Source organism: Bacillus cereus group sp. BfR-BA-01330 (genome assembly GCF_022663885.1).
Taxonomy (GTDB): Bacteria; Bacillota; Bacilli; order Bacillales; family Bacillaceae_G; genus Bacillus_A; species Bacillus_A cereus.
Window position 1 is genome coordinate 115,343 of the sequence record NZ_JAKUGK010000009.1, and the last position, 115,343, is coordinate 230,685.

The window sequence follows — 115,343 nt, forward strand, 5'->3', positions numbered from 1 at the left end:
CTTTTAATAAATGGATTCGTGGTGAAAAATCTCTTTCTACCCAAGAGCAAGCTGATTACGCATTAAATAAATCTATCTCTTCTTCCCTTTCCCTTAATTTAAAGCACTTGTCCAAACTGTTTAGCGGTATTCCAGAATTAATAACACGCACTTTTCCATTAAAAAACGGACAGGAAGCTGCACTCATATATATGGAAGGACTTGTAGACAAAACTGTTATTAACGTAAACATTCTTCGTCCTCTCTTATTTAAAGAGTGGAATGAAGACGATTTTTGGAAAGCCTCTGTTTCTATCGGAAATATTAAAAAAGTTCAACAGTGGACAGACATTGAACAATCTCTTTTACACGGCAAAAGTATTTTATTTATAAACGGACAACTATCCGCTTTAGAGCTCGATACACAAGCGGCACCAAAAAGGAGTATTGAAGAACCTACAACAGAGAGCTCCATAAAAAGCTCACACGAAGGATTTAATGAAGTAGCGAGCGACAGCCTTGCACTTATTCGTCGATATATTCCAAATCGCGAACTGAAAGTGAAGGAATTCACTGTTGGTGAACGAGCTACTTCAAAGGTTTTTTTGCTTTATCTAGCAGATGTTGCGAACGAAAATGTCGTAAAAGAAATGGCATCCCGTATCGAGTCAGTAAAAGTTGATGCGATTCTTACTACTGGTGAATTAGAGGGGTTTGTTGAAGATAATTCATTTACTCTCTTTCCGCAATTATCAATAACTGAACGCCCCGACACAACAGCACATCATATTCTTGATGGGCGAATTGCCGTTGTTGTAGATCGCTCACCAGGCGTATTAATAGGACCTATGACCTTTTCATCCTTTTTTCAGACGATAGATGATTACAGCTTCAGACCTATGATTCCATCTTTTATACGACTCCTTCGTTTCACTGGGCTATTTATTGCAATATTTGCTCCTGCTCTTTATATTGCTATGATTTCCTTCCATTATGAAGTGATTCCGCTCAAATTGTTGTTAACGATTGGAGAATCTCGAGCCAAAATTCCTTTTCCTCCCATATTAGAAGCTTTATTAATGGAATTAGTTCTCGAAATGCTCCGAGAAGCAGCGATTCGGCTTCCTGGACCTGTTGGGCAAACAATCGGCGTCGTAGGAGGAATTGTAATTGGACAAGCTGCCGTTCAAGCTGGGATTGTTAGTAACGTTATGGTTATCGTCGTATCAATTACTGCGGTTGCCTCCTTCATTATTCCTAACTTAGAAATGTCAGCAGGAATTCGGCTTCTTCGATTCCCAATGATGATAGCCGCCTCTTTATTTGGCGTCATTGGAATTATGGTTGGGATGGCGATCATTATTATTCATATACTTTCTATGGAATCTCTCGGTGTTCCTTATGGTAGTCCTTTTTCTCCGTTATTTGCTTCGGATTTAAAAGATACCCTTGTACGTTTCCCATGGAAAATTATGAAGAAACGGCCACTATCTCTACAATTAAAACAAGATAACCGGCAAAGAGATGTTGAGGAAAAGGAGGATAATAAGTGACAAAACGTGCAAAGAGGGAGATTAGTTTATTTCAATACATTTTAACGATTAGTGGTGTTCAAGTAGGATTCGGTGTCCTTACACTTCCGCGTGAAGTTGCACAAGGGGCAAATACAGATGGCTGGATGTCTATTATTATTGGATGTGCTCTCACTACTTTAGTCAGTTTATGTATTGTGAAAATTATGGAAAAGCATCCTGGATATACTTTACTCGATGTGCTAACTCGTTATCTTGGGAAGTGGCTAGGAAGAGTAGGAATGATTTTTTGGATTTTATATGCTGTCCTTGCAGCTATTTCCTTAATTTTTTCCCTCTTATACGTTATTCACATTTGGATTTTACCTAGAACTCCAATGTTTTTAATTATGATTTTACTATCTATTCCAATGTTAATGCTAGCATGTAAAGGCGTTCTTATTATAAGTCGCTATGCTGTTTTCACTGTATTTTTCACACTATGGATGCCTTTTCTATTGTTTATTCCGCTTAAAGATGGGCATTGGATTTATCTTCTTCCTCTTCTTAAAGAAGGCTGGATACCAGTTTTAAACACAGTAAAATCAACTATCATTGCGTTTCTCGGATTTGAGTTTGCATTTGTCCTTTATCCTTATCTCAGTAATAAATCATCTGCAAAAAAAGGAATTGTTCTTGCGAATTTGATTACGCTATTTATTTATCTTCAAGTCACCTTTGTCTCTTTTGTTTATTTTAGTCCAGATGGTATAACAAAGTTTTTATGGCCGACTCTTTCTCTTGTTACACCGTTTCACTTCTCATTTCTTGAGCGATTTGAAATTATCTTTTTGTCATTTTATCTCTTTATTATTTTTGATTCCTGTATTCCTTATATTTTCACTGCTTCAGATGGAATTAATCAATTTCTTAACAAAAAAGGCAGTTCATTACCTATTTATGTTTTATTATTCGGGTGTATTTTCATCTTATTCTTTTATATCCCTTCTTCTTATCAGATAAGTGCGTTGCGGGAATTTTGGGGAACTGCTAGTTATTTTATCGTTTTTCTATTCCCAGTCGTATTTCTCTTATACATGACACTTTATCAGCATTGGAAAAGGAGAAGAGTTTAAATGAGGCGCTTTATTCATTTCACTATACTTTACTTTCTCATAACCTTTTTAACAGGCTGTGGAGATCGACTCGACTTAGAAAAACAATCGATTTCATTAATTTACGGCTTTGACGCAAAAGCAAAAGGAAAATTAATTGTGTACCACGTGAATCCTATTTTTAATGAAGACGTAGAAAAAAAGTACGAAACACATGAAGCGAAAGTACGTACACCTCGAGAAGCAAAAGCAACGTTTAATAGCTCAAGTGGCGGTTTAGTATCTACAGAAAAGTTACAGCTCATTTTATTTAGCACAAATTTTTTAAAACAAGAAGGGGCTATGCCTTACCTTGATGTTTGGTATCGTGATCCTAAAAACACTGGAAACATGCGCATGGTTGCAGTAGACGGTCCAATTTCTTCAGTTATATATAATAACTTTAAAGATAAGCCTGCCCTTCCCGAGTATTTAACAGATTTAATTAATACGAACAAACTGTACAATCGGACCGTTTTTACGACATTCCATGAATTTCACAGGCAAACGTTTAATAAAGGTATAACACCTGCTATTTCAGAAATAAAAAAAGGTAAAAAGGATGTTATCGTTACTGGTTCCGCGCTATTAACTTCTCGCGGAATTTATAAAATGTCATTAAATCGTTATGAAAGCGCCCTTCTTCTTTTGTTACAAAAGAAAGCGAATACACCGGTTTCGCTTACATTGAAAATCCCTTCTACTTCAGTTGAAAGTAATAGTGATTTAAAAGATACCGATGGCGGCGATTTCGTAACAATAAATGTTCTTAGCATGAATCGTGATATCCATACAGATTATAGCGATAACCACTTCAAATTTCATGTTAAAATGGATTTAAAAATTGCTGTCTCTGAACTTACATTCAATATGGATATAGACAAAGATAGAAAGAAATTAACTTCTCTTATTACAAAACAACTAAACAAAGATTTGAACGATTTAATCCACAACATTCAAAAACAGCAACTTGATCCATTCGGATTTGGTGATTATGCGAGAGCGTTTCAATATAAAGAATGGAAACAAGTTGAAGATGATTGGCCGAGTGCCTTTTCAAAAGCTAATGTGAAAGTGGCACCAACTATTAAAATTTTAGAAAATGGGATTATTAAATAGAAAAAACACGCTACTTGTTCTTATATGAATAAGTAGCGTGTTTTCATTTCCATTACAAGTATTATTTCAATGGACTATACTTTATTTCTATTTCTAACATTACTATGTTTTTTAGCATATACAAAATATATGAAAACACCTACTATAATCCATGCAACAAAACTAATTAAAGTAAGCTTAGAAAGGTTCAAAGCTAAATATATACAACTTACTATCGAAACGATAGGTAAAAAAGGTACTAGAGGAGCACGGAATGGCCTCTTCATATTAGGATGTGTCTTTCTTAATACAATGACAGCTATAGATACAAACACAAACGCTGTTATCGTTCCCATATTCACTAAATTAGCTAATAAATTCAAATCCACTAATCCCGCTAATAAAGCTGCTAGTATACCTGTAACCCATGTATTAAAAAATGGAGTTTGTAAACGTTTATGAACACTTGAAAGTCTTTTTGGTAACAATCCATCTCGACTCATCGAGTAAGATACACGAACAAATGCAAACATAGCTACTAACAGAACTGTTGTTAGCCCTGCTATCGCTCCGACCGATAACAACCCAGCAATTCTATCTTCTCCTACAGTGCGCAACGCATATGCAACCGGATCAGCAACATTTAATTCCGTAAACGGAACCATTCCAGTTAACACGAATGAAACACCTACATATAGAACCGTACAAATGAACAAGGAAACAAGTAGCCCAATTGGCACGTTACGTTGTGGACGCTTCACTTCTTCTGCGGCTGTTGCAACTGCATCAAATCCTAAAAAAGCAAAAAATACAGTAGCAGCGCCTCCTACCACACCGTGAAAACCAAACGGTAGAAATGGTTGCCAATTCTCTGGTCTTACATATTGTGTCCCTACAACAATAAATCCTACAATAACAGCCAGTTTAATAATAACCATTATATTATTTATTCGTGCACTTTCTTTTGCACCACGGCTTAATAAAAATGTAACAACTAAAATAATAAGAACTGCTGGTAAATCAATGATTCCACCCTTCCCCATTCCTGGTGCCGAAGCAAAAATCGTAGGAATGTGAATATTAAAACCTAGTAGCAATGACTGAAAATATGCTGACCAGCCTGCTGCAACCGCAGAAGTCGCTAATAAATACTCCAGCATAACACACCAGCCAACTATAAATGCAAAAATCTCACCTAGTGTCATATATGTATATGAATATACACTTCCCGAAACTGGAACTGTAGATGCAAATTCAGCATAACAGAAAGCTACACATGCACATATAATTGCCGCTAATACAAAAGATAATACAATCGCTGGACCAGCATGTTTCGCTGCTACAATACCAGTTAATACGAAAATACCTGTACCAATAATTGCTCCAATTCCTAAAAGAGTTAGATCAATCGCTCCTAAAGTTTGATTCAATACTTTTTTCTTTTCTTCATCCATTGCTTTCTTTATGAAAAGACTCATTCTTTGAAACCTCTTTTTCAAGTTTATCTCTTACTTGTTACATTCTTTATTACTGTTCTATTTTAAAAATAAAAATATACATAGTTCACTTCCCCTATAGACTTAGTAACCCACCTAAAAAAACAGAAAAATCAATCTCCTTATGACATATTGAATTTTCAAAATATTAATGGTACAAAAAAACCATTAAGAATGCTGATTGAATTTATCATACAATTAATTATATTGTCAATAATAAATCAATCAAAAATAATCGGTTGATTATGTATCAAATGTTATTTTTATACATAATTATTTTCTCAAAAACATTGTTGTTTTCCACCTTAATATTCATACACATTTTATTACATTGATTTTCATACAATTTTCATTGCATACAATGCAATGAAAATCATAATAACCTCAAATGAATTATTATTTAAAAATAATAATTCATTTGAGGTTATTTTACCATTTTAATACTAACAAAAAAGTGCAGATTTTCATCTGCACTTTTTTTATTCTTCCGCTTCAGCTTCTGCACTACTAGTTTCAAGATGCTCCTTCTGAGCTTCCTCTTGCAGCTCCGCTGAAATCATCCCATAATAAAGTTCCGGATATAACCCAAATATTTGATATACACTTCCTAAAAACGGCATCAGAATCCCTCTTTTCTAAAGTTGTCTTGCCACTTTTAAGGATTCCCTTTTCATTCATTATACATTCGTTTTTGACATTTCTTCTTCATCTTGAACACCTAATAAATTTTGCCATTTTTTATACGGAGCGCTATTTGGATCTACATATCCTTTTGCATGCGAGCGATCCCACAATTGTTTAATAAACATTTCTTTCTCTTTCTTTGCCACCATATCGGCACCTGTACCGTAATAGTTCTGGAAATACAACTCGATTTCATCAAGGAATAGTCTTAATAATTCATCTGATGTTTCTTCTAACGTCGGATCATACTTCGCTTCACGGTCATACATTAAAATCATATCTAAAAGATTGTGGACATGTTCTTTTCTAAGCCATCTTACATCTTGGGCTCCTAATACGAACGGATGTGTATATAAATGTCCACCTTGTATCATCGCCTTTTCTTGCTCTTCTTCAAATCGTGACAAGATGTTTTCATAAATAAACGGATTATGAAGCAACGCTCTGTGTAATTTATAACTTTCGCTTGAAATATTTTTCCCCATCGACTGAATTAAAAAGCTACGGCCTACACCGTTATATTGATACACAAACTGTCCATCAACAGCAACTAAACTAATCCAGCGATACATATATGCGTATAGTAATGCACGATTACATTTATCATAATCTAATTTTGTTTGAGTCGCGTTTAAATCTGGCATAAAGGCTGGTAAGTGCCAATACTTATCTAAATGCGGCGTTAAACTAGATTTTTTACTATTTAATTTGTTTACACGGCGATAATACGATTGGAAATAGTCACCTTTATCATTCATAAATCCATTTGAAATATGTCCTGATGATAATTTAGGAAAGTCTTGCAGCGATAAGCCGTAATGCGCTCGATAACAGATCACTTCAAATGGCGAAAAGGCTTCATGTACTGTATCTTTTTCTTTAAACATTTCTTGAATTAATTCCTCTTGCAACTCTTTCTTTAAAGAAGGATGTATACCCCAATATTGTAATTCCCTATGATGAGCAACTTTCGGAACGAATGGACTCGCTAAATGGAACAGGTCTTCAATTTTTTCACGAACGTATTCATCGCGATCACGTTTCTTATAATCTGCTTCTTTTCGCAACGCTTCAATAATATTCAGTTCTAATTTATCACGATAGCGTACTTGCAGTTCGTCATAACAATAGCTCAGTATATGTTCTCGGTAGAAATCCTCTACCTTTTTCGACTGAATCTCTTCTGTTTTCGCATCACGACAATATTCCCCGTACAAACTCATATAAATTTCCGCTGATATATCTTTCGGTAGTACACCTAAATTTAAATGTTGCTGCATATCTTGCCATATCTTTTCTTGCAGCTGTTCCTCAGCTAATACATATACATTCGTCGGGTTTGTTTTCCCTTCAAATTCCTTACTGCGCTTTTGGATTTCAAACAGTAAATTTTCACGTGTTTCATGTAAATTATCAAAAAATCTTTCCCAATATTGAATCATTTTATTAACTGCTTGATATAGCGATTGATATACAAGTTCTAATAGCATTTCTTTTCGATATTCATTTAATTTGTGTACATATTGCGTTACGATGTCTTCAAATTCTCTTTTGAATAAACGTTGCTGATTATTAATCATTTTTCCGAACCAGCCTTGTTGTTGAGCAATTTCTACTCGGCGTACAGCCGTTACCGTTCCATCAATATTACCCACATTAAATTTTTTATCGTAATTTTGAATTACATTACGCTTTTGTTCATTATTTTCATGTAGTCGATTCATTTTTTCTACTAACTGCTTTCGAATTTCATATAACATAAAACGTGCTGCTACTGGGTGAACGGGATCTGTTTTCTTTAAAAACCATGTATTTAATTGATAGGACTGCCCTTCAGAACCACTTGGTGAAAAGCGGTCTGATTCAATCATGTCATATAAAAGTGTCGTTACATGTTCATGTACCCGGCTCGGAATCGCATACGCATATAAACGAACCGCATGATCCACTCTTGCCACTTCACCCTTCATTTGTTCCATCATTTTCAGTTTCGTAGCTGAAATTTTACACTCATGTTGCAGACGATTTAATTCCTCATCTTTTTGCACCGTTCGTTGTACATAACTTTCTACAGCTTCTAAAAACAGTTTTGATTTCGCAACTCCGAGCTTACCACCCTCTGCTCCTTCACGTGTTTCATTGTACATTTGTCTATAGAAAATATGAGCTTGCTCTGGACGGGTAGCAAGATGCTCCAAGTCCTCTAAATAACTTTTACCTCTCTCCGGCTTTTCACGTTGCATCCCACGTTTTACATCTTGATCGTATCTTTGCTTCTTCTCTTGAAACAGTTGATCTAAATGAAGCCACGATTCATCTAAACCTTGCACAGCCCATTTTAAAGCACAATATTTTAACACATGTTCATATGGATAAATGAGTTTTGCTGTTCCTGCCCCGCAATATCGTCCTTTTCCGCTTGATTCTGCTAATTGCTGAATTTGATTGTCTTCCTGTGCAAAATGACTTGTGGACATCGGGCTAAATAACTGTAAATAAATTGTATTTGCCATCTGTTCCATATAGTCTGATAAATTGTGTAAATGGTGTCCATGTAGGTTTTCGTAATCGTATAAGAAACAATAATTGTACGGTAAATGATGTTGTTTAATTGTATGATTCGTTCTTCCGTCTTCATCTACTTGATCAGGGCGATACTCTAATTCAATTGTTACACCGCCGCGTTTTGATAATTCTCCAGTAGACCCGAGCGTAATAGCATGTAATTCTTTTAACGATGCATAGCCATTTGCTTGCACCGTTTCAAATTCTTTCGCGCTAACCGTTCTCGTCTTTACTAAAACATCCGGCATTAAAAACGCACCGCGTATTAAAATGTTATGATGCTGTAATTTCTTCCGAAGCATTTCACGTAAATATAAAGCAATTTGCAGAAACATCCCTGAACCTGTTCCGCCTGCTAGTGATGTTACTATAATGACACGCACACCATATTCCGTTTGATCACTTGTAACCGGAAAAATTTTCTCGATTTCTTGCCAAAAAGACGTCAATTTATCTTCTTTCATCGCAGCACGTAACGCTAAACGTGAAATGACGCGTAACTGTCCTGCTCCTTCTGTTAATGGTTTATCAAGTATAGTCGGATCCATCGGAAACCACTCTGGGATCGTTGGATCTCCCGCAATATACTCCCTAGGCGTTTTACTAGAACTTGTTTGTGTCTTAAACTTTCGAATATGATCGAATTTACTTAATGTATTCACATCTGTATCAAATACGTGCATTGCTACCTTTTTCCGGCGCTCTTCAGGCAGTTTTTCATATATTTGATGCGTCACAGTACTACCGATTCCACCTAAACCAATTAATATTGTTGGAACTTGTAATGTCATGTGAACCACCTTCCTATTCTTGCTTGTTTGAAAAAAGGGAAAGAGGATTAATACTCCATCCCCTTCTTATCCCTACCTACTATTCACATTCGTACTTGTAAATCTCTTTACCATATCCCCTATCAATTAGTAAAAGTTCATTTGGATATAGTGTCTTATGTTCCATTCCTACTTCATCCTCTGCTATAAACATTCCATCAATAATCATTCCAACTACTTGTGATTCTTTCGCTACAAAGACAGATTTCGAACCTTTCTTCGCTATAAACGTAACGGATTGCACGTTTTTTCTTTCTGCTCTAAATGGGATACCAAAATAATGGTTCCACCATTTATTTCGAAGTAATTCTGGTTCAGATTGATATAGCCAATCTTTCGCTACCTCTTGATCCCATTCATAATACAGTAGTGCTTTCCGGTGAAATCTTGGCCGAACAATCCATCCTAAAACAATGATTCCTACTACTAGCAGTAATAAAGTGATAGGAATGACAAACTTAAAAATAAGCGCATATTTTTCATAAAACGGAGCATCTTGAATATGGAATGTTATGTTTTTCTTTACTTCTTGTAACTTTGAATCCTGCATTACGATGGTAGCTTCTACGGTGCCGGTATCTGTAAAATTAAATGTGTCGGAGTAATAGGGACGAGGATAAACATAGATTTGATTTCCATGTTGCTTTATTTCATAATTGATTGATTGTTTAGATGTGACACCAGTAGATTTTAATAGTTTTTTTACAGCTTCTTCTGTCATTAACTTACCATCTAACTGTGGTTGTAAAACAAATGGTTTACTATTCTCTAAATTTGTCACTTTTTCTTCATAATCTTTTGTAACAGTTTGAAGTGATAATTTCGGTTTCTCAGCTGTTTCAATTTTAAATTCTTTCGTCTGTCTATAAAACCCCTTTATATTCATATGAACTTTCCCGCGTACTAATCCTTTACCAAGCTTCGTTTCGTAATAAAACACATGCCTTTTATCGTTCCACTTCATTGCATATTGTTTTCCATCTATTTCTACTTCTGCCTGAAAGTAAGAAGACTGAACTGGCAACTCCGTAGGCTTTGCTTCAATAACAGCAGTAACACCTTCGTACATTTTCTCTACATTTTTTTGACTACTATCATCTTTGTCATAAGTAGAAACCGTATAATTAAGCGCTGGTTCAACTAATACTTGTAGTCCTTCTTTCTCAATGTCCTGATCCACTTCTATCGTATAAGTTCCTGGTTTAATAACTTCCTCATTTTCCGTACTTATATGAACTATATTTCCGAACAATTTTGCTTCTCCTGGTGCATGTATGGAAAAAGAAGATTGTAATTGTAATGGTTTAGAAATTTGTGTGACTTGATAATCGGGCAGAGAAGGCGATTGTCGTACAAGCGTCATACGCTTTAACGGAAATGGTGTTGTAATCTCTACTCTTTTCCCCACTACTTTCGTTTTTACAATCGATTCAACAGAGGAGAATGGATCACGATTTGCAACTAATGCTGCCACTTGATTTACACTTTTTACAATGCCATCTTCTCCGCTTGACGGCATCGTAACGCCATTTATCTCTTTCTTCCATATTTCCTTGAACGTATTTAGTTGTTCTTTTTCTTGTTGTCCTAAATCTTCTTCCATCGTAATTAAGACTGGATGTAACGATATCTTTTTTGCATCCATTTCTTTCTTAAACTGGGCTAATTTCCACAAAATTTGTTCTTTTCCGCCAACCTTATCTTTTTCTAAATCATTAAATGCCCCGTCAGTTAATACAATAAGCCAAAATTCACGTTTTCCATCTATATCTGCTTCCTTTTTTATAGATTGCATCGCCGTTTCTACCGCGCTAAATGGAGTATTTAAATACGTTTTCCACGCTCCAATTCCCTCAATTTCTGTTTGCCTTTTATCCTTCGTTAACGAAATGTTTAATGGATCATTCGGCTTACTCATTGGAACGTAAGAAAATTTATCTTTTTCATCCAATAGCGCAACTAAACTTTGCAAAGCATAATTGGCATATTTCCAGCGATCGTTATTTCTCATGCTGCCCGAATCGTCATATACAAGTGAAACGACCCTTTCCTTTGCCTCCTCTCCTTTTGCAAAAGCTGATAAAGGTAAACATATAAATAGAAACAACATGAACGTGGCACAAATTCGGATTTTCATGATGAGGCTTCGCCACCTTTGTAGACAAATTCCTATGTTTAAATTTATGAGAGGAAACAAGATATATGACTTGTATTTTAGGACAACTAACCCACCATAACTTTATTATGTAAACAGATCAGACACTTGGTAATATTCCTTCTAGCATTCTCTATCCAATTATATAAGTAAAAAAGCCTGTTTAAGCTCCACACTTAAAACAGACTTTTCCTACTTTTTATTTTAAAAACACACAACAAAAAGTTTGATTTTTGACTTAACACATCACTTCTATTGTAAATCCACCAGGTGCTTCAATATAAAACGTATACGCATGGGCATGCTTAGGAGGCTCGACCAAAAATCCATCTTCCTTCAATCTTCGATTTATCTTGTCTACTTGTTCTTCACTTTCTTGTGGAAATCCTACATGAAATGTTTTTGGATACTGAACTTCTTTCCCTTTCATTAACGTTAGTATAAATCCATCATTATCACGCATAACTGCAAAGGCATTCCCCCTTGTTCCACTACAAGTTAAGCCAAAATACTTTTCTAAAAACTCTCTTGCAGCTACTACATCTGCAACTGTTAAATTAAGATGTTTAATTCCCAACTCATCACCTTCTTTCTTAATTTTCTAACATTTTATCATACAATTAAAAAACACGCCTTTCACAGCGTGTTTCATTGCTTTACATACACTTCAACAATCGGATTCTCTTTATGATCCGCATGCAAGCGTATATTCTCTTCACCTGTATTATAAATACTAGCTAATAACATTATCGTTAACACATTAGGTGTCTTCGCATCACTTCCGTATTTTCTCTCAAGCGCTTCCTTATATTCAAAATCTAAATCCCCCTGCACATATGTATACACTTCAAAACCATCTTCTAAATTGCAAACTACTGTATCAATAATATCTGCCCCTACTTGCTTCTTCATTTCCTCTCGCAACGCTTCAATAAATTCTTCCCACGGTACTTCGTATGTCTGAAACTGATCTGTAGATTTCATGCCTTTTCCTCCTTATATATCCTCTTCTTATATTTCCCCTTTCCTATAACAATTATGATAGATAGGGCATTCGTACAAGCCGCACTTGTCCCCCTTACATATCGTATTACTGTAATGCGGAAGGAGGAAAGAACATGCATAGACAAAAATGTTATGATACATGCCGACGTTACTTCGGAAAAGTTGTTCGGATTGAAGACCGTGATGGCCGTATACATTTAGGAAAAATAATCGATGTGACACAAAGCTCTGTATGGATTGAACCGGTGCAACAGCGCTCATCTTTTGATTCAGGATTCGGCTACTATGACGCTTATGCAAACGGTGGTTGTGACCTTTGTGGAGGCCTTAGCAGGTGTGATAGTTGTGGATTCGGATGCGGTGGTGGATTCAGCAGCTGCGGATGTGGTGGTCGTGGTTGTAGTAGTTGTGGTTGCGGCGGCTGGGGAGGCGGCGGTTGTGGCTGGGGTGTTGAACTCGGATTTGGTTTCATCTTCGGAATTACATTAGCTGCATTATTTTTCATTTAACATAGTAAAGAGTTGGCTACCTTTAGCCAACTCTTTTTCTTTATTTTTCACATATAAAAATACGATGCCCTAAAATGTGTTGGTACATAAGCCGTACATTTTCATGCTGTACCCACGCCTCATATAACTCATTCGGAATATGTGAGGATACATTCCATTCTGGCTCTTCTACATAGCCAGAGATCGTTTCTGCAATCGTGCCACCGCCAGCAATTGTAATTCTTTTAAAATTTGCTTTCTGAAATAATTGTACCCACTCATTCTCAGTTAATAATTCTTTCATACCATATAATTGGGCGATTTTTTCTTCCTCCCCCTTATCAATGTGCCTATCAATAATCATTTCAATGACAACAAGCTTACCGTCCTGCTGTAATACACGATAACACTCCGAGATAACCCTTTCTTTGTCTGTAAAAGCGATGATTGATTCTCCAAGTACGAACTCAAATGAGTTATTCAAACACGGTAATTGCTCTACATTTCCTTCAATTAATTGTATATCTAACCCTTCAAACAACCATCTATCTTTTGCCTTTTGAATCATAATTTCATTCTTTTCAACCGTTGTTACTTTATAACCAAATTCCCTTGTCATATATGCCGCTGTTTTCCCCGTACCGCAACCTATCTCAAGGACATTCGCTCCATATTTAAAAGGCAGTTGTGCTAACAATTGTTTTGTTAACGTAAAACCACCAGGATGAGCACTTCCTATTCCGTAATAAGCTAGGAAATCGATGTATGTGTTTCGTTTCATGGGATTCTCCCTTTTTTATTTTATATATTCGAGGACGGAAGAAAAGTGCATAGAAAAAGGGGCGTATTGTACGCCCCTCATCTTACTTATCCTCTGTAATATATGCCCATTTATAGCTGTAGTCTCCACCAACTGGATGGTGAACAATACCTTTTACTTTAGGTCTTTGAACGATAGCATCACCACGTTGATATAATGGTGCAATTGCTGCATCTTCCAATAACATTTTCTCCGCTTTCAGTAAGCTATCCCAACGCTCTTTCGTTTTCGTTAATAGCTCACCTTTACCTTTTTGTACAATTTCATCATATTTAGGATTTGAATATCCTGTTTGGTTATGAGGGCCATTTGTAACAAACATATCAATGAATGTCATTGGATCTAAGTAGTCAGGCCCCCAACCAGCGTAAGATAAATCATAATCTAGATCTGATTCTAATTTTAACTTTTGTTTAAATGGCTGGTTTTTCAAATTCACTGTTAAACCTGGTAAGTTTTTCTCAAGTTCTCCTTTTAAGAATTCTCCTACTTTTTTCGCACCATCACCATCATAGTTTAATAGTTCTACTGTAATTGCATCTTTTCCAAGCTCTTTTTTCGCTTTTTCCCAATGCTCTTTTGCTTTTTTCACATCTGTTTTTAAAATATCTCCATTTTCTTTACGGAAGTCTTTTCCATCTGGGCTCTTAGCAAATTCTTTTGGCACTAAATAATCTGCAGGTGTAGAACCATCATTTAAAATTACATTCGTTAAGCCTTTTTTATCGTACGCTTTTGCAATCGCTAAACGTAGATCTTTGCTCTTTAACACTGTATCTTGCCCACCACGTTTTTGGTTTAAGCGTAAGAAGTACGTTGACGGTGTTTTTTGTGTAAAGAAGTCGGGGCTTGATTTATATTTGTCAACAAATTCAGATGTAAGTCCTGAACGATCGATTTGTCCACTTTCATATAAGTTAACACGTGTACCGCTATCTTTTACTACGTTAAAGTTGATTTCATCTAACTTAACTGTTTTATTATCCCAATATTGTGCATTTTTCTTTAACTTCCAACCTTCTTCATGTTTCCAGTCTGTTAATGTAAACGGTCCGTTGTATAACGTCGTATCTGATTCTAAACCGTACTTTTCTCCTTTTTCTTTTACAAATTTCTCGTTTAATGGATAAAATGTTCCAAATGAAGTTAATTCTACAAAGTAAGGAACTGGATTTTCTAATTCTACTTCTAACGTATAGTCATCTACAGCTTTTACTCCTAACGTATCTAGTTCAGCTTTTCCTTCATTAATCGCTTGTGCATTTTTCAAATCAAACATAATGTATGCATATTCTGCTGCTGTATTTTTATCTACCGCACGTTTCCAAGCAAACACGAAATCCTTCGCTGTTACAGGCTCTCCATTTGACCATTTTGCATTTTTATTTAATGTAAATGTGTATTTTTTACCATCATCACTCTTTTTATATGATTCAGCAACTCCTGGTGTTGCTTTATTATCTTTATCAAGTCGATATAAACCTTCCATTACGTTGTTTAAAGCTAGAAACGATACTTGGTCTGTCGCTTTAGCAGAGTCCATAGATGGAATCTCTTGAGACTCTGTTAAATTAAGCACTTGCTTCGCCGCTAGCTTTCCGCCTTCTTTTTCACCACTTTTTGGTGTTGTGCTTGCCTTCTCTTTATCTCCTGATCCAGAGCAAGCTGTTAATGCCATACTCATTACTAAAACTGGTGCTACAACCGCTGTCAATTTTTTCATCTTTTTTCTCTTCATTTTTTTGTACCCTCCCCAATTATATGTACGATATTAACATTTAGAAATTCTCTACTAACTTTTGTTATCAGAAAATTCTTATTAATTAATATTCTACTGTTTTTTAAAATTTTGTAAAGTATTTTTGTAAATTTTCTAAATATTTATTTTTTTATTATAGTAACTTGTTGTTTTAACTACTATATGAATTATCCCCCGTCTACTATATGTAAACATCCCTCCCCTTATTCCAATCTATTACTACGTTCTATATTTTTCTTATTAGCATGAGGTCTCTTACTATCATTCATCTGTCTTACTACTTACTGACCTCTCTATTTTCCTCCGATAGAACCTTCCTAATTACCTACCCGATTCTCAATAGGCTAACGAGATTTATTCCCTTATGCATACTAAAAAGCATTTCAAAAGCAGCTCAGCCACTTTTGAAATGCTTTCACTTTATTTTTTTCCGCCATCCTCAGTTACATACGCCCACTTAAAGCTATATTCTGGACTGATGTTATGTTTCACAATTCCTTTTACATTCGGTTTCATTACGTACGATCTTCCTGTTTGATATAAAGGAACTAACCCTGCATCTTCTTCAAGGAATAACTTTTCAGCTTTCCCTAACGTTTCCCAGCGTTTTTTCGCATCACTCATTAATTCATTACCTGCTTTTCCTACCATTTCATCGTATTTTGGATTTGAATAACTCATTTGGTTGTACGGGCTCTTCGATTCAAACATATCAATAAATGTCATTGGATCCGCATAGTCTGGACTCCAACCTGCATAAGAAATTTCATAATCTTGCGCAGTTTCTAATTTTAATTTTTGTTTGAACGGCTGAATTTTTGTATTAATCGTTACACCTTTTAAATTTTTCTCAATTTGATCTTTTACATAGTCAGCAATCTTTTTCGCAGTTCCATCATCATAACTTAGCAATTCAATTGTAACTTGATCTTTTCCAAGTTCTTTTTTCGCTTCTTCCCACGCTGCTGCTCCTTTTTTCGGATTATATTTCAGACCATTTTTAAATGTATCTTGATAATCTTTACCATCTGGCCCTGTCGCAAGTCCTTTTGGAACCAATTGATCTGTTGCTTTTGATCCATTATTTAAAATTACATTTGCCAATCCTTTTTTATCAACTGATAATGCAATTGCTTCACGTAGTTTTTTGCTCTTTAAAGGCGTATCTTGTCCGCTACGTTTTTGATTTAAACGTAAGAAGAATGTACTTGATTCCGCATACTCACCATATTCTTCTTTGTTCGATTTATATTTATCTACAAACTCTCCTGATAGTAATGTAAAATCAATTGATCCTGTATCATATAAGTTTACTTTCGTTGCAACCTCTTTTACTACACTATAGTTAATTTCTTCTAATTTCACAGTCTTTTTATCCCAGTACTTATCATTTTTCTTCAGCTGCCAACCTTGTTCATGTTTCCATGAAGACATAACGAATGGACCGTTATACACAGTTGTATCTGCTTCTAAACCGTACTTATCACCTTTTTCTTTTACGAATTTTTCATTTAATGGATAGTATGATGGGAATGCTAATAAATTTAAGAAATACGGTACCGGTTTTTCTAATTCTACTTCTAGCGTGTAATCATCTACCGCCTTCGCTCCTAATTCAGTTACAGGTTTTTCCCCTTTATTAATCGCTTCTGCATTTTTAATATAGTAAGCAATAAATGCATATTCTGCCGCAGTATTCTTATCAAGTAAGCGCTGCCATGCGAAAACGAAATCTTTCGCTGTTACAGGATCACCATTTGACCATTTTGCATCTTTTCGCAGTTTAAACGTATACTTTTTACCATCTTCACTTTTCGTACTAGACTCTGCCGCAGCAGGAATTGGCTTATTATCTTTATCAAGGCGATATAGGCCTTCCATCGTGTTCCCTAAAATTTGCGCACCTAATGTATCAGTAGATTTAGAAGTATCCATCGTCGGAATTTCTTGGTTTTCCGTACGATTTAATACTTGTTTCGCTGCATATTTAATATCAGATTTTTTTTCTTCCCCACTATTTGATGTAGTAGTCGTTTTCTTTTCCCCACCTGACCCAGAACATGCTGTCAATGCAACACTCATCGCTAAAACTGGTACCACAACTGCCGTTAACTTTTTCATCTTTTTTCTCTTCATTTTTGTACCCTCCCTAATTATATGTACATTACCAACCCTTGAGAGACCCCTTACTAAAGATTCATTTTTTCAGAAAATTACAACTAATGTTATTCTACTCTTTTTTTCGCATTTGTAAATAGTTTTATTTTAAATATTCTGACTTTTTTATTTTAGTAGGATTTATCCCCCATCTACTATATGTACATACTATACACCTTATTCTCCTCTATTTAACCATACTAAAAATTAGTATTTTAAGCTCACAAAAAAAGCATTTAAAGGTAGCTAAGCCACTTTTAAATGCTTTTTCAACTCTATTATTTTTCAGTCACATATGCCCACTTAAAGCTAAATTCTGGACTGATATTATGTTTTACTACTCCCTTTACATTTGGTTGTAAAACATAAGAATCTCCACGTTGATATAAAGGTACAATCGCTACATCTTCTTCAAGTAATGTTTTTTCAGCTTTTCCTAACTCTTCCCAACGTTTTTTCGCATCGCTCATTAATTCCGTTCCAGCTTTTTTCACCATGCCATCATATTTAGGGTCAGAGAAGCTCATTTGGTTATGAGAATGTCCAGTCTCAAACATATCTAAGAACGTCATTGGATCTGCATAATCCGGATTCCATCCGCCATACGAAATATCATATTGTTGTTCAGTTTCTAATTTTAGTTTTTGCTTAAATGGTTGAAGTTTAATATTAACTGTTACACCTTTTAGGTTTTTCTCAATCTGATCTTTAATATATTCGCCAACTTTTTTCGCATTACCAGTATCGTAGTTTAAGAATTCAATCGTAACTTGATCTTTTCCAAGTTCTTTTTTCGCTTCTTCCCAAGCTGCAGCAGCTTTTTTAGGATTTGGTTTCAAACCGTTTTTAAATGTTTCTTGGAAATCTTTACCGTCCGGTCCAGTTGCTAACCCTTTTGGTACTAAGAAGTCAGCTTCTTTTGATCCATCATTTAAAATTACATTTGCTAAATTCTTTTTATCAATTGATAGCGCAATTGCTTCACGTAATTTTTTGCTCTTTAATGGCGTGTCTTGTCCATCACGTTTTTGGTTCATACGAATGAAATACGTACTCACTTGTGAATATGTGCCAAATTCATCTTTCTTGCTTCTATATTTATCAACGAACTCTCCATTTAATAAAGCAAAGTCAACTTGACCGCTATCATATAGATTGACTAAAGTCGCAGCCTCTTTAACAACACTAAAGTTAACTTCTTCCAGTTTCACAGTCTTTTTATCCCAATATTGATCATTTTTCTTTAATTGCCATCCTTGTTCATGCTTCCAATCTTTAAGAACGAACGGTCCGTTATAGACAGTTGTATCAGACTCTAAACCGAACTTCTCGCCCTTTTCTTTTACGAACTTTTCATTTAATGGATAATATGATGGGAATGCTACTAAGTTTAAGAAGTACGGTACTGCTTGCTCTAACTCAACTTCAAGCGTAAGATCATCTACTGCTTTTACTCCTAATTCAGTTACAGGTTTTTCTCCTTTATTTACTACTTCTGCATTTTTAATCGGGAATGCGATAAATGCATACTCAGCAGCTGTTTTTGGATCTAATAGACGTTGCCAAGCGTATACGAAATCTTTCGCAGTTACTGGATCTCCATTTGACCATTTTGCATCTTTGCGTAGTTTGAACGTATATTTTTTACCATCTTCACTTTTCGTGCTAGATTCTGCTGCTGCTGGAATCGGCTTATTGTCTTTATCAAGACGATATAACCCTTCCATCGTATTACCTAGCATTTGTGAAGATACTGTATCAGTTGATTTTGAAGAGTCCATCGTCGGAATCTCTTGTGTTACTGTTCGATTTAACACTTGTTTTGCTGCTAATTTTTCCCCTGACTTACTATCTCCACTAGAGCTAGAATTTGTGCTTGTCTTCTTATCTCCACCTGATGTAGAACATGCTGTTAACGCCATGCTCATTGCTAAAACCGGTGCTACAACTGCTGTTAGTTTTTTCATTTGTTTCTTTTTCATTTTGTACCCTCCCTAATTCTTAACGATAGCTATTAAAGAATTTTCTGATAATTCTGTTTTTCTCTATATATTTATCAGACGATTCTTACTAATTCTTATTCTACTAATTTTTTAATTTTTGTAAAGTATTATTATTGAAAATTTTTAAAAAATTATTTTTTTACAGTAATATTCATAAAAATTCCATATTTTGTTCAAACCTTATTTCGCATTCATACACATTCGTTGTTTTAATCACTTTCATCTCATTTACCACTTGAATACTTGTTAATTATTGCTAATAAATAATGCATATATCTAAAAACATCTTTTCTACAAAAATAAAAAAGTCAGCAAAACTGACTTTTTACCCGACCATTTTTTCTCTTTTCATTTCCTCTACTACTCTCGTATACTTTTCATCATCAAATTCATTTTCACTTTTCGCAACAACTACAGTTGCAATACCGTTACCAATTAAATTAACGATAGCACGTGCTTCTGACATGAAACGATCTACACCAAGTAATAGCGCTAACCCTTCTAGTGGGATAACATTCATTGCTGACAAAGTAGAGGCTAATACAATAAATCCCCCGCCTGTTACTGCCGCCGCTCCTTTAGATGTAACTAATAAAATAGCTATTATAGTTAATTGTTGACCTAGTGAAAGATCGACGTGAAAAACTTGAGCTAAAAATATAGTTGCCATTGATAAATAAATCGTTGTTCCATCTAAGTTAAAAGAATAGCCTGTTGGAATAACTAAACCTACTACCGGTTTCGAACACCCGAAGTCTTCCATCTTTGTCATCATTCGCGGCAGTACTGATTCTGACGATGATGTCCCGAGAACAATAAGTAATTCTTCTTTAATATACGCTAAATATTTCCACAAACTAAATTTATACAATTTACAAATAAAATTTAAAACAATAAAAACAAATAATGCCATTGTCGCATATACACAAATCATTAATTTACCAAGTGGTATGAGCGTGCTTAAACCATACTTCCCAATTGTAAATGCCATCCCACCGAATGCTCCAACTGGTGCTAATTTCATTACAATTGATAAAATGTTAAAAAATACTTTCGATAATCTTTCAAAAAAGTCAATAACCGGTTGTCCATTTTTTCCTAACATCGTTAACCCTGCTCCGAATAAAATGGAGAAGAACAGAACTTGTAAAATATCACCTTTGGCAAATGCTTCAAACATGTTAGACGGCACGATATGTAAAAAGAAATCCATCCATTTCATTTCTTGCCCACTTTGTACATATTGTGAAACATCTCCGCCTTTTAGTTTTGAGGGATCTAATCCATCTCCTGGACGTACAACATTCGCTACGATGATACCAATAATTAAAGCCGCTGTTGTAACAATTTCAAAATATAATAGTGCCTTCCCACCAACACGGCCTACCTTTTTCATACTTCCCATACTTGCAATACCGAGCACAATTGTTAAAAAGACAATCGGTGCAATAACCATTTTAATCATATTGATGAATGTTTCACCAATTGGCTTCATTTGTTGTCCAACACTCGGCCAAATTGCCCCTACTGCAATACCACAAATAATGGCCACAATAACTTGGAATGTTAAATTCTTTACGATTCTCATTTTTGATACTCCCCTGTATTTTCATTTCTCCCATACTATTTCAATAATTGCTAATGATATATTCTATGTAATAGCCCCCCTGTTATTTAACTTAAACTATAACTTTATGTTACACTATTATCTTAAACTTTAAAATAGCATATAACATTCACGAATAAAAGACATACTATTTAACATAATAAAAAAGCAGACATTACATCTGCTTTAATTCTCCTCAATCTGTTTTTCACTTAATCCTAGATGTGTTCTAAGAGTATTACTCAAACTCTGTAGATCTTTTTTATTAGGATTATAATAATATACACGTTGCCCGTTTGGGCCATTAGGTAAGTATAAATCATCACCAGCTAATTGTATTTTTTCAACTGAACCGTTTAAACCGTATTTATAAAAAGATAAAATATCATCCATTACTAAATTTGTTTTAAAATCACCATCAACCGCCTCAACTATTTTTTCTAGCTTCGTAATCGATCCTACACTTTTTAATTTACTTAAAATCGCTTCAATAACAAGTTGTTGGCGCTGTCCTCTCATTGCATCACTATCAATATGGCGCGTTCTTGCTAGTGCAAGTGCTTCTTCCCCATTTAATTTTTGTAATCCTTTTTTCAAATGAATCGCATCAGGTTCATCTTTACTATTTTGCTCCGTAAATTCAACTGGGACATCCACTTCAATACCATCTAACCCATCAACAATTTTAGTAAAGGAACCAAAATTAAATTTCACAAAATAATCAACAGGCACCTGTAACAATTTTTCTACCGCTTCCACAGAAGCTTGCGGTCCTCCATCTTTACCATTTTTAACGAAACCACTTCCATATGCATGGGTTATTTTATCTTTTTTCTTTTCAACTGGAACATATGTATATGTATCACGCGGTATGCTCGTTAATTTCACTGTTTTATCGTCTTTATTAAAAGTCGCTAACAATAATGCATCTGTATGAAATGCACCATTATATTCCTTTTGTCGTTCTTGATTTTCATCAATTCCCATAATTAAAAGTGAAACATGATTTGCAATTGGCTTTACAGATTTCTCACGTAAATTGGATTTTTCACCTCGTGCTAAATTCAAATTAGATTTTTGTACAAGACTAGAAGTTTTCATATATACATAGGCTCCATAGCCAATTCCACCAAATAGTAATACCGCCAGTAGTAAACTTATTATCTTTTTCTTTTTATATTTTTGCTTATTTTTCTCTTCTCTTAAAGATGAATGATTCCCCATTTACTCTCCTCCTGTTTCTATTCATCCAATATGTTTTTCATTTTTTCATATTTAGCGCTATCCTTTTGAAACATACTTTCTTTCAATCCCTTATCTATTTGTATCCATTCAGTCGTAACTGAATATTGAATCAAGCCTTCTTGAAAACTAAGAAATTTCAACATAATCCCTGTATTTTTCTCCACAACCATTTCGAATTTCCCTCTTAAATCTTCAGAGGTGCTAACAGGCATCTCTATGTTTATAACTCCTTCAATTTTGTAACAATCTAATCCAAGATATTTCGTTTCTTTATAATTCCAATCTTTATATCGAATTAATAAATCTGCGAATTCTGATTGAATACTATATTTAGCTAGCCCTACATATTCATCATCATATCTCTTTTTCTCATCTGATTTTCTCACTAACCTTTCCGTAGGATTTAATTTTAATAGTTCATTGTTTCTTTCTTTCGGGTTCCATTTTGTCTCTTTATAGGTATACTTCTCATCATCAAACTCTTTTTTCTTCCCCTCGTTATATATAATTGTTCGTTTTTTGGCTAGTTTATCTTCTTTCGAAGAGATACCTCTTTGTTTCTCCGTATCAATCGCATACTTATATGTTGTAGCAATTCTTGATGAGCTAGAATATTCCTCAAATTGTCCTGAAATATTTTTAAAATAATCAATAGAATCTAGCATTTTTTGATGAATCTTTTCTTTATCTGGATAATGTACATTTGATTTTATTTCTTCTTCATTTTCATAATCAGAAAACGCTTTTTTCTTTACATATTCAAATACTCCACCATTTTGCGCAAAACTTTGTATAGAAAACTCAGACATAGATACCACTGAAAGTATACAAACCGCTGCACTAATTATCATCATATGAATTTTGTAACTCTTCTTTTTTACCTTAAGATTATGTAGCGTGCCATTAATCTTTTCATTTAACTCTGGAGGTACTATAACATTTTCATCTTTTATTCTCTTTTTTAATTTCTCATCAAATAATTTTTCATTATCCATCCTTTACACCCCCTATTCCATCTTTAATCGTTTTTGTAGTTGTTCCCTCGCACGTGACAATCTTGATTTCACTGTTCCTTTCGGTATTTCTAACAGCTTTGCTATACTCTCTTGATGCATGTCTTCATAGTAATAAAGCACCGTAACAGCTCTTAATTCTTCATGTAACGATTGAATCGCATTACACAAATCTATATCTTCATACTGATCACAAGCACTCATATTGTAATCATTCTCTTCTGTCACAATTACATTTTTATACGCTCTAATAATATTGTTACACTCATTTATTAGTATTCGAATTAACCAAGTTTGAAAAAATTCTTCTTTTTTTAATTTTTTTATATTTTCATAGGCTTTTAAAATTGTTGTCTGTATCGCATCCTCTATATTTGTCTCATCACGTAACATCGCCTTTGCTATTCGATACATCTTCGCTTTTTCTGTATGTATAAGCGCTATAAAGGCTTCATGATCACCTTTTTTCGCTAAAGAAACATCCGTTTCTTCTTTTACAATCATTTTATATAAAGGGATTACTTTCACAATTGCTCCTCCTGTTTCATCCTCACTTCATCACTTCCAATTTAACTTTACATGTATTAGACGTATGAACCTAGAAAAAGGTTCACTTTTTTGAATATTTCTGTAATTAAAAAGATAAATATCCTTTATAAGGATGCAATAAACATACTAGTTTAAATTTACAAATAAAAAAAGCCCACTTTCTCAGTGGACTTTCTACTCTATAACGGTAAATCCCTCTTCCTAAATACTACAATTGCTACGATAAAAATACAAAGTGCTACAGTAGTTAAACCTATACTTACCGGCCATATATTATATGATCCTTCAGCAATTTCTTTCGGACGAAACAGCGTGAATAATGATAGGTTTTTCATCCATTCTAACTTATCACTTAACTTCCCTACCATATCCAATACGAAAAATAAAATAGTTAAACTCGCTGAATAACTTAGTGCTTTTCTTTCGTCATTACATATACAAGAAAAGAAAAATGAATACGCACTAACGACTAAAAATATGAGCCCTCCGACTACATTTATCTTCAAAAATAATTCTTTATTTAAGTTATTATCTTGTAAAAACCATTCTGCACCTACTAACCCAGCTACATACGTAACAGATACAATAATTAGAAGTCCCAATATGAGAACAGCAGCTTGTGTAATCGCAATTTGCACTCTAGATACAGGTGTTGCTAGCAAGTATGCCATTGCTCCTTTATCTACATGACAAGCAATTAAATGTGTCGCAACTGTTACGCAAAAAATTGTTAAAATGATAATAAACAATAGACTATAGTATTCGCCCGCTAGAAAATCCATTACGTTTTGAATCGGACTTTCCATACCAACGATTTTTTTCACGCTATCAGGCATGGCAGCTATTAATTCATTTAGCCCTTTCGCTGATACCATTGACGGGAATATCCAAATTAATAACCACAGATATAAAGCTGCACCAGACGCATAACTCAAAATATTTTTTTGTGTTTCTTTCAAACTAGCTAAAAATAATTGCTTATTCATGCGTTATCCCTTCTTTCTTATCGTAATAATGCATAAATAAATGTTCTAAATCCATCGCTCTCGTTTGAAGTGCCGTTACATTATAGTTTGAAAGTGTTTGTAAAACAGTTTGATAGTTTCCTTGTACAATGATAGATGCCTCTCTGCCTTTTACCGCTTCAAATTGCAAATTACACTTTGTAAGGGACTCAATCTCTTCTTCTGATGATACTGTTACATCTATCACCTGTCTTCTCATACTTTGTAAATCGTGAATATTTTCAACCGTTACGAGTCGACCATCTTTAATAATAGCTACTCTATCACAAGTTCTCTCAATTTCAGTAAAAATATGTGATGACATTAGGATTGTTTTTCCTCTTTGCTTTTCCTCTAATATTAAATCTATAAATACTTGCTGCATAAGTGGATCAAGTCCAGATGTTGGTTCATCTAAAATTAACACCTCTGGATCGTGCATAAATGCAGCGACTATCCCTACTTTTTGCTTCATTCCTTTAGACATTTTGCGAATCGGTGTTTTCACATCAAATTGCAGACGCTCTATCAATTCATCTCGTCTTTTCGTATCCTTTAATCCACGCATTCCTTGCATTAATTTTAAAAACTCTAATCCGTTCATTCCTTCAATAAAAGAAATTTCACCCGGTAAGTAACCAACTTCCCTTTGAATTTTCGCCGCTTCATTCCAACAATCTAATCCAAAAATTGTCGCTTTACCAGTTGTCGGTTTTATAAATCCCATTAAATTACGAATCGTCGTTGATTTCCCGGCACCATTCGGTCCTAAATAACCAAATACTTCTCCCTCTTTTACATCAAATGTAATATGAAACAAACCTTTTCCGTTCGAAAACTGTTTTGTGACATCTTGAACTGAAATCATAATTCCACCTCATTTTTTGAAATATTTAATGTTTGATATTTCAAAATTATTGTACTCCTCATCTTCCATATTCGCAACAACTTTTTGAAATATTTATTAGTCCATATTTCAAAATTATTGTTTTCCATTATTTTTTCTTGTATATTTTAAGTGAGGTGATTGCATTGAACGGCTTTGAAAGAGTAAAAGAAAAGAAAAAGCGTGCCATTAAAGAAGCAGCATTCGTATTATTTTCAGAACGTGGATTTAATGAAGTGAAAATAGAACATATCGCAAAAGAAGCAAACGTTTCTCAAGTTACAATTTATAATCATTTCGGAAGTAAAGATGCGTTATTTAGGGAGCTTATACAAGAATTTATCATATCTGAATTTCAATATTATAAAGAGCTTGCAGAAGAAAAATTACCTTTTCATGATATGATGCAAAAAATGATTGTAAGAAAAATGAATACTGGCGGATTATTTCAACCTGATATGTTACTACAAATGATGCAAAGGGACGAAGAACTCCGTAAGTTTATTTATAGTTATCAAAATGAAAAAATCCTACCCTGGTATTTAGAAATATTAGAACGAGCTCAGCGCAAAAACGAAATTAATCCACACCTTACTAAAGAAATGATGTTACTTTACATTCAAATGTTTACAAAATTAGGTGATGAATTTGGAGCACAACTTCTTGAAGGAGATCGGGAAAAACATATAAAAGATATCGTTACGATGTTCTTCTATGGTCTTTCTGTTCCACAAAAATAAAAAGACACGAATTTCGTGTCTTTTTTATTTTATAGAAATGACTCTACCCTTTTCACTACTTTCAATCGCTAATTGAATCAGTTTAATAACATCTAAACCCTCTTTTGCTGTTACAGGTAGTTCCTCACCATTTAATATACTATCTCGTACACCTTTATAATAATTGTCATAACAACCGACTTCTGTTGGAATACGCTCTAAGCTTTCTTCTGTTTCTAAAGTAGCAAAATTCTCTTCATCGTCTACTCCATAACCGTTATCACCTGGCTTCATTCCATTTTTTAATTGCTCTTCCTGCGAATCCATACCGTACTTCACGATAGAACCTTTCTCTCCATGCACTATAAAATGCGGTCCAGCTTTTTTCACATAACTGCTACTACGTAAAATGACACGTTTAACTCCGTAATGAAGTACTATGTGGAAATAATCATCCACCTCTGCACCTGGTCGTTGTTTTATTACATCTGCACTTATCGCATCTGGTTTCCCAAATATTGATAACGCTTGGTCAATTAAATGCGATCCTAAATCGTATAATATACCGGAGCCTGGTAGATTTTTTTCTCTCCATCGATCACGTACATGTGGACGGAAACGATCAAAATTCGATTCATATGCGTATACATTCCCTACTCTGTTTTCTCCTAACAATTTCTTAATTGTTAAGAAATCATTATCAAAACGACGATTATGATATACGCTTAACATTACATTATGCTGCTCTGCTAATGAAATAAGCTCTTCCCCTTCTTCAATTGAGACAACAAATGGTTTTTCTACAACAACATGCTTACCTTTTAAAATTGCTTCTTTTACATATGGAAAATGAGTTGTATTAGGTGATGTAATAACAACTAAGTCAACATCAGCTCGCTTCACCAATTCATCAATTGTACTAACAACATTAGCGTTTGGTAATGTGTCTTTTACTACCTCTTCTTTTGAGGATAATACAGCACGAATATCATATTCTTCTATTGTTTGTAATAGTGGGATATGAAATGTCGTACTAGAAAAACCAAATCCTACAATCCCTACACCTATTTTTTTCATGTTGCCCCTCCATTTGTCCCGCTTTAACGGGCAGTAAGATTCCTAACTCAAAATTCAGTGAAAGCTAAGGAATTAGGTGAGGAATCAACTGCTTGTTAAAGCCCGATTGGTTCAACTAATAATCAGTGAGGATGAAGAAACTCCCCATTGATTAAAGTTTCACTTTATGAGAACGATTTCATTCAGTTATTATAACAAGATTATTATTATTTACATAATAAATTGCCTAGAAAAAAGCATCTTGCTACTATTCATAGCAAGATGCCCTCTTTATTCTGGTCTTTTCTTCGTCCACGTTTCTACTACTTCACCAGTATCATTAACATCTAGCACAAGGCTACCATTACTATACCGGTCTTTATTTCGATACGCTTTCGGATCAATCTCTTCTACAATGTTTTTCTCTGTCTTCATGTAAACTAATTCATCGTCCCGAACAATTTCAATACCGACAATGCGGTACGGATTACGTTTTAATTCTTTGAAAATAACAAGACCGCGTTTCGCCCTCGTTGACTTTTCAATTTCTGATGCTTTTAGACGTTTTACAGCACCGCGCTGTGTTACGAGAATAAGTTGATCTTTGTCACCATTTAACGGTTTACCAGAAGCGACATAGTCATCTTCTTTTAAATTAATTGCTTTAACACCAGCAGCTCTTACACCGACTGGACTTACTTCATCTTCATGGAAAATAAGTGCATATGCACCGTGTGTAGCAAGAACAATATCACTCGTTCCATCTGTCGCAAATATATCGACAACTTCATCATCTTTTTTCAAGTTTACAGCAACGAATGCCCTTGAATAACGCTGAACTTTATATTGATTTAATTCTGTTTTCTTTATCATACCATTTCGTGTTACAAATACGATAAATCGTTTTTCTTCCTCAAAGTTCGGTACAACCGTTGCCCAAATGATTGTTTCATCCCGGTCGAGTGAAACGATATTAGCAACGTGCTGACCTAAATCTTTCCAACGAATATCTGGCATTTCGTATACTGGCAGATATATATAGTTTCCTTTATTCGTAAATAAGAGGACTGTCTCTGTCGTATTCGTATCGAATCGTTCAAGTAAGATGTCACCCTCTTTCATACCGAAGTCTTTGCCGTTTGAGGCATTATGTGAGCGCCATCCAGTACGTTTCACATATCCTTCTTTCGTTACAGTAACGATGACATCTTCTTGTGGGATCATCACTTCTACATCGATTTTAATTTCCTCGATTTGATCTTCAATAATCGCGCGTCGATCATCACTATATGTTTTCTTAACTCTCTTTAAATCTGTTTTAATTACTTGAAGTAATCTTTTTTCACTTTGTAAAATTGCCTGTAGCTCAATAATTTTCTTATTAAGCTCATCTGCTTCTTCTTGTAACGCCGTAATGTCTGTATTCGTTAAGCGATATAATTGCAAGGAAACAATTGCTTCTGCCTGTGCTTCTGTAAAGCCAAATTTTGCACTTAAATTATCTTTCGCGTTACGTTTATCTTTTGAAGCTCGAATTGTCTCAATTACTTGGTCTAAAATCGATAATGCTTTCTTTAAACCTTCTACAATATGTTGACGATTTTCTGCTTTTCTTAATTCATATTGCGAACGTCTCGTAATAACCTCTTTTTGATGTCCAATATAAGCATCTAAAATTTTCGGTAATGTCATAAGTGTTGGACGACGATTATTGATCGCTACCATATTAAAGTTATATGGAATTTGCAAATCTGTATTTTTATATAAATAATTTAAAATACCTTCGGAGTTTGCTTCTTTCTTTAATTCAACAACAATTCGTAAACCAGTACGATCTGTCTCATCACGCACTTCAGCAATACCATCTAACTTTTTATCTAGACGTAATTCATCCATTTTCTTTACAAGGTTTGCCTTATTCACTTCGTAAGGAATTTCAGTGATTACAATTTGTTGTTTCCCACCGCGCACTGTTTCAACTTCTGCTTTTCCGCGAATAATAATTTTACCTTTACCTGTTTCATACGCCTTTTTAATACCATCAATCCCCTGAATAATACCACCTGTTGGGAAATCTGGTCCTTTCATAACTGTTAATAAATCGTCAACAGTACTATTTGGCTTATCGATACGCATCATTGTAGCATCAATAACTTCTCCAAGATGATGCGGAGGAATTTCTGTTGCATAACCAGCGGAAATCCCTGTAGATCCGTTCACTAATAAATTCGGGAACGCTGCTGGTAATACAACTGGTTCTTCACTCGTATCATCAAAGTTTGACACGAATTCAACTGTTTCTTTATCAAGATCACGTAATAATTCAGATGCGATTGGTGATAAACGAGCTTCCGTATAACGCATCGCTGCCGCTGGGTCCCCATCAACACTACCGTTATTACCATGCATTTCAACTAAAACATTACGTACTTTCCAAGTTTGGCTTAAGCGTACCATTGCTTCATATACAGAGGAATCTCCATGTGGATGATAATTACCGATAACATTACCTACTGTTTTAGCTGATTTACGAAACGCTTTATCATGTACATTACCTTCTACATACATAGAATATAAAATACGTCTTTGTACTGGCTTTAAGCCATCACGTGCATCTGGAAGTGCACGATCTTGAATAATATATTTACTATAACGTGCAAAGCGATCACCTAACACGTCTTCAAGCGGGAGGTCATGAAACTTCTCTGCTTGCATGTTATTCCACCTCCGTCTCCATAATCATTTCATTTTCTAAAATATTTCCTTCTTCTTGCATACCAAACTGTACATTACGTTCAATCCATTTACGGCGCGGTTCTACTTTATCGCCCATTAATGTTGTAACGCGACGCTCTGCTCTTGCTGCATCATCAATTTTCACGCGAATTAATGTACGCGTTTCAGGATTCATTGTTGTTTCCCATAATTGATCCGCATTCATTTCACCAAGTCCTTTATAACGTTGTAACATATAGCCTTTTCCAACTTTTTTCGTTACACCGTCTAATTCCTCATCTGACCAAGCGTATTCAATTACCTCACTCTTACCTTTTCCTTTACTTACTTTGTATAAAGGAGGAAGTGCGATAAATACTTTACCAGCTTCGATAAGTGGCTTCATATATCTGTAGAAGAACGTTAATAACAATACTTGAATATGAGCCCCATCCGTATCGGCATCGGTCATAATTACAACTTTATCGTAGTTAATATCTTCAACATCAAATTCATTTCCTACACCGCCGCCAATCGCATAAATGATTGTATTAATCTCTTCATTTTTAAAGATATCAGCAAGCTTTGCTTTTTCTGTATTAATTACTTTACCACGTAACGGTAATACGGCCTGGAAACGTCGGTCTCGTCCTTGTTTCGCAGAACCACCGGCAGAGTCACCCTCTACTAGGTACAGTTCATTTTTTTGCGGGTTACGTGATTGTGCAGGTGTTAATTTCCCGCTTAACGTACCTTCTGATTTTTTCTTTTTCTTACCACTACGCGCTTCTTCTCTTGCTTTACGGGCTGCTTCACGGGCTTGTGCTGCTTTAATTGCTTTTCTCACAAGAAGTGTAGCTACATCAGGGTTTTCTTCTAAAAAGTATGCTAAATGCTCAGATACAATGGCATCAATTGAAGAACGCGCTTCACTTGTACCTAGTTTCCCTTTCGTTTGCCCTTCAAACTGAAGCACTTCTTCTGGTACACGTACCGAAACGATAGCCGCTACACCTTCACGAATATCTGTACCTTCTAAGTTTTTATCTTTTTCTTTTAATAGTGCTACTTTACGAGCATACTCGTTAAACACACGCGTCATCGCTGTTTTAAATCCAGCTTCGTGTGTTCCACCATCTTTTGTACGTACGTTATTTACAAACGAAAGAATATTTTCTGAGTAACCATCATTAAACTGGAATGCTAGTTCTGCTTCAATCCCGTTTTGTTCACCAGTGAAATATACAACCGGGTGAATTGAATCTTTTTCTTCGTTTAAATATGAAACGAAAGCTTCGATTCCTGTTTCATAATGAAATATATCTTCTAAATCATTACGTTCGTCTTTTATCGAGATTTTCATTCCTTTTAATAAGAATGCAGATTCACGTAATCTCTCACATAATGTTTCATAATTGTAATTTGTCGTGCTGAAAATCGTTGTATCTGGTTTGAAGTGCATTGTCGTACCAGACTCTTTTGTTTTCCCGATTTTCTCTAACGTTGTTGCAGGAACGCCACCATTTTCAAAACGTTGTTCATAAATGTTACCATCACGCTTAATTGTTACTACTAACCATTCTGACAAAGCGTTTACAACTGATGCCCCAACACCGTGTAAACCACCACTCGTTTTATAGCCACCTTGACCAAACTTACCACCTGCATGAAGTACAGTTAAAATAACTTCAGGTGTAGGTTTCCCAAGTTTATGCATTCCCGTAGGCATTCCTCGCCCTTTATCTATAACGCTAATACTATTATCTTTATGTATTACGACTGAAATTTCGTCGCCAAATCCCGCTAACGCTTCGTCAACGGAGTTATCTACTATTTCATATACTAAATGATGCAATCCACGGCTATCCGTACTCCCGATATACATACCCGGGCGTTTTCGAACGGCTTCAAGTCCTTCTAACACTTGAATCGCATCTTCATTATATTGGAACTGATGCTTCGCCAAACTCCTTGCCCCTTTCCTAATCCAAAATCAGAACATATGTTTCTATTATAGAATAACGCCTCGACTATAGTTTTGGCAAGTTATCTTATCTCTTTTATATACCATCTTCAATAGAAAAATCCTTGTTTTCTCACAAGGATTCCTCTAGGCTACTATTTCAGAAAAATAATCGTTTGTCAACGAGAAATGGATATGTATTCCAAGATTACACATTCCAAACCTTTATTATGATCCAAATGATCAAGATCCAAAATGGGATTACAAATAACAATCCCCAAAAACAGCCTTTAAAAAATCTCATGATGAACACCTCGTTCATCGGCCCTACTTATCTATAATGAGGGCTGAATCAATCTTTCTACCTTTAAATCTATACTATTTTGTCATCGCATGTTCTACTTTAATACAACGATCCATTATTACAGTATAGTCTTTTTCTTTTAAAAGTTTATATGTATCCTCATCTTGTACTCCTAATTGTGCCCAAAAAACATCTGCATCAATCTCTACAAATTCTTTTGCAACATCCATTAAAAACTCTGAGCGACGAAATACATTTACAATGTCAACGTGTTCCTTAATATCCTTTAGTGAAGAAACTGCCTTTTCTCCGAGCACCTCATCTACTGTTGGATTAACTGGAATAATGCGGTATCCAGCATCTTGCATTGCTTTTGAAACCATATACGATGTACGTTCTGGCTTATCTGATAATCCAACAACCGCAATTGTTTTGCTTTTCTTTAACACTTCACCAATTTCCGTACGAGTTGGGTTTTCAATTGTCATAATTAATCCCTCCTATTCCTTTAGTATAGCCGATAAAGAAAGTCTCTTTCAATATGAAAGAGACTTTCTTTTATTTCGATTATTGATTCTTTGTAGCTGAATTATCTGCTAAAGTAGCCGATTTCGTCATTTTTTGACCGTTACGGTAGAATGTAACTTCTACTTTCTCGCCTACTTTTTTCTTTTCATATAAATATTTACGGAATTGAAGAGCATTCTCTACTTTTTGATTATCTAATGCTACTACAATATCATATTGCTCTAAACCAGCTTTTTCAGCTGGTGATATTGGGTAAATTTTACCTAATACAACGCCGTTTGTTACTTCTTTCGGTACTTTCAATTGATTGACTGCATAAGCTTGCACATCTTCTAGTGAAACAACACCTACTCCAAGAGCTGGACGTTTTACTACTCCATCTTTTTCAAGAGATTCAATAACTGGTTTTGCGATGTTAATTGGAATAGCAAATCCAATTCCTTCAACTTCTTGTTGTGCAATTTTACTTGAATTAATCCCAATTATTTCACCATTTTGGTTAAATAATGCACCACCACTATTACCTGGATTAATCGCTGCATCCGTTTGAATAACTTGTGCTTGCCAATCTGGTCGTTTATCCCCATCAATATCAACCGGAATTTCGCGTTCTTTACTACTGATTATACCTTCCGTTACACTTCCATCAAATCCAAGTGGATTACCGATTGCAATGGCTTTTTCACCCGCACGAAGTTTACTTGAATCACCTAAAGTGGCAACTTTATTTACATTAGATCCATCAATTTCAACAACCGCTAAGTCTAACCAAGGGTCCTTACCAACTAATTTCGCATCAACTTGCTTTCCGTCGCTCAGCTTCACAGCAAGTTTATTTGCTCCATCTACTACGTGGTTGTTTGTTACAATATATGCTTTATTTCCTGCTTTTTTATAAATAACACCTGATCCTGAACCGGCTTGTTGTTCTTGACCTGTCGGTTGCATTGCAAATGGATCAACACTTTGTTGCATATTAATAACACCTACAACAACATCTTTCGCCCCTTCAATCATACCAGGTAAATCAGTTTCATTTTTCGCTTTATTTACAACAGGAACTACAGTACCTTCTACTTTTGAATCCGAACTAAATGATGATACTGGCGCTCCATTATTTTGAGCCCATGGCATATATGGTGCTGCAAAACTAATCGAAACCGCTCCGACTACAGCTCCCACTAAACCTGTGAAGAAATAGCCTTTTTTACTACCTGATTTTCTCACTTCTCTCGTTTCACTATGCTCTTCATTTAAATTTGGTCCGTCGTAATATCCCATGTTTTATTTCCCCTCTCTGGTGAATTCGTATTTTCAGTATAGTCACGTTTTGTGTCCTTCTTGTGAACTCATCGTGAAATCCAATTAAAAAAATACACTTATCTAACATTGTAGACAAAAAAAGTATTTTTTGTACATTTTACCTTCAAAAGAGAGTATAAAATTACCATTTCCCTAGGCTAAATTACACAAATCGTTCTAGATTATTCTTCAAATTTATAACCAACTCGAATAACAGTACCGATATGCTTCGCTTTATCTCCTAGCTTATTTCGAAGTTTTTTAATATGGGTATCAACCGTTCGGTCATCACCGTAATAGTCATATCCCCATAACTGGTCTAATAAATGTTGACGTGATAACACAATTCCTTTGTTCTCCATTAAATACACAAGAAGTTCAAATTCTTTATGTGTCAATATAATTTCTTCTCCATCTACTAAAACAGTTCTAGATAGACGATTCACTTCTATTCCAGCTAAAGACATAGCATTTTCTTCCGCTACTCCTACCGCACCATCCGCACGTTTCAATAACGTCTTTGCACGAGCTACTAATACTTTCGGGCTAAATGGTTTCGTTACATACTCGTCTGCACCTAATTCGAAACCTAGCAATGTATCATCCTCATCCGAACGTGCTGTCAACATAATAATTGGTACTGCTGATTCTTTTCTAATTCTTCTACAAACAGACCATCCATCTATTTCCGGTAACATAATATCTAACATAATTAAATCAATTTCATGCTCTGCAAATAACTCTAACGCTTTTTTTCCATCTTCTGCTTCGATTACTTCAAAGCCTTCATTACGAAAATAATCACTAACAATTTCACGTAATCTTCTTTCATCTTCAACAAGCAATACCGTTTTGTTCATATAATCTATCCCGCCTTTTTACTCTTTCAATCGAATAATACGTTGATTGGAGCTTCCGCGAAATGGAAGTGTTAAATCTTTTTCCTCAATTTCAAACCTTCCATCGACTAAAACATCCCCATAATGTAACAACTCTATCATATCATTATTTTGAGAACTCTGTATCTCTTCTAACGTATAACCTGTATACATCCATAGGTTTTTTTTCAAATCTTTCACGATTTTTGCTACCATTTTCACTTCAGCAGCTTGAAAAAATGGATCTCCACCTGAAAATGTTACATCAGTTAATGGATTACTTGCAATCTCTTTCACAATTTTTTCTACTGTCATTTCCGTTCCGTTGCAAATATTCCACGATTTCGGATTGTGGCAACCAACGCAACGATGCGGACAGCCCGCAAAAAACACGACTGTCCGCAATCCTTCTCCATCTACTACACTATCATGAATAATATTCATCACTTTCATTTATGTTTCACCCGATCTATCTCTTCACTACGTTTCGCACTATTCCACTTTGACATATCTCCTACAAGATAGCCTGTTATACGGCGAATTCTTTCTATATTAGCCTCATCTTCATTCCCGCAACTTGGACATTCATTCCCAATAACCCCGTGATAACTACAGCACTTACAACGGTCAACAGGATGATTAATTGAACCGTATCCAACGCCATGTTCTGCCATGGCTTGTACAATTTGTTTTAATGCCTTTTTGTTATGCATTGCTGCTCCGTCTAGTTCAATATAAGTAATATGTCCCCCGTTACATAGAGCATGAAACGGGCCTTCTAAACGGATTTTATTTATCGCTTGAATGTTATAATAAACTGGAATATGGAATGAATTCGTATAGTAATTATGGTTCGTTATACCGCTAATCACGCCAAATTCTTTTCTATCTTTTTTCACAAACTTCCCTGATAATCCTTCTGCTGGAGTTGCAATTACTGAGAAATTCAGTTGATGTTCTTCTGTCGCTTTATCCATTCTATCTCTCATAAAGGAAATAATTTCATACCCAAGTTTCCATGATTCTTCATCTTCCCCATGATGCTTTCCTGTTAAAGCTACTAAACATTCCGCAAGACCGATAAAACCAATACTTAACGTCCCTTGTTTTAAAATCGAGGCTACGGAGTCTTCAGGCTGCAACGTTTCTCCACCACGCCATACACCTTGTGAATATAAAAACTGAAAATCTCTTGCTCGCTTCGTACATTGATACGCAAATCTTTCTAATAACTGCTTAATTCCTAAATCTAAATAATAGTTTAGCGCTTCAAAAAACGCTTCTTTTGAACCACTAATTAACGCTAATTTCACTAAATTAATAGACGTAAATGATAAATTCCCTCTACCAATCGCTGTTTCTTCTCCATGTATATTAGACATAACACGAGTACGACATCCCATGTAACATACTTCACTTTCTGGTCTTCCATCATAATGCACTGCATTAAACGGAGCATCTAAAAATGAAAAGTTAGGGAATAATCGCTCTGCGGTTGTCTCTAATGCTAATTCAAATAAATCGTAGTTCGGATCACTTTCTTCAAAATTCACACCTTTTTTCATCTTGAAAATTTGAATCGGAAAAATCGGTGTCTCTCCTTTACCAAGTCCAGCTTGTGTCGCTTTTAAAAGTTGTTTAATTAACATTCTTCCTTCTTTCGATGTATCTGTTCCATAATTAATAGAAATAAACGGTACTTGTCCTCCGCCCCTACTATGCATACTATTCGAATTATGAACGAAAGCCTCACACGCTTGATACGTATCATTTTCCGTTTCTTTCCATGAAAATTCTTCTATTTGTTCTTTCGTAAGCGGATATGATTGTAATCGTTTTTTATGTCTCTCAATTGTTTTTCGTACATAAGGTGCTAAATCAATATCAAAGAGTGCAAACGATTGACCACCATGCTGCATATTTTGATTCGCTTGAAAAATAATAGACGAAAGAGCCAATGCACTTTTAATGTCTTGCGGTTGTCTCATATGTCCATGTCCAGTATGAAAACCATTAGCAAGCATTTGCGCTAACGGAATTTGTGAACAAGTCGTCGTTCCTGTTGCATAAAAATCTAAATCATGTGGATATAATATATTTTCATTTATCGCTTTTTTCACTTGATCTGACAATAAATTCTCAACAGCATAATATTTTGCACTCTCAGATGCGAACGTTCCCATTACGCCCATTGGAGAGCGGCCGTCTACATTTGCATTTTCTTGCATCAAATCTTGTTCATTGCCGTGGACTATTGTCTCAAACACTTTCATTAATTCTTCTTCTCCACGTGTATTATTTTGTAACATTTATAACCCTCCACCAATATGTTGTTATCTTTTGATTAAAATGTTACTACATATAGTCTTACTGTTTCTGTGAGAAATGTAACATTACTGTGAAATTTTTTTCACGAAATAATGAATTTTTCATTTACAAAAAAGAAATGTGCTCTTTACAAATGTATGGTACAATATACGGGAAAAACTCTTTTTACCCTTTATCAACACATTTGAATAAAGGAGACTGAACTTATGGTTACTACATATCTTTTATTTATCGTTGCCTACTTACTTGGCTCGATTCCATTTGCACTAGTTGTTGGAAAAATCGGCTACGGAATCGATATTCGTGAGCACGGGAGCGGTAATCTAGGCGGAACAAACACATTCCGCACATTAGGGAAAAAAGCAGGTTTTACCGTTACAATTGCTGACATTTTAAAAGGGACATTAGCAACAAGTCTACCAATGATTTTCGGATTAGATATTCATCCACTATGGTTCGGGTTAGCGGCTGTTCTTGGACATGTCTATCCAATCTTCGCGAAATTCCGCGGTGGTAAAGCAGTTGCAACTTCTGCTGGGGTGCTATTATGCTATTCACCAGTTGTTTTTGCAATATTGGCTGTTGTATTTTTCACCCTTTTATTTACAACAAGATACGTATCACTTTCTTCTATGGTAACAGCAGTTGTTGCTGTTATTGCATCCATTGTTAGCGGGGATAAAATCTTCATTATTGCGATGTGTTTATTAGCAGGTATGGTTATTTATAAACACCGTGCAAATATCGGACGAATTATAAATAAAACTGAACCAAAAGCAAACTTTTCAAAAAAGCAAAAATAAGATCGTAACCCACATAACGCAAAAAGAAAACGTGAAGCATATTAATAGCGTCTTTTTGCGTTATTTTTTATACTAAAGAAAAAGCAACATAATTTGGAGGAACTATACATGAATCTTTCCGTAACAAAAGAAGCAGCACAATGGTATAAAACTGAATTAAACTTACAATCAAATGAAACACTACGCTTTTTCGTACAATACGGTGGTTGCAGTACTGTGCAAAAAGGACTTTCTTTAGGTATTCGTAAAGATGATCCTGCACATCCTGCTGTTCAAATTCAAGAAGAAGGTATTAATTTCTTTATTGAAGGCGATGATGAATGGTTCTTCGATGGACATAATTTATCTGTTACACTTAACGAAGGTGACGACTTCCCACAATTTAATTATGAAAAATAAAAAAACGTGGCTTCTGCCACGCTTTTTTATTTTTTCTTAATTTCCTCATATTTCGCATACCACTCAGGATATAACTTTTTAAATGATACAGGGCGGAACCCTTCTTTTTTCGCACAAATATTCGTTGTGCTTGCAGTAATACACAGTTCACCATCACCATTATATATTTCATATCCATATACAACGCGAAGTGGGCTCACAGTATCTACCCATGTTTTTACGCTTGCTTTTTCTCCGTAACGCATCGCTTTACGGTATGAAATTTGTAAATCTAACACAGGAGAAATAATTCCTTCTTTCTCCATTTCAACATATGAAAAACCTAAATCTTGTATAAGTTTCGTGCGACCTAACTCAAGCCACACTAAGTAGTTTGAATGGTAAACAACACCCATTTGATCTGTTTCCGCATAACGGATTTCAACTTCATGTTCTGCTACAAACATATGTATTCGCCTTCTTTCACTTCTGCTACCTTGCATACATTTAATCATAATACAGTGACATCAAAAATAAAATAAAAATAGTGAATCTTTTCCCGAAAGGAGCAAGCATATGATTCAAATTGTAACGGTTCGTAGTGGTGATAGCGTATATAGCTTGGCATCAAAATATGGATCAACACCTGACGAAATAGTAAAAGACAATGGATTAAATCCAGCTGAAACGCTCGTTGTTGGTCAGGCACTTATCGTTAATACGAAAGGGAATAATTATTATGTACAGCCTGGTGACAGCCTATATCGAATCTCTCAAACATATAATGTCCCCCTCGCTAGTTTAGCTAAAGTTAATAATTTATCTTTAAAATCTATTCTCCATGTCGGACAACAATTATACGTACCAAAAGGTACAAAACGAGCTGTAGAATCCATCGCTTATTTACAGCCTTCCACTATACCGATTAAAGAGAGTTTAGTTAATGCTACACGTGCCATCAATCCATTTTTAACATACTTAGCTTATTTTAGTTTTGAGGCAAAAAGAGATGGCACATTAAAAGAACCTACTGAAACAGCTAAAATCGCTAATATTGCAACGCAGGGTAAAACAATCCCTATGCTCGTTATTACAAATATTGAAAATGGTAATTTCAGTGCCGATCTAACATCGGTTATTTTACGCGACGCAACGATTCAAAACAAATTTATTACTAACATTTTGCAAACAGCTCAAAAATATGGCATGCGAGACATTCATTTCGATTTCGAGAGTGTAGCACCTGAAGACCGCGAGGCGTATAATCGCTTTTTACGAAATGTAAAAACACGCTTACCTAGCGGGTACACATTGAGCACAACTCTCGTACCGAAAACAAGTTCAAATCAAAAGGGGAAATTTTTCGAAGCTCACGATTATAAAGCGCAAGGGCAAATTGTTGATTTCGTCGTCATTATGACATATGACTGGGGATGGCAGGGCGGGCCACCGATGGCGATTTCTCCTATCGGTCCGGTGAAAGAAGTACTTCAATATGCAAAATCTCAAATGCCTCCCCAAAAAATTATGATGGGGCAAAATTTATACGGGTTTGATTGGAAGCTTCCATTTAAACAAGGAAATCCACCCGCAAAAGCAATTAGCTCTGTCGCAGCTGTTGCACTAGCTCGTAAATATAATGTCCCTATTCGTTATGATTTCACAGCCCAAGCTCCTCATTTTAATTATTTTGATGAAAACGGCGTGCAACACGAAGTTTGGTTTGAAGATTCACGGTCTGTTCAAAGTAAATTCAATTTAATGAAAGAACAAGGTATAGGTGGTATTAGTTACTGGAAAATCGGTTTACCATTCCCACAAAATTGGCGTTTACTTGTTGAAAACTTTACGATTACGAAAAAGGGCTGACAAAAGTCAGCCCTTTTTGTACATTTTGTTAAGATTCATCTTTGATTTCACTTTTTAATGAGTCAATACTTTCTAAACGTCTTTGATTTTTTGCTTCAATAGCAGCACGATCTTTTTCATTAGAAAGTTCCGCTGTTTCTTTTGCTTCATTAAAGTTATCAACTGTATTTTGCACCATTTCTTGTAACTTTTCAGCGTTGTCACTTCGATTATCTGGATTTGGCATGTACTTCCCTCCTAATATTGTATATACACACCATCTTAAATTACCTATCTTTCCTCAAATTTATACATAAAAAAGAAGAATGATAACATTCTCCTTTTTAACCGTTATCAACAATCGGTTGTTTTCCCGTTTGGTCTTGCATTTGCTTTCCTTTATTTCCACCAGCTTTTTTCGATTGTGTTCCAATATGATTTGGCGCAAAGTCTTTTGAATTTTTTTTCGGATTACCCATTACTATCGCCTCCTTAACACTAGTATCGTACTAGTGTTAAGAATTATTCAGCTTGCTTAAAAAGTTTCATTTCATAACGTTTTTCAATGCGCTCTTCAATGCGATCAATTGCATCACGATCGCTTAATAATTGTTGTTTATTTTCATTTACCAGTTCTTCAAACGATTTACGGCGACTTCTTCTCATGTTGTTCACCCTCTCTCCTTCGCTTTCTTATTACATAGTATAAGCAAACGAAAAACTCTTTAATCAGATTTGTAAGAAAATTTTATGTTTTAGTACTCCTAAAAAAACTCCGTGTACAATATATTGCACACGGAGTTTTTCATACCATAATATTTAAATACTCTTTCAACTTTTCATCTGCATTCATTTCATTTTCTTTATAATCATGAAGCGCCTGTAATACAAAATCATACTGTTCTAAAATATAACTTTCTAATCTCATAACATCCTCTAAGCTATTAAGCATAATTCTCGTATTACCAACTTCACTTTTTAACGCTGGTTCACATTTTAAGCTTGTACATATTTCTTTCACATCTTCTTCTAATATCTCTGTTAATACATATTTCTTTCGCCCTTTTACCTTTACTCTCATAACTGGATAAAAAGCTTTTATATCTAAATAACTTCCTACGTTCATACAACGTAGCCATTCTACATTCCGTTTATTACATGCAAGTATTTCTTTCACCGCTTCATATACCGCAGTTTCATCAAGCATAGCCTTATTTACTTTTCGTTTCCCTTCTTCTTCAATAGCTGCACACTTTTGATAAACAGCAGCACACGTAATGCAATCGTCAAATGCATTATGAGAGCTTAAACGAATGCCAAGCATTCGTTTTAACGTTTCAAGTTTATGATTAGGCGCATGCTTCATGTATTTCTTCGCTAAAAATACAGTATCAATTACTTTATTTTTAGGTTCAGGCAACCCAAGCATATTTACATTACTTTTCAAAAAGCGCATATCAAAAGAAGCATTATGAGCCACAATAACATTTGTATGTAAAAATGCTAAAAATAAAGGTAACACTTCTTCAATCGTCGGTGCATCTGAAACGCGATAATTGGTAATACCTGTTAAACTCGTTATTCGGTCCGGAATTGGCCGCTCTGGATTCACGTATGAAACAAATTGATCTACTAATTCATGATTACGATATTTCACTGCTGCAACTTGAATAATTTTATCATTATAAGGGTTAAATCCTGTTGTTTCAAAATCAATTACAACATAATCTAACGGTAAGGATACATTCCCCACTCCATACACTCCTTTATCTATAAACGGTTATATTTCTTACATCATATCATGAAGTGATTACTACTTGAAAAAGAAAAGGCAGAAATGGGAACTCTCCACCTCTACCTTTTCACCATTATTTTAATTTAGCAACTCTTTTCTCCATCTCTTTTTGTGTCATCGGCCCAATAAACTTATCTTGAATGACACCTTTTGTATCTATAAAATACGAAGTTGGAATCGTAATTACTTTATACGCTGTTGTCACATCAATGTTCTTGTCCAATAAAACAGGAAAAGTAATTCCTTTTTCTTTAATAAAATTGCTTACCTTCTCTTCCCCCCCACCTTTTTCTGAAGGCGTATAATTGACCGCTAAAATTTCTACGTTCTCTTTATGTTCTTTATAGAAAGCCTCCATATCAGGCATTTCTTGTTGGCAAGGTCCACACCACGTTGCCCAAAAGTTTAAAATCACTTTCTTTCCTTTTAAATCTGATAGCTTTACATTCGTTCCATCTAACTTCGTTAATTCGAAGTCTGGCGCACTCTTCCCTATTTCAATACCATTCCTTGCGATAATCTCTTTCATCGCAGCTTCACTTTTTTCTTGCTTCACTTTTACCGCCTGCTCTTTATTACCAAACTGTTCATAAGCTGCATATCCCGCTAAACAAAGTAACACTACAATAATCGTAAGCTTCCGCCACATTTTATATCACCCTAACGTATTATCTTCTTTTAACACATTCATCAAAATACTATATAGCTTATTTTAGCTTATACGGACAAGCTTGGAAATATTCACATTCTAAATAATCAGAATTTTTATAACTATGATGAAATATTTACCTTTCCATCATATAATTAGAAATAAATATAATATTTTACAATGAAAGGAGCTCTCATGAATTTATTTGAAAAAATACTTCTATATATTCTTAGTTTTATATTTTCCCCAATCGGAATTATCACATGGATTATCTCACTATTTAGTAAAGATCCTGAAAAAAAACAAGTTGGACGTATTTGTCTCTATATCGCATTAATCTCATTTATCCTTTGGGCAGGCCTCGGCATTATTACTTTTTTCACGATGACTACCATTACTACTATAGAATAGTTATAGAAAGGATGATTATTTTGGGAGAACACCCTATCACCAAAGAGCTACGCTATATACGAATATGCTTAGTTATTTTAGTAATCGTTCTTTTATTTTTCAACAGTGAAAAAGTCGTTGAAATTTCTACAAATCATGATTCCATAGAAAATGTTCCCACCAGTAATATGACACAAATTGCGGAAAATACATTCGCTATTCAAGAATATAATCCATTACTAAGTAGCGAACATACAATTAAGATTTTCAAATATAATCCAGATACAAATCAACTTACTCTCGTCAAAGAAGTTAATTCTAGTGATTCGAATTCTTATACTTATCAACTAAATGAGAACGAATAAAGTGAAACTTTAATCAGCCCTCACCAATCGGGCTGCCCGGCAAATAGCGGAATAAAGATAAGGGCATTACATATCTCTTATCTTTTTGTTTGCAACTCTTTGTACAATGAGTTGCAATTTAATAATTCTCTAGGATTCCCACATTCCACAATAGTCCCATTCTTTATGACAACAACACAATCTGCTATCATCGCTCTCTCTACATCATGTGTTGCCACAATTCTCGTTACATTTCTCCCTATCCCTTCAATTATATTCCAAACCAGTTCTTGATTGCCTGGATCTAACCCAGCCGTCGGTTCATCTAAAATAATAAGAGTTGGATTTGATACAATCGCTCGCAATAATGCGAGACGTTTTCTTTCGCCTCCTGAAAGCTCTTCACCGCTTTTATGTAGCACAGTTTGACTCCCTTCAGGTAACCCTCTAATAATCGGCGTTACATTTATAAGTTCACTATTTTTTTCTAACTGATTTTCTAAACACTCTTCCCCGAAATACATATTCTCTGTTACCGTCGTTCGGAAAAAACGTGGTTCTTGCCAAACTGTAGTCATACGAGCTTCATTACCATAATAAGCAATGCTACCGTTAGATGGTTTATACAAGCCCGTTATTAACTTTAAAAGCGTTGTTTTTCCTGCACCGCTTTCTCCCACAATAATAACGAGTTCACCAGGACGAATTTGCAAATCAATATTACGAATTCTGCATTTCTCTTCGTCATTCTCCTGAAATGAAACATTTGTTATCCTGATACCCATCGCTCTTTCTACATTGTTATCTGCTGCTCGTTTATTTAAAAAGCAAAAAGTTCTATTTGCCGAAGCGACTGCAACTTGTGTCATTATTAATAAATCGCCCACATAACGGACAGGGAAAAAGAGCATCTCAATTGTCGCTAACACTGCAATGAGTGAACCAACTTCTATTTCTCCCCTCATTATTTTTTGTGCACCTATAATGAGAACAAGGATATATGCTCCTGTTTCAATCACCGTTCCAACTACTCCAATACAATGTTGCATCATCGTCTTCTTTACTTCCGATTTATACGATTGTGCCGTTACTCTTTTAAATAAGCGAATTGCCCATTTTTCTTTTTGTAAACTCCGCAAATCTTGTATCCCCTTTACAAACTGTGACACCATCTCTACAACACTTGAGTGATTTTTTTGAGCAACGCTTGCAATATCTCTTACCTTTTCTCCCATCAGTATTGGAACAATTGTACTTAAAAATAAAAACGGAGTTACCCACAATATAAACTGTATATCTATATGTTGTAGTGCTATGAAAGCTCCAATAAATTGGGCAATAGCGTGTATATATTCTATTAATATAGAGCCATATAATCTGACCCAGTTCGGAATATCAGACACGACCAAAGTTTCTAACTCTCCTTGCTTAATCTTCTCACTCTCTTCAAACGGTAATGAGAAATAGTGACGCAATAATTCTATACGTTTCGTTTGTAATATACGTTGACTCGCTTTTGAACTTATATAATCAAATAAAAGATTGTTCGCCCACATTAAAAAGCGACTACCCGCAAACAAAGCTATATATAAATACGCACCTTTTAGCTCTCTTTGAATAAGATTGTCTACAATTAATCCCATGAAAATTGGGCGTGATAAATTTAAAATGGCAGCAATTATCCCACTACATACAGCTGCTATTACTAATATTTTCTCTTGTCGTAACGGCAACAATATTCTTTTATACTCTGTCATGACGTTTCCTCCATTTTTATAGTAAAAAGAAAGGGATGAAACCAAATGGTTTCATCCCTTTCCATAAAATAAGGAAGCTAACTATTGTTAGCTTCCTTATTGTTCATTTCAATTATTTAGTTCGACACTTTTGATTCTTCAATTTTCTCACGAAGAACCATTTGCAGAATACCACCGTGACGGTAGTAATCAATTTCAACTTCACTATCGAAACGAGCTACTACTTCAAATTGTTTTTCGTTGCCATCTAAATCAGTTGCAACTACTTTTACAAGATCACGTGGTCTAACTGATTTGTCGATTTGAATTTCAAATGACTCGTTACCAACAAGACCTAACGTTTCAGCACTTTCGCCATCTTTAAATTGAAGTGGTAATACACCCATTAACACTAAGTTACTGCGGTGAATACGTTCGAAGCTTTCTGCGATTACTGCTTTAATACCTAATAAGTTAGTACCTTTCGCAGCCCAGTCACGAGAACTTCCCATACCATAATCTTTACCAGCAACAACTAGAAGACCTGTGCCATCTTCTTTATATTTCATAGCAGCATCATAGATTGATGTTACTTCACCAGTCGGCCAGTATGTTGTATATCCGCCTTCTGTTCCTGGTGCAATTTGGTTTTTAATACGGATGTTCGCGAATGTACCACGCATCATAACTTCATGGTTACCACGACGAGAACCGTAAGAGTTAAAGTCAACTGGTTGTACGCCGTTTTCTAATAAGTAGCGTCCAGCTGGTGTGTGCTTACCGATTGAACCTGCTGGTGAAATGTGGTCTGTCGTTACAGAGTCACCAAATTTACCAACTACGCGTAAGCCTGATAACGTTTCAACTTCACCTGGTTCTTTAGATAAACCTTCAAAGAATGGTGGGTTTTGAATGTATGTTGAATCATTATCCCAAGTATATAAAGCTTCGTTTGAAGTTTGGATTTCATTCCAACGCTCATTGCTGTTAAATACTTGTGCATATTCTTTCTTGAACAGTTCAGATGTAACAACGCTTTGAACTACATCTTCAATTTCTTTAGCTGATGGCCAAATATCGTTGAAGTAAACAGCATTGCCATTTGCATCTTTACCGATTTCATCATTTTTCAGGTCAATATCAACAGTACCTGCAAGTGCATATGCCACAACAAGTGGTGGTGATGCTAAGTAGTTTGCTTTTACAAGTGGATGAATACGACCTTCAAAGTTACGGTTACCAGATAAAACAGATGTTACTAGTAAGTCGTTTGCTGCGATTGCTTCTTCTAATTCTGGCGCTAATGGACCAGAGTTACCGATACAAGTCGTACAGCCGTAACCAACTGTTTGGAAACCTAATTGATCTAAATATGTTGTTAAACCAGACTTATCTAAGTACTCTGTAACAACTTTAGATCCTGGTGCTAATGATGTTTTTACATACTCAGGTACTACAAGTCCTTTTTCAATTGCTTTCTTCGCAACTAGACCTGCTCCAATTAATACGTATGGGTTTGATGTATTTGTACAGCTTGTAATTGCTGCGATTGCAATTGCACCTGTTTTCATCGTTACTTCTTTATCTTCTAATGTAACCTTCACTTCTTTATCGAACTCTTGCTCATTAAATCCAAGTCCTTGTGTTCCAACTGGTGCTACAACAGCTTTGTGGAACGCATCTTTCATATCTGAAAGTGGAATTAAATCTTGTGGGCGTTTCGGTCCAGAAAGGTTAGATTCAATTGTATTTAAATCAATTTCAACAAGATCAGTATAGATTGGATCTTTACTGTCTGCTGTATAGAATAAACCGTTCGCTTTACAGTATTCTTCAACAACGCGAATTTGTTCTTCATCTCTACCTGTTAAACGTAAGTATTCTAATGAAATATCATCGATTGGGAAGAATCCACAAGTTGCGCCGTATTCTGGTGCCATATTTGAAATTGTTGCACGGTCAGCTAAAGGCATGCTCTTTAGTCCATTACCGAAGAACTCAACAAATTTACCAACTACACCTTTTTGACGTAATACTTGTGTTACTTTTAATGCAACGTCTGTCGCTGTAGTACCACTTGGAAGTGTACCAGTTAATTTCACACCGATTACTTCAGGTACCGGGAAGTATGAAGGCTGTCCAAGCATTCCTGCTTCTGCTTCAATACCACCAACGCCCCATCCAAGAACGCCGATACCGTTAATCATTGTTGTATGTGAGTCTGTTCCAACTAATGAATCTGGGTATGCAACTAAGTCACCTTCAGCATTTTTCACAGCATGAACAACTGGTGCTAAATATTCAAGGTTTACTTGGTGTACAATACCTGTAGCTGGTGGAACCGCACGGTAGTTATCAAATGATTTTTGTGCCCAGCTTAAAAATTTATAACGTTCTTCATTACGTTTAAACTCTAAGTCCATGTTGAATGCAAGCGCGTCTGCCGTACCCGCTCTATCAACCTGTACAGAGTGGTCAATTACAAGGTCTACAGTAATTTCAGGATTAATTTTGTCAGGATCTCCGCCCATGTCTGCCATTGCTTTACGAAGCGAAGCCAAATCAACAACAGCTGGAACACCAGTGAAATCTTGTAAAATTACACGAGATGGTTTAAATGGAACATCGATATCTTGCACATCTTTCGTTCCCCATTTCGCTAAATTTGTAACATGCTCTTCTGTGATTACACGTCCGTCTACTTGACGAAGTACTGATTCAAGTAAAACTTTCACGGAATATGGTAATTGAGATACGTTGCCAACCCCTGCATTTTCAAGCGCTTTCAAATCATAATAATGATACGTTTTTCCATCTACTTCAAAAGTTGCACGTGATTGAAATGGATTATGTTTGACCATTATGTTTCCCCCCTGTTAAACGTGACTAAGTTGTCTGAATATAAAATGTAGACAAACTTTTCAATACCTTACGATAATATCTTATTACAACTTTCTAAATAAGTAAATAATAAGAAACTTATAGATTATCATAAGTTTTCTTTATGTTTCTAAATTTGAATAGCTTTCATACTCCTTATGAATACTATTATCATAAAGTAAAGTGCTCTATCAGCGGTTTACTTACAGTTCATACATACTATGAACTGCTCATCATTCAACATACAAAAAATGTTATAGAGGTGAAATAAAATGGGTAAAAGAAAAGCAAATCATACTATTTCAGGAATGAATGCTGCATCTGCACAAGGACAAGGAACTGGTTACAATGAAGAATTTGCAAACGAGCCTTTAACTCCAGCAGAGCGACAAAATAATAAGAAACGTAAAAAGAACCAGTAAAGAAAAATCCCAAAAGGTCTATTTTCCTTTTGGGATTTTTTCTAATGTTTATAACGTAGTAATTCCGAAACCGTTACAAATCGATAGCCCTGCTTTTTCAGCTCAGGTAAAATTTTTGCTAGTGCCGCTACCGTTTGACTACGATCATTTCCTCCATCATGTAACAATACAATATCGCCACTTTTAGCATTTTTCACTACATGATTTACAATGGATTCAACCCCTGGATTTGCCCAATCACGTGGATCTTGATGCCACGACCATAGAACAGTTTGATAACCAGCTTCTTTCGCTGTTTTAAATACAGCGTCGTTAATATATCCGCCAGGAGGACGGAATAACAAAGGTTCTTTCACCCATTTTTCAAAAAATTTCTTTCCATCTAAAATATCATTTTCTAATTTTTCATCTGATGAATTACTCGCATACAAATGATTCATCGTATGATTTCCAATTTCATGTCCCTCTTTTAACACTTGTTTCACTAAATATGGATTGCGCTGAACTCGAAATCCAATCATAAAAAATGTCGCTTCAGCCTTATATTGACGTAATAAATCTAAAACTTGTGGTGTATACGTTGGATCTGGTCCATCATCAAATGTAATTGCAATAATTTTTTCATTATTAGGTACTTCCCATGTTACATAACCAGTTGGTTCTAACTCTTTTCTGAGCAACATTTTCGCTTCCACTTTTTCCACTTGAAATATATGTACTGCACATAGCAAAGAAAAAACTAATAGAAAAATTTTCTGTTTTAGCATAACGTTTACTAAAGCAGCAAGGTTGTCGAATAAACAACAACCTCATTTACTTTTCTAATCGATCTACATTTCGCATTATATTTTGGAGATTATTTTCATATTGCTCAAGTTGTGGACGTTGTGTTTCTGAAGCTACCTCTAGTGCATTTTGAATTTGTTCATATGCTTCCTGAACCTCTTGGCGTAATTCTTTTAAATCATGACCGTAGTTTGGATCATTTTTCACAATGTTGTTAAATGCATTTTCTGCTTGTGTAACGCCTTGCTGCGCTGCTTGAAACGCTTGTTGTTTATCTTTATGATATGGCATTATATAATCCCCTTTCTGTAATAGTTAGTCCCAATTATCTTTACCTTTTTTTCTAAAAACATTCTCGTATAAATTTGCAAACTTCTCTCATTCTAAAGAGGAAGAGGAGGTGTCACATACAATGGGAAAAAACAATCGTGAAGCGAAAGAAAAAAAAGGACAACCTGAACCATTAAGCGGATCTCATAAAGTAAAAAACCGTAACCATTCACGCCAAAAACATCATGCGCATCATGATATGTAAAACAAAAAGTGCACACTAGCTATCTTTTCCACATACAATGTTTATATTTTTCCATTTATTCTTCACCCCTACTTCATTCATGCATAACATAGTATGAATTGAGATTTTACGGAGGGTGTCTTACATGGGCAAGAAAAAGAAGGATTGTCTTTTTCATGTTGATGGTTTCGAAGAATGGATGGATCAATTTTGTTCTGACTCTTGTAGTAACTTTAGTTTCCCAAATCAAATTCATATTGACCTTTGCGAAACGGAACAAGAATACATTTTGGAAACAGATGTACCAAATGTAACTGAACAAAATGTAGTCATTAAAAAGATGAAGACAGGCCTAACCATTTGCATACTTCATAATAATATTTCTTTACAGCGGATCATTCCTTTACCCGATAATATTATTTATAAGAAGATGCTAGCCTGCTTAGAAAATGGATATTTAGCCATTCATATTTCCAAAAATGAAGTTGCTGATAAGCATGAAAAGAAAGTTCTTTTTTCAAATTAAGAGTTAATATAATACGCACTAAGCCCCAGTTGGTTACTGGGGCTTATGTTATTTCGCATGCATTTCTATATTAGAATTTCTATCATATCTTTTTTTCGATAAACCTTTTGTAACTAAAAGCACAGGAAATGCCACAGTTGAAAATATAGCTAGTGCTGAAAATATTGCAAACCCATTTTGGTACCCGTAGTAATCGAGAAGTACTCCTCCAAACCACGGACCTATTACTGCTCCAATTCCCGAGAAACCCATCGCACCGAAGTATGTTCCTTTTAGATGCGCAACAGCAATATCATCAATAAATACATCCGTCATTGAAAACATTAAGACTTCTCCAATTGTAAAAATAATTGTACAGACGGCAGCACCTAGCATAGATTCTACTACTCCAAATCCAAACAATCCTCCGCTCACAAATAAAGTTCCAACCATAATGGATGCTAATGGTGTGTATTTTTTGCACATTTGAATAACAGGGTATTGGATTATCACTACAACAATTGCATTTAAAGCGAGCATATATGAGAATAGCTTCACTCCATCCTCAAATATATGTGCATTTGCAAAATATTGAGATACTGTCGTCGTTAAATGTGAAAAACCGCAATTACTCAAAATAATACCGACTAAAGCAACTAAAAATACTATATCTTTTCGCAATATACGCATTGCATTTAACATTGTAACAGGTTTTTCTGTACTCACTTTCTTTTTTTCCATTGGATACTTCTTAAATTGGAACGCTAATATAGCTGTATATAGAATATATACCCCAGCTGCTACTAAAAAAGGAATTGTTGATTTTGCACTTCCAATCTGTAATCCAACAATTGGTCCAATAGCAACTCCAACATTTATTGCACCGTATCGTAAGTTATAGACGAGTAACCGATACTCAGGCTTTGTTAAATCTGATAATAATGCTCTTGATGTTGGCTCAAAAAACGACCTACATAATCCATTTAAAGCGTTTAATAAAAAGAAACTTAAAACATGATCCGCAAGTGAAAAACCTATAAACACAAAAATCCAAACGATCATGGACCAGAGCATAATCGTTTTCCGGCCAAATCGATCTGATAAATTCCCTCCGATAAAACTAGCAAAAACACCAACAAGTGCACTCGTTCCGATAATAGCACCAGTCATTCCAGCTGATACACCTTTAACAGTCGTTAAATAAATCGCTAAAAAAGGGATACTCATTGAAGTTGCAAACCTAGCAAACAATGTCCCTAAAATAATACTCATTCCAAGCGGATGAATATGCTGTAACTTCCCCTTCATCGTTAAACCTACTCTCTCTATTTTCACAAAAAAAAGAAAGCAAAGGATCTGCTTTCTTTTCCTTTTTCTATACTTGAGCTGTTGATACCCGAGTTGTTCTCGTTATGTCCATATCAATTCCATATGTGAACTGTAATTCTTTACACACATCTTTAATTAAGATTGCGACATTATACTTTTCATTAAATTGTAAAACTATGTTTTCTACTTCTTCATATGTATACTTATATTCCCCTGTAATGACACTTTTTAGATCAAAGCATTCGTTAATACAAAGTTGTACAAGTAGCTGGTCATATTTCTCTATTACATCTTCTTTCTTCCAAAGTAACTCTTTTACATATAACCGATCAAACTTCACACTTTCTCGATTACAATCCGTTAAAATCCGGGTCATTTCATTTAATTCTCGATATAATTCAGAAATATTTCTGCTTAAACTAAGCAGTTTATCTACGCCGTTTTCATATAACATATTCATTCCACCCCCGCATTTTCTTTTTCTTATTATAGCAAGAAAATTCTAAAAATAGTTTCTTTCTTCTGAAATATTAGGAAACTAATTTCAATTGCTTTACAATGAAACTAGTTAATGCGAGAGGAGAAAGAAAATTGGAGCACAAATTATATTACACTGACGCTTATAAGCAAGACTTTACTACTAAAATTATAAAGCAAGATTATGATAAAGACGGTAACTTATACGTTGTTTTGAATGAAACAGCATTTTATCCGACAGGTGGCGGACAACCATATGATACTGGTACATTAAATGATATCAATGTAATCAATGTAGAAGAGATAAACGGAGAAATTCGTCATTACATTGCAGAACAATTACATACAGAAGACGTAGAAGGTAAAATCAATTGGGAGCGCCGTTTTGATCATATGCAGCAACATGCGGCTCAGCACATTTTATCTGCTGCCTTTTGGGACCATTTTAACATGCCTACAATTGGATTCCATCTTGGTAAAGAAACAGTAACAATTGATTTAGAAACAGAAAATCTTCATGCAGAAACGGTTGAAAAAGCAATACAAATTGCAAACAAAATTGTTTTTGAAAACCATCCAATCCGCATCCAGTGGATGAACTTAGAAGAAGCGAAAACGTTGCCCCTTCGTAAAGAACCGACTATGACAGAAAATATACGCGTTGTTATGATCGAAAACTTTGATTATAACGGCTGTGGCGGAACACACCCGAAACGTACTGGTGAAGTAGGTCCTATTCAAGTTCTTAGCTGGGAACGCAATAAAGGTGGCATACGACTAACGTTTATCGCTGGCTGGCGCACACTTAAATTAATAGGGCAGCAACAACAAATTATGAAGAATGTTTCCAAACAATTAAACAGTAGCGAAACTGATATTCCAACAAAAGTGGCGCAACTGCTTACTTCTCAAAAAGAAAACGAAAAAGCAATACAAACAATGAATGAAAAATTATTATTTGCAGAGGCAAATGAACTACTTCAACACCCTACGGAAATACATGCCGGCATACTTATTTCTAAAGTATTTACAAATCGTTCTATGCAAGAAATCGCAAAGCTTTCCGCTATTATTACAGAACAACAAGAGCATGCAATTACGTATTTCGTCATCGAAAATGATGACAAACTACAATGTATTCTCGCTTGCGGAAAATCAGTATCACTCGATATGAATGCTCTTTTAAAAGACGCTCTTCCTACAATCGAAGGAAAAGGTGGCGGAAATAAGAAGAGTGCTCGCGGTGGCGGGAAAGCAATTATGAGCGGAGATGAATTTTTAAATCAGCTTGTTTCTTCTTTACAGTCAGCAGTTTAAAACATGTTATGAAGGATAGCGAACGGCTATCCTTCCCCTATATTTACAGACCTATATTTTGTTTCAAACCTTGATAACTCCCTGCATTTACAAAACCTTCACTTATAAGATTGATAAAAGTTTCCGAAAAACCATAATGACTTAAATCTTTAATCGGCACCATTTGCACATCATGAATTGGATTATGATCAAACTCGTTAGAAGGTAGCATAATTTCACCTTCAATCCTTTTAAGCAAAAACGTTATATGTAATAAAGACGGGCGAGCATCTGGTTTATCACAAACATAGAGTAGCTTCTGAATGTTAACTTCTAACCCTGTCTCTTCTCTCATTTCTCGAATCATTGCTTCCTCTAACGTTTCGCCATTCTCTGCTCTTCCTCCAGGTAAAGACCAATTTCGATTAGCCACTTTTTGCTTTACTAGCAATACCTTTTCATCTTCAATTAAAATTCCTGTAACACGAACTTGCATTACATTTTCCATATGCAATCTCCTCTTCCCATTATATTTACAAATTAACCCTTCCATAAAAAGAACATATGTTTTATAATTAAAGAAAATTATGGAAGAAAGTAGTTGTTACATTCATGCGTCCACCTTTAACAAAGTCTATATCACTTGAAGATTTCCAAAACTATTATTGGTTAAAAGCAGAACTCCAAACATTTTGTCGTGAGAATGAGTTGCCAGCTAGTGGCTCTAAGATCGAAATAACCGAGCGTATCTCACATTATTTAACTACTGGTAAAATATTAAAAAACAGCTCTGTTCAAAAGGTGAGTAAAGCTTCCCTATCCTATAAAGACCTTTCTCTTCAAACGATTATTACTAACAATCACCGCTGTAGCGAAGATGTTCGTGCTTTTTTCAAAGAAAAAATCGGAACAAACTTTCGCTTTACAGTAGCTCTTCAAAAATTTTTCAAAGAGAATGTTGGAAAAACATATGAAGACGCGATAGCTTTTTGGCATGAAGAAAACGAACGAAAAAAAGACCCTACATACAAAACAACTATCGGTACACAATTTGAATACAATCGCTTTACTCGTGACTTTTTCGAAGATCCAAATAATAAAGGGAAAGCAAAAGCTGATGCGATTGCTGCTTGGAACGAAATGAAAGCGAAGCCTGGTAGCAATATTTATGTTCCTCAAAAAGTAGAAAACTAATTACCTCGCTAGTCTTCTACTTTCTCAAATAATAGCGCAATCCCTATCCCGCCTCCAATTCCTAATGTAGCAATTCCATATTTCATAGACTCTCTTTGTGCCTGATAAAACAAACGTGTTACAAGCATAGCACCAGATGCACCGTACGGATGACCGAGCGCAATTGCTCCACCATTTACATTTACTTTTTCGTACGGAATTTGTAACTCTTTTGCGCAAGCAACAACTTTTGAGGCGAATGCTTCATTTATTTCAAAATAATCGATGTCCTCTACTTTTACATTCATTTCGTTTAATAATTTGTTCACCGCAAATATCGGACCAGTCCCTGGAAGCTTGGGATCCACTCCCACTACAGCACTACGAACGAAACGAAGTACAGGCTTGTATCCTAATTTTCGGGCTTGCCCCTCTTCCATTACAAGAACGGCACATGCTCCATCATTTACACCACATGAATTCCCCGCCGTTACTGTACCATTTTGTAAAAATGCAGGTTTTGTTCTTTTAATCATTCGTTCATAATTCATTTCTAGCTTTATAGATTCATCTAATACTCCATTAAAAGACAATATTTCATCATATATAAATCCTTTTTCTAATGCTTGCAGTGTTCGTCTGTAACTGAGGCAAGCATACTCGTCTTGCATTTCTCTCGTGATGTTATAACGTTCTGCAACATATTCAGCCGCTACTCCCATGTCAGGATCACCAATTGTTTCAGGTGAAAATCGTGCTCTTTTTTGAAAAGGTGACGTACTTGTACTCTCTACTCCCCCGGCGATATAACACTTACCTGCCCCGCCTTGAATGAGATAACACGCAGTTCGAATTGCTTCTAAACCAGCACCACATTGCCGATCAATCGTTACACCAGGAATATGATAGCCAAGTCCCGCCTCTAAAGCAGATAGTCTCGCAACATTCCCTCCTGGCCCAACAACATTACCTAATATGACATCATCTATTTCCCTCTCAATCCCTTTACTTAAAAACGTAAGAAGCGGCGTTGTTAATTGCTGAACTTCATACTCTTTTAACATCCCATTCTTCTTACCAATAGGTGTTCTTTTCGCCTCTACAATGACTGCTCTATTCATATATTTTCTCCCGGTTTTCAATCATACTTTTTGCTTCCATACGAGCGATTTTCCCACTATTTGTATAAGGTATTCCATCTACAAAATGCCATTCTTTCGGTATTTTAAAAGAGGATAATCTCTGTAAGCAAAAACTCTTTAATTGTTGTTTCGTAGCACTTCCTTTTACGATCGCGACGGGCTTTTCACCCCAGTAACTATCTTTCACACCAATTACAACTATTTCATCAACAGCTGGGTGTTCATGTAATACACTTTCTATTTCTTCTGGATAAATATTGATTCCTCCAAATAAAATCATATTCTTCTCTCTACCAACAATATATATAAAGCCTTCTTCATCTTCATAGCCTACATCTCGCACTGTCATCCAACCTTCTGCATTCAACTCCCGTGTTAAAACCCCATCTATTATGTATCCCATAAAAAACTGATCACTTTTCACATAAACAGTTCCTATTTCACCTTTTTGTACTTCTTCGCCTGCTTCATTACATATTCGAACTTGCACATTATGACAAGGTTTTCCTACTGAATTTGGCCTTCTTTCGCTTTCTGCATCGACTAGTGCTGTTACAAAACTTAACTCTGATGCACCATAAAATTCATATCTTTTCGCATAAGGAAATATATTCTTTATTTTTTCTTTCGCTTCAGCTTCCCATTTCGCTCCTGACGAAATAATTTTCACTTTATTTTCTATTAATCTACTTTCTTTATATAAAGATTCAAGCATTGTCGGAACTGTATACATAACTGATATATTTTCAGTTTCTAACTTATCTAATACTTGATTTGGAAAGAACTTTCTCATAATGTGCACTGTTTGTCCTACATATAATGCACTTATTGCCCCGTATAAGAAAAGAGAATGAACGAGCGTCCCAGCTATTAAAATTGAATCCTCCCTTTTCATATGAAAGTCATGTACATTACAATCAAAACTATGAACCCACGATTGCTGTGCACGTAAAAATGCTTTTGCTGTTCCTGTTGATCCTGATGTAAATCCCATATAAAAAGGAGCATGTTGTACACTTTCTACAGTGGAATATGTAGGAAGATATTTCTCTATCATTCTTTTCCACTCATCAATTTCAATTACTCTTCCTTCTTCATCCAATAGATCATTCACCTTATATCGTTCTGTCACAATCATATCCGGATTACTAATTTCAATTCTTTCTCTGAGCTCATCTTGTTTCCACTTTATATCTAACGGAACACAAACCCACCCGGCCATAGCGGCACCAGAAAATAGTTGTAAAAACTCTATATGATTTTCTAATAGGATTGCTATCGTTTTATTCTTCGATTTTTTTTCATTTAACCAGCTTGCTACTTTACAAACTGATTCAAACCACTCTTTATATGTTAAAACTCTATCATTTTCCTTTATCGCTATTTTATTTGGTTGTAAAGAGGCATGCTTTTTATATTCTTTTGTAATCCCCATATGAGACGTCCTTTCTTTACAATAATAATAAAAAGAAACACGCAATTAACGTGTTTCTTCCCTTTATCATCCCGCATTTGTATATTTTCCATTCTTTAAAGCGGGCGTAATAATATGTTTCAATGAACGATGTAATTTTGTTACGAGAACTGCCGCAATAATTGCTTTTATACAATCCCCTGGTAAAAACACAGCACTCACTTTCATTGTCTCCCATACAGAAACATCCATTAAGAACGCTTGTACAGTAATACCAAATACATAAACTACGAAAATACCACCAATTATATTAATACATAATACTTTTATAATAGAAACTTCACGTAAACGCTCAATTAAATAACCAATAACAAACGCCCCAATGATGTAACCAAGTAAATATCCTGCACTTGGTCCAACAAATACACCAAGGCCACCGCGTCCACCAGCAAGCAATGGTGCTCCAACTCCTACAATAAGTAAGAAAATAAGCTGACTTAACGCACCTAGACGTGATCCTAACAACCCACCCGCAAGCATAACACCGAGTGATTGCAATGTAATTGGAACTGGTGTAATAGAAAGAGCAATCGGAGGTATTAACCCTAACACTCCCATAATAGAACTAAATAAAGCGACAAAAACTAAGTTTTTTGTATTCATATTTGCTTCTCCTATTTGTAAACTTAAAATTTATTTTAGGTAACATATCACAAAAATCATATTATCTTTCCATTCTTCTTTTGTCAACCATTAATGTATTAGAGTTTACAAATAGAAGTTCACTTATTTCTCTCTATGCAAATGCTCCAGTTCTTTCCGAAGCGCCTGTTTTAAAAACTTCCCAACAGATGTTTTCGGTATTTCTTCCATAAAGACAATATCGTCTGGCAACCACCACTTCGCAAACTGTGGTTTTAAAAACTCATATATTTCTTCTTTTGTAACCGTACTATTTTTCTTTTGAACAACGCAGGCAATTGGTCGCTCTTGCCACTGAGGGTGAGGAACTGCAACGACAGCCGCTTCAAATATAGCATCATGTGCCATTAAAGCATTTTCAAGATCGACCGAAGAAATCCATTCTCCCCCGCTTTTAATAACATCCTTCGTACGGTCAACAATTTTCACGCAACCTTCCTCATCCACTGTGACAACATCACCAGTATATAACCATCCATCGCGAAACCCTTCGACAGTACGATCATCGTTATAATAGCTTTCAGCGATCCAAGGTGCTCGTAAACATAGTTCTCCCATCTCCGTACCGTCCCACTTCACTTCACCATTTGTACCGACTACTTTCATCTCTACACCAGGGACAAGATACCCTTGCTTTGATCTAATTTCTAATTGCTCTTCATACGATAATTCTGTTTCATAACTTTTTAAACGTGCAAGTGTTACGAGTGGGCTTGTTTCGGTCATACCATATGCATGGATGAAAGGAACATTGTGTTTCTGTTCAAATGCTTTAATAACACTTTTCGGTGCGGCTGCACCACCACATAGTATTCTCGTCATACTAGATAAATCATAACTATTATTTTCTAACTCTTGTAATACACCGAGCCAAATTGTCGGCACACCGGCAGCTAACGTCACTTTTTCAGATTGGATCATTTCTAATAAAATTTTCGGCGTAAACATCGGTCCTGGAAGAACTTGTTTTGATCCAAACCAAGTAGCAGCGAAAGGAAGTCCCCAAGCATTCACATGGAACATCGGTACAATTGCCATCGCCGCGTCACTTTCCGATAAAGCAGCTGTATCCGCTAAACCGAGTGCCATGCAATGCAGTACAGTACTACGATGCGTATATACAACACCTTTCGGATTTCCTGTAGTCGCTGACGTATAACACATACCAGCAGGTGTATTTTCATCAATATCTTTTACAAATTGGAAAGTTGGATCGCCTTCTTCTAATAGCTTTTCATAATGATATACAGGCTTCAGCGTAGTATTTGGGAGTTCATCTTTATCAGTCATAATAATGTAAGCTTGTACAGTTGATAATTGTGATTGAATATTTTCAACAAGCGGTATGAGATCTTCATCTATAAGTAGAATTCGGTCTTCTGCGTGCTGAATAATGTATGAAATATGTTGAGGAGATAAACGAATGTTAATTGTGTGCAAAACAGAAGCAATACCTGGAATAGCAAAATACGCTTCCACATGCCGATGATGGTTCCACGCTAATGTTCCTACACGTTCACCTTCTTTAATTCCAAGCTTTTTCAACGCACTGGAAAGTCTTCTCGTCCTTTCCCCTAACTGCTTATACGTTAACGTTGTAACTGTATCATGCGTCCGTGAAACAATTTCTTTCTTCGAAAACAGTTTCTCTGCTCTTTCCATCATAGAACTAATTGTTAGCGGTACATTCATCATCATATTGGTTATGTCCCCCTTTAAAACGTTTTCATTTTCCGTTTATTATAACAGACTTCTACAAATGATTACGATATTTTTCTGTATTTTCTGAATTATTTCTTTGGAAATAATTCAGAACGATAAAAAACATGTTTTGAATACATTGATTCGAAACATGTTTTTTATTTTTTATAAACTATCTACCTTTTTCCTTACTTTCTTTTTCAATTTAAAAATAAAACGATTACTGTATTCCTTATTTTCTACTAAAATCCGATACGTCTCTAACACCCCTAACACACGAACAAAAAGATAAACTCCGATAGCAATAAGTACAACACAATAAGGATAATACTGTACGAGCTCTCCTGAAGTAATTCGTTTTTTCTCAAATAAAAACGGTATCGCTCCTGCGGCAATAAAACAAAATCCAACGATCACCACTACGGCATACTTCTTCTTAATAATCGCATATCTTTTGGTCAATTCTTTTAGAAAGTTTTGATCAAATAGTAGTTCTTCCTTTTTCAATACATTGTATCGACTCTCTTCTATCGTTACAGGTGCCATCATTGCTCCGATCCCAAGCACTGCAATGATAATGACAAGAAACGTAGACATTGTTGCATTTTCTTTAAATAATAAGTACGGTATTGTAGATAAAATAAGCAAGCTAAATCCTAATGCAATATATTTAGAAATTTTTTGTCCATACACTATATACCCTTCTGCCATTTCCTTACTTACATAATAACCATTTTCCTTTTCGTTACTTTGCTCAGCAGTTTCTTTTAATAAATAGTCAAGTGATACTTCAAATACATTTCCAATCATTATTAACTTTTCAGTTTCAGGAAAACCTTGACCGTTTTCCCATTTACTAACCGCTTGCCTTGTTGTGTTTAATTTCTCGGCTAATGCTTCTTGAGAAAGACCCTTTTCTTTTCTTAATTTAAAAAGCTTCTCACCAAATCCCATATGTGTGTCCCCCTTCGTTTTCTTAACTAAATTGTATGTAAACATTGCTCTTACTTCTATCTTCCTGCGGTTGCACTTTGTCAACTTACGGTTGCGATTGTGTTATATAGTGGTTTTGTATACGATTTAGCTATTATTCTTCTATGATTATGGCGTTAATAAACCACCCTCTCCTAATAACCAACTATAACAATTAAAGGTAATTATTGTTATAAAAAATCAAAAAACTCCTTTATTCATTTAAAGGAGTTTTAAATATGAAATATTCCAAGAGGAGCTGTTTTTTCTTCCTCCTACTACCTCACAATTTCTTCTATATATTTTTATGTGTCATATAACGAACTATGTACAGTATATGTTTTCATCTCTTTATCTGAGGCATACTCATATATATGTAAAATATTACTCTTATTAACTACCCTAATAAAACCACTACTCAATAATCATAACGGCTTCTGCTTAAACTTTTCATAATGTCGTACTTTTAATGAAAGGATATTTCCGCAGTCTGTACAAATATAAGCATCCACCGGTGAAGATGTGAACATCGTTTCCTTTTTCCGTATTTGTGCATATCCGACAAACTCACCTTCTCCTATCTTTTGAGAACCACAATTAGAGCATGTCTGCACGGCTTTTTGTTTCATGAGAGCACCACCTTTAATCTGTTTCTACTCCCTTCGACAGTTCAATTCCATTTCCCTTCCAAAAAACTTCTTATTCTCCTACATTACAACAGGAATCTCAAAACAAAAATCGTATATATACTATGAAATATATTTATTAACGGAGGAATTTTATGACTACTGTTATGACACTCGATATAGCAACAGAAATTGAAAATGCAGAAATTGATATGCTCTCTTCTAGATTAGAGGGACTACAAGCAATGAGTGGAAATCCAATGCAAGTGCAAATGAAAAAGTTCGGTAGTGCCACTGCCTTTTCATCAAAAATAATTGCCGGTCCTGCTTTTAATACGATAAAAGGTATTACAAATGCAGATGCGATTGATGCAATCATTTCTTATTATGAATCACTACAAATTCCTTGCCGTTTTGAAATTACACCAGCGCAAGGCACAACTGAACTATTTCAATACTTATCTCAAAAAGGTTTTTACCAATCTAGCTTCCATACTGCTTTGTATAGTATACCGAGAGAGAGTTCATCACTTCTTCCTTCTAATATTACAGTACGAAAACTGAAAGAAAATGAATTTGATATTTTTGCAGACATATATGTACGTGGATTTAATATGCCATCCTTTACAAAAGATGGTGTTCGCCAAAATAACGAAATTCTTTACAATGAACCAGGATGGCATTTTTTCATAGCAGAAATTCAAAATAGCCCTGCTGGTATTGGTGTCCTATATATAAATAAAGGTGTCGCATCATTAGCTGCTTCTGCTACTTTACCGGAATTTCAGCGTAAAGGCTGTCACACTGCATTAATCCAAAAACGAATTAAGACAGCTATTGAATCCAATTGTACTTTAATAGTTGGACAAGCAAGGTTCGGTAGTGGCAGTCAAAATAATATGGAACGTGCCCATATGAAAATTGCTTATACGAAATCAATATGGACTGCAAAAGACATATAATTTACTTTCTTTCTCCTTCCGTTACATTTTTAAACATTTTATGACAATTCCTTTTCTATCCCTTTAATCATTTGAATATTCAAACTAAATTTGTTACGCTATTACTAGATACATCATTCAACTTGCAATATGAAAAGAAAATTCTAATCAAACTACAAGGAGGAGAAATGTATGACTAAGCACGAACACGGTTTAAAAGAAAAAGTAGAAGGTGCCATTGATAAGGTAAAAGGCGAAGTAAAAGAAGTTGTCGGGAAAGTAACTGACAATAAGAAGTTACAAGCTGAAGGAAAATGGGATAAGGTGAAAGGCACTGCTAAAGATACAGTCGGTAATGTGAAAGAAAAAGTACATGAATATAAGGAACATAAATAACAAAAAACACGTTAGATGCATTTTCATCTAACGTGTTTTTTATTTTACTTTATATATAATGAACCAAATAACATACGATATTTTTTTATTTCTCTATACTCTTTGTAAGTGGTTCTTTAAAGACATTTCTATTCCATACAGCAAAAATAATAAGAGAAATAATAAAGAATAAAACAAGACATATACCCAGATAATCAAAATTAACTACCTGTATGAGATTCCAAAACGGTCCCTGTAAATTATAGCTTTCAATAAGCAAAGATAATAGTTGATACCCCCCTATTAAAAAAGCCGTTATAACAGATATTGAGGTAATTAATACATTATATGAATTTCTTATTCGACTATTTTCCATTGCCCACTTATAATTCGTATTCATGAATGTACTATCTAATGTATCCATCAATGACATTCCTGCAGCAAACAAAATGGGAAAAGCAAATATACTGACAAGTGGAATAGATTGACTTGTTGCAGTTACTGTAGAAAGAGCAATTAATCCAATTTCACTCGCTGTATCAAAACCAAGCCCAAATAAAAAACCGATCATATACAATTGCTTCTGACTATCAATAAACGTAAATAAGCGCTGCGTGAAACGGTATATAAATCCCAGGTTTTCTGGCTGTTTGTCCTCTTGACTTCGTAACACTTTAATAAGGTACAACAGATTGGTAAGACCGATAATGATAAGGAATGTACTAGAAACGATTGTACCAATAATACCGCCTATAGTTGAGAAGCTCTCCATTCCATGTTTTGCAGTTTTTCCAATTAAAGCAATTAATACAATCATCACAAATACTACCGTAGAGTGTCCTAATGAGAAGTAAAATCCCACCCCCTGTGAGTTTTTACCTTTTTCAATTAATTTCCGAACAGTATTATCAATTGCGACAATATGATCACTATCAAACGCATGACGCAATCCTAAAGAATATGCAATAATAGCCATTCCGATTATGCTATTACCTTTATACAGTGCTGGTAATAATAAGAGAATTCCAAGCACATGAAGAAATATAATAATAACAAAAAAGTTAGTTGCCTTTTTCAGTTCACTTTTCCACATAGTTACTAGCCCTTTCTACTTTAAATTGAATACTTTTGAAAAAGAAAAGTGCCATAATAAAAACTACAATCGTTATAATAGTCACTAAAATAATTACAAAATTATTTAACACGTCTGTATGATTTGTAAGTGTTAACAGAGCTGGTACTGTTGCAGTAATCCAGGATTCAACGAAGCAAACAATACCTACATAAATATGAATCTTCTTTTTCAATCCATCTTGTAGGAAAAATAAAAACCAAAGGAATGCCCAAAAGAACCAAATTATTGTACTTTGCAGACTTCCACTCTCATGTAATTGATTCACTATTCCCATAACCGTTGCAATGATAGCAACCCAAAGAGAATAGTAACCTACACCTGAAGAATCAAGTTTTAATATATTCGTAAGACCAACATATAAATAAGTAAAACCAAATAAAAAAATAGTTCCATTAGATAGGATAGTCCACTCATCGGATTGACTTCCTGTAAATAATAAATATAATGGTGTCAAAGTTTGTAATGCCCCTACAAATAAATTAAAGTATCCTACACTTTTGCTATCAATGAGTTTAAAAGCTGCTAGTGAATTCATAAATAGAACTGCACCGACAAACAATAATCCCACATTAGTCATAGTATCCCCTTCCCTTACTTAATATTTTCGATAGGATGTTAGTTCTTCATGTAGACAATTCTCTCTAACAAAACGATGACACTGAAAAAATATAGACTCGATATCCTCTGTATTATGGCTAAGTATGCGTATGACAAAGCCTTTACATGGTGTAGAAGATATTCCAATTTTCATATTGTTAGTGTTAGATAGTGATGTTTTCAATGCTGCAATTAAATCATTTGTAATGTTCTCATTAATAACTATGAAAGTACCATAATGGGAATATTGATTTAATATTCCCATTTGATCTAACGACTCTTTGAAAGGGTTTAACAATAGATGATCGTATACTACAAGTTTATTTTCCATATATATTTTTGTTAACGAATCAAAATATTGGTATGTGAACTTCTCCATATTTGGCGACCAACCAGGCGTAACTGAATCGCATAAAATCAATGTAGAATTATTTTGCATATATATATTTGTTTTTTGCTTATATGCTGCATCCTTGTACATAATTAACGGGTCTGGTAGATATTCCATAACAGCATTCTCACCAATATAAAAATTCAATTCTTGCAAAGCATAACTATTTGGAGTCTTGTACACTTTCGTTGCCGATTGGCTTGTTATATATGTTTTCGCATCTTTACCAACATTTATATTTATAGAATAGAAATCTCCTTTTAAATAGCCTCCACCAGAATTCATAATATAGTAATATGCTCTACCATACTCGTCCAAATATATTGGCTGCGTTACTTTTAAGGCATCTTTATGATAAACCTTAATAGGTACGGTTTTATGTCTCTTTTCCATCACATCAATATTTAAGACACCTGTAGGGGATTTCATTTTTTCAATCCTTCTAACATAATGTTTTGTCGCATCCAATTTATTAATTCTTGTAAACCTTCCTCATCCTTCAAATTTGTAAAAAAGTATGGTTTATTATGTCGGTAATTTTTCGTATCCTGCTCCATAACTCCAAGATCAGCCCCTACATAAGGTGCCAAATCCGTTTTATTAATCACAAATACATCAGATTTGATCATTCCTTGTCCACCTTTACGCGGAATCTTTTCTCCCTGTGCCACATCAATAATATAAATTGAAAAATCCACTAGCTCCGGACTAAATGTGGCAGCTAAATTATCACCCCCACTTTCAATAAAAATAATATCTAAATTATTATGTCTCATCATAAGTTCTTCAATTGCTTCAAAATTCATAGAGGCGTCCTCTCGAATTGCTGTATGCGGGCACCCTCCTGTCTCTACACCAATAATTCTATCTTCTGGTAAAACACCTGTTTTCAATAAAATTTTTGCATCTTCTTTCGTATAAATATCGTTTGTAATTGCTGCAATTTCATAATCTGTATTTAGATGTTTTGTTAACTTTTCAACTAACATTGTTTTCCCAGCACCTACTGGGCCACCGATACCAATTCTAATAGGCTTTATCATTTTATTTTTTCCTCCCTATGACATGAAGACCCTTACATTTACATCTTCATGTTGCATTTGATTTATTTCGAATTCAGGATCATTCAATCCAAAATCCTCTAATGAAAGTATTTGAATTCTATCAATAGATTCACAGATTAATTCATGGCATTCTTGTAATAGTTTTTGACCATCTGTTTGTCCAAGAGGAATGGCTCTCACACCGTTTTGAATTATACTTCCAACACTTGAGTATAAGAAAACTAAGAGCGTTTCTTCTATTGTCATTTTCAATTCCGCCCCTAATATTCCGTATACGATACTCGGATGACCTTGTAATTTATTACCCATAATATTTTCTTTATATATATTTAAATTTACAAATGAGAACAATTCACACAATAATTTAGAAGTACTTTTACTAATCATTCTATTTGCTTTTCTACATTCAAAAGGCAGTGTTTGTGCTGTTATTAAATCATCTAAAAATGTAATTTGTTCTCTCTCATTAGTCTTAATTGCTTCGTAAGTATATTTGCAAATTAAGCCATCCGTGTATGTTAATTGGACTTTTATATATCGATTAACCCATTTGAAAAATTCGGCTTTATTTGTAACTTGTCCCTCTTGAATAAATGTTTCTAATCCAAAAGAGTGACTAAAACTTCCTGTTGGGAAGTTCGAATCACTAATTTGGAGTAGGTTAAGTAGGTTAAATATGTTTGTGCGAAGCATGCTTGAACGGTTTTGGTAATACTCTATTTTCTTTTTGATAAGGAACACCTTCCTTTTTAAGTAAATCTTCTACTAAGTAGTCGTTCGCCAAAATCATGCACCCTTCATCGAATTGTGCTGGTAAATGTCTATTCCCTAAGTTATGAGCAATAATCCCCATTTCTTTTATTGATTTTGGAGTAATTACAATTACCTCTTCTGGTAATACTTCAATATACACAATTCGATTTTCATCTTCATATAAAATATCACCGTTCTTTAATGTTTCTCCACTATCTAAAGACACCCCAATTTCAAAACCAGATTCTGAATATAATTTCTGAACTCTCTTCAGTAAAAGCTCACTAGAAATTAATATCTTATCAAGATGCTTTTTTGTGTTTGAGAAATCATTCATATTGCATACGTTGTTATTAATTTTTTCAATAATCATTTTATCTCCCCCGTTATATCAAAATAAAAAATATCTTTGAGCCATAGGTAGTACATCTACTGCTTCACACGTGATTACTTGTCCATCAACTTTAACTTCATATGTCTGCGGATCTACTTCAATTTCTGGTGTTGCATTATTTAGCTTCATATCTTGCTTCGAAATCTCTCTCGTATTTTTAACAGGTAATACAACTTTATTTAAACCTAATTTTTCTTTAATATTATTCTCATAAGCTACTTTCGATACAAATGTAATCGAACTTGACTGTACTGCTTTTCCATATGCACCAAACATCTTTTTTTCGTAATATGGTTGTGGGGTAGGAATTGAAGCATTCTCGTCTCCCATTAATGCCATCACTACCATTCCGTTTTTCAAAACCATATCTGGCTTAACACCGAAAAATTGTGGATCCCATATTACAAGGTCTGCATACTTTCCTATTTCAATAGAGCCCACGTATTCTGAAATCCCATGTGTAATAGCTGGATTAATTGTATACTTAGCTATATAACGTTGAATTCTATTATTATCGTTATATTCTTTATCTCCCTCTAAACTACCAATCTGCTTTTTCATTTTATCGGCGGTTTGCCAATTGCGAATAATAACCTCGCCAATCCTTCCCATCGCCTGTGAGTCAGAGCTAATCATGCTGAAAACCCCTAGATCTTGCAAAATATCCTCTGCCGCGATTGTTTCTTTTCGAATCCTTGAATCTGCAAACATTACATCTTCTGGAATATTCGCTTTTAAATGATGACATACCATGAGCATATCTAAATGTTCATCCAGCGTATTCACTGTATATGGCAAGGTCGGGTTCGTTGATGATGGTAAAATATTATTCAGCGCAGCAATCTTTATAATATCTGGTGCATGCCCACCTCCAGCTCCTTCAGTGTGGTACGTATGAATAACACGATTATCAATAGCTTTTATCGTTTCTTCCACAAAACCACATTCGTTTAACGTATCCGTATGAATAGCGACTTGAATATCATATTTATCAGCAATCTGTAACGAGTGATTAATTGCTGATGAAGTTGCTCCCCAATCTTCATGGATTTTCAATCCGATAGCCCCTGCAAATATTTGTTCTTCCAGGGCAGGTAAACTTGAACTATTTCCTTTCCCTAAAAATCCAAGATTTATAGGAAAAGCTTCTGCTGCTTCTAGCATTTTTCTTAAATTCCAAGATCCAGGTGTTATTGTAGTTGCCTTAGTCCCTTCTGCCGGTCCTGTTCCCCCACCAATTAAAGTTGTTATACCTGAAGCCAATGCCGTATCAATTTGTTGTGGGGATATGAAATGCACATGTGTATCAATACCTCCAGCTGTAACGATTTTCCGCTCACCAGAAATTACTTCCGTTGATGTTCCAATGATGATATCAATATTATCCATAACTGAAGGATTACCACTCTTACCAATTGCTGAAATCTTCCCATCTTTTATACCAATATCCGCTTTATATACTCCCGTATAATCAATAATAATTGCATTCGTAATAACAACATCCACAACCCCCTGTTCTCTTGTAAGTTGTGAATTTTGTCCCATACCATCCCTAATTGATTTTCCTCCACCAAAGACAGCTTCATCACCATATATAGTGGCATTTCGATCAACATGTGCGAATAATTGTGTATCCGCTAAACGAATAGAATCTCCTGTAGTTGGACCATATAAATCAGCATATTGTTTACGTGACATCTTAAAACTCATGCTATCTCCCTCTTTTTGTGTAAGATTGAATATCGCCATCCACTTTATTTTTAAATCCATATACTTCTTGTTCCCCTGAATATGGAACTAGTTCAATCGTTTTTTCATCTCCAGGCTCAAATCTTACCGCTGTACCTGCTGGAATATTTAAATGTTGTCCAATTGCTACACTGCGATTGAATTTTAACGCCTCATTCACTTCATAAAAGTGGTAATGAGATCCAATTTGAATGGGTCTATCTCCCTGATTTATCACTTTGACTTTCATTGCTTTTTTATTTCCATTACATACTATGTCTTCTTTCGCAAGGATATATTGCCCTGGAATCATAACATTCACTTCCTTTAATGAATTGGCTGATGAATAGTTACTAATTTTGTTCCATCAGGAAAAGTTGCCTCAACTTGAATATCTGATATCATGTCTGCAATACCATCCATAACATCTTCAGCACTTAAAATGTTTTTTCCAAGTTCCATTAATTCCGCTACATTTTTACCATCTCTTGCTCCTTCCAAAATTTCATACGTAATAATAGCGATACTTTCTGGATAGTTTAACTTAAGCCCCCTCTCCTTTCGTCGATAAGCTAAATCAGCCGCAACAACTACTAGCAGTTTATCAATTTCTCTTGGCGTTAATCTCATTACAATCTTCCTTTCTGAAGTATTTTAAAACTAAGAATATTCTAAAAATAAAAGGTGTATTTTCAATGTCTTTTCCGTGTTTTCCCTATGTTTTTTTGCTATCAATCAAATAAAAAAAGAGCCGATGGGCTCTTTTTTTATTTTCCTTCATTCTTCTCTAACACGTATAAATCTTCTTCGATATTCGTTAATTTCTCACTTACAAGCTTTCTTGCATCTCCAATTGCTTGATTGTATGCAAATGGTCCAACTAATTTAACCATTTCTTCTATTAAACGCTCTGCTTGGAAACGTCCAATTTCATCTAAATCTTCTTCAACGAAAAATTGCTGAATTTGCGCTACAAGCTCTTCTTTTTTATCATTTGGTATTTTTATATTCATCATCGTTGTTACTCCTCTATATTTAAGATAATATCTTCCTTAACTCTACCATAGAAAAACGATTACCAGGACAGCTTTTTGTAACTCCTTCTAACTCTCTATGACCTAGTATATTTTCTTTCTTTATAGCAAATTGCTTCATAAACATTTTGCATAAAGAATATAATGCATTCACTTGTGCAGGAGTTGGATCGTATTTATCGAAATTTCCCGTCATACATATTCCAATTGTATGACGGTTATGGTCTTTCGCGTGCGCTCCAATATGTAAACCTCGCCCTTCCACTACAGTTCCGTCCTTTTCGATAAAATAGTTGTAACCAATCCCGCTCCACCCTCTTACAGTTTGATGAAATTCATGTGTTTTATACACGTCCCATCCATCTTCAGCTGTATGGTGGATAATCAGTTGATTTACTTTTTCTAAAGGAACTAATTCATCTTGAAATGTTAGATTGACATATTTAATTTCCATTTGAACTGCCTCCTCTTAAAAATCAATCATAATAATCGTTTTATCATCTGGTTTTATTCTCTTTTCCCCTTCCAGCTTTTCAATGATTGCTATATATTCGTTTATACCATTCTTTCTTATATATGCAACAGTTTGTTCTAATGACCAATCTGGGTGAAATAACCCGTCTGAACAAATAAAAATCCCACTCACTTCATCTGTATGTAATTCACCATGTTGTAAATAATGTATCGCTTCTTTCATTCCATTTGCAACTGAGTAACCATTTGGCATATTTGCAAGATAACGATTGTACTTTAATTGTTCTCGAACATCTTGAAAAACAGGTTCTTCCGGCACAGATAAACCTTTCTTACGATCTTCTTCCCTCTTCCTTTTTGCTCGTTTACTAATTCCTTCAACTGTGTCTTTCGTTAATACTTGCATCGTTCCATTTTGAAAAGTTGCGACAATCATACAGTCCCCAAGCTGCGCATATTCAATTTTCTCACCAACTATTTGGACTGCCGCGATACATGTGCACCACAAATGCTCTTTTTTTCTCGTGTCTACTTCATATTCTAACATTTTGCTTTGCAATGCTTCATTTGCTTTGGCAACTGCAAATTGTAAACTATGATTCTCTCGTAATGCAGTAAAATAACTTGCAAATAAATGCGAAGCGATGTATGCTCCATTATGTCCCTTTTCATCACGAAACGGGACAAGTGGTGTTGCACCGTCACATACACCATAAATCTTTTTTTCTTTATTACAAAAATAAGAATCCTCACATTCTTGCTTCAACGGGCTTTTCTGTTGATATGTTTTTATCTTCACAACTGTATCCCCTTTCAAATGATAAAATACTCAAATTCTTTTGATTAATCTAATTTACCTAAATAAACTGTTTTTACCCAAAACTTTCAATATCATATATAATCTTGAAATAATATGAATTTTTCAGTGAAGGACGGGAAAGAAATGGTCAGATTCCTTGGTGTTATTATCGGTTCTATTATTATTGCGGTTGCCTTTAATCTTTTCCTTATCCCCCACAAAATTTTAAGTAGTGGAATTGGCGGAATTGCTATTATTTTAGGGATTGTAACCCCTGTAAACACAGGCATTATTAACTTTGTATTAAACTTACCTATCCTTATTTTAGGGTACATAGGTCTTGGAAAAAAAGTAATTTTTAACACAGTTGTCTCTGTAGTTGTATTATCTGTTGCATTATATTACGTTCCAGTAAAAGTCGTAGCAACAGATCCATTGTTATCTTCTATCTTCGGAGGTGTCATTGCCGGAGCTGGTATTGGTCTTGTTTTTAACTGTAATGGATCCACTGGTGGATTTGATATTATCGGTATGCTTTTATCCCGCAAGCGAGACATTAAACTTGGCGGATTCCTTATTGTTCTAAATACAGTCGTTGTAATAATCGCAGGATTCTTCTTCACCTGGGATGTTGCACTTACAAGCTTACTTTCAATTTATGTAACTGGTAAAGTAATTGATGCTGTTCATACAAAACATCGTAAAGTTACACTTATGATTGTAACAAATGAAGCAGAAAAAATGAAAAAACAACTTCTTTCAACTGTTGTACGTGGAATAACGTTACTTGATGGCGAAGGTGCTTATTCAAGCGAGAAAAAGCGTGTACTTATGACGGTCGTTTCTCGTGAAGAATTAGCAAGTATGAAACTAACAATTTCTGAAATCGACCCGAATGCATTCGTTAATATTACAGAAACTGTAGAAGTGTTAGGACTTTTCAGAAGAAGTTAAAGACTAGGTGGGAATCCACCTAGTCTTTATTTTGCATAAATTCAATTCGGTTTCCAAATGGATCTGACACGTAAAATCGAATTACATCTGGCCGTGCATAATCATCAATCACTTTAACACCTTGCTCTATAAGTGTTTGCTTAAATTCATTAATTTCATTCACATAAAAAGCTGGATGAGCCTTTTTAGCTGGTGTAAAGTTCCGCTCGACACCAATATGGATTTCTTGATTTCCGCATTTAAACCAACATCCACCTCGTTTTTTCAACTCTTCTGGCTTTGGAATTTCTTCCATACCAATCGTATTCCCATAAAAATCACGCGCCTCTTCTTCACACCCTACAGGTGCAGCTACTTGCACGTGATCAATCCCTTGAATATAATTTTTCATTTTCTCTCCCCCTCCTCTACCCTAATGTTATACGGAAAACAGCCGTCTGTAACTTACAAAAGGTTTATAAAACAATATAAGCTCCCCTTATTACCATCCTGCATTCACCTTGCAAAAAATAAAAAAAACAAAATTTATTCTATAACTTCCATTTTTTATAGAAATACACATTACATCTATATTATAGTTATGAATAGACAAATCTTTTTAGATGCTATTTGTACGGAGGAACTATTATGAGTCGTAAAAAATATTCACCAACTCAAAACAAACGTCATCCGAACATTTCTAGACGTTTGCGAAACCATATACAAGATCGTTCATTAACAGAAATGTACGCATCTCTGTTCGAACACAATCCTGATAGTATTATTTCATTAAATTTAGAAGGAGTTATTCTACATATAAATCCTTCTGCCGAAAGAATATTAGGTTACACTTCTTTAGAATTAGAACAGAAAAATATTACCTCTATTTTAGAAGCCCATATTTCTGAGCAAGTATTACAAAATATAAAGAATACTGAAGCGGATAATCAACAAGAGTATATCTTATCTATTTATCATAAAAATGGATTCTTATTAGATGTTGTGACAAAACTAGTTCCTATTTTTGTTCAAAATCGTCTTACTGGCGTATATGCTATTATGAAGCCGCTTGAAAAATCAGAAAGAATTGAGAATATGCTAAAAGAAAGTGAGAAGAGATTACGTACATTAGTAAACTCCATGCCTGCGTTTGTTATTTTTAAAGATCATGAAGGGCGCTGGCTTGAGGCAAATGATTACGCACTTTCTTGCTTCAATTTCCATCATGTACCTTACCACGGGAAAAAAGATAGCGAACTCATTCAATATAATGAAGCATACCGAGAAGCTTTTTTACATTGTGAAGAAATCGATGAACTAGCATGGCAACAAAGACAAATTCTTCATGGCGAGGAATTTATTATACATAGAGATGATTTCGATCTAATCTTAAGTATATCAAAAGTTCCGCTTTATCATCCTGATGGTTCTCGCAAAGGTCTTATCGTGATGGGGAGAGATGTTACTGAGCTAAAAGAAACTGAAAAGTTACTACGAAAATCAGAGAAGCTCGCAGTAGTCGGACAACTGACAGCTGGAATTGCCCATGAAATTCGAAATCCACTCACTTCTCTAAAAGGTTTTCTAACGTTGCTCCTCCCTGAAATAAGTGAGGAGCAGAAATGGTATATCGATGTTATGTTAAGTGAGATTTCACAAATGGAATCCATCACGAGTCAATTTATGGCGATGTCTAAGCCACAAGTATTATCTATCCAAACTTGTAACATACAAACTTTAATTGAAGAGGTAGTTACATTTATTTTACCGACTGCAATTATGCATAGCGTTCATATCATCATGGATCATTTTGATTACGTATATGATATTCAATGTGACGGTAACCAATTAAAACAAGTTTTTATAAACATATTAAAAAATGCGATAGAAGCAATGCCAAATGGCGGAAATATTTTCATCCAAACAAAACCATTAGAGGATAATTTCATCTTAATACGAATTATCGATGAAGGTTGCGGCATTCCTGAAGATCGTATCTCCCGTCTAGGCGAACCTTTTTATAGTTTAAAAGAAAAAGGCACAGGACTAGGATTAATGATGTGTTACAAAATAATTGAAGAACATCATGGTAGATTACACATTTCAAGCGAATTAAATAAAGGTACGATTGTTGATATTGAGCTACCACTTTCTTCATCTCATCTTGCAATCCAGTCTTAAATAAAAAAGAAGCATCTGCTAATCGTTAGCAGATGCTTCTTTTTTAAAATGCTTTGTCATACCACTCTTTTGCTTTTTCTACTTCACCCATCGTTAATTGATGCCCTCGATTTTCCCAATGCATTGTTACATTCGCATTTGCATTTTCTAATAGTACCTTCAATTCCTCTGACTCTGCTGATGAACAAATTGGGTCATTTGTCCCAGCAGCAATAAACACAGATTTCCCTGCTAAATTTGCTAATTGAATTCCTCTTCTTGGTACCATTGGGTGATGAAGCACAGCACCTTTCAATGCATTTTCGTAATGGAATAATAAGCTTGCTGCGATATTTGCCCCATTCGAATAACCGATAGCTACAATGTTATTTCTATCGAATTTATATTCTTTAGCCGCTTCATCTAAAAATTCATTTAATTCCTTCGTACGGAAAATTAAATCCTCTTCATCAAAAATGCCCTCTGCTAATCGGCGGAAGAAACGCGGCATCCCATTCTCTAACACATTTCCCCTAACGCTTAATACCGACGCTTCCGGATCAATTATTTCTGCAAGTGGTAGTAAATCTAATTCATTACCACCTGTGCCATGAAGTAATAACAACACTGGTTTTGACGTATCTTTTCCTTTTTGAAAAACATGTTTCATCATAATCCTGTTCCCCCTCCAATCACTTTAATCTAAATTTCTCACTTCAAATGGTAAAAGCGTTTGTTCAATCTGTTTTCTATGGTGTTCATATTGTTCCGGTAACTTTAATTCCTCACCCATCGTCTCTAACGATTCATCATGAGCGAAACCAGGAGGATCTGTTGCAATTTCAAATAAGATTTCACCATGTTCTCTAAAATAAATCGCGTTAAAATAATTTCGATCTTGTACAGGAGTTACGTGATATCCAAAACGCGACACATACTCTTTCCAGTCTAGCTGATCAGCATCATCACTCGCTCTCCAGGCAATATGATGAACTGTGCCAACGCCCATTTGGCCACGACCGATTGTTGATAATTTCAAATCAATAATATTTCCAATGTCAGCAGAAGAACGGAATCGAACAAATTCGCCCTCTTCTCCAATTTTTTCAAGACCCATAATATGTTCTAACAATTCAGCTGTTTTTTGAGGCTGTGCAGATAAAAGAACAGCACCTCCAAACCCTTTAATTGCTACTTCTGGTGTAACTTCTCCAAAACTCCAATTGTTTAATTCGCCTGCTTCTCTTTCAACTAATTCTATATGCAAACCATGCGGATCATCAAATTCTAAATACTGCTCTCCAAAACGAGTCATTTTTGTATACGAAACATCGAATTTTTCTAATCTATTTTCCCAAAACTCCATTGTACCTTTTGGTACAACGTAAGACGTAATTCCTACTTGACCGTCCCCAATAATACCTTGACGAGCACCTGCCCATGGGAAAAACGTAATAATTGTTCCAGGCTTTCCTCCTTCATTTCCAAAATAAAGATGGTACGTACCTGGATCATCAAAATTCACTGTTTGTTTCACTAAACGTAACCCTAATACACCAGCATAAAAGTCTACATTTTCTTGTGGATGCCCTACAATCGCTGTAATGTGATGGATTCCCATTGTTTTCTTTTCCATTTCTTCCACTCCTTTTTTATTTCATTATAAAAATTCTTTTACATTTAAATTCATTATTCATTTTGTCCATGCTACAAAGTAAAATCCGTTATAATAATTTTATCTCGAATTCGAGATATTAATTACAAAATTACACATTAGCGTCTAACTTATCGGGATTATCTCGATTTCAAGATAGTTTCCAAAAAACATTTACTCACTCTAAAATCATAATAAAACTTGATTTAGAATGTCATTTATCTCAACCTCAATACTTATTATAAGTTACTTACTTTTCTTTGTCAATAAGTTACTTATTTCATTTAAAAAGAAAAGAGAGTAAACGTTATTCACCGTCTACTCTCTTTTCAAATCATTTCGTTTCTTCTTCCAGTACTGCTTCCATCTCATTAAATTCACGATGAACTGCCTTAACGGGTTCTTTCGTTAATAAACTTACAACGATAACAGTTAATAAACTACAGAAGAATCCAGGTACCATTTCATACATAATTGCTTTTAAACTTGGAATTTGTACCCATGCTATAACAACTACTGCACCGACAATCATACCAGCAAGAACGCCCCATTTGTTCGTTCTCTTCCAATATAAACTTAATAAAATAGCGGGTCCAAATGCTGAACCAAATCCTGCCCAAGCATAACCTACAAGTGTTAAAATTGTATCACTTGGATGATACGCTAAAACAACTGCTATCATAGCCACTACTAATACTGATAATCTACCGATAAATACAAGTTCTTTGTCACTTGCGTTACGACGGAAAAATGTTTTATAAAAGTCTTCCGTTACTGCACTTGAAATAACAAGTAATTGTGAGGAAATACTACTCATAATCGAAGCCAAAATAGCTGATAATAAAAATCCTGTAATGTATGGATGGAATAAAATATTTGAGAATGTTACAAAGACCATTTCTGGGTCTTGTAATATCGCATTATTTTTAGCATAATAGGCGATACCAATTAGACCAGTAAGCATTGCACCTATAATTGAAATCGTCATCCAACCGATACCGATTCTACGAGAAGTTTTTAAATCTTTAATAGAGGTAATTGCCATAAAGCGGACAATAATATGTGGTTGACCAAAATATCCAAGGCCCCATGCTAAAAAGGAAATAATCCCTAATACTGTAGTCCCTTTAAACATATCCAAATGCGATGCATCGACTTGCTTAATCGTATTAAATGTTTCTGTTACACCACCGACATCCGTAAAAGCAACAATTGGCACTAATACAAGCGCAATAAACATAATACAACCTTGCACAAAGTCCGTCCAACTTACGGCTAGAAAGCCACCGAATAGTGTATACGCAACAACGACACCCACTGTTACAAATAAACCAATTTTATAATCAAGGTTAAAAGAATTTTCAAACAAACGTCCACCTGAAACTAAACCAGCCGACGCATAAAATGTGAAAAATACTAAAATGACGATAGCGGAGACAAAACGAAGTATTTTCGTACGATCTTTAAACCGATTCTCTAAAAAGTCTGGAATCGTAATTGAATCATTTGCCACTTCTGTATACGTTCGTAAACGCGGGGCAATGATTAAATAGTTTGCATACGCACCTATTAATAAACCTATCGCAATCCATACACTTGATAATCCTGTTGCATACATCGCACCAGGTAATCCCATTAGCATCCAACCACTCATGTCAGAAGCACCAGCTGATAAAGCTGTAACTGCTGGACCGAGTCCCCTCCCGCCTAACATATAATCTGATAAATCGGATGTCTTCTTATAAGACCAATATCCGATATACAACATACCTGCCATATAAATAGCAAGCGATACCATAATTTCAATCTTCACCAAATCTCTCCCTTAGTCCATAAGCCATTCAAAATTTCGAAAAATGACTTTTTCTATTTTCTTGTTTTCGCTTATGGTTCCCTACCTTAACAAACATTTTTTGTTCTTTCAAGTGAACGAGCACTTTTTATTACATGTGAAAACCTTTATAAACGCCTTTATCCCAGTGGATTACAATGATTTTTTAAGGAATTAAAGTAATAATATTCAGAAAATTAAACGGTGTTTTTTCACACCTTATTTTCATTCGTTTACCCGATAAATTTTAAAAGAAAAAAGCCATACAAATGTATGACTTTTAGCTTATTGACGTCTCAATTTTCTCTTTCTCTACATATACTTTACGAAATTTCATATAACATCCAATACGCCAAGGTACTATATAACAAACCGCAAGAGTGTAGAAAAGAATGCCGATTGACTTTGGATCTAGACCTTGTAAATGTCTTCTAAAATAAGCACGTAAAAGAACGATAACTAAAAATGTAGCAATAAAAGCGATACTTTTTTTTGCATAAATTTGACCATCTTCTCTGACTTCATACCCACTTAAAATAATAAGTGGAATTGACAATAGCAGTCCGATCCCAGCAGCTATACAAATTTGCCAACCAGCAAGTTGTATCGGTGCTGCGTATAAAGAAAAACCTGGTAATAAGAAAAATAATGGCAATAGTAGTCGTCTTCCTTTATTATTAATTGGTCGATTCATAGAGCGCATGCGTCTAAATATAACGAGCCCTATGACGAGTAAAAAAATTGTAATACTGTAAGAACCTTGTTGCAAGTGAATCTCTCCCTAAAAATAGTCATTTTTAAAAATACTTCCCTATTATACTCCTAATTTTTCCAAAAATATGATTATTCCTTAAAAAAATCTTACATATCAAATATACTTTTAGGTTTGATTTACTATAGGAAACAATTCCGAAAGAGGAACTACTCTCCCCACCTCGTCTTTAAACACAATATGCTCTCTAGTTAAATGGCGCGGGCTCTTCACTCCCGCCGCTGCCGCTAATGAAAATAAACTATATCTCATACTAATAATATAATTCATGACTCGCCACTTCTTCTCATACGGATCTAACGCTTTTTGATAATGCGAATTCGTCGTGGCTACACCAGATGGACATTGGCCAGAATTACATTGAAGGGCCATAATACAGCCGCTTGCCATCATAAATCCGCGGGCTGAACTTACAGCATCCGCCCCAATCGCTAAAGCAATCGCTACTTTATCTGGTGTGATTAATTTACCCGATGCAAATACTTTAAACTTGTTACGAACACCATAATGGTTTGCTGTATCAATAAATGTAAGTAATGCTGGAATAAGCGGCAGTCCCATACAATCTGCCATCGATTTATACGTTGCCCCTGACCCGCCTTCTGAACCGTCTATTGTAATAAAATCTGGATAAATGTTTAGTTCTTTCATTGTTTTTATTAAATCTTCCAAAGGCTTCTGCTGACCAATTACAATTTTCATTCCAACTGGTTTACCGCCGCTTTCTTGCAACTGTTGAATAAAATAAAGTGTATCCGCTGCATTCTTTAAAAATGAAAATCGATTCGGTGAATTAATCGTCTCTCCCTTTCGGACGTTGCGAACAAACGCAATTTTCTCATTTACTTTTTGCCCCTCTAAATGACCACCACGTATTTTAGCACCTTGCCCAAATTTCAATTCGAATGCTCTAATATTACTTTCTTTCACTTTCTCCATGAATTTTCCCATTGAAAAATTACCGTCTTCATCACGGTATCCAAATAACCCTGGACCAATTTGCGCAACGATATTCGCTCCTGTATGTAAATGTTCTGGAATAACGCCACCTTCACCCGTATTAATCCACGACCCGCCTGCCATTTTTGCTCCAAGACCACTCGCTAAAATATAATTTTCTCCAATCGCACCATAAGAAGTCGCAGATGCACCAAACATGCCATGTAGCTTCCACGGATATTTACGGTTCTCACCGACTATAATTGCATCATCTTCTTCGTACAGCCAAAGATTCGTTGTATCCGCTGTCAATTTTTCTCTTCTTGAAAATAACCCTTCTTTATGAATCACGTACTTTTTACCTTCTCGCTCTTGCGTGAGATTCACACTTAATTCCTCCGTTAATATCGGAAATAATGTATTAGCAATATAATATCCAGAAGCTTCAAAATCTCGTTTTGATCCAAAACCAAGTATTTCAGAGCGATATTTCGCTAAAAACATAACACTTTGAAAATCATAACGTGAGAAAGGCTTTCCATCCGTATCATGATCAAACCAATATTGTCGAAATTCAGGCCCTATCTTTTCCAGTAAGTAGCGCATTCTTCCTAAGTACGGATGTAATTTTAAAATAGAATGATGTGTTCGTTTTTTTATAAAAAATGTAATGATAAAAAAGACGATTAAAAGCAACATTAAAAATAGTAATATACTAATAATAACGAGTAGCGTTTCACTCATCCCGCTTCCCCCTATGAAATTCCATAATAAAAAGAGAACACTAGATGTGTTCTCCTTTTATCTTTATTCATACTAACGTAACAAGATGCTCTTTCGCGTCATATTCAACTAAACTTTCAGCGTGTTTAATTCGATGAACAAAGTCTGGATTAGCAATTAACGGTCTTCCGAATGCCGCTACATCAATCGTTCCTTCTTGCAACGCTTCTTCGGCCTCTTTCGGATTTAAATTACCAACCCCAACAATCGTACCATCCCAATATTTTCTTACTAGTTGATGAAAATTCTTTCCGTCAGCAATCTCTTGGGTATAATTCATCGTTGAAGGATGGATCATCGTTAATCCAACCTCTTTAAACATATTTATGAACGTTTCAATTGCAAACTCAGGGTTTTCCCACATATAAGTAGGATTATCACCTTTGAAAGCAGAGAAACGAAGAAGTGTTTTATTAGCTCCAACAGCTTCTATTACAGCTGCCGTTACTTCTTTCATAAACGTTAACCTTTGTTTTAAATCACCGCCATATTTATCTGTTCGCTTATTCGCAAACTCATACGTAAATTGATCGATTAAATATCCGTGTGCACCGTGAATTTCTACTCCATCAAATCCAGCTTCGATCGCATTTTTCGCAGCTTGTGCGTATTGATCGATCACTTCTTGTATTTCTTCTAACGTCATTGCTTCTGGCATATCAAACGGTTTACGAAAGCGTGGAACATTTCCCTCTGCAGCGATAGCCGACGGCGCTTGTGGCATTTGACCACCAATTATTTCATGATGACTCATACGCCCAACATGCCATATTTGAGCAATAATCGTCCCGCCTTCTTTATGTACTGCCTCTGTAACAGGTTTCCAAGAATCGATTTGTTCTTGTGTATAAATACCTGGTACTCCTGGGTTTCCTTTTGCTCTCGGACTAATGACAATTCCTTCTGTAATAATTAGTCCAATTCCATCCGCAGCACGTTTTCTGTAGTACTCCACTACATCCGCACCAACTACTCCAGTCTCATTATCTGCAAAGCATCTTGTCATCGGTGCCATCGCTATACGATTACGAAGAGACCAAGCTCCAACTTGAATTGGATCAAACAACTTTGTTTCTTCAACGTTTTCAAAAAATCCCCCAGCATTTACATTTGTTCCTTCATAAATACTCGCTGCTTTATTACTTGAACTTGTCATTTTTCTTCCCCCTAAAAAATCTTACTATAATCGCATCATACTTACTTTTAGATAGTAACGTCAATTTTTACGACTTTAAAATAAAAAATTCGAATATTCAAAAAACAAAACGCTATAAATAATATTAAAAAGGTTTCCTTAGGAGGAAACCTTTTTTGTTGACCATATATGGCTGTCAATTCGTTTATCTCTTTAATAAAAAAGCACCTTATCAATAGAAGTGAAAATGGTTCAGTATTCTTCTAAAAATAATAACTTATATACCTAAAACAATGAAAGCCCTACCTCTCTTTCATCCTTACGGCTCCTCGTCCGTGCCAGTGTGAATCAGGATTGCAAAAATCAAGTAACTATTTTATCGAAGTATTCAATTAAACTTCGAACATTCATAAATGAAATTAAAAAATAAAAATGGATTTGATTGTAGTAATAACAATAGAGGTAATGCTCTAAAAGTGGTTTGAAAGAGTTGAATGTCTTTGAAATGATAAATTTTCTATAATTATGTTCCCAAAAAATTCAAGATCTTTTTTGGGATATAATACATTATTTGTAATGAACCTTAACAAAAGCTTTTTATCTGATTTTCTGTGATACCTTCAATTAATCCCAGTTCACTAATCAAAAATTCATATGCGTTATCTAACATCTTCTTTTCGCTTGCATTAAGTGCTTTTTCTTTCTGTATACGCATTAAATCACGCACAACTTCAGCACCTTCTTGCATTTTACCCGTCTTTATTTTATCAGTGTTCAATTTATACCTTTGTTTCCACGTAAGTAATCTATCTGATTCCCCATGTTGAAAAATATCCATTATGTGTGCTAATGCGGTTATATCCGTAACTGGACGTATATTCGAATTCAATATTCTCCCTGCTGGAATCATTAGTTCCATATTACTAGCCGACATTTTTATAACATAATACTGTTGTTTTTCTCCTGAGATTTCCTTCTCTTCTATGGCTTTAATTATACCTGCTCCCTGCATTGGATAAACAATGTTATCGCCAATTTGAAACAAATAATCCACCTCCATATATGGTAACCTTCTCAAGCTTAACATACTTTTAGTTTTTTAGCAAAATTTTTATTTTATCATAAAATTATTTTACACGTCAACACTTCAGAAGCAAGAAATTAAATTTACACAATAAACTATAAAAATCGCAATTCCATTAACGGTTCCACACACATTCATTCTCTTTTAATACAAAAACACATCACTACATTTAAGTAGTGATGTGTTTTTGTTAAGGCATAAATAAAGATCTACTTTTCCGTCTATATACTAACTTGTTTACTAACCGTTTCCCTCGCTAAAAGAAAACTCATAATCACTTGCGCTGCTACTCTACTCGTCATATCTCTGAAATCAAGAGTTGGATCAATCTCTACTATATCCATCCCTTGAACGAGCGGTTCTTTACCAAGGAATTCAATCGCATCTAGTAAAGTCGTACTATCCATTCCACCAGGCCCAATTGCTGGACAACCTGGTGCAAACGCTTGGTCTAGCACATCCATATCAAGAGAAATATAAATAGAAGTCACACCTTGATTTCTTAATAATTCAATACTTTCCGTGATAATATCTTTTATTTCTCGCTCTCGTACGTCTTTCATTGTATACACTGTTACACCATGCTCTATTGCATATTCATGGTACGCACGTGCATTAGAAAAATTACGAATTCCAATTTGAACAAGTTGTTTCCCTGTAATGACATCATTTTCTAGTAAACTACGGAATGGTGTACCATTTGACGGGCCTCCATCATCTAAATTACGTAAATCATGATGAGCATCAAATTGAATAATCCCGACCTTTCCTTTACTGTTTGCAAAGCCTGTTATACTCGGAAAACTAATCGAGTGGTCACCACCAAGAACGATTGGTATCATGTTCGGATTTACTTTCGTTACATGACCAACTGTTTTCGCAATTCGGTTATGACTTTCTTTTATATCCGTCACATGCATCGTAATATCGCCGCAATCATATAAGACACTTTCTTTCATATCGTGTTCTTCTGTAATTGCATATGTGCTGTATGCATCTAACATCGCACGAATTGTCTTTGGAGCAAAACTCGCTCCTGAATGACTAATAGATGGTTTAGAAAGGGGTGCTCCAATTAAGGCAGCACCGAATATTTCTACACCTTCCTCCCAATCTTTAATCATCTCACTCCATTTTGTCACTTCACGATCAATAAACTTTGCGTTTTTCTTTAAATAGTGGCCGTGCTCCACGATTGTTCACCTCTTGTATATGCAATATTACCATTCTTCCATACTGTATTCACATGACTTACGCCGTAATGATACGGTACGTAAGCATAATTGTAAGCATCCCATAAAACTAAATCTGCCTTACGACCAACTCTAATTTTCCCAGCTACATCACCACGGTTAATGGCATATGATGAGTTAACCGTTACGGCATTCCAAACTTCTTCTGGTGTCATTTTCAGTTTTAGCATCGCAATGCTCATAATAAGCTGAATATTTTCAGTTGGACAGCTACCTGGGTTAAAGTCTGTAGCTAACGCAACTGCAACACCTTCATCAATCATTTTACGACCACGAGCAAAGCTTTCTTTATTTAAATAGAAAGTTGTTCCTGGTAATAATGTTGCTACTGTATTCGAGTTTGCAAGCATTTCAATCCCTTTATCAGAAGCGCCAACTAGATGGTCTGCTGATGCTGCACCGATTTCTGCCGCTGCTTCCGCACCACCAAGAGGGTCGATTTCATCTGCATGAATTTTCACATCAAAGCCAAGCTCTTTCGCTTTTAATAAAAATTCTTTTGATTCTTCTACTGAGAACACACCTGTTTCACAGAAAATATCAACGAATTCCGCCAATTGTTTCTCTTTCATTTCTGGTAATAGGTCTAACATCCATTGTAAAAATTCTTTCGATCTACCTTTATATTCTTTCGGAACTGCATGAGCACCTAAAAATGTGGAAACTAAATCGATTGAATGCTCTTTTTGTAATTGTGCAGTTGCCTCTAATTGTTTCCATTCCGTCTCATCATCTAATCCGTAACCACTCTTCGCTTCTACAGTTGTAACGCCGAAAGATAGCATACGGTCTAAATGGAATTTCGCTTTTTGAACAAGTTCTTCTTTCGACGCCTGTTTCGTTGCATTTACAGTTGAAAGAATACCTCCGCCTTGTTCTAAAATTTCTAAGTACGGAACTCCTTGTAATTTTAGCGCAATTTCATTTTCACGAGATCCACCAAATACAAGATGGGTATGCGGATCAACAAGACCAGGAGAAACCATTTTCCCCCCGCAATCAATAACTTCTTTCGCTTGTAATCCTTTCGCTTCTTCCGCTGTTCCAACGAAAGTGATTACACCATTTTCAATTCCAACCGCACCGTTTTCGATAACAGGAAGCGTGTTCATCGCTTCTCGTCTTAACAAGCCATCTTCTTGATCCATTGTTAGTAATTGACCGATATTTATTAGTAAAGTGTCCAGCATGTTTTCTCCTCCTTATTTCATCATTGGAATGTTAACGCCTTTTTCTTTCGCAGTTTCCACAGCTAAGTCATATCCAGCATCCACGTGACGAACAACACCCATACCAGGGTCAGAAGTTAATACGCGCTCAATACGTTTTGCTGCTGCTTCTGTTCCATCTGCAACAATAACCATTCCAGCGTGAAGTGAATAACCCATACCAACGCCACCACCGTGGTGAACAGATACCCAGCTCGCACCGTTTACACTATTAATTAATGCATTTAAAATTGGCCAGTCAGCTACTGCATCACTACCGTCTTTCATCGCTTCTGTTTCACGGTTTGGAGATGCTACTGATCCGCAATCTAAATGGTCACGACCAATAACAATCGGTGCTGATAATTCACCATTTGCAACCATTTCATTAATGATGCGACCAAATTTCGCACGCTCACCGTAACCTAACCAACAAATACGTGATGGAAGTCCTTGGAACTCAACTTGTTGACGTGCCATACGAATCCAGTTACATAAATGTTCATTATCAGCGAACTCACGTAAAATTACTTCGTCTGTTTTATAAATATCTTCTGGATCACCAGAAAGTGCTACCCAGCGGAATGGCCCTTTTCCTTCACAGAATAATGGACGAATAAATGCTGGAACGAATCCTGGGAAATCGAAAGCATTTTTCAAACCTTCATCGAAAGCAACTTGGCGAATGTTATTTCCATAATCAAATGTAATTGCACCTTTTTCTTGCATCGCAAGCATCGCTTCCACATGTTTTGTCATACTTTCTTTTGATAATTGTACGTAACGTTCTGGATCTTTTTCACGAAGTTTCGCTGCTTCTTCTAATGTGTAACCTACTGGAATATAACCGTTTAATGGATCATGAGCAGATGTTTGATCTGTAACTAAATCTGGCGTAATATCACGCTTCACTAGTTCTGGTAAAATCTCTGCCGCATTTCCTAGCAAGCCAATTGAAATTGGTTCTTTCTTCTCTTTATACTCGTTCGCAACAGTTAATGCTTCTTCTAATGATTCTGTATACATGTCACAATATCTCTTTTCAATACGACGATCGATGCTACGCTTATCAACATCAATAGCAATGACAACACCGCCGTTCATCGTTACAGCAAGAGGTTGTGCACCACCCATACCACCTAAACCAGCAGTAAGTGTTAATGTACCTTTTAATGAACCGTCGAAATGTTGACGAGCTGCTTCACCAAATGTTTCATATGTTCCTTGTAGAATCCCTTGTGTTCCAATGTAAATCCAGCTACCAGCTGTCATTTGTCCGTACATCATAAGACCTTTTTTCTCTAGTTCTCGGAAGTGATCCCAGTTTGCCCATTTTGGTACTAAGTTTGAGTTCGCTAACAGAACGCGAGGTGCATCTTCATGTGATTTAAAAATGGCAACTGGTTTTCCTGATTGAACAAGTAACGTTTCATCGCTTTCTAACGTTTTTAATGAATCTACAATCGCCTGATAGCTTTCCCAGTTACGAGCTGCACGGCCAATTCCGCCATACACAACTAATTCTTCTGGTTTTTCAGCAACTTCCGGATCTAAATTGTTCATTAGCATACGAAGTGCAGCTTCTTGCACCCACCCTTTCGTTTGTAACTCTGTACCTCTTGGCGCGCGAATTGTTTGTTGTACTTTTTCCATTTCAATCTCTCCCTTTTCTCATTTTATAGTGCTGCGTTTACATCCAATCTTTCTTTTATCGAATAATTCGTTTTTAACCAATGTGCAATATTTTCAATATCCGTTGAGAAGATGCGATCATTTGTAATAGATGGTACTTGCTGACGCCCTTGATGGTAGAAGCTCTTCGTCACTGTACTCATGTTTTCAATTCCACGATATTCTGCCGCTTGCATCGCACAAATCATTTCAATTGAAAGAACACGTCTTACATTTTGAATAATTTGATGTGCATGACGTGAAGCAATTGTTCCCATACTTACGTGATCTTCTTGGTTAGCTGATGACGGGATTGAATCAACACTCGCTGGATGTGCTAACGTTTTATTTTCAGAAACTAGTGACGCTGCAGCATATTGCATAATCATTGCACCAGACTGAAGTCCTGGTTCTGGACTTAAAAATGGCGGTAAATCGTTTAACTGCGGATTTACTAAACGCTCAATACGACGCTCTGAAATGTTTGCAAGTTCCGCCATTCCTACTTTTAAGAAGTCCATCGCAAATGCAATCGGTTGACCATGGAAATTACCACCTGAAATTACTTTTTCCCCGCCATCAAAGATTAGCGGATTATCTGTTGCGGCATTCATTTCAATTTCTAATTTTTCTTTCACATAATTCAAAACTTGCCAAGAAGCACCGTGTACTTGCGGGATACAACGAAGTGAATAGGCATCCTGTACACGTAGTTCTCCTTGTTTTGTTGTTAACTTACTATCATGAAGAATGTCACGAATTCTGCTTGCTACATCCACTTGCTCTTTATAGCCACGTGCTTTATGAACATTTTCATCAAATGCATCAATAATGCCTTGTAACCCTTCAATTGTCATCGAAGCAATTAGTTCAGCTTGATACGCCGTTGCTTCTGCTTCTATATAAGAAAGAACTCCTTGTGCTGTCATCGCCTGCGTACCATTAATTAACGCAAGACCTTCTTTCGCTTCAAGTTCAATTGGCTCAAGCCCTTCTTCTGTAAGAGCAACCATTGCATGAACGCGTTTCCCTTTATAGAACACTTCACCTTCGCCTAATAATACGAGCGCAAGATGAGATAAAGGTGCTAAATCTCCACTTGCACCAAGTGAACCTTGTTGCGGAACGACTGGATGAATTTTACGATTTACAAACTCAAGAAGCATATTTACAACAAGCGGCCTTACGCCTGATACTCCTTTAAGCATCGTGTTCGCTCGTAAAATTAACATTCCGCGCGATACTTCTTCCGGGAATGGATCACCTATCCCACATGCATGTGACTGAATTAAATTATGTTGAAGTGCCTTTACATCATCTTTTTGGATAAGCACATCACTAAACTTTCCAAATCCAGTTGTAATACCGTAAACGACTTTTCCGTCCTCTACAATTTTCTCAACTACTTCGCGGCACTCCGCTACCTTTTGCATACTAGTTGGACAAGCTGTTACACCTTCTCCTTCCAGTAATAACCTCTTCATTTCTTCAACTGTCAATGTATGTCCTGTTAACGTAATCATCATTTTTCCTCCTTAAAAAGGCAAAAGGGGACCTTATCTTTTTAAGACAGACTTCTGTCCTAAAAAAGTAAGGCCCCCTTCTAACTAATAGACTATGGGCAAATCATATGTGATTAATTCCTAAACCAATCGCCTCATGCTCAGATCCTTTTACAGGTGCACCAATCGTTCCATATAATGCAACAGCAACCCATTCGCCTTCTTTTTTCCCGTCGTATGGTGTACCGCGCACAATCGCAAAACGAAGTCCTACTGTACGAAGAACGTCTGCTAACTGAATTTGACCTCTCGTCACTCCGTACAAAGCTTCCATAATTGCATGATAAAGTGCATGTGTTTCTCTGTAAACGTCTGTTTCAATAACTTGGTTGCTTTTAGCCGCTGTTTCCATTGCTGCGACAACCTTTTGCGAATTCATCGAACCCACTTTCCCCGTACAATACTTCCAACCTTTTGGAATGGATAATACAGGACTTTCATTCTCATCCGCAAGTGCCAACAGCATGGCCATACGACCAATTCGATGTGTTCCTTGAAGAAGCATGTGACTCTCTCATTTCTTTTGAATTATTTGAATATTACTTAATTTAAGAATATATGAAAACGGTTAAATCGTCAATAGTTTAAAATCATATTCAAACATTTTTTTCATCCCCCTAATTTTGTGTACACAAATGATTTACACAAAATTTCCAGACGTGCTATAGTCTCACTAACAGATGCAAAGGGGCGAAATTTCAGTGACAAAACGAAAAGATATTCATTTTCGAATTGAAGAGAAATTACTTGAAAGGTTTGAATCAGCACTCCATTACGAAGGTTTAAAGAAAACAGATGTATTAACACATGCAATCCAACAATTTTGCACAAAGGTGGAATGTGACAAAATGAATGATGTAAAACGACAATATAACGTTAGCAACCATTTACAAACACGCATCGACACACATACACATTACGAAGAAAAACACGTAGATTTAGATAAGATCGTCATTGAACATTTACACCTTCAAGGGGATGAAAACATATTAGAGGTTGGGTGCGCTAGTGGAAAATTCCTTTCCCTTTTACAAACAAATGGTCATAAAGGCCCATTAACCGGGTTTGATCAATCCGAAGCTATGCTTGCTGAAGCTGCTAAAATAAATAACTTAATAGAATGGAAACGAGGGGACGCTAGTAAACTTCCTTTCGAAACAAATTGTTATGACCTAATAATTGCAAGACATATGTTATACCATGTGAAAGATGTTGAAAAAACAATTCAAGGCTTTTATAAAGTCATTCGTTCTGGCGGAACACTTTTAGCTACAACAAATTCTAAAGTTTCATTACCTCGTATAGTTGAAATGTGTAACAACATGCTTGACGCATTTGATCTACCGAAAACATCACCAGCAGTCTCTCCATTTTGTTTAGAAAATGGTAAAGAGATAGTAGCATCTGCTTTTCCAACGGTTGAAGAAACAGTTATTCATAATGCGCTCGTTTTTCATCATGCTACCCCAATAGTAAACTATATTTCCAGCATGTTTCCATCGTTAAATATACCCGATAATATGTATCTTCAAGCCGAGATGAAAGAATGGCTAACAGAAGAAATCAACAAGGAATTATCGCTCCATAACGGTATATGGCGCGATCCAAAAACGTTAGTAATTTATCGGTGTAAAAAAGCTAGCATTTGCTAGCTTTTACACGTTTTCTCGTAAAAGTTTCTCCATTACTACATTGCCTTTACCACAATAAAAATCTGTATTATGTTCGTCTGCCACTCCAAAATAAGAGGCAATCGCTATTCCAAATGGTACAAATGCATGCCCTTGTGCTGTAATGATATTTGAGTGTTGCACAACTTCTTCATACACGAAATTTTCTACTGGAAAACAATCGAATTTTTGATAATCTATAGTCGCAGTATAAGAAATCCCTTTAAATAACCCTGCTTTTGCTAGCGCATACGGTCCAGCACAAATTGCCGCCACTAATTTTTCTTGTTCGTGAAATTGACGAATGACTGAAAAAAGAGATTTCGCATCTTTCAACTGTACTTCTTCTCCACCTGGAATAAGTACCCCCTCATACTCATCTACACGTACTTCACTTACTTCTATATGTGGTTGCACTTGCAAACCTGTTTCACTTATAATCAATTCTTTTGTTAAGCCCGCTGTAATGATTTCAAATTTATTTTTCAGCAACGCCGTCGCTACTGTTATTTCAAACTCCGCAAATGTTGGGTATACAAATAAAAGTATTTTTTTCATAGCCCTCTCTCCTTTAACCAGTCCATAAAATATACCTCTAAATCGTCAACTGTTAATCTATTTGTGTCCACATAAGTTACAGGAAATTGTTTATACCAGTCTTTTTCAGTTTCTGCTAATTTAAATTGCTCCTCAAATGTACTTCTGTTTCTTGTTCTATCATTATTTTTTCTATCATATACATTCTTTTTCGTAACATCTAAGTAAAAAATCACATCCGAACGGCATTCTCTTAATTTATATAATTCATCTTTCAATTCAGTTTCTATATCCCACTCTTCTCCTATAATCGTTGGATAAAAGAGTGTAAAAAACTCAATGTCTTCTGGTCCGCGATCAAAAATTACGACTGAATCTTTCACATTTTGAAACTCCTTTATTTTTGCTTCCATAAACATTTTTTGATTCATAATAAACCCTACTTTTGAATTCATATCTAAATTCAATTTTTTTCGCTTCTCTACAATTGGATATGGATTTTCATATATAACTCGAAACCCTCTCTTTTCTAACCTTTTTGCTAATGTTGTTTTTCCGCTAGCCATCGGCCCTTGCAGTGAAATTACGTATGTCACACCTCTCATTCCCTTACACTTTAGTACACCTATAATATACAGAATCTTGAAAACTCTCAACATTATATATATCATCTTGTTTCTTATTCTTATCTAACTTATAATGAAAAATAGAGATTATGACGGACGCATCAATAATGTAAGCTTGGAAATCCAAGCTTACATTATTTTTTGCTTTCCCTTTTCTAATAAAAAGAGTATACTAGATTAGAACGTATGTTCTTAATAATTACATACAGTAAGGAGATAGAACAATGGTATACGACACAAAAGCAATTTCTTGGAATGAATCTTTAAAACAACTTCAACGCCGCTATACAAACAAACAAGTTGACCGAAAAGAATTTGAGGATATTGAACTGATGGAATTCTTCCGCGATAACGACTACATTTCTTTACCTACACACATAAGCGGCCTATCAAAAACACGTTTTACTTCTTACTCTATTTTCACAACTGAAGATAAAGATCGTAAAGTTGGCACATTAATCATTGAATATGTAGAAGATGATAATAATAATTTACATGTGGAACAACTATACTTTGTTTAAATGATAACGCTTGGTCAAAATGACCAAGCGTTCTTGCTTTCTATGAATCTCACTGTATATAATATGAATAAAAGAAAACCGCTATCATTAAGGGGGGATATGCTTGCTCGAAGGATGGTTCAGTTGGTTCATTGTATTATGGACGGTTATTTTATTAGGGCTTATGTCTATCGGTGGATACTTTATGTTCAGAAAATTTTTAAAACGTTTACCAAAAGAAGACGGCATGTCCATTTTGGATTGGGAAGAACACTACATAAATAAAACGAGACATTTATGGGCTGACGAACAAAAACAATTGTTAGAAGAGCTTGTAAGTCCTGTTCCAGAACTATTTCGCGATGTTGCAAAATCAAAGATTGCTGGAAAAATCGGGGAACTTGCATTACAAGAAAATGCCTCTCAAATTACACAAGACTTAATTATTAAAGGATATATCATTGCCACACCAAAGCGTGATCATAAATTTTTAATTAAAAAACTACAAGAAAAAAAGATTGATTATTCTAACTATCGATCTTTACTCGCAAAGTAACTTCATATTATTTTCGATAAAAAAGACAGCGCCTTTGACGCTGTCTTTTTATTTGGTACATATACAGTTTTTAAGTTAGCTTCATATCTTTTTCATTATAAAAACCATCTTCTTTTTCCATTTCCTTTTGTAATTTCGTAAAGGAACGGTACATGGCAATTCTCCATGACACAATCATCGCGAACGCCAGTAAGAAGAACATGCCACTAAGTTGTCCTAAATCAAGAGATTGGCTTAAGTATGTTTTAAATACAATCCGCACGACAAGTAATCCAATTAATATAAAAACAAAGGCTTTTGAACGCTTCAAATAAATCTCTTGTCCTCTAATTTCAAATTTAGATGTTTTAATAAGAAAAATAGAGAAAAACAAACCGACGCCAATTGCTTCTAACATTTCCGCTGGAGTTAATCGAAATTCAGGAAAAACATACATCAATGCTCCCGTGCTCATAAAAAATGGCGGAAGTATAATTTTTTTCAATGTTGCAGGTTTCTTAGCTGCTTTTAAACGAATAAACATCGCACCGACAGCCATACAAACAGCAACGATACTTGATAAAAGAACTATGTTCATATTTTCTCATCCTTTTTTGTGGCTATATGCAAAATATACTTTCATTATATGCTTTTCCGTTAGTATTTCCAACATTTTCGCAGAATAATACTAAAAACCGGTAAAACCACCAAATAAACTTGAGAAATATACGATAATTTTCGTCATCCAGTTAAAGTATAGGAAGACCCCCATAACAATCATAATATATCCTCCGACTTTCATGAAGGCCATACTATTTCTTTTAATCCAAGACATTTTCGTAATAAAGAATGACAGTACGAAAAACGGGATAGCAAATCCAAGTATGTAAGCAATCATGTAAATCATTGCTGATTCTGGGTTTGTTGCTGCTAATCCAATTACCGACACTAGAATTGGTCCGGTACATGGCGTCCACCCTGCTGCAAAGGCTAATCCAATTAGTACTGATCCAAAATAGCCACTTGGACGATTTTTAAATGTAAATTTACGGTCTTGCATTAAAAATTTCGGCTTAAACACCCCGACAATAATTAAGCCGAACACGATGATAAATATACCACCTAACTGTCTGATTAAATCTTTATAGTCAGTAAAGATTCCTCCAATAAAACTTGTACCAAATCCAATTGCAATAAATATAATTGAAAATCCAAGTAAGAAAAACGCTGTATGTATCATACTTCTTTTGCGAAGCATTGCATTTTCTTCTTTCAATTCAGAAACCGACATACCTGTTATGTACGATAAAAATGCCGGATAAAGCGGTAAGCAACATGGGGAAATAAATGATAAGAACCCGGCGCCAAACGCTAAAAAAATACTAATATCTTGCATCATTCCACTCCTCTCCCTAAATATTGTAACAAAAACACATAAAAATACTATGAACAATTCGTGAAATCACTTTTACAACGTGGCAATAAGAAAAAAGTACTTCCTCACAGTTTCTAATAAAACGTTTTCATTTCCTTCTATTATATAGAAAAAACTCAAATGGATTATGAAACTCCTTTAATTGTCATTACCATAACAAAGGTAACATAGTTTCTCAAATAATTAGCACGTTACTAGTACGTCTATATACATATTGGTTTAAAAAATATTTTTTTCAAATGCTGGCTCTATACAATGCAAAGTTGATTTTATAATACTTCTACTATTAATAATTTCAAGATTATGCATAAATATCATACTTTTATTATTATTCTATAAAATGTCATACTTTTCTTTCATTTGACCCTTTATTTCTAATTTTGTATACTTCCCTCTAGTTATATATTTTCGATACGGAACAACTTCATATAGATGGGAGGAATTTTTCATGCTTCGTTATTCTCTTTTAGTTTTATTAGGAGCGTGTAGTTATGGAATTTTAGCTATTTTTGTTAAGCTTGCATATGCAGAAGGATTTTCACTTGGAGAGGTAATTGGCAGCCAATATTTGTTCGGTTGGATTATTTTGCTTGCTATTACACTTCTATTTTCTAGACATCGCGTTCCTTTAAAGCAAGCATTACTTTTATTCGTTGCAGGAACATCTGCAAGTTTTACCGGAATTTTTTATTATGCTTCATTAAAAACTGTACCAGCTTCTATTGCAATTATTCTTTTATTCCAATTTGTTTGGGTCGGAATTATCATTGAAGCAGTCGCAACAAAAACATTACCTTCAAGAGAAAAAGTTATTTCTGTTATTTTCTTACTTGTAGGGACATTTTTATCAAGTGGTTTACTTGAACAATCAGCAGGTGCTTTCGATACGACTGGGATCATTTTAGGTTTATTATCTGCTGTTACATTCGCAACATACATTTTCGTGAGCGGAAAAGTTGCTGTTGAAGTACCTTCATTACCGCGCGGTGTTCTCTTAATGACTGGTGCTTTAACTTTAGTCATGATTGTATTCCCACCAACATTTATTTTTAATGGTGCCATTTCTCAAGGTCTTTGGAAATACGGTTTAGGATTAGGAACATTTAGTATCGTAATTCCATCTATTGCCTTTACAATCGGTATTCCAAAAATCGGTTCTGGCTTAGCAACTATTCTTGGTGCAGCGGAACTACCAGTTACAACAATTATGTCCGTATTCGTTTTAAAAGAGGCTGTACTATCTTCACAATGGTTCGGTGTATCACTTATTTTAATCGGGATTGCAATCCCGCAAATTGCATACGCAATGCGTGGACGTTATCGTAAACATCATACGCATAAAAAAGTCGCAGCATAAAGTGAAACTTTAATTAGTTGAACCAATCGGACTGCCCATTAATACGGGATAAACGAGAGAGGATTTTCATTTGAGAATCCTCTCTTTTATTGTTGTATACTTATGATAAATATTTTGCTGAAGAAAGAAGGCATACTACATGGTATCTATTTCAAATCAACTAAAAGAAAAACTTATTTCCATCCGTCGACATTTACATGAGTATCCAGAACTATCATATGAAGAGTTCGAAACAACAAAAGCAATAAAAAATTGGTTAGAAGAAAAAAACATTACTATCATTGACTCCAATTTAGAAACAGGAATTATCGCTGAAGTGTCTGGTAATAAAAACGGGCCAATTGTAGCAGTTCGTGCTGATATTGATGCCCTTCCTATTCAAGAAGAAACACATTTGTCCTATGCATCTAAAGTACGAGGGAAAATGCATGCTTGTGGACACGATTTTCATACAGCTGCCATTTTAGGTACTGCTTTCTTATTAAAAGAAAGAGAATCTTCCCTAAATGGAACGGTTCGCTTCATATTCCAACCAGCTGAAGAAAGTAGTAATGGCGCTTGCAAAGTTATTGATGCTGGACATTTACGTAATGTGCAAGCGATTTTCGGCATGCATAATAAACCTGATTTACCAGTAGGTACAATTGGCATTAAAGATGGTCCACTGATGGCTGGAGTTGATCGATTTGAAATTGAAATTCACGGAGTTGGTACACACGCGGCTGTACCAGATGCTGGCGTAGATCCTATTGTTGCATCCTCTCAAATTGTGATGGCACTGCAAACAATTGTAAGCCGAAATATAAGTTCATCTCATAATGCAGTTGTTAGTGTTACAAATATTCACGCAGGAAATACGTGGAACGTGATTCCTGAAAAAGCTACGTTAGAAGGAACGATTCGCACGTTCCAAGCTGAAACACGTGAAAAGATTCCAGCACTCATGGAGCGTATTATTAAAGGTGTATCTGATGCATTAGGTGTAAAAACGAAATTCCGTTTTTATTCAGGTCCTCCTGCTGTTCACAACGATAAAGCTCTTACAGACTTATCTACTCAAGTTGCCACAAAGATGAATCTTAATATCATCTCGCCTAGTCTATCAATGGCTGGAGAAGATTTCTCATTTTACCAACAGGAAATACCAGGTTCATTCGTCTTTATGGGAACGAGCGGTACACATGAATGGCATCATCCTGCTTTTACAATTAATGAAGAGGCACTGCCTATAAGTGCAGAATACTTTGCTTTACTAGCCGAAAGAGCACTTAAACAATTCTCATAAAAAAAAGCCGTTCAAAGTGCATCTCAGCACCCTGAACGGCTTTTCTTATTAAGTTAAATCACGTTTTAAAAACACAGTATATGAAATACATAAAAATACGAACAAATAAAGTAGCAACATACATGATGCAAACGGGAATGTTACTCCATCAATAAAACTTCCGTTCTTTGAAATACTATATAAATCTGTGTTTGCTGGCAATAAATATTTCGCCCAGTTATATCTAGTGGCTGCTAATAACGCAATATTGCCTGATAAAGCAAGGAATAGTGAAATACCAATTGCACCTCCACTAGATCTCGTTAACACAGAAATCATAAATGCAAACGATGCGTACACAACCGTTGGTAACCACGATAAAACATAATATTTACTTGCTTCTACAAAAATGTTTTGTTTTATTATATTTCCATCTTGGAAAATAAACTCACTCCATGCAGGCTGTTGGAATTTATAAATAACAAGTCCACATAAAGCGGAGAAGATCATATTAAATATAAATAATAAAGCTGCAAATATAACGATTGCTAAAAATTTTGCTGTTAAAATTTTAAAGCGACTCGCTGGTCGTATCGTTAAAAATTTATATGTTCCCCAGCTATATTCATTCGCAAAAATTGTACTTGCATACACGAGGATAAATGGGAGCAAAATTGGAAATACGATAAAACCTGTATCTCTCATGAAAGAAAGTGGAGAACTGCTTGCCGGTGCTGTATCCGTATCTAAATGCTTCATCTTAAGCTGGTATTCTTTTACAAGCTCATCCCCTGATTTTTCTGCTAAAATATCTTCTTTTTTCATGCCAAGCTTTTTCTCAATTTCTACAGTTCGTTCTGTATAATCTACTTTCCATCCTTTTGTTTCCGGTTCAAAATACTTTACCGTAACCCATCCTAATCCGATTATTAATACTGCAATAACTGCAAATGGAATAATCGTTCGCTTCCGCTTAAATATTTTATACAGTTCGTTATATACTAAATTAAACAATATCTTTTCCCCCTGTTAATTCTAAAAATTGCTCTTCTAACGTTTTTCTTTCTTCATATACACGATACACTTGAATATTTTTCTCAAGCAATGTACGAATAACATTTGGGATTTCTTCATCTTTTACATTAATAAGTAATTCATTATCTTTTACTAAAACATCATGCCCTAATATTTCTGCTGCTTTATTCGCATCATCTACACGTATACGGATCGTCTCCATCTCTTCGCTTTGGCTATGCTGAATATTTTGCGTAGCCACATATTCCCCGTGCTGAATAATGATAACTCTGTCACACATTAATTCAACTTCTGAAAGTAAGTGACTTGATACAAGTACAGCTTTTCCTTGTTCATGTGCAATTTTTTTTATGTACATTCTCATTTCATGTATTCCACTAGGGTCTAATCCATTTGTCGGTTCATCTAGTATCAACACGTCTGGATCGTGAATAAGTGCCTGAGCGATTCCTAAACGTTGTCTCATGCCGAGTGAATACGCTTTTACTTTGCGATCAATTACTTGTCCCATCCCTAACAATTTCACTACTTCATCGATACGTTCTTCGGTCACATTACCATTCATTCGTCCGAAATATGTTAAATTTTCATAGCCGCTCAAAAAAGGATAAAATTCAGGTGTCTCAATTACCGCTCCAATTTTCGCAGCTGTTTTTTCGAATTGCTGTTTCACAGATTGACCATCAATCCATACTTCACCTTCTGTCATACGGATCATACCAACCATCATTCTCATTAAAGTCGTTTTTCCAGCACCGTTTGGTCCGAGTAAACCGACAACCTCGCCTTTTTTCACTTCAAAACTAATATTTTGTACAAGTGTCTTTGATCCGATTCGCTTCGTTAACCGATCGACTTTTACAATTGATTGTTCATTTGTCATTCTATACAACCTTTCCTTCCCATTCTTTGTCAGGTCTTTTCACTGTAACATGATTATTTTTATGTGTAAAATGGAAAAAGGCATGATTTCTCATGCCTTTTTCTTGAAATGCAACGAATTTTTATCTTGTAAACTTTGAACAAATCGAAAACATTGCACCATCGATAATAGAAGGATAACAATCATAATTATACTCACTACTACTATTGCATATATTGTAATCGGTGCACTATTTATCCCTTGTATTCCTGCTATTCTTATAAAAATAATCGTAAATAATTTTAAAAATAACATCCCATTAACTAATCCAAAAACAAACGCTGCTCCATAAATGAATAATTGCTCCTGACATAATAAACATAGTACTTCTTTTCTTTTTATATTTTCTGCTACATAAGATGTAAACTCCTCTCTCCTCACTAGCAAAAGGGAGTACATCATTTTATATGTAGTAAAAATACATATGAAAATTAGTACAATAAACAGTGTGTAAAAATACATTTGAAATACAAATGCATCCCCTACTTTCAAAATAGCTCCTTCATTAAATTGTAACGATATCATAAAAAACAAAATCATAATACTCATAGCAATCCACATAAATTGCTTCATCCTTTTGGTAGCAAATGTTCTTATATTTTTTCTCGCTAACCGACATAAAGACATAAAATTCTTCCCCTACCTTATTACATACGCATTCTATACTACTAGTGTATAAAAATATGACATTTTAAACATCGCACTACAATCGGAATTTCTTCTAAGTCTTTAGTCCTAGAAAACGAAATGATAAAAAATCACATTTAGAATATAATTGTAAAAAGGAGGAGATTGCATGCGTATAAAATTACTATCAATCTTGTTTTTATTATTACTCACAAGTTGTAGCCAAATAAAAAACAATGAAGTTGCCATTGTTGAGCCATACAAATTAACAAAAGAGCAAGCTTCTATTTTACAAATGACTCCTTTTCAAGAAGGAAATAGCATGTTTTATAACGTTACGCTTAAAAATGATAAAGATGAAATAAATGCTACAATTGATTATTATAACAATGGTAAAAAAACAAAAGAAATTGCTAATATAGCTACCTCACATTTTTCAAAAAAGAAAGTAAAGCTTTCTTTTTTACCACCACATTTCCAATTCGATAAAGATATACAAGAAAAAAGGCAGTGGTATATGAATATTGAAGGTGCTTCAACGCTTGTTCATGAAGAAGCACCACCAAGCGTAAATAGCTCCGCAACTACTACAATCCAATCTATAAAAAATTTAAAATACAATCAAAAAACAATTTTAGCTGCTGTAATCCAAACAAGTAAAGAAACTGTAAGCGTTCCTACCATTGGTGAAGAAACAGGTATTGATCTACTCTTAAAAGAAAATGAACACGTTTATCTATTCCGTATCGAGCTAAAAAAAGAACAATAAAGCGGAAATGCAACTTAAGTTGCATTTCCGCTTTATTGTTTAATAAGGTGTACTTTTATGGATTTGAATTAAATCCATATTCTGTTACTACTATTGCTCATCCTCTACTTCTATTCTTTTCTTCTCTCTTGCAATTTTTAAAAACTCTAGCAGCTCTGGATTACTATTCATTTTTTTGTAAGCCACTGACATTTCTGCCACAAAATTAGAATCATATAATTCTTTATATACAACTTCTGTTTTATATAACTTATTTGCCGATACGGGTATTACTGTAATTCCAATCCCTGCCGCTACAAGCCCCATAACTGTTTGATACTCTGTTGCTTCTTGTACAATACGTGGACTAAATCCAACTTCTCTGCAAAGAGATAAAATTGTATCATACAAAGCTGGCCATACTGGTCTCGTAATAAATACAAACGGCTCATCTCGTAAATCTTCTATATGTATTTCATCTTTCTCTGCAAGTGGATGTGCCTTTGGTAAACATAAGGTACAAGATAACCTTTGAATTGGCTCTAATTCTAATAATTGTGTTGGAATTGGTGGACGTAAAAAGCCAATATCAATACGGTTATCATGAAGTGCATGAACTTGATCTGGTGTTGACAATTCATGTAATGCAACAGACACTCTCGGAAATTTCTTTCTATATTCCCTAACAATTGATGGTAAAATATCATATATCGCCGCACCTACAAAACCAATTGAAAGTGATCCTACTTCTCCCCTTTGCGCACTTTGTGCAACTTCTACTGCTTTTTCAATTTGTTCAAACGCTTTTTTTACTTCTTTTAAAAACATTTCTCCTGCTTCTGTTAGTTCAACCTTTCTTTTCGTTCTTGAAAATAATGTAACTCCCATTTCTTTTTCTAATTGCTGTATTTGTTGACTAAGTGGTGGTTGTGTCATTTGTAAACGAGCAGCTGCCCGTCCAAAGTGTAACTCTTCTGCCACAACAACAAAATATTGCAAATGCCGTAATTCCATTTTTGGACACCCTTTTCACTTTCGATTAATATGTCTAATATATTAATAACATATAATTTATATATTAGACAAATATTTTGAATGAACGTATAGTAGAAATTGTTAATTCTTTTTTACAATTTTTATGTAAAAAAAGAAAGAGGTGGTTACTGTATGAAATGGTGGAAGTTAAGCGGACAAATTTTATTACTATTTTGTTTCGCTTGGACAGGTGAATGGATTGCAAAACAGGCACACCTCCCAGTTCCAGGAAGTATAATCGGTATTTTTTTATTATTAATTTCGTTAAAATTTAACCTAGTTAAAAAAGAATGGATACAGGACGGAGCAGATTTTTTATTAAAAGAACTTATTTTATTTTTCATCCCTTCTGCAGTCGCTGTCATACGTTACAGAGATACACTAACACAATATGGAATCGATCTCATTTTAATTATTATGATTAGCACTCTTTGCGTTACCTTAGTTACAGGACTTTTAACAGAATTGCTACTAAAGCGGAAAGGATCAACGCAATGATCGGATTTCTTTGTTTACTATTAACACTATTCACATATTGGATATCAAAAAAAATGTATCAACGTTGGAATTGGAGTCTACTTTCTCCTCTTCTCGTCTGTCCCATTATTTTAATTGCTTTATTGCTCGGATTAGATACACCTTATGAAACATATGAATCTGGTGGTCACTGGTTAACTGAATTATTAAAGCCCGCAACAGTTGCTTTTGCATGGCCAATCTATAAATATTTTGATTTATTAAAGAAACATGGAATGGCTATCTTACTTAATGTCATTGTCGGTTCGTTTTTATCAGTCATTACTTCAGCACTACTAGCAAATTATTTTCAAATTGATTCATCACTAGAACATAGTTTAGCGCCACATATCGTAACAACACCAATCGCAATGGCTATTTCAGAAATGATTGGTGGTATGTCACAATTAACTGCTGTATTTGTCGTTTTAACTGCCTTAACAGGAGCATTGCTCGGTCCTTCTCTCATACGCATTTGCCGCATTAAAACAGCAATCGCAAAAGGTATTATGTTAGGAACGAGCGCAAATGGAACCGGTACATCAAAAGCATTCGAAATCGGTCCTGTGGAAGGAACAATTGCAAGTTTATCCATGCTTTTAACAGCAGGCGCTAGTTTAGTTATCGTTCCGCTTTTCTTGTCTTGGATACATTAAAGAAGCAAGTATTTACATACTTGCTTCTTTATCTATATATTGGCACAGCAATTCATAATCCTCTGGAAAAGCTAAACACAATTGTTCAACTTCATGTATCCCTTTCCAAGCAATTTCATGTATTAACTCATCAGGATCTTGGATTTTCATATTACCGCCTATTTGTTTAACAAAATAATAATGGACATACACTGGAACACCGTATGTAATACCCTCTTTTTCATATATTTTATTTACCACTTCCACATTGTAACCTGTTTCTTCCCAAACTTCCCTGATACAACATTCTTCTAGTGTCTCTCCCTTTTCAAGTCCTCCACTTGGGACAGACCATCTTTTTTCTTCTCCCTCTTTGCCCTGCAGTACCATTAAAACTTCATTTCTTTCATTTACACATACCGCTGCACTACCTATCCATCTCTCCATAAACATCCCTCCCCTACTAAAATTCGCCCTCTTTTTTATTTTCCCCTTGAAAAAAGAGGAAAATAATAAAACAATGACGAAAAATTACATCAACTTCATAGACAATCCTTTTTTAGAAATTAAAACTGGAAGGATGAAAATATGATTTCTAATTATGTTGTGGAATGTGTCTTTTGTGAAGAAAATCGAAAGGCTCGCCAAGCTATTGTCACAGTTCCCGCGACTACTCAGCTACTAGCCATTGAAAAAGTGCGTGCGGAATGCAAACGTCGCTTCGGAAAAACTGTATTATTACAAACAGAAATTAAAGAAAAAATTGTTTTTGAACAAAAAGAAAGCCGACCATAAATTGGTCAGCTTTCTTATCCGATCATATTTTCACATGAAGATTAGGGGCATCCTCTTTAAGGATCGGGATTTTCCCATTATGTACGTTCCATAATGGTCATCGAACAATATATTTCTATGCAATTAACTATTGAATAGAATAGGGCAAAACTTGTTCGCATTTTTAGAAAAGGGATAGGGATATAATTCAAGTAGTACTTCGAATACTCGAACTTTACACTCATAATATTAAAACAAATCCTTTTATATGGGAAATATGAATTACCTACATAATTCATTCGTAAAATATATTAATAGTTTGCTATATTAATTTTATCCCGCTATTTGTAAGCAGTAACCCCCTACTGATTATAATTTCACTTTATTCCATCAATAGCATACACCCAGCTAAAACCGGTGTCATAATCATCGAAAACCTCAAAAGCGTTCGCGGTGCATAATTTGTAAACTTCGCGCCAATGTATGCCCCTAACATGGTCCCAATTAATACTTGCAATAACAATATATAATCTAAATATCCTTCCGAACTATATCCTATCCCGCCTCCAATTGCAATCGGTAATATAACAAGCATTGTTGTCCCTACAGATTGCTGAATCGTTAATCCCAATAGAACTATTAATCCAAGTTGAATAAACGGTGCAGAACCAATCCCAAATGAACCAGCCATCATTCCAGTAACTAATCCAAGGCATACACATTTCAACAAGTAGTTCACGGAAAACTCTTTATGTTTATATAAAGACGACTTTTCTTTGTTTTGGAACATAATTAATTTAATAAACATAAAAATTGCCGATAAAAATAACATCCCAGCTGTAAACCAATGAAGAAGATGTGCTGGTATAAGTGAACCAAATTTAGAACCAATATAAGAGCCAATTGCGCCAAATCCCCCAACAATCCCGCCTATAATAAGTGCAACATTGCCTTCACGGTAATGACTTACAACACCTGATAATGTCGTAAATGCCATTGCAGTTAAAGATGTTGCAAGAGCAACATGAATAGGAATTTGGAATACTAAAGTGAGTATCGCGATAATAAACCCAGCTCCTCCAGCTCCAACAAATCCTAATAAAATACCCATTACTAACATTGTTATAATTATTGCCACAGACTTTCCCTCCAGTAACACAATTATCCATCATATTTATGCTTACATACAAATAAAAAGCATCCTAGATGGATGCTTTTTATTTCAATGATATGTACTTAATCTTGATTAATCAAAATAACCGCTGGACCAGCTACTACTACTCCAGCTACTTCTATTTTTTCAAATTCCTTTACTGTAATAGATATAACTCCTTCTCTTTCCATCAATTCTTTACTCAGGACATCAGTCGGGATTGCTTTCACCGTCTTACCTCCTTTTCATTTATACAATATGATAAAGTGAAACTTTCATCAGTGGGGTTTTGGTCCGTACTTATTGATTATTAACCCTCACCAATCGGGCGAATAATCGCCCAATGCATCTATATATATGCATCACCTCCGCTTTCATTCCTTATTCCACTCAAAAACCTTCTCCCCCTTCCTTGACATATTGAAAAATAAAAAAGAAGCTATAACATATAGCTTCCCTCCACGTTTCTTTAATCTTTATGCACCGTATATTCCATGACTTTACCATCTCTATCAAATTGTAAAATAAGCTGTTCGCTATCTATTGGAATAAAGCCACGTTCAGTCCCAAGATAATACAAAGTGATGACTCCTTCTTCCCCACTTCTCGTTTCCGTTGGGGCTCCTAACAATTGTGTAATTTCTTCATTTGATTTCCCTATTAATTTATATTTTTGTAATAGATCATCTACCATATGTACCCGCTTATCTGCATGATTTAACCATCTATTTTGATTAAACTTTGATGTATATTCATTTACACTTAGTTGTACAGTGCACACTATTAATGGTATGAGTGCTACTATTAACCCCCCCAACATTTGCTTCTTTTCTTCATTACGATTTTTAGAAACATATAAAATAGCCCTTTGAATCATGACTAATAAAACAAATGGTATGAATACTACAAAAATGCTACTTACACTTAAGGGTATATGGACCATATCAATGACGAATATAAATACAATGTACATTACTATATATAAACAAAAAGAGACATACAAAATGCCACGTAGCATAGCGTTCAGAAAGATCTCCCCTTTTAACTCACTATATAATTCATCCGGCTAATCATTTCTTGAATCTGTTCTAATTCTTGCACTGTATATACTACTTCCCCTGCTAATATTTCATTTCTAAAGAACGTTACAATTTGCTCCCGATCTTTTAATCTAGGTGTTTCCTCACTAGAAAGGTCTACTATTTCTTTTCCATTTTTATTATAAAAATATACAACTGGTTTTACTTTTTCTTTTATACTATTAGCCTGCATTTCTTTCAAACCACTGTATAAAATTTGAGATAGTTTCTTCGCCCTATATACTGGATTCCCTTCATTTTTCACTTGTATAGTTGACGAATCTTTACCTACTATATATTCAAATGTCTCTTCTTTTTCAACTTCTTGTTGATACTTACCCATTTCATCAATCATAAATGAATATATACCAGCATTTTCTTTCGTTAAACCATGAATTAATTTCTCTTCCCATTCTTTCGTCTCAAGTAGATAAATACCAGTTTTGCACAAGATGAGATGATGGATTCGATTATCGTTTATTTCACTATTATTTTTAATAAAAACATTCGGCATGATTTGAATTTCAGCATCTAATATGGTGCCTTGCTCTATGAATCCTCGTTTCATATAATGTAATGTTTCGTACGTATTCATTTCAGCGCCGTTTTTAGTATATTCTCGTAGATTTGCAATTAGTTTTTGAAACATATGTATTTCGTTATTATGCTTATTTTGCATTTCACTACGTTCTTTACTATGCTGCACAGCTAATTGATTTTTCATCATACGCATATTTTCAATTTCTCTATTTGCACTTACTTGTAAATCATTGTATTTTTTCTGTTCCATATTTTTCAAATTATTTTGTTGTTCTTTATGCTCTATCACCGTAGCTGCAATTTCATTTTTATACGTTTCAATCGCTTGTTTCTTTTCAAATTCTACTTGCTGACTCTCTGATTCTAACTGTTTATTTTTATAAAACAGCACAAATACTACAGCTAATAATATTAAAACCGTACCTATTAGCACATAATTCATATTTTTACCCCTTTATTTCATTATCGATTATTTTTTATAAATATATCTATTATAGTATACTATGGTTTCGATATAGACTTTGTAAAAGTTGTATATTTTTAATAAAAGGCACCTCTGACGGGGCACCTTTTATTTTCACTCTATTGTACACCATACTGAATATAACTTGGATCGTAGTATATCCATTGATTTGTCCCTAAGCAAAGCCATCCATCTTGCTTACTCCATACTCGATACGATTCACCATGATGTAACTGTCTTATAACATTTCCATTTAATGATGGAGCATCACGCAAATTTACATTATCACCAGTAATAGTCGCCACATAATGTTTATACTGAATATAACTCGGATCATTATATACCCACTGATTTGTCCCTAAACAAAGCCATCCATCTTGTTCTCCCCAAACTTCATATGTTTCGCCACGATTCAATTGGCGAATTACACTAGACTGCAAAGATGGTCCACTTCTCAAATTCACATTATCTCCATTAATTATAGCAACCCCGTACACTGGAGTTGCATTATTAGGCGGGGAAACATTACCTCCACCACTTGCTCCATTCCCTTTTAAAGCTTCTAATGAAACTGCAGCTGATACATCACAATTTCCTACGCCTGAAATTTGTCCAGAATCTGTGTACTGCCACGCTGTCCACGTTGTCCATCCACCAGCATCAGCAGGCGGTGTACTCGAGTATTTAGCAATCCAAAGCGGTATATCACTTAATCCGCTAATTCCGAACTCATTAATATACCAAACTCCTGTATATAACATTACATCTTTTCCAGTAGCCTGTTTCACATAATTTATGAAGCTTCTTGCCCAATTCGATATAGCGTTACCAGTTAAATTATTGTTACTCGGATCTGTTGGTGATTCTAAATCCAGAACTGGCATTAAGTCTGTCTGGTTATTTTGTAATATACTCACAAAATATTTTGCCTCTGAAATTGCATCATTTTGTTCTGGGCGCGCAAAATGGTATGCACCAATTAATACATTCGCATTTCGTGCTGCTTGTACATTCTTAGTAAAAGTAGGATCAATGTAGTTTACACCTTCTGTCGCTTTTGCATACGCTGCTGGAATTCCAGATGCCTTCACTGCATTCCAATCAATATTCCCTTCCCAATGAGACACATCAATAAACGTAACATTTGAACTTGATCTGTTTTGCATATAAAATCTCCTATCATTTTTTTACTTCGTATACATACAATATGTACAAGTTTCATAAGAGGACACGACATTTATGCTATAGAAACAAAGAGTAAACATATTTTGTATACAAAATAAAAAAGACCTTGTATTACAAGGCCTTTTGCAAACTCACTTTATTTTGTAGCAAATACATATTATAATACAAACCTTGCTCACTTAATAATTCTTGATGTGTCCCTCTCTCTACTATCTCTCCATCATGCATCACAAAAATTTGATCCGCATCTTGAATTGTAGATAACCTATGCGCAATGGCTATCGTCGTTCTACCTTTTCGCATTTGTTGCAACGCTGTTTGAATAGCCTCTTCTGTTTCTGTATCGATATTAGCTGTTGCTTCATCTAATACTAATACTTTCGGATTCGTTGCTATCGTTCTAGCAAAAGCAATTAATTGTCGTTGACCGCTTGAAAATGCTGCACCTCTTTCTACTACTTCTGTTTCATACTGTTTTGGTAACTTTTCAATAAACGTATTCGCTTGCACAAATCGAGCAGCTTCTTTTACTTCTTCATCCGTAATTTCTTCATTATACATACGAATATTTTGCTTTACATTTCCAGCAAATAAAAATGCATCTTGCAATACGAGTCCTATTTTCTTTCTAATTTCTCGTTCTTCAAATTTTTCTAAATCTACACCGTCTATTACAATATTTCCTGACTTAATATTATAAAATCGCATTAACAAATTCATAATCGTACTTTTTCCGCTACCAGTATGCCCAACAAAAGCAACCGTTTGCCCTTGTTTCACGTGAAATGATACATTTTTTAAAACGTCACGCTTTCCATCATATGAAAAAGTAACATTTTTAAATTCAATATCTCCATCCACGATTTGAGGATTCTCATTGCCTTTTTGAACCGGTGCTAAATCTTTCTCGTCCATTAAATGAAATACACGTGATGACGAAACAAGTGCCTGTTGGAAGAAGGACAATTTCATCATCATCTCATTTACAGGTTGGAAGAAACGATGTATATAGTTAACAAAAGCATATAAAACTCCTACTTCAACAGGGCTCTTTAAAGCATCAATCCCAAATAAACCTAGTACTAACGCAATAGCTACAATATGTACTAAATCCGTAGCTGGTCGTAAAAGTAATGCGTCTAACTTCAAAGTACGTCGCCCTGCACTATAATGTTTATTATTCACTTCTTCAAACTCTTTTCTCATACGTTTTTCTTGTCTGAACACTTGAACAATATTCATTCCTTGTATGGACTCGTTCAACTTTGCATTTAACACGCTTAGTTGATTACGTACTTCTAAATAAAAAGCTGCACTTTTCCGGCGATATAATACCATAATCGCAAACATTATCGGAATTAATACGAGAGAAAATAGCGCTAATTTTACATCTAATAAAAACATCGCTACTAAAATACCTACTAAAAAGACTACATTTTTTACAAATGTTGATAATACACTGACATAAAAATCTTTAATCGCTTCCGTATCATTTGTTATACGCGATACAAGTGTACCAATCGGCGTACGATCAAAGAAACTTAATGATAGCTTTTGAACATGTTCATATACTTCAACTCGCATATCTTGAACAATCTTAAAAGCAATGTTCTGAAAGTACAATAGATTTAAATACGTAAATAGTACTTTTAATAAATGAGCAACTATGTAAATTACAAATAAAGTAACGAGCGCTGATCGTTCAAAATCCCGCGGTACTAGGTGTTCATCGAGGAATTGTTTAATTAAAAAAGGACCCATCATTTCCGTTACTGTCGCACCAACTAAAAAGATAAATGCTAAAGATAGTAACCCTTTATATGGCTTCATATAGGAAAGCAATCTACTTAAATCACTTCGCTTCTTCTCTACCATCATACGCCTCCTTTCTCGACTAAAGCTTCTAATTGCTGGCTTTCATACATTTCCTTATACCAGCCGTTTTCCTTCATTAATTCCTCATGTGTACCTCTTTGTACAATTCTACCTTCATCAACAACAAGAATAAGATTGGCATGCTGAATTGCACTTAATCGGTGTGCAGTAATAATCGTCGTTTTCCCTGCTCTCTCCCTCTTTAAGGCACTTAAAATCGTCTCTTCTGTTTTTGCATCTACCGCTGATAAACAATCATCCAAAATTAAAATTTCAGCATTTGTTAATAAAGCACGAGCAATAGAGATTCGCTGTTTTTGACCACCAGATAACGAAACACCTCTTTCCCCTACTACTGTTTCATATCCTTCTGAAAATTGGAGGATGTCATTATGAATACAAGCAATCTCTGCTGCTTGGGTAATTTCATTATATGTAGCATCCGCCTTTCCAAAGGCAATATTCTCGCCAATACTTGCTGAAAATAAAAAATGATCTTGCGGCACGTATGAAATGGCAGAACGGACACCATGAAGTGTTATATCTCGAATATCTCGCTCCCCAATTTTTAATTCACCATTAAAATGATCATACTCACGGATTAAACATTTTAATAAAGTCGTTTTCCCTGCGCCTGTACGTCCTACAACTCCTAGCGTTTCGCCCTTCTTCAAATCAAAGTGAATATCGTTTAAATGTAACAATTCATTTTTCTTATACGAAAATGAATCAACGGCAAACGAAACATTACCGCTCGCTATTGTATGTACAGCATTTTCGCTATTTACTACATCTGATTTTTGTGAAAGAATTTTTTCTACACGGTCATATGAAGCACGCCCACGCTCCATAATATTGAATAACCATCCAAACGCTAACATTGGCCAAACGAGGGTACCTAAATATGTCGTAAATGTAACGAGATCACCTACTGTTAATTCACCTCTTACAACTAATACCGATCCGTAACATACTGCGATTAAAAAAGAAAATCCAACGATAAGAGAGATTGTCGGATCAAATAACGAATCAATACGTGCAACTAACACATTTTTATGTACAACATCTTCTGATTTTCTTCGAAACGCCTGTAAATCTTCTTTCTCTTGTCCAAGCGAGCGAATCACTTTCATTCCACTCATACTCTCTTGCACTTTATCATTGATTTCCGAAAACGATTGCTGTGCTTTATGAAACCTTTTATGTAATAAAGTGCCATAATAATTTGTCGAAATAGCTACAATCGGCATTGGAATTAAACTTAATAATGTTAACTTCCAACTAATTGTAAAACCCATCGCTACGAGCACACATCCTCCGACAGCTAATGAGTCAACAAGCGTCAAAACACCTGCTCCAGCAGTTTGCTGGATCGCTTGAATATCATTGGTCGCATGTGCCATTAAATCACCTGTCCGATTTGACTGATAGAAAGATGGACTCATCTTTGTAAAATGTTCATACAAATTTTTTCGTAATTGGCGAGCTAATTTTAATGAAGACCCGAAAATCATAATACGCCATATGTAACGTAATATGTACATCGTAATACCTACAATTACTAATAGTACAACCCATTTTAGTAACTTATCGGTCGTCAATGTTCCATCATTAATTTCATCTACAACGATTCCAATTACTTTTGGTGCTACAAGTTCTAAAAGTGCAACGCCAAACAATAAAATAATTCCAGTTATGTACGCTCGTTTTTCTTGTTTAAAAAACCACGCTAAATTCATAAACACTTTCATTTTTTTCCTCCTCCCTTAAAATGAGCGATGTTTTCAGTTTACCAAAAATACAGAATTTTTAAAAGTTTTAAAAACTATAACTAACAAAAAGAAAGACACTCTTAGCGAGTGTCTTTTAGCGCTTATTTCATTTGTTGCTTGTTCATTGCGCTCATCATTTGATTGATTTTCTTTTGGGAAGGTTTTTGTCCCATTTGCATCATCATCATTTTTAACATTTGTTCGTTAATTGGTGGATTTTTTTGTAAGTAATTCATCATGTATTTGCGGGCAATGAAAAATCCTAACGCCACGCCTGCTACTAGTGCTACTACGCCCACTAGAATACCTAACCAAATTGGCATATATTTTCCTCCTTCATGTTGTCTACCTTACAGTGTACTAAAACCTTTTCAATAAGACAAGATACAATTCGACATTTTTTACACATATGTTCGTACTTGTTTTAGAGGATTCAGCCATCCGTACTTTGTATTTTCATAATCCATAGCTAAAAATGTTAATTCACACTTTCTTAACACCTCAAAGAACGTCGTTTCCATAGAGACATTTCCAGAGGTATTCATACGAATATAGTGCGGTTTCACCATTATTTCGCCGTACTCCGCTCCCGTATAAAGTGTATGTGTATGATGTGTTCTATCATATTTACCAAGAACGCGCAAAGCTTGTTCTAATTTATGATGAATTTTCATTACTTGCAATGGCATCGTTATATACATCATTTGCTTATATAACACTTTTTTCTCCGAAAGGGACCCAGATTCTGAAAATCGAGCAAATAAATCAAAAAACAAATATTCACGACCAAAATAAGCTTTCGCAATATCCTCTTGAATTAAATACAATTCATACGTTTTCATTTTTCCACTCCCAATCTGGACAACCTTTTCTCTTCATTATATATAAGAAAATTTGCAATGATTGTCTGACTGCGGAGAGATAAAAAACTTTTTCTGTCGAAAAAACTCATTTACATAGAAAAACCTCTCCATGCCGGAGAGATTTTTCTGAAATGATTAAAGCATTTCTTTTACTTTACGAACAACGTTCTCTACAGTAAATCCATACTCTTCCATAATCTTCTCACCAGGAGCAGAAGCACCGAATGTATCGATACCTAACACATCTCCTTCAAGACCTACGTAACGGTGCCATCCGAATGTAGCACCCATTTCGATTGCGAAACGTTTTGTTACTGCTTTTGGTAATACAGATTCTTTGTACTCTGCAGTTTGAGCTTCGAAGCGATCCATAGATGGCATGCTGACAACAGCTGCGTCAACGCCGTCTACTGCTAATGCTTTTTGAGCTTCAACAGCTAGGCTTACTTCAGATCCAGTTGCAAGTAAGATTACGTCAGCCGTTTCTTTCTTGCTTGCAGAAACTACATATGCACCTTTTGCTACTTTTTCATACGTATCATCTTTTGCACCTTCTAATGTTGGAAGGTCTTGACGAGTTAATACTAAAGCAGTTGGTTTGTTTGTAGATTCTAAAGCTAGTCTCCAAGCTGCAACAGATTCGTTACCATCAGCAGGACGGATAACAGAAACGTTTGGCATTGCACGAAGCGCTGCTAATTGCTCGATTGGTTCATGTGTTGGACCATCTTCACCAACAGCGATACTGTCATGTGTGAATACATACGTTACTGGCAATTGCATTAATGCTGCAAGGCGAATTGCTGGACGTAAGTAATCAGAGAATACGAAGAACGTACCACCGTAAGTTTTTAAACCACCATGTAGTGCAATACCGTTCATTGCTGCACCCATTGCGAACTCACGTACACCGTACCAAATGTTTTTACCGCTGTAATCATCTCTTGTAAAGTCTTTTTCGTTATTCATGTATGTTTTGTTAGAACCAGCAAGGTCAGCAGATCCACCGAAGAATGATGGTACAGACTCTGCAATTGCATTAATTACAGCACCAGAAGAATTACGAGTTGCTGCTTTTGATCCTAATTCATAAGTCGGTAAGTTTTGCTCCCAACCTTCTGGAAGTTGACCGTTCATTGCTGCTTGGAATTCGTTTGCTAATTCTGGGTATGCTTGTGCATATTCACCTAGCATCGTGTTCCACTCAGCTTGCGCAGTTTCACCAACATCTTGTACTGTTTTACGGAAGTTGTCATATACTTCTTCTGCTACGTGGAAGTCTTGCTCAGCAGTCCAAGCATATGCTTCTTTCGTTAATTTTGTTTCTTCTACACCAAGTGGAGAACCATGTGAAGCTGATTTTCCTGATTTGTTTGGAGAACCGAAACCAATTGTCGTTCTTACTTCAATTAGCGTTGGGCGTTTTTCGTCAGCTTTCGCTTCTTCAATTGCTTTCGCGATTGCTTCAATATCGTTTCCATCCTCAACACGGATTACTTGCCATCCGTATGCTTTGTAACGATCTTCTACACTTTCAGAGAATGAACGATTTAAATCGCCATCTAATGAAATATCGTTTGAATCGTAAAGCACAACAAGACGACCTAATTGTAAATGAGCAGCTAATGAAGATGCTTCAGCAGAAACGCCCTCCATTAAATCTCCATCACCACAAATAGCGTATGTATAATGATCCACTACATTATACGCATCACGGTTATATTTAGCAGCTAAATGTCTTTCAGCCATTGCCATACCTACAGCAGTTGCAATACCTTGTCCAAGTGGACCAGTCGTCGCATCTACACCAGCTGTATGACCATACTCAGGATGTCCTGGAGTTTTGCTTCCCCATTGACGGAAGTTCTTTAAGTCATCCATTGTTACATCATAACCAGATAGGTGAAGTAGGCTGTATAATAACATTGAACCATGACCTGCAGATAATACGAAACGATCACGGTTAAACCACGTTGGGTTATTTGGATTGTGTTTCATAAATTGAGTCCATAATGTATAAGCCATTGGTGCTGCACCCATTGGCATTCCTGGGTGACCAGAGTTTGCTTTTTCAATCGCATCGATGGATAATGTGCGAATCGTGTTGATAGAAAGTTGTTCGATTGAATGTGACATGCTATTCTTCCCTTCGCTTATATTAGTAAACGTTTTATACATTTATATGATAGCTTCCCACGCAAGATTATACAACATGTATCGACAAATATGTTGATGTTTTTTTGATTTTTTATAAAAAAATCAATGTTTCCGGGAATGTATGGGTATTCAATATGACATACTTTTTCATTATTTTTATTTTAAAAAGAAAGGGAATTATCTGTATATTTATACAAATCTCTTCTATACTTACTTTTCAAATACGTTTTTAAAACATAAAAAAAGCATCTACATTCGATGCTTTTCAAATCAGTTACACAATCCGTTTCCGAATCGAACTTGAAATAAAATCAATGATAATGACCATTAAAATAATGCCCAATAAAATAATTCCCACGCGAGACCAATTGCGTGAACTCAGCGCAAAAATTAGTGGCGTACCAATCCCTCCTGCTCCGATAACCCCTAAAATCGCAGCGGATCGTACATTAATTTCAAATCTGTATAACGTATACGATAGAAAATCTGGTAACACTTGCGGTAACACCGCATACCAAAGTATTTGAAAACGATTTGCTCCTGTTGCTAGTAACGCTTCCGTCGGTCCTTTATCTATGTTTTCAATTCCTTCTGAATATAGTTTTCCTAACATTCCAATAGAATGCAATCCTAAGGCTAATACTCCTGCAAAAGAGCCTGGACCAACAGCTTTTATAAATAAAAGAGCCATAATTAATTCAGGAAACGTACGAACAAAACTAAGTACAAATTTCCCAAATCCTGAAGTTAATTTTCCACTACTCATATTCGTTGCCGCCCAAAAAGCAAACGGAACAGATAAAAATGCAGAAATAAATGTACCTAATATCGCAATTGCCAACGTATCAATTAATCCATGTAATAAATCTTCACCATCTGGCAAAGATACATACGACCAGTCTGGATTCAATATCCCTGTCATAATTGCTTTTGTAATTTCTCCCGTCGTTTCCTTTATTCCCTCTAGCGGTACTCCTGAAAAAGCCCATATATAAACAAATGTAAGTGCTATAAAAATAAACGAGCGATACACACTCGGTTTCTTCGGTTTTGGTACGATTATCGTCGTTTTACTCATTATAATTTCTCCCGCAACAATGTACTTACATAATCAATTACCAATACAACAACAAGAGTATAGATGATAATAGATGCAGTTTGTTGATATTGTAAAAATCCAAGTGTACGATCATAATATAGTCCAATACCACCTGCTCCTACTAAACCTAGGACAGCCGCTGCCCGTACATTCACCTCAAATGTATATAGTACATAGGAAACAAAGTGTGCTTTTACTTGTGGAATGACTCCATAAACAATCCATTGCACCTTATTAGCCCCTACAGCTGTCATCGCTTCTAGTGGGCCAGGGTCAATTGATTCAATTGATTCATACAACAATTTCGCCACGAGCCCAATTGAGAAAAAAGTAAGAGCTAAAATACCCGGAAGTGGTCCTATTCCAAAAATAGCTACGAAAATTGCCGCTAATAATAAATCTGGTATCGTTCGAATAAAATTTAAAATCAATCGAGCTGGACTGTATAAAAATGTACTAGTAAACACATTACTTGCCGCAAACAGTGCAAGTGGAATAGCTAAAATCGCTCCTAAAGTCGTCCCAATAATCGCCATACGTATTGTATCTAACATTGCTGTTGTAATAACTTGAAAATAACTCCAATCTG

The 115,343-nt window shown here is 35.2% G+C and carries 117 protein-coding genes and 1 pseudogene (2 of these 118 running past the window's edge); 28 read left to right on the plus strand and 90 right to left on the minus strand.

Annotated features, from left to right (window positions below; genetic code table 11):
- The 3 genes in view from MR112_RS23970 to gerSC are tightly spaced (each overlapping or abutting the next) and all read left to right on the plus strand, a layout consistent with a single transcriptional unit that may run on beyond the window.
- Positions 1–1,532, plus strand: partial view of a spore germination protein gene (locus tag MR112_RS23970; RefSeq protein ID WP_000534526.1) — the 3' portion only. It extends 7 nt beyond the left edge of the window; the window shows 1,532 of its 1,539 coding nt (coding positions 8–1,539); its start codon lies off the left edge, out of view; it ends in the stop codon at positions 1,530–1,532.
- Positions 1,529–2,626 carry an endospore germination permease gene (locus tag MR112_RS23975; protein ID WP_000166517.1) on the plus strand — a complete coding sequence of 366 codons (1,098 nt, stop codon included), beginning with the start codon at positions 1,529–1,531 and terminating at the stop codon, positions 2,624–2,626. The genes MR112_RS23970 and MR112_RS23975 overlap by 4 nt, the downstream gene beginning before the upstream one ends.
- Positions 2,627–3,763, plus strand: a complete 1,137-nt coding sequence (gerSC, locus tag MR112_RS23980; protein WP_001252213.1) for a spore germination protein GerSC — start codon at positions 2,627–2,629, stop codon at positions 3,761–3,763.
- Between the two features lie 74 nt (positions 3,764–3,837).
- On the opposite strand, the gene MR112_RS23985 is transcribed toward gerSC, so the two are convergent.
- The 6 genes from MR112_RS23985 to MR112_RS24010 all read right to left on the minus strand — a co-directional run bounded on the left by MR112_RS23985 (position 3,838) and on the right by MR112_RS24010 (position 12,456).
- The gene (locus MR112_RS23985; protein ID WP_000051656.1) at positions 3,838–5,220 is read right to left on the minus strand and encodes an APC family permease; all 1,383 of its coding nucleotides are present in this window, start codon (positions 5,218–5,220) and stop codon (positions 3,838–3,840) included.
- A 497-nt stretch (positions 5,221–5,717) separates the two neighbouring features.
- Positions 5,718–5,858 carry a hypothetical protein gene (locus tag MR112_RS23990; RefSeq protein ID WP_001116194.1) on the minus strand — a complete coding sequence of 47 codons (141 nt, stop codon included), beginning with the start codon at positions 5,856–5,858 and terminating at the stop codon, positions 5,718–5,720.
- 57 nt (positions 5,859–5,915) lie between these two features.
- Positions 5,916–9,278, minus strand: a complete 3,363-nt coding sequence (locus tag MR112_RS23995) for a tubulin-like doman-containing protein (protein WP_000175123.1) — start codon at positions 9,276–9,278, stop codon at positions 5,916–5,918.
- Between the two features lie 79 nt (positions 9,279–9,357).
- The gene (locus MR112_RS24000) at positions 9,358–11,454 is read right to left on the minus strand and encodes a vWA domain-containing protein (protein ID WP_078186405.1); all 2,097 of its coding nucleotides are present in this window, start codon (positions 11,452–11,454) and stop codon (positions 9,358–9,360) included.
- 256 nt (positions 11,455–11,710) lie between these two features.
- A complete protein-coding gene (locus tag MR112_RS24005) occupies positions 11,711–12,049 on the minus strand; it encodes a VOC family protein (protein ID WP_000511518.1) in 339 nt (112 codons plus the stop codon).
- A gap of 71 nt (positions 12,050–12,120) precedes the next feature.
- Entirely contained in the window at positions 12,121–12,456 is a 336-nt protein-coding gene (locus tag MR112_RS24010; RefSeq protein ID WP_000842900.1) for a hypothetical protein, read from the minus strand.
- A 134-nt stretch (positions 12,457–12,590) separates the two neighbouring features.
- Between MR112_RS24010 and MR112_RS24015 the strand changes: the two genes are divergently transcribed.
- Entirely contained in the window at positions 12,591–12,986 is a 396-nt protein-coding gene (locus MR112_RS24015; RefSeq protein WP_000555000.1) for a hypothetical protein, read from the plus strand.
- A 40-nt stretch (positions 12,987–13,026) separates the two neighbouring features.
- Here the strand turns inward: MR112_RS24015 and MR112_RS24020 are convergent, their stop codons facing one another.
- The 10 genes from MR112_RS24020 to MR112_RS24065 form a co-directional block, all read right to left on the minus strand.
- A complete protein-coding gene (locus MR112_RS24020; RefSeq protein ID WP_000828251.1) occupies positions 13,027–13,746 on the minus strand; it encodes a class I SAM-dependent methyltransferase in 720 nt (239 codons plus the stop codon).
- Positions 13,747–13,828: 82 nt separating this feature from the next.
- Entirely contained in the window at positions 13,829–15,523 is a 1,695-nt protein-coding gene (locus MR112_RS24025) for a peptide ABC transporter substrate-binding protein (protein ID WP_000823448.1), read from the minus strand.
- Positions 15,524–15,964: 441 nt separating this feature from the next.
- Positions 15,965–17,680: a peptide ABC transporter substrate-binding protein gene (locus MR112_RS24030; RefSeq protein ID WP_000823468.1), complete on the minus strand. Its 1,716-nt coding sequence runs from the start codon at positions 17,678–17,680 to the stop codon at positions 15,965–15,967.
- 299 nt (positions 17,681–17,979) lie between these two features.
- Positions 17,980–19,683, minus strand: coding sequence for a peptide ABC transporter substrate-binding protein (locus tag MR112_RS24035; protein ID WP_000730167.1), 1,704 nt, complete (start codon positions 19,681–19,683; stop codon positions 17,980–17,982).
- A gap of 346 nt (positions 19,684–20,029) precedes the next feature.
- Positions 20,030–21,292: a dicarboxylate/amino acid:cation symporter gene (locus MR112_RS24040; protein ID WP_074555542.1), complete on the minus strand. Its 1,263-nt coding sequence runs from the start codon at positions 21,290–21,292 to the stop codon at positions 20,030–20,032.
- A gap of 204 nt (positions 21,293–21,496) precedes the next feature.
- A complete protein-coding gene (locus MR112_RS24045; RefSeq protein WP_000526726.1) occupies positions 21,497–22,534 on the minus strand; it encodes an LCP family protein in 1,038 nt (345 codons plus the stop codon).
- Between the two features lie 17 nt (positions 22,535–22,551).
- Complete coding sequence (locus MR112_RS24050; protein ID WP_000368242.1) at positions 22,552–23,550, minus strand: hypothetical protein; 999 nt, start codon at positions 23,548–23,550, stop codon at positions 22,552–22,554.
- A gap of 12 nt (positions 23,551–23,562) precedes the next feature.
- Entirely contained in the window at positions 23,563–24,096 is a 534-nt protein-coding gene (locus MR112_RS24055) for a sigma-70 family RNA polymerase sigma factor (RefSeq protein ID WP_000864731.1), read from the minus strand.
- Positions 24,097–24,296: 200 nt separating this feature from the next.
- Positions 24,297–25,103: an ABC transporter permease subunit gene (locus MR112_RS24060; protein ID WP_001041418.1), complete on the minus strand. Its 807-nt coding sequence runs from the start codon at positions 25,101–25,103 to the stop codon at positions 24,297–24,299.
- Positions 25,096–25,989 (minus strand): ABC transporter ATP-binding protein, encoded by an 894-nt coding sequence (locus MR112_RS24065; protein WP_000626576.1) that lies wholly within the window; start codon positions 25,987–25,989, stop codon positions 25,096–25,098. The genes MR112_RS24060 and MR112_RS24065 overlap by 8 nt, the downstream gene beginning before the upstream one ends.
- A gap of 155 nt (positions 25,990–26,144) precedes the next feature.
- Between MR112_RS24065 and MR112_RS24070 the strand changes: the two genes are divergently transcribed.
- Positions 26,145–26,747, plus strand: a complete 603-nt coding sequence (locus MR112_RS24070; RefSeq protein WP_002024578.1) for a TetR/AcrR family transcriptional regulator — start codon at positions 26,145–26,147, stop codon at positions 26,745–26,747.
- Positions 26,748–26,771: 24 nt separating this feature from the next.
- Here the strand turns inward: MR112_RS24070 and MR112_RS24075 are convergent, their stop codons facing one another.
- From MR112_RS24075 to MR112_RS24110, 8 genes are all read right to left on the minus strand, one after another.
- Positions 26,772–27,803, minus strand: coding sequence for an oxidoreductase (locus tag MR112_RS24075; protein WP_000719746.1), 1,032 nt, complete (start codon positions 27,801–27,803; stop codon positions 26,772–26,774).
- 270 nt (positions 27,804–28,073) lie between these two features.
- Positions 28,074–30,497 carry a DNA topoisomerase IV subunit A gene (parC, locus tag MR112_RS24080; protein WP_001147470.1) on the minus strand — a complete coding sequence of 808 codons (2,424 nt, stop codon included), beginning with the start codon at positions 30,495–30,497 and terminating at the stop codon, positions 28,074–28,076.
- Position 30,498: 1 nt separating this feature from the next.
- Positions 30,499–32,463, minus strand: a complete 1,965-nt coding sequence (parE, locus tag MR112_RS24085) for a DNA topoisomerase IV subunit B (protein WP_001062194.1) — start codon at positions 32,461–32,463, stop codon at positions 30,499–30,501.
- Positions 32,464–32,838: 375 nt separating this feature from the next.
- Positions 32,839–33,252, minus strand: a complete 414-nt coding sequence (locus MR112_RS24090; RefSeq protein ID WP_000151390.1) for a CoA-binding protein — start codon at positions 33,250–33,252, stop codon at positions 32,839–32,841.
- Between the two features lie 79 nt (positions 33,253–33,331).
- On the minus strand, positions 33,332–34,573 hold the full coding sequence (locus MR112_RS24095; RefSeq protein ID WP_000542646.1) for a S1C family serine protease: 1,242 nt from the start codon (positions 34,571–34,573) through the stop codon (positions 33,332–33,334).
- Between the two features lie 203 nt (positions 34,574–34,776).
- Positions 34,777–35,454 carry a response regulator transcription factor gene (locus MR112_RS24100; RefSeq protein WP_001044679.1) on the minus strand — a complete coding sequence of 226 codons (678 nt, stop codon included), beginning with the start codon at positions 35,452–35,454 and terminating at the stop codon, positions 34,777–34,779.
- Positions 35,455–35,472: 18 nt separating this feature from the next.
- Entirely contained in the window at positions 35,473–35,925 is a 453-nt protein-coding gene (gene nrdG, locus MR112_RS24105; RefSeq protein WP_078403744.1) for an anaerobic ribonucleoside-triphosphate reductase activating protein, read from the minus strand.
- A complete protein-coding gene (locus MR112_RS24110) occupies positions 35,922–37,781 on the minus strand; it encodes an anaerobic ribonucleoside triphosphate reductase (RefSeq protein WP_046392948.1) in 1,860 nt (619 codons plus the stop codon). The genes nrdG and MR112_RS24110 overlap by 4 nt, the downstream gene beginning before the upstream one ends.
- Before the next feature lie 225 nt (positions 37,782–38,006).
- On the opposite strand from MR112_RS24110, the gene plsY reads away from it, so the two are divergent.
- Positions 38,007–38,603, plus strand: a complete 597-nt coding sequence (gene plsY, locus MR112_RS24115) for a glycerol-3-phosphate 1-O-acyltransferase PlsY (RefSeq protein ID WP_000258974.1) — start codon at positions 38,007–38,009, stop codon at positions 38,601–38,603.
- Positions 38,604–38,711: 108 nt separating this feature from the next.
- Complete coding sequence (locus MR112_RS24120; protein ID WP_001054455.1) at positions 38,712–39,002, plus strand: HesB/YadR/YfhF family protein; 291 nt, start codon at positions 38,712–38,714, stop codon at positions 39,000–39,002.
- A gap of 26 nt (positions 39,003–39,028) precedes the next feature.
- Here the strand turns inward: MR112_RS24120 and MR112_RS24125 are convergent, their stop codons facing one another.
- Positions 39,029–39,448, minus strand: coding sequence for an acyl-CoA thioesterase (locus MR112_RS24125; protein ID WP_000495817.1), 420 nt, complete (start codon positions 39,446–39,448; stop codon positions 39,029–39,031).
- Positions 39,449–39,557: 109 nt separating this feature from the next.
- On the opposite strand from MR112_RS24125, the gene MR112_RS24130 reads away from it, so the two are divergent.
- On the plus strand, positions 39,558–40,850 hold the full coding sequence (locus MR112_RS24130; RefSeq protein ID WP_000614858.1) for a glycoside hydrolase family 18 protein: 1,293 nt from the start codon (positions 39,558–39,560) through the stop codon (positions 40,848–40,850).
- A gap of 28 nt (positions 40,851–40,878) precedes the next feature.
- Here MR112_RS24130 and tlp read toward each other — a convergent pair whose 3' ends face one another.
- From tlp to MR112_RS24155, 5 genes are all read right to left on the minus strand, one after another.
- Positions 40,879–41,076 carry a small acid-soluble spore protein Tlp gene (tlp, locus tag MR112_RS24135; protein ID WP_001133511.1) on the minus strand — a complete coding sequence of 66 codons (198 nt, stop codon included), beginning with the start codon at positions 41,074–41,076 and terminating at the stop codon, positions 40,879–40,881.
- Between the two features lie 97 nt (positions 41,077–41,173).
- Positions 41,174–41,308, minus strand: coding sequence for an acid-soluble spore protein SspN (gene sspN, locus MR112_RS24140; RefSeq protein WP_000527987.1), 135 nt, complete (start codon positions 41,306–41,308; stop codon positions 41,174–41,176).
- Positions 41,309–41,351: 43 nt separating this feature from the next.
- Positions 41,352–41,495, minus strand: coding sequence for an FbpB family small basic protein (locus MR112_RS24145; protein WP_001254699.1), 144 nt, complete (start codon positions 41,493–41,495; stop codon positions 41,352–41,354).
- 139 nt (positions 41,496–41,634) lie between these two features.
- Complete coding sequence (locus MR112_RS24150) at positions 41,635–42,582, minus strand: 3'-5' exonuclease (RefSeq protein ID WP_000528757.1); 948 nt, start codon at positions 42,580–42,582, stop codon at positions 41,635–41,637.
- Between the two features lie 115 nt (positions 42,583–42,697).
- Positions 42,698–43,273 carry a redoxin domain-containing protein gene (locus tag MR112_RS24155; RefSeq protein ID WP_000269085.1) on the minus strand — a complete coding sequence of 192 codons (576 nt, stop codon included), beginning with the start codon at positions 43,271–43,273 and terminating at the stop codon, positions 42,698–42,700.
- A 195-nt stretch (positions 43,274–43,468) separates the two neighbouring features.
- Between MR112_RS24155 and MR112_RS24160 the strand changes: the two genes are divergently transcribed.
- Positions 43,469–43,684, plus strand: a complete 216-nt coding sequence (locus tag MR112_RS24160; protein WP_001047912.1) for a hypothetical protein — start codon at positions 43,469–43,471, stop codon at positions 43,682–43,684.
- 11 nt (positions 43,685–43,695) lie between these two features.
- On the plus strand, positions 43,696–44,028 hold the full coding sequence (locus tag MR112_RS24165; protein ID WP_242245516.1) for a YmzC family protein: 333 nt from the start codon (positions 43,696–43,698) through the stop codon (positions 44,026–44,028).
- A gap of 77 nt (positions 44,029–44,105) precedes the next feature.
- Here the strand turns inward: MR112_RS24165 and MR112_RS24170 are convergent, their stop codons facing one another.
- Together MR112_RS24170 and acnA are read right to left on the minus strand one after the other, a co-directional pair.
- A complete protein-coding gene (locus tag MR112_RS24170) occupies positions 44,106–45,764 on the minus strand; it encodes an ABC transporter ATP-binding protein (protein ID WP_130055514.1) in 1,659 nt (552 codons plus the stop codon).
- 116 nt (positions 45,765–45,880) lie between these two features.
- Entirely contained in the window at positions 45,881–48,604 is a 2,724-nt protein-coding gene (gene acnA / locus MR112_RS24175) for an aconitate hydratase AcnA (RefSeq protein ID WP_000238564.1), read from the minus strand.
- Positions 48,605–48,895: 291 nt separating this feature from the next.
- Between acnA and sspO the strand changes: the two genes are divergently transcribed.
- On the plus strand, positions 48,896–49,045 hold the full coding sequence (sspO, locus tag MR112_RS24180) for an acid-soluble spore protein SspO (protein ID WP_000518057.1): 150 nt from the start codon (positions 48,896–48,898) through the stop codon (positions 49,043–49,045).
- A 41-nt stretch (positions 49,046–49,086) separates the two neighbouring features.
- Here sspO and pdaB read toward each other — a convergent pair whose 3' ends face one another.
- Positions 49,087–49,812 carry a polysaccharide deacetylase family sporulation protein PdaB gene (gene pdaB / locus MR112_RS24185; protein ID WP_061665781.1) on the minus strand — a complete coding sequence of 242 codons (726 nt, stop codon included), beginning with the start codon at positions 49,810–49,812 and terminating at the stop codon, positions 49,087–49,089.
- Between the two features lie 46 nt (positions 49,813–49,858).
- Positions 49,859–50,122, minus strand: a complete 264-nt coding sequence (locus MR112_RS24190; RefSeq protein WP_001146296.1) for a hypothetical protein — start codon at positions 50,120–50,122, stop codon at positions 49,859–49,861.
- A 121-nt stretch (positions 50,123–50,243) separates the two neighbouring features.
- Between MR112_RS24190 and MR112_RS24195 the strand changes: the two genes are divergently transcribed.
- Entirely contained in the window at positions 50,244–50,366 is a 123-nt protein-coding gene (locus tag MR112_RS24195) for a small acid-soluble spore protein P (protein ID WP_000517649.1), read from the plus strand.
- 124 nt (positions 50,367–50,490) lie between these two features.
- Entirely contained in the window at positions 50,491–50,871 is a 381-nt protein-coding gene (locus tag MR112_RS24200) for an Hsp20/alpha crystallin family protein (protein WP_000516748.1), read from the plus strand.
- Positions 50,872–50,919: 48 nt separating this feature from the next.
- On the opposite strand, the gene MR112_RS24205 is transcribed toward MR112_RS24200, so the two are convergent.
- Positions 50,920–52,158, minus strand: coding sequence for an MDR family MFS transporter (locus tag MR112_RS24205; protein WP_000676811.1), 1,239 nt, complete (start codon positions 52,156–52,158; stop codon positions 50,920–50,922).
- 67 nt (positions 52,159–52,225) lie between these two features.
- Complete coding sequence (locus MR112_RS24210; protein WP_000965149.1) at positions 52,226–52,633, minus strand: hypothetical protein; 408 nt, start codon at positions 52,631–52,633, stop codon at positions 52,226–52,228.
- Positions 52,634–52,770: 137 nt separating this feature from the next.
- On the opposite strand from MR112_RS24210, the gene MR112_RS24215 reads away from it, so the two are divergent.
- Positions 52,771–53,973: an alanyl-tRNA editing protein gene (locus MR112_RS24215; protein ID WP_162900596.1), complete on the plus strand. Its 1,203-nt coding sequence runs from the start codon at positions 52,771–52,773 to the stop codon at positions 53,971–53,973.
- 43 nt (positions 53,974–54,016) lie between these two features.
- On the opposite strand, the gene MR112_RS24220 is transcribed toward MR112_RS24215, so the two are convergent.
- A complete protein-coding gene (locus MR112_RS24220; RefSeq protein WP_000432568.1) occupies positions 54,017–54,460 on the minus strand; it encodes an NUDIX hydrolase in 444 nt (147 codons plus the stop codon).
- A gap of 104 nt (positions 54,461–54,564) precedes the next feature.
- Between MR112_RS24220 and MR112_RS24225 the strand changes: the two genes are divergently transcribed.
- On the plus strand, positions 54,565–55,146 hold the full coding sequence (locus tag MR112_RS24225) for a DUF6434 domain-containing protein (RefSeq protein ID WP_001247746.1): 582 nt from the start codon (positions 54,565–54,567) through the stop codon (positions 55,144–55,146).
- A gap of 8 nt (positions 55,147–55,154) precedes the next feature.
- Here MR112_RS24225 and MR112_RS24230 read toward each other — a convergent pair whose 3' ends face one another.
- From MR112_RS24230 to MR112_RS24255, 6 genes are all read right to left on the minus strand, one after another.
- Positions 55,155–56,246, minus strand: a complete 1,092-nt coding sequence (locus tag MR112_RS24230) for an acetyl-CoA C-acyltransferase (RefSeq protein WP_001078009.1) — start codon at positions 56,244–56,246, stop codon at positions 55,155–55,157.
- On the minus strand, positions 56,239–57,702 hold the full coding sequence (locus MR112_RS24235) for an acyl-CoA synthetase (RefSeq protein WP_000513152.1): 1,464 nt from the start codon (positions 57,700–57,702) through the stop codon (positions 56,239–56,241). Before MR112_RS24235 ends, MR112_RS24230 begins: the two co-directional genes overlap by 8 nt.
- A 66-nt stretch (positions 57,703–57,768) precedes the next feature.
- Positions 57,769–58,344 carry a biotin transporter BioY gene (locus MR112_RS24240; protein WP_001093334.1) on the minus strand — a complete coding sequence of 192 codons (576 nt, stop codon included), beginning with the start codon at positions 58,342–58,344 and terminating at the stop codon, positions 57,769–57,771.
- A gap of 123 nt (positions 58,345–58,467) precedes the next feature.
- The gene (locus tag MR112_RS24245; RefSeq protein ID WP_063548343.1) at positions 58,468–60,081 is read right to left on the minus strand and encodes a long-chain fatty acid--CoA ligase; all 1,614 of its coding nucleotides are present in this window, start codon (positions 60,079–60,081) and stop codon (positions 58,468–58,470) included.
- Positions 60,082–60,249: 168 nt separating this feature from the next.
- Positions 60,250–61,038, minus strand: coding sequence for a helix-turn-helix domain-containing protein (locus MR112_RS24250; protein ID WP_305037536.1), 789 nt, complete (start codon positions 61,036–61,038; stop codon positions 60,250–60,252).
- Between the two features lie 443 nt (positions 61,039–61,481).
- Positions 61,482–61,685, minus strand: coding sequence for a hypothetical protein (locus MR112_RS24255; RefSeq protein ID WP_095690379.1), 204 nt, complete (start codon positions 61,683–61,685; stop codon positions 61,482–61,484).
- 152 nt (positions 61,686–61,837) lie between these two features.
- Between MR112_RS24255 and MR112_RS24260 the strand changes: the two genes are divergently transcribed.
- Entirely contained in the window at positions 61,838–62,644 is an 807-nt protein-coding gene (locus tag MR112_RS24260) for a GNAT family N-acetyltransferase (RefSeq protein WP_095690378.1), read from the plus strand.
- Positions 62,645–62,815: 171 nt separating this feature from the next.
- A complete protein-coding gene (locus MR112_RS24265) occupies positions 62,816–63,019 on the plus strand; it encodes a CsbD family protein (RefSeq protein WP_095690377.1) in 204 nt (67 codons plus the stop codon).
- 85 nt (positions 63,020–63,104) lie between these two features.
- Here MR112_RS24265 and MR112_RS24270 read toward each other — a convergent pair whose 3' ends face one another.
- The 12 genes from MR112_RS24270 to MR112_RS24325 form a co-directional block, all read right to left on the minus strand.
- Entirely contained in the window at positions 63,105–64,091 is a 987-nt protein-coding gene (locus MR112_RS24270; protein WP_071731640.1) for a HoxN/HupN/NixA family nickel/cobalt transporter, read from the minus strand.
- A complete protein-coding gene (locus MR112_RS24275) occupies positions 64,078–64,710 on the minus strand; it encodes an AmiS/UreI family transporter (protein WP_048655778.1) in 633 nt (210 codons plus the stop codon). The genes MR112_RS24270 and MR112_RS24275 overlap by 14 nt, the downstream gene beginning before the upstream one ends.
- A gap of 18 nt (positions 64,711–64,728) precedes the next feature.
- A complete protein-coding gene (locus tag MR112_RS24280) occupies positions 64,729–65,550 on the minus strand; it encodes an urease accessory protein UreD (protein WP_048655779.1) in 822 nt (273 codons plus the stop codon).
- Positions 65,547–66,164 (minus strand): urease accessory protein UreG, encoded by a 618-nt coding sequence (gene ureG / locus MR112_RS24285; protein WP_016080654.1) that lies wholly within the window; start codon positions 66,162–66,164, stop codon positions 65,547–65,549. Before ureG ends, MR112_RS24280 begins: the two co-directional genes overlap by 4 nt.
- Positions 66,165–66,179: 15 nt before the next feature.
- Entirely contained in the window at positions 66,180–66,878 is a 699-nt protein-coding gene (locus MR112_RS24290; RefSeq protein ID WP_095690375.1) for an urease accessory protein UreF, read from the minus strand.
- Positions 66,856–67,311 (minus strand): urease accessory protein UreE, encoded by a 456-nt coding sequence (locus MR112_RS24295; protein ID WP_000582805.1) that lies wholly within the window; start codon positions 67,309–67,311, stop codon positions 66,856–66,858. The genes MR112_RS24290 and MR112_RS24295 overlap by 23 nt, the downstream gene beginning before the upstream one ends.
- An 18-nt stretch (positions 67,312–67,329) precedes the next feature.
- Positions 67,330–69,042 carry an urease subunit alpha gene (gene ureC / locus MR112_RS24300; protein ID WP_226368988.1) on the minus strand — a complete coding sequence of 571 codons (1,713 nt, stop codon included), beginning with the start codon at positions 69,040–69,042 and terminating at the stop codon, positions 67,330–67,332.
- A gap of 1 nt (position 69,043) precedes the next feature.
- Positions 69,044–69,373 carry an urease subunit beta gene (locus tag MR112_RS24305; protein ID WP_000612160.1) on the minus strand — a complete coding sequence of 110 codons (330 nt, stop codon included), beginning with the start codon at positions 69,371–69,373 and terminating at the stop codon, positions 69,044–69,046.
- A gap of 14 nt (positions 69,374–69,387) precedes the next feature.
- A complete protein-coding gene (locus MR112_RS24310) occupies positions 69,388–69,690 on the minus strand; it encodes an urease subunit gamma (RefSeq protein ID WP_001241327.1) in 303 nt (100 codons plus the stop codon).
- Between the two features lie 137 nt (positions 69,691–69,827).
- Positions 69,828–70,076: a DUF2164 domain-containing protein gene (locus MR112_RS24315; protein ID WP_000981075.1), complete on the minus strand. Its 249-nt coding sequence runs from the start codon at positions 70,074–70,076 to the stop codon at positions 69,828–69,830.
- Between the two features lie 19 nt (positions 70,077–70,095).
- Positions 70,096–70,548, minus strand: coding sequence for a peptidoglycan recognition protein family protein (locus tag MR112_RS24320; RefSeq protein ID WP_000404192.1), 453 nt, complete (start codon positions 70,546–70,548; stop codon positions 70,096–70,098).
- A gap of 15 nt (positions 70,549–70,563) precedes the next feature.
- Positions 70,564–71,385, minus strand: coding sequence for a protein phosphatase 2C domain-containing protein (locus tag MR112_RS24325; protein ID WP_226368989.1), 822 nt, complete (start codon positions 71,383–71,385; stop codon positions 70,564–70,566).
- Positions 71,386–71,511: 126 nt separating this feature from the next.
- Here MR112_RS24325 and MR112_RS24330 point away from each other — a divergent pair, with 126 nt between their 5' ends.
- Positions 71,512–72,321, plus strand: coding sequence for a YitT family protein (locus MR112_RS24330; protein ID WP_000251348.1), 810 nt, complete (start codon positions 71,512–71,514; stop codon positions 72,319–72,321).
- A gap of 19 nt (positions 72,322–72,340) precedes the next feature.
- On the opposite strand, the gene MR112_RS24335 is transcribed toward MR112_RS24330, so the two are convergent.
- Positions 72,341–72,712 carry a VOC family protein gene (locus MR112_RS24335; RefSeq protein ID WP_000800772.1) on the minus strand — a complete coding sequence of 124 codons (372 nt, stop codon included), beginning with the start codon at positions 72,710–72,712 and terminating at the stop codon, positions 72,341–72,343.
- Between the two features lie 236 nt (positions 72,713–72,948).
- Here MR112_RS24335 and MR112_RS24340 point away from each other — a divergent pair, with 236 nt between their 5' ends.
- Positions 72,949–74,481 carry a BA3702 family sensor histidine kinase gene (locus tag MR112_RS24340; RefSeq protein ID WP_000087662.1) on the plus strand — a complete coding sequence of 511 codons (1,533 nt, stop codon included), beginning with the start codon at positions 72,949–72,951 and terminating at the stop codon, positions 74,479–74,481.
- A 43-nt stretch (positions 74,482–74,524) separates the two neighbouring features.
- Here the strand turns inward: MR112_RS24340 and MR112_RS24345 are convergent, their stop codons facing one another.
- The 12 genes from MR112_RS24345 to hutP form a co-directional block, all read right to left on the minus strand.
- On the minus strand, positions 74,525–75,133 hold the full coding sequence (locus MR112_RS24345) for an alpha/beta hydrolase (RefSeq protein WP_000975454.1): 609 nt from the start codon (positions 75,131–75,133) through the stop codon (positions 74,525–74,527).
- Between the two features lie 24 nt (positions 75,134–75,157).
- Entirely contained in the window at positions 75,158–76,096 is a 939-nt protein-coding gene (locus MR112_RS24350; protein WP_242245517.1) for a ring-cleaving dioxygenase, read from the minus strand.
- A gap of 352 nt (positions 76,097–76,448) precedes the next feature.
- Positions 76,449–77,927 carry a sodium/proline symporter PutP gene (gene putP / locus MR112_RS24355; protein WP_000687595.1) on the minus strand — a complete coding sequence of 493 codons (1,479 nt, stop codon included), beginning with the start codon at positions 77,925–77,927 and terminating at the stop codon, positions 76,449–76,451.
- Positions 77,928–78,225: 298 nt separating this feature from the next.
- A complete protein-coding gene (locus tag MR112_RS24360) occupies positions 78,226–78,714 on the minus strand; it encodes a CcdC family protein (protein ID WP_001183921.1) in 489 nt (162 codons plus the stop codon).
- Positions 78,715–78,825: 111 nt separating this feature from the next.
- A complete protein-coding gene (locus MR112_RS24365) occupies positions 78,826–80,400 on the minus strand; it encodes a glutamate synthase-related protein (RefSeq protein ID WP_242245518.1) in 1,575 nt (524 codons plus the stop codon).
- A gap of 67 nt (positions 80,401–80,467) precedes the next feature.
- Positions 80,468–81,595: an alkene reductase gene (locus MR112_RS24370; protein ID WP_000204580.1), complete on the minus strand. Its 1,128-nt coding sequence runs from the start codon at positions 81,593–81,595 to the stop codon at positions 80,468–80,470.
- A gap of 562 nt (positions 81,596–82,157) precedes the next feature.
- A complete protein-coding gene (locus MR112_RS24375) occupies positions 82,158–82,619 on the minus strand; it encodes a CarD family transcriptional regulator (RefSeq protein WP_170317877.1) in 462 nt (153 codons plus the stop codon).
- Positions 82,620–82,879: 260 nt separating this feature from the next.
- Entirely contained in the window at positions 82,880–83,851 is a 972-nt protein-coding gene (gene hutG / locus MR112_RS24380; RefSeq protein WP_000399838.1) for a formimidoylglutamase, read from the minus strand.
- Complete coding sequence (gene hutI / locus MR112_RS24385) at positions 83,830–85,101, minus strand: imidazolonepropionase (protein WP_000887531.1); 1,272 nt, start codon at positions 85,099–85,101, stop codon at positions 83,830–83,832. Before hutI ends, hutG begins: the two co-directional genes overlap by 22 nt.
- Positions 85,102–85,113: 12 nt before the next feature.
- Positions 85,114–86,772 (minus strand): urocanate hydratase, encoded by a 1,659-nt coding sequence (gene hutU, locus MR112_RS24390; RefSeq protein ID WP_000416944.1) that lies wholly within the window; start codon positions 86,770–86,772, stop codon positions 85,114–85,116.
- A 23-nt stretch (positions 86,773–86,795) separates the two neighbouring features.
- On the minus strand, positions 86,796–88,313 hold the full coding sequence (gene hutH, locus MR112_RS24395) for a histidine ammonia-lyase (protein ID WP_000631874.1): 1,518 nt from the start codon (positions 88,311–88,313) through the stop codon (positions 86,796–86,798).
- Between the two features lie 103 nt (positions 88,314–88,416).
- A complete protein-coding gene (gene hutP, locus MR112_RS24400; RefSeq protein WP_000926516.1) occupies positions 88,417–88,857 on the minus strand; it encodes a hut operon transcriptional regulator HutP in 441 nt (146 codons plus the stop codon).
- Positions 88,858–89,053: 196 nt separating this feature from the next.
- Here hutP and MR112_RS24405 point away from each other — a divergent pair, with 196 nt between their 5' ends.
- Positions 89,054–90,004, plus strand: a complete 951-nt coding sequence (locus MR112_RS24405) for a class I SAM-dependent methyltransferase (RefSeq protein ID WP_000166759.1) — start codon at positions 89,054–89,056, stop codon at positions 90,002–90,004.
- A gap of 3 nt (positions 90,005–90,007) precedes the next feature.
- On the opposite strand, the gene MR112_RS24410 is transcribed toward MR112_RS24405, so the two are convergent.
- Positions 90,008–90,580 (minus strand): DJ-1/PfpI family protein, encoded by a 573-nt coding sequence (locus tag MR112_RS24410; protein ID WP_000722200.1) that lies wholly within the window; start codon positions 90,578–90,580, stop codon positions 90,008–90,010.
- Positions 90,577–91,164, minus strand: a complete 588-nt coding sequence (locus MR112_RS24415; RefSeq protein ID WP_002041639.1) for an AAA family ATPase — start codon at positions 91,162–91,164, stop codon at positions 90,577–90,579. The genes MR112_RS24410 and MR112_RS24415 overlap by 4 nt, the downstream gene beginning before the upstream one ends.
- 245 nt (positions 91,165–91,409) lie before the next feature.
- Here MR112_RS24415 and MR112_RS24420 point away from each other — a divergent pair, with 245 nt between their 5' ends.
- Positions 91,410–91,706: a hypothetical protein gene (locus tag MR112_RS24420; protein WP_000262401.1), complete on the plus strand. Its 297-nt coding sequence runs from the start codon at positions 91,410–91,412 to the stop codon at positions 91,704–91,706.
- 103 nt (positions 91,707–91,809) lie between these two features.
- Entirely contained in the window at positions 91,810–92,241 is a 432-nt protein-coding gene (locus MR112_RS24425) for a DUF2621 domain-containing protein (protein WP_000889373.1), read from the plus strand.
- A 70-nt stretch (positions 92,242–92,311) separates the two neighbouring features.
- Here MR112_RS24425 and MR112_RS24430 read toward each other — a convergent pair whose 3' ends face one another.
- The 3 genes and pseudogenes from MR112_RS24430 to MR112_RS29000 form a co-directional block, all read right to left on the minus strand.
- Positions 92,312–92,818: a CcdC family protein gene (locus tag MR112_RS24430; protein ID WP_001028439.1), complete on the minus strand. Its 507-nt coding sequence runs from the start codon at positions 92,816–92,818 to the stop codon at positions 92,312–92,314.
- Between the two features lie 90 nt (positions 92,819–92,908).
- Positions 92,909–93,616: a cytochrome c-type biogenesis protein CcdA gene (ccdA, locus tag MR112_RS24435; RefSeq protein WP_001152676.1), complete on the minus strand. Its 708-nt coding sequence runs from the start codon at positions 93,614–93,616 to the stop codon at positions 92,909–92,911.
- Positions 93,617–93,632: 16 nt separating this feature from the next.
- A pseudogene (locus tag MR112_RS29000) lies at positions 93,633–93,781 on the minus strand (peptidase T).
- 322 nt (positions 93,782–94,103) lie between these two features.
- On the opposite strand from MR112_RS29000, the gene MR112_RS24440 reads away from it, so the two are divergent.
- Together MR112_RS24440 and MR112_RS24445 are read left to right on the plus strand one after the other, a co-directional pair.
- The gene (locus MR112_RS24440; RefSeq protein WP_000947043.1) at positions 94,104–95,012 is read left to right on the plus strand and encodes an EamA family transporter; all 909 of its coding nucleotides are present in this window, start codon (positions 94,104–94,106) and stop codon (positions 95,010–95,012) included.
- A 139-nt stretch (positions 95,013–95,151) separates the two neighbouring features.
- A complete protein-coding gene (locus MR112_RS24445) occupies positions 95,152–96,297 on the plus strand; it encodes a M20 peptidase aminoacylase family protein (protein WP_000253675.1) in 1,146 nt (381 codons plus the stop codon).
- Positions 96,298–96,345: 48 nt separating this feature from the next.
- Here MR112_RS24445 and MR112_RS24450 read toward each other — a convergent pair whose 3' ends face one another.
- From MR112_RS24450 to MR112_RS24460, 3 genes are all read right to left on the minus strand, one after another.
- Positions 96,346–97,290, minus strand: a complete 945-nt coding sequence (locus MR112_RS24450) for an ABC transporter permease (protein WP_242245519.1) — start codon at positions 97,288–97,290, stop codon at positions 96,346–96,348.
- A complete protein-coding gene (locus MR112_RS24455) occupies positions 97,283–98,194 on the minus strand; it encodes an ABC transporter ATP-binding protein (protein WP_000180622.1) in 912 nt (303 codons plus the stop codon). Before MR112_RS24455 ends, MR112_RS24450 begins: the two co-directional genes overlap by 8 nt.
- A gap of 90 nt (positions 98,195–98,284) precedes the next feature.
- Entirely contained in the window at positions 98,285–98,860 is a 576-nt protein-coding gene (locus tag MR112_RS24460; RefSeq protein ID WP_000050617.1) for an ABC transporter permease, read from the minus strand.
- A gap of 169 nt (positions 98,861–99,029) precedes the next feature.
- Here MR112_RS24460 and MR112_RS24465 point away from each other — a divergent pair, with 169 nt between their 5' ends.
- A complete protein-coding gene (locus MR112_RS24465; RefSeq protein ID WP_001220620.1) occupies positions 99,030–99,629 on the plus strand; it encodes a hypothetical protein in 600 nt (199 codons plus the stop codon).
- A 90-nt stretch (positions 99,630–99,719) separates the two neighbouring features.
- Here the strand turns inward: MR112_RS24465 and alsR are convergent, their stop codons facing one another.
- On the minus strand, positions 99,720–100,622 hold the full coding sequence (gene alsR, locus MR112_RS24470; protein ID WP_000423235.1) for an acetoin biosynthesis transcriptional regulator AlsR: 903 nt from the start codon (positions 100,620–100,622) through the stop codon (positions 99,720–99,722).
- Between the two features lie 153 nt (positions 100,623–100,775).
- On the opposite strand from alsR, the gene MR112_RS24475 reads away from it, so the two are divergent.
- Both MR112_RS24475 and MR112_RS24480 read left to right on the plus strand, forming a co-directional pair.
- On the plus strand, positions 100,776–101,141 hold the full coding sequence (locus tag MR112_RS24475) for a CidA/LrgA family holin-like protein (RefSeq protein ID WP_000872365.1): 366 nt from the start codon (positions 100,776–100,778) through the stop codon (positions 101,139–101,141).
- Complete coding sequence (locus MR112_RS24480) at positions 101,138–101,815, plus strand: LrgB family protein (protein ID WP_000578954.1); 678 nt, start codon at positions 101,138–101,140, stop codon at positions 101,813–101,815. Before MR112_RS24475 ends, MR112_RS24480 begins: the two co-directional genes overlap by 4 nt.
- 12 nt (positions 101,816–101,827) lie before the next feature.
- Here MR112_RS24480 and MR112_RS24485 read toward each other — a convergent pair whose 3' ends face one another.
- Positions 101,828–102,241, minus strand: a complete 414-nt coding sequence (locus MR112_RS24485) for an NUDIX hydrolase (RefSeq protein ID WP_000442982.1) — start codon at positions 102,239–102,241, stop codon at positions 101,828–101,830.
- Positions 102,242–102,382: 141 nt separating this feature from the next.
- Here MR112_RS24485 and MR112_RS24490 point away from each other — a divergent pair, with 141 nt between their 5' ends.
- Positions 102,383–102,589, plus strand: coding sequence for a DUF3903 domain-containing protein (locus MR112_RS24490; protein ID WP_000625222.1), 207 nt, complete (start codon positions 102,383–102,385; stop codon positions 102,587–102,589).
- A gap of 361 nt (positions 102,590–102,950) precedes the next feature.
- Here the strand turns inward: MR112_RS24490 and MR112_RS24495 are convergent, their stop codons facing one another.
- From MR112_RS24495 to phnE (MR112_RS24550), 12 genes are all read right to left on the minus strand, one after another.
- Positions 102,951–103,706, minus strand: a complete 756-nt coding sequence (locus tag MR112_RS24495; RefSeq protein WP_000974666.1) for a sulfite exporter TauE/SafE family protein — start codon at positions 103,704–103,706, stop codon at positions 102,951–102,953.
- A 98-nt stretch (positions 103,707–103,804) separates the two neighbouring features.
- Positions 103,805–103,951, minus strand: coding sequence for a BC1881 family protein (locus MR112_RS24500; RefSeq protein WP_000644411.1), 147 nt, complete (start codon positions 103,949–103,951; stop codon positions 103,805–103,807).
- 239 nt (positions 103,952–104,190) lie between these two features.
- Complete coding sequence (locus tag MR112_RS24505) at positions 104,191–104,739, minus strand: hypothetical protein (protein ID WP_074555573.1); 549 nt, start codon at positions 104,737–104,739, stop codon at positions 104,191–104,193.
- A 23-nt stretch (positions 104,740–104,762) separates the two neighbouring features.
- Positions 104,763–105,782 carry an NERD domain-containing protein gene (locus MR112_RS24510; RefSeq protein WP_001110284.1) on the minus strand — a complete coding sequence of 340 codons (1,020 nt, stop codon included), beginning with the start codon at positions 105,780–105,782 and terminating at the stop codon, positions 104,763–104,765.
- A 140-nt stretch (positions 105,783–105,922) separates the two neighbouring features.
- Entirely contained in the window at positions 105,923–106,969 is a 1,047-nt protein-coding gene (locus MR112_RS24515; protein WP_001181396.1) for a GH25 family lysozyme, read from the minus strand.
- A 130-nt stretch (positions 106,970–107,099) separates the two neighbouring features.
- Positions 107,100–108,863: an ABC transporter ATP-binding protein gene (locus tag MR112_RS24520; protein ID WP_000229520.1), complete on the minus strand. Its 1,764-nt coding sequence runs from the start codon at positions 108,861–108,863 to the stop codon at positions 107,100–107,102.
- Positions 108,863–110,614: an ABC transporter ATP-binding protein gene (locus tag MR112_RS24525; protein WP_000862455.1), complete on the minus strand. Its 1,752-nt coding sequence runs from the start codon at positions 110,612–110,614 to the stop codon at positions 108,863–108,865. Before MR112_RS24525 ends, MR112_RS24520 begins: the two co-directional genes overlap by 1 nt.
- Before the next feature lie 122 nt (positions 110,615–110,736).
- Positions 110,737–110,958, minus strand: coding sequence for a YneF family protein (locus tag MR112_RS24530; protein WP_001123317.1), 222 nt, complete (start codon positions 110,956–110,958; stop codon positions 110,737–110,739).
- 78 nt (positions 110,959–111,036) lie between these two features.
- Positions 111,037–111,477 carry a sporulation inhibitor of replication protein SirA gene (gene sirA / locus MR112_RS24535; protein WP_000860645.1) on the minus strand — a complete coding sequence of 147 codons (441 nt, stop codon included), beginning with the start codon at positions 111,475–111,477 and terminating at the stop codon, positions 111,037–111,039.
- Between the two features lie 156 nt (positions 111,478–111,633).
- Positions 111,634–113,634, minus strand: coding sequence for a transketolase (gene tkt, locus MR112_RS24540; protein WP_000019766.1), 2,001 nt, complete (start codon positions 113,632–113,634; stop codon positions 111,634–111,636).
- 295 nt (positions 113,635–113,929) lie between these two features.
- On the minus strand, positions 113,930–114,733 hold the full coding sequence (gene phnE / locus MR112_RS24545) for a phosphonate ABC transporter, permease protein PhnE (RefSeq protein ID WP_242245520.1): 804 nt from the start codon (positions 114,731–114,733) through the stop codon (positions 113,930–113,932).
- On the minus strand, positions 114,733–115,343 hold the 3' portion of the coding sequence (gene phnE / locus MR112_RS24550; RefSeq protein ID WP_001000763.1) for a phosphonate ABC transporter, permease protein PhnE. 184 nt of this gene lie beyond the right edge of the window; the window shows 611 of its 795 coding nt (coding positions 185–795); the start codon falls outside the window, past its right edge; its stop codon occupies positions 114,733–114,735. Before phnE (MR112_RS24550) ends, phnE (MR112_RS24545) begins: the two co-directional genes overlap by 1 nt.

What these genes read in the sequence shown, in the direction of transcription:
- gerSC (WP_001252213.1), top strand. Translation starts at nt 2,627, where the DNA reads ATGAGGCGCTTTATTCATTTCACTATACTTTACTTTCTCATAACCTTT.
- MR112_RS23985 (WP_000051656.1), bottom strand. Translation starts at nt 5,220, where the DNA reads ATGAGTCTTTTCATAAAGAAAGCAATGGATGAAGAAAAGAAAAAAGTA.
- MR112_RS23990 (WP_001116194.1), bottom strand. Translation starts at nt 5,858, where the DNA reads ATGCCGTTTTTAGGAAGTGTATATCAAATATTTGGGTTATATCCGGAA.
- MR112_RS23995 (WP_000175123.1), bottom strand. Translation starts at nt 9,278, where the DNA reads ATGACATTACAAGTTCCAACAATATTAATTGGTTTAGGTGGAATCGGT.
- MR112_RS24000 (WP_078186405.1), bottom strand. Translation starts at nt 11,454, where the DNA reads ATGAAAATCCGAATTTGTGCCACGTTCATGTTGTTTCTATTTATATGT.
- MR112_RS24010 (WP_000842900.1), bottom strand. Translation starts at nt 12,456, where the DNA reads ATGAAATCTACAGATCAGTTTCAGACATACGAAGTACCGTGGGAAGAA.
- MR112_RS24015 (WP_000555000.1), top strand. Translation starts at nt 12,591, where the DNA reads ATGCATAGACAAAAATGTTATGATACATGCCGACGTTACTTCGGAAAA.
- MR112_RS24020 (WP_000828251.1), bottom strand. Translation starts at nt 13,746, where the DNA reads ATGAAACGAAACACATACATCGATTTCCTAGCTTATTACGGAATAGGA.
- MR112_RS24025 (WP_000823448.1), bottom strand. Translation starts at nt 15,523, where the DNA reads ATGAAGAGAAAAAAGATGAAAAAATTGACAGCGGTTGTAGCACCAGTT.
- MR112_RS24030 (WP_000823468.1), bottom strand. Translation starts at nt 17,680, where the DNA reads ATGAAGAGAAAAAAGATGAAAAAGTTAACGGCAGTTGTGGTACCAGTT.
- MR112_RS24035 (WP_000730167.1), bottom strand. Translation starts at nt 19,683, where the DNA reads ATGAAAAAGAAACAAATGAAAAAACTAACAGCAGTTGTAGCACCGGTT.
- MR112_RS24040 (WP_074555542.1), bottom strand. Translation starts at nt 21,292, where the DNA reads ATGAGAATCGTAAAGAATTTAACATTCCAAGTTATTGTGGCCATTATT.
- MR112_RS24045 (WP_000526726.1), bottom strand. Translation starts at nt 22,534, where the DNA reads ATGGGGAATCATTCATCTTTAAGAGAAGAGAAAAATAAGCAAAAATAT.
- MR112_RS24050 (WP_000368242.1), bottom strand. Translation starts at nt 23,550, where the DNA reads ATGGATAATGAAAAATTATTTGATGAGAAATTAAAAAAGAGAATAAAA.
- MR112_RS24060 (WP_001041418.1), bottom strand. Translation starts at nt 25,103, where the DNA reads ATGAATAAGCAATTATTTTTAGCTAGTTTGAAAGAAACACAAAAAAAT.
- MR112_RS24065 (WP_000626576.1), bottom strand. Translation starts at nt 25,989, where the DNA reads ATGATTTCAGTTCAAGATGTCACAAAACAGTTTTCGAACGGAAAAGGT.
- MR112_RS24075 (WP_000719746.1), bottom strand. Translation starts at nt 27,803, where the DNA reads ATGAAAAAAATAGGTGTAGGGATTGTAGGATTTGGTTTTTCTAGTACG.
- parC (WP_001147470.1), bottom strand. Translation starts at nt 30,497, where the DNA reads ATGCAAGCAGAGAAGTTTCATGACCTCCCGCTTGAAGACGTGTTAGGT.
- MR112_RS24090 (WP_000151390.1), bottom strand. Translation starts at nt 33,252, where the DNA reads ATGACAATTGAAAACCCAACTCGTACGGAAATTGGTGAAGTGTTAAAG.
- MR112_RS24095 (WP_000542646.1), bottom strand. Translation starts at nt 34,573, where the DNA reads ATGGGATATTACGACGGACCAAATTTAAATGAAGAGCATAGTGAAACG.
- MR112_RS24100 (WP_001044679.1), bottom strand. Translation starts at nt 35,454, where the DNA reads ATGAACAAAACGGTATTGCTTGTTGAAGATGAAAGAAGATTACGTGAA.
- nrdG (WP_078403744.1), bottom strand. Translation starts at nt 35,925, where the DNA reads ATGAAAGTGATGAATATTATTCATGATAGTGTAGTAGATGGAGAAGGA.
- MR112_RS24110 (WP_046392948.1), bottom strand. Translation starts at nt 37,781, where the DNA reads ATGTTACAAAATAATACACGTGGAGAAGAAGAATTAATGAAAGTGTTT.
- plsY (WP_000258974.1), top strand. Translation starts at nt 38,007, where the DNA reads ATGGTTACTACATATCTTTTATTTATCGTTGCCTACTTACTTGGCTCG.
- MR112_RS24120 (WP_001054455.1), top strand. Translation starts at nt 38,712, where the DNA reads ATGAATCTTTCCGTAACAAAAGAAGCAGCACAATGGTATAAAACTGAA.
- MR112_RS24125 (WP_000495817.1), bottom strand. Translation starts at nt 39,448, where the DNA reads ATGTTTGTAGCAGAACATGAAGTTGAAATCCGTTATGCGGAAACAGAT.
- MR112_RS24130 (WP_000614858.1), top strand. Translation starts at nt 39,558, where the DNA reads ATGATTCAAATTGTAACGGTTCGTAGTGGTGATAGCGTATATAGCTTG.
- tlp (WP_001133511.1), bottom strand. Translation starts at nt 41,076, where the DNA reads ATGCCAAATCCAGATAATCGAAGTGACAACGCTGAAAAGTTACAAGAA.
- sspN (WP_000527987.1), bottom strand. Translation starts at nt 41,308, where the DNA reads ATGGGTAATCCGAAAAAAAATTCAAAAGACTTTGCGCCAAATCATATT.
- MR112_RS24145 (WP_001254699.1), bottom strand. Translation starts at nt 41,495, where the DNA reads ATGAGAAGAAGTCGCCGTAAATCGTTTGAAGAACTGGTAAATGAAAAT.
- MR112_RS24155 (WP_000269085.1), bottom strand. Translation starts at nt 43,273, where the DNA reads ATGTGGCGGAAGCTTACGATTATTGTAGTGTTACTTTGTTTAGCGGGA.
- MR112_RS24160 (WP_001047912.1), top strand. Translation starts at nt 43,469, where the DNA reads ATGAATTTATTTGAAAAAATACTTCTATATATTCTTAGTTTTATATTT.
- MR112_RS24165 (WP_242245516.1), top strand. Translation starts at nt 43,696, where the DNA reads ATGATTATTTTGGGAGAACACCCTATCACCAAAGAGCTACGCTATATA.
- MR112_RS24170 (WP_130055514.1), bottom strand. Translation starts at nt 45,764, where the DNA reads ATGACAGAGTATAAAAGAATATTGTTGCCGTTACGACAAGAGAAAATA.
- acnA (WP_000238564.1), bottom strand. Translation starts at nt 48,604, where the DNA reads ATGGTCAAACATAATCCATTTCAATCACGTGCAACTTTTGAAGTAGAT.
- sspO (WP_000518057.1), top strand. Translation starts at nt 48,896, where the DNA reads ATGGGTAAAAGAAAAGCAAATCATACTATTTCAGGAATGAATGCTGCA.
- pdaB (WP_061665781.1), bottom strand. Translation starts at nt 49,812, where the DNA reads ATGCTAAAACAGAAAATTTTTCTATTAGTTTTTTCTTTGCTATGTGCA.
- MR112_RS24190 (WP_001146296.1), bottom strand. Translation starts at nt 50,122, where the DNA reads ATGCCATATCATAAAGATAAACAACAAGCGTTTCAAGCAGCGCAGCAA.
- MR112_RS24195 (WP_000517649.1), top strand. Translation starts at nt 50,244, where the DNA reads ATGGGAAAAAACAATCGTGAAGCGAAAGAAAAAAAAGGACAACCTGAA.
- MR112_RS24200 (WP_000516748.1), top strand. Translation starts at nt 50,491, where the DNA reads ATGGGCAAGAAAAAGAAGGATTGTCTTTTTCATGTTGATGGTTTCGAA.
- MR112_RS24205 (WP_000676811.1), bottom strand. Translation starts at nt 52,158, where the DNA reads ATGAAGGGGAAGTTACAGCATATTCATCCGCTTGGAATGAGTATTATT.
- MR112_RS24210 (WP_000965149.1), bottom strand. Translation starts at nt 52,633, where the DNA reads ATGTTATATGAAAACGGCGTAGATAAACTGCTTAGTTTAAGCAGAAAT.
- MR112_RS24220 (WP_000432568.1), bottom strand. Translation starts at nt 54,460, where the DNA reads ATGGAAAATGTAATGCAAGTTCGTGTTACAGGAATTTTAATTGAAGAT.
- MR112_RS24225 (WP_001247746.1), top strand. Translation starts at nt 54,565, where the DNA reads ATGCGTCCACCTTTAACAAAGTCTATATCACTTGAAGATTTCCAAAAC.
- MR112_RS24230 (WP_001078009.1), bottom strand. Translation starts at nt 56,246, where the DNA reads ATGAATAGAGCAGTCATTGTAGAGGCGAAAAGAACACCTATTGGTAAG.
- MR112_RS24235 (WP_000513152.1), bottom strand. Translation starts at nt 57,702, where the DNA reads ATGGGGATTACAAAAGAATATAAAAAGCATGCCTCTTTACAACCAAAT.
- MR112_RS24240 (WP_001093334.1), bottom strand. Translation starts at nt 58,344, where the DNA reads ATGAATACAAAAAACTTAGTTTTTGTCGCTTTATTTAGTTCTATTATG.
- MR112_RS24245 (WP_063548343.1), bottom strand. Translation starts at nt 60,081, where the DNA reads ATGATGATGAATGTACCGCTAACAATTAGTTCTATGATGGAAAGAGCA.
- MR112_RS24250 (WP_305037536.1), bottom strand. Translation starts at nt 61,038, where the DNA reads ATGGGATTTGGTGAGAAGCTTTTTAAATTAAGAAAAGAAAAGGGTCTT.
- MR112_RS24255 (WP_095690379.1), bottom strand. Translation starts at nt 61,685, where the DNA reads ATGAAACAAAAAGCCGTGCAGACATGCTCTAATTGTGGTTCTCAAAAG.
- MR112_RS24260 (WP_095690378.1), top strand. Translation starts at nt 61,838, where the DNA reads ATGACTACTGTTATGACACTCGATATAGCAACAGAAATTGAAAATGCA.
- MR112_RS24265 (WP_095690377.1), top strand. Translation starts at nt 62,816, where the DNA reads ATGACTAAGCACGAACACGGTTTAAAAGAAAAAGTAGAAGGTGCCATT.
- MR112_RS24270 (WP_071731640.1), bottom strand. Translation starts at nt 64,091, where the DNA reads ATGTGGAAAAGTGAACTGAAAAAGGCAACTAACTTTTTTGTTATTATT.
- MR112_RS24275 (WP_048655778.1), bottom strand. Translation starts at nt 64,710, where the DNA reads ATGACTAATGTGGGATTATTGTTTGTCGGTGCAGTTCTATTTATGAAT.
- MR112_RS24280 (WP_048655779.1), bottom strand. Translation starts at nt 65,550, where the DNA reads ATGAAATCCCCTACAGGTGTCTTAAATATTGATGTGATGGAAAAGAGA.
- ureG (WP_016080654.1), bottom strand. Translation starts at nt 66,164, where the DNA reads ATGATAAAGCCTATTAGAATTGGTATCGGTGGCCCAGTAGGTGCTGGG.
- MR112_RS24290 (WP_095690375.1), bottom strand. Translation starts at nt 66,878, where the DNA reads ATGCTTCGCACAAACATATTTAACCTACTTAACCTACTCCAAATTAGT.
- MR112_RS24295 (WP_000582805.1), bottom strand. Translation starts at nt 67,311, where the DNA reads ATGATTATTGAAAAAATTAATAACAACGTATGCAATATGAATGATTTC.
- ureC (WP_226368988.1), bottom strand. Translation starts at nt 69,042, where the DNA reads ATGAGTTTTAAGATGTCACGTAAACAATATGCTGATTTATATGGTCCA.
- MR112_RS24305 (WP_000612160.1), bottom strand. Translation starts at nt 69,373, where the DNA reads ATGATTCCAGGGCAATATATCCTTGCGAAAGAAGACATAGTATGTAAT.
- MR112_RS24310 (WP_001241327.1), bottom strand. Translation starts at nt 69,690, where the DNA reads ATGAGATTAACGCCAAGAGAAATTGATAAACTGCTAGTAGTTGTTGCG.
- MR112_RS24315 (WP_000981075.1), bottom strand. Translation starts at nt 70,076, where the DNA reads ATGATGAATATAAAAATACCAAATGATAAAAAAGAAGAGCTTGTAGCG.
- MR112_RS24320 (WP_000404192.1), bottom strand. Translation starts at nt 70,548, where the DNA reads ATGGAAATTAAATATGTCAATCTAACATTTCAAGATGAATTAGTTCCT.
- MR112_RS24330 (WP_000251348.1), top strand. Translation starts at nt 71,512, where the DNA reads ATGGTCAGATTCCTTGGTGTTATTATCGGTTCTATTATTATTGCGGTT.
- MR112_RS24335 (WP_000800772.1), bottom strand. Translation starts at nt 72,712, where the DNA reads ATGAAAAATTATATTCAAGGGATTGATCACGTGCAAGTAGCTGCACCT.
- MR112_RS24340 (WP_000087662.1), top strand. Translation starts at nt 72,949, where the DNA reads ATGAGTCGTAAAAAATATTCACCAACTCAAAACAAACGTCATCCGAAC.
- MR112_RS24345 (WP_000975454.1), bottom strand. Translation starts at nt 75,133, where the DNA reads ATGATGAAACATGTTTTTCAAAAAGGAAAAGATACGTCAAAACCAGTG.
- MR112_RS24350 (WP_242245517.1), bottom strand. Translation starts at nt 76,096, where the DNA reads ATGGAAAAGAAAACAATGGGAATCCATCACATTACAGCGATTGTAGGG.
- MR112_RS24365 (WP_242245518.1), bottom strand. Translation starts at nt 80,400, where the DNA reads ATGAGTGAAACGCTACTCGTTATTATTAGTATATTACTATTTTTAATG.
- MR112_RS24370 (WP_000204580.1), bottom strand. Translation starts at nt 81,595, where the DNA reads ATGACAAGTTCAAGTAATAAAGCAGCGAGTATTTATGAAGGAACAAAT.
- hutI (WP_000887531.1), bottom strand. Translation starts at nt 85,101, where the DNA reads ATGCTGGACACTTTACTAATAAATATCGGTCAATTACTAACAATGGAT.
- hutU (WP_000416944.1), bottom strand. Translation starts at nt 86,772, where the DNA reads ATGGAAAAAGTACAACAAACAATTCGCGCGCCAAGAGGTACAGAGTTA.
- hutH (WP_000631874.1), bottom strand. Translation starts at nt 88,313, where the DNA reads ATGATTACGTTAACAGGACATACATTGACAGTTGAAGAAATGAAGAGG.
- hutP (WP_000926516.1), bottom strand. Translation starts at nt 88,857, where the DNA reads ATGCTTCTTCAAGGAACACATCGAATTGGTCGTATGGCCATGCTGTTG.
- MR112_RS24410 (WP_000722200.1), bottom strand. Translation starts at nt 90,580, where the DNA reads ATGAAAAAAATACTTTTATTTGTATACCCAACATTTGCGGAGTTTGAA.
- MR112_RS24415 (WP_002041639.1), bottom strand. Translation starts at nt 91,164, where the DNA reads ATGAGAGGTGTGACATACGTAATTTCACTGCAAGGGCCGATGGCTAGC.
- MR112_RS24420 (WP_000262401.1), top strand. Translation starts at nt 91,410, where the DNA reads ATGGTATACGACACAAAAGCAATTTCTTGGAATGAATCTTTAAAACAA.
- MR112_RS24430 (WP_001028439.1), bottom strand. Translation starts at nt 92,818, where the DNA reads ATGAACATAGTTCTTTTATCAAGTATCGTTGCTGTTTGTATGGCTGTC.
- ccdA (WP_001152676.1), bottom strand. Translation starts at nt 93,616, where the DNA reads ATGCAAGATATTAGTATTTTTTTAGCGTTTGGCGCCGGGTTCTTATCA.
- MR112_RS24440 (WP_000947043.1), top strand. Translation starts at nt 94,104, where the DNA reads ATGCTTCGTTATTCTCTTTTAGTTTTATTAGGAGCGTGTAGTTATGGA.
- MR112_RS24445 (WP_000253675.1), top strand. Translation starts at nt 95,152, where the DNA reads ATGGTATCTATTTCAAATCAACTAAAAGAAAAACTTATTTCCATCCGT.
- MR112_RS24455 (WP_000180622.1), bottom strand. Translation starts at nt 98,194, where the DNA reads ATGACAAATGAACAATCAATTGTAAAAGTCGATCGGTTAACGAAGCGA.
- MR112_RS24460 (WP_000050617.1), bottom strand. Translation starts at nt 98,860, where the DNA reads ATGTCTTTATGTCGGTTAGCGAGAAAAAATATAAGAACATTTGCTACC.
- MR112_RS24465 (WP_001220620.1), top strand. Translation starts at nt 99,030, where the DNA reads ATGCGTATAAAATTACTATCAATCTTGTTTTTATTATTACTCACAAGT.
- alsR (WP_000423235.1), bottom strand. Translation starts at nt 100,622, where the DNA reads ATGGAATTACGGCATTTGCAATATTTTGTTGTTGTGGCAGAAGAGTTA.
- MR112_RS24475 (WP_000872365.1), top strand. Translation starts at nt 100,776, where the DNA reads ATGAAATGGTGGAAGTTAAGCGGACAAATTTTATTACTATTTTGTTTC.
- MR112_RS24480 (WP_000578954.1), top strand. Translation starts at nt 101,138, where the DNA reads ATGATCGGATTTCTTTGTTTACTATTAACACTATTCACATATTGGATA.
- MR112_RS24485 (WP_000442982.1), bottom strand. Translation starts at nt 102,241, where the DNA reads ATGGAGAGATGGATAGGTAGTGCAGCGGTATGTGTAAATGAAAGAAAT.
- MR112_RS24490 (WP_000625222.1), top strand. Translation starts at nt 102,383, where the DNA reads ATGATTTCTAATTATGTTGTGGAATGTGTCTTTTGTGAAGAAAATCGA.
- MR112_RS24505 (WP_074555573.1), bottom strand. Translation starts at nt 104,739, where the DNA reads ATGCTACGTGGCATTTTGTATGTCTCTTTTTGTTTATATATAGTAATG.
- MR112_RS24510 (WP_001110284.1), bottom strand. Translation starts at nt 105,782, where the DNA reads ATGAATTATGTGCTAATAGGTACGGTTTTAATATTATTAGCTGTAGTA.
- MR112_RS24515 (WP_001181396.1), bottom strand. Translation starts at nt 106,969, where the DNA reads ATGCAAAACAGATCAAGTTCAAATGTTACGTTTATTGATGTGTCTCAT.
- MR112_RS24520 (WP_000229520.1), bottom strand. Translation starts at nt 108,863, where the DNA reads ATGGTAGAGAAGAAGCGAAGTGATTTAAGTAGATTGCTTTCCTATATG.
- MR112_RS24525 (WP_000862455.1), bottom strand. Translation starts at nt 110,614, where the DNA reads ATGAAAGTGTTTATGAATTTAGCGTGGTTTTTTAAACAAGAAAAACGA.
- MR112_RS24530 (WP_001123317.1), bottom strand. Translation starts at nt 110,958, where the DNA reads ATGCCAATTTGGTTAGGTATTCTAGTGGGCGTAGTAGCACTAGTAGCA.
- sirA (WP_000860645.1), bottom strand. Translation starts at nt 111,477, where the DNA reads ATGAAAACGTATGAATTGTATTTAATTCAAGAGGATATTGCGAAAGCT.
- tkt (WP_000019766.1), bottom strand. Translation starts at nt 113,634, where the DNA reads ATGTCACATTCAATCGAACAACTTTCTATCAACACGATTCGCACATTA.
- phnE (WP_242245520.1), bottom strand. Translation starts at nt 114,733, where the DNA reads ATGAGTAAAACGACGATAATCGTACCAAAACCGAAGAAACCGAGTGTG.